The organism is Actinocorallia aurea (genome assembly GCF_054783995.1).
Map to the genome: position 1 here is coordinate 57473 of NZ_BAAGPQ010000022.1, position 88448 is coordinate 145920.

Sequence of the window (88448 nt, forward strand, 5' to 3'; positions counted from 1 at the left end):
GACGCCGAGGGCCCGCTCCAGCGGATTGTCGCGCAGCTCCACCCCCCGGATGCGGCGCCGTTCCAGGGTGACGCTGCGCCGGGTGACGAGCCCGCGCTCGGCGAGCAGCGCGCCCCGCCCGCCCGCGCCCAGCCCGTCCTCCTGCCCGTCCTCCGCGCCGGGCACGGACCTGAGCTGGAAGTCCCAGTTGAACCAGGCGAACACCAGCACCGACGCCAGCGGCATCGCCAGCACGAACAGCAGCAGCACGACGACGGCCAGCACGGGGGACAACCCGAGGACCCGGTCGCCGAGATGGCTGAGGGTGCCCTTGGAGATCAGGCCGACCTCGCTGCTGAGGTTGTAGAGGGTGCCGAGGACGCTTCCGGCGAGGGCGAAGGGCGTCAGCAGGTAGGCGCCGCTCAGCGGGGCGTACCAGTACCACGACGGCTCGGAGCGGGCGATCACCTCCGGCGTCGGCCCGCCCCGGGTGGCGGGGCTCCGGCGCAGCAGCTGCGCCCTCAGCCGCTCGGCCTCCTTGCGCCCGACGCCGTCCAGGACGCCCTCGTCGCCGCCGGCCGCCGCGTCGATCCGGACGACGGCGAGGCCGAGGAGCCGGTGCGTGGGGCTCGCGTTGATGTCGACGCCGCGGATCCGCTCCAGCGGGATCGTCTTCACCGACCGGCCGATGAGCTGGTGGCGCAGCTCCAGGCGGTCGGGGTACAGGGTGTAGGTGAACGACCACCAGCGCACGGCCTGGTGCAGCAGGCCCATGCCGAGGGCGGCGAGGGTGAAGTAGACGGCGACGTTGAAGCCGCTGATCAGCAGCCCGCTGACCGCCACGACGAGCAGCGCGGCGAGTTCGCGCAGCGCCGAGGCGACGCAGCTCACCGGGCTGAGCCGGCGGACGTCGGGCGCGGTGGATCCCGTGGGCTCCGGCGCGGTCGCGGGGAGGCCGTCGCCCTCGGCGGAGGGGGGCCGCCCCTCGATGATCATGTGGCGTCGTCCCGCAGGTCGTGGGCGCGCCGGGCGAGCTGCTCGGCCAGCGCGGTGGCGGTGCCGACGGGCAGCCCGGTGAGCTCGGAGGAGCCTTCGTGCGACGCCGTGGTGACCTTGAGCGTGGCGAGGTCGAGCAGCCGCTCCAGCCAGCTCTGCACGGCGTCGACGGTCTGGATCCGGCTGACCGGCACCAGCAGCCACTCGCGGCTGAGCCACCCTGCCGTGGTGTACACCACGTCGGAGCTGACCTCCCAGCGGTGCACCCGGTAGCGCCAGGGCGGGATGACCAGGACGGCCAGTGCGCTGAGCACGCCGACCGTCCACGGCAGCCAGTGGGGCTGGAAGTTCCAGCGCGCGCCGGTCGTCCACGCGGTGAAGCCGTAGGCAACGCCGGTCAGCACCGCGCCGCCGATCAGCAGATCGGCGGCCCACTTGATCACTGCCCGGCCGGAGACCCGGTGCGCGGGCGGCCTCAGCCGCGTTGTCACGATCTCACCCTATGCGCCGGTGCGCGGTAAGAGCGTGGCACGTGCCGCGGGCCGCGCCGCCTAATCGGGGCGGCGGGCGCCGAACATGATCTCGTCCCAGGAGGGGACGCTCGCCCGGCGGTTGCGGGCGGGGCGCTTGCGCGGCCGGGGCTCCGGCTTGGGCGCGGCGGCGGCCGCCGCGGGCACCGGCGCGGGCTTCGGCATCTTCACCGGCACCGGCACGGGCTCCGGCTCCGGCGCGGGCTCTGCCGCGACGGGCTGGGGCTCGGGCGCGGGCGGCGCCACGGGCGCGGCCGGCTCGGGCACGGAAGCGGTGATCGGCTCTTGCGGCACGGTGGCCTCCTCGACGGCGACGGTCTCCGGCTCAGCCTGCTGAGCGGAAGTCGTGATCGGGGAGTCCTCCGGGGCGGGCCGCTCCGCGGCCAGGGGGGACGGCCGGGGGTCGGCCGGGGGCGCGGGGTTGTCGGACGCGGGGTTCTCGGACCTGGGGCTCGCGGACGCGGGGTCCTCTTCGGGGGAGGGGGCGACGGGCTGCGCGGGGGCGGCGTCGGCGGTGGCGGTCTCCTCGTGCGGGGCGGACGGGGCGGGAGTCTCCGGCGTGGTGGGCGCGGTGGGCGCGGTCGCGTCCAGGAGGGCGCCGAGCGCGTCGAGGTCGGGCAGGTCGGCGGTGCGCACCTCGCGCTGGAACCGCTCGGGGGTGAAGGGCTCGGGCGACAGGGGAGGGGTGGGAATCGAGGGCAGCGCGTCGGCGAGATCGGGTCGCTGGCTGAACGGCGCGGGCACCGGGCGCCCCGCCGGGAACTCGCGCCGGTGGTCGGAGACGATCTTCATCGCGGGACGGCGCAGCGGCGTGACGATGTCGGCGGGCTGGTCCGGCTCCTCCTCGCCGAGGTGGATGAGCCGCGCGGCCTCGTCGTCGAGGGAGCGCACGACGCGGCGGCGCGGGTCGAACTTCCACTCGGCGGCGTGCGGACGGCCGGCGTCGTAGAAGGACAGCCGGATCTGCCAGGTGTTGTCCTCGCACTTCCAGGCGTCCCACGTGACCTCTTCGAGGTCGGCGCCGCGACGGCCGAGGCGCTCTTCGACGAGTTCGCCGAGCGGGGGTCCGGGGGTGGGCTCACCCGGGGTGCGCACGACGCAGCGCTGGGCCTGCTGCGCCATGTACTCGCGCTCCTGAAGGACCGGGCCCTCGAACCACCGGACGCGTTCCACGGGAATGCCGGCGGACTCGGCGATCTCCTCCGCCGTCTCCCCCGCGCGAATGCGGGTCTGGATCTCCTTGGGGCGCAAAGGGCTCTCCACTTCGATCTCGAACTGACCGAGTCGGGAGAAGTGCCCACGGACGGCGGCGCGGAGCCGATCGTCCACGGGCAGGGTGAACCGGGTGCCCCGGCCGGCGGTGGCCAGCACGAGGTACGAACCGTCCTCGCTCACCGCCACGAGGCGCAGCTCCTGCATGCGTGTCCTTCCCAGCCTTGTCCCGGGCCCTGACGCCGTCGGTTGCGACAGCGGGCGCATGCGTCCCTTCCCCCGGATGCCCCGCGCGCGTCACCGCCCGGAGCGTTCCCAGTGTCTCGTCAGGGACACATCCGCTGCCAGCACCGTACCCGGCATGTCCGAACATCGTCGCTCCGATTCGTCCGGTGTGCTAGTGCTCGCGGGTCCTCCGGTTGCGCGGTGTCACCCGGAGTGCAGGACAAAGCCGTTCTTCTCCCGCGGCTAGCTTGCCTTGCGCGGGGCCGTCGCGGGGCACGGCTGCGGGTTTCTTGTGCATCCTTTTCCCTGGCGGGAGGCCCGTGGGCCACCCGGCCAGGCGGATGCGGGTGGTCTGCGGCGAATGTTCCGGGTGGCCTCCGCGACCGGAGCGCCGTTACGCTCCGAACACGCGCTGCGTGTAGGCGTTGCGGAACAGGCGGTCGGGGTCGAGCTCGTCACGCAGCTTCGTGAAGTCGCCGAAGCGCGGGTAGACGGTCTCCAGGTAGGCGGCGTCGCGGGTGTGCATCTTGCCCCAGTGCGGGCGGCCGCCGAGGGCGGTCAGGATCTCCTCGACGCCCTCGAAGTACGCCTCGTGGTCGTTGCGGTGGTAGACGTGCACCGCGATGAAGGCGGTGCGCCGCCCGTGCGCCATGGACAGCCACGCGTCCTCGGCGGGCAGCACCCGGACCTCGATGGGGAAGCTGATCCGCCAGCCGTGCCGGTCGAACGCGGCGCGGATCTCGCGCAGCGCCGGGACGAGGTGCTCGCGCGGGATCGCGTACTCCTGCTCCTTGAACCTGACGGCGCGGGAGCTGGTGAAGACCTCGTGCGAGGTGTCGGTGAAGGTGCGCGCACCGAGCAGCTTGGCGGAGATGCCGTTGATCGGGCCGATCGTGGCGGGCACCCGGCGGGTGAGGCCCTGGGCGACGCCGAACACCTTGTTGGAGATGAACTCGTCGTCGAGCCACGCCTTGAACTTCGGCAGCGGCTCGCGCGGGCCGTCGACCCGGTTGTTGCGCTTGGTCAGGCAGCCCTCGCTGTGCGGGAACCAGTAGAACTCGAAGTGCTCGTTGTCGGCTTCGAGTTCGTCGACGCGGGCCAGGACCTCGTCCCACGCCATCGGCTCCTCCTGAGCGCGCAGGAGGAACGCCGGGACGGTCTGCCAGGTGATGGCGGTGACGATGCCGAGCGCGCCGAGGCCGACGCGGGCGGCGTCGAACAGGTCGGGCCGCTCGGCGCGCGAGCAGGTGACGACGGACCCGTCGGCGAGGACGAGTTCGAGCCCGGCGATCTGGGAGGCGAGGCCCGCGTGGTCGCGGCCGGTGCCGTGGGTGCCGGTCTGGCTGGCCCCGGCGATGGTCTGCTCCTGGATGTCGCCCATGTTGGCCAGCGCGAGGCCGTGCTCGGTGAGGATCTGGTTGAGCCGCCACAGGGGCAGTCCTGCCTCGGCGGTGACGAGGCCGGTGGCGGTGTCGATGGACCGCACGCCGGTGAGGCCGGACGGGCGCAGCATCACGCCGTCCGCGAGGGCCGCTCCGGTGAAGGAGTGGCCGGTGCCGGGCATGCGGACCGCCAGGCCGTCGGAGGCCGCCGCGCGGACGGCCGCCGCGACCTCCTCGGTCGAGCGGGGAGTGACGACGCGGGTGGGGACGACCGCATGGTTGCCCGCCCAGTTGCGCCAGGTTTCCACAGACATGGAAGGGAGGGTAGCGGTCACCGATTATGAAGAAACTTCGCGTTTGCTGTCTTTATCAAAACGTGACGTGTATTTCAGCCGCCTCACGGCGGCCAGGCCGAGCAGCGCGCCCATGATCCCCACCCCGAGGGAGAAGCCGAACGCGGGGCCGGAGCCGTGCGCGTCTATGATCGCGCCGGCCGCCGACGCGCCGCCCGCGACGCCCAGGCCCACGGCGGTCGAGCCCCAGGTCATCCCCTCGTTGAGCTGCCGCTCCGGCACCAGGCGCTCCAGCACCCCGTAGGCCGGGATGATCGTCGGAGAGATCGCCAGCCCGGCGAAGAAGATCACCACCATCATCAGAGGCAGGCTCTTCACCAGGGTGATCGGCACCAGGCCCAGCGCGAACAGCAGGAGGCCCAGCCGGAAGCGCCGCGCGAGCGGCCAGTCCCAGGTCCGCGCGCCGTACCAGAGGCCGGCGAGGCAGCTGCCCGCCGCGAAGCACGCGAGCACGAGCCCGGCCATGCCCCTGCTGCCCTGCTCCTCGGCGAAGGCGATCACGGCGACCTCGACCGCCCCGAACACCACGCCGAGCGCGAGGAAGACCAGGGCCATGCCCGGCATCCCCGGGTAGGTGATGGCGGCGCGCCCGCCCCGCCGCGCGGGCGAGGCCGGAGGCTGGGTGCGGTGCTGGGCGGCGAAGGCCAGGCCCCCGGCGAAGGTGAAGATCCCCGCCGCGATCAGGCCGCCGGCCGGGATCACCGCGGTGGCCAGCAGGGTCGCCAGGGTCGGGCCGGTGATGAAGACCACCTCGTCCAGGACGGACTCCATCGCGAAAGCCGTCCCGAGCGGCGGCTTCGCCCGCGCCGCCAGCAGATGCGACCAGCGGGCCCGGACCAGCGCCCCCATCGACGGCGAGGTGACGCCGACCAGGACGCCGGTCGCGAACAGGCTCCACGAGGGCGCGCCGAGCTGGGCGCAGAGGATCAGGGCGGTCATCGCCACCGCGTTCGCCGCGACCAGCGGCGCGAGGACGCGGCGCTGGCCGTGCCGGTCGATCAGCCGCGCGACCATCGGTGAGGCGACCGCGTACGCGATCTGCGTCGTCGCCGAGACCGCGCCGGCCAGCGTGTAGCCGCCGCCGGTGCCCCGGACCATGAGCACGATGCCGATCCCCAGCATCGCCATGGCCATGCGTCCCACGAGCGCCGCGGGCACGAACGACCGCGCGCCGGGCACGTCGAACAGCGCCCGGTACGGATTCGCCATGACTTTCACCCCCGAGTCGGCAACCGTACCGGGCGTCCGAAAATGCCCGCGGTCGCCTCCGGCGCTAGCCTTCTCAGGTGCGCAAAGACCACCTGGTGACCGCCGTGGCCTCCGTCGCCGTACTCGCCGTGACGGCCGTCGCCGTATGGGCGGCGATCCGGCTGGGCGCGGTGGACCAGCCCGCTCCCGCCTCAGTCCCGGCAGCGGGGCCCGCGCAGGTGAGCGCCGCGCCCGTCGTCGCGCCGCTGGAGCGGGTCGTGGTGCCTGACGTGCTGGCGGTCGTGCCCGCGGGGGCGAGCGCGGACCAGATCGGGCGGATCGGGAAGATCGCCAAGGTGGCCGACGTGATCACCGCGTCGGGCGGGGCGATCACGCTGGAGGGCAAGACCGTCGACGTCCTCGCGGTGGACCCGTCGGCGTTCCGGTCCTGGACGCCGCCCGTCACCGCGCAGAGCCAGGAGCTGTGGACGGCGCTGGCGGGCGGCAGGTTCGTCGCGGCCTCCGAGGCGGCCGAGGACCTCGGGCTGAGTCTCGGCGCGACCTACCGGCTCGCCGGGGGCGAGGCGCCCTCCGCCGTGCTGGGCGGCACCGCGCCGCTCGGCCTGCCCGGCGTGGACGTCCTGGTCCCGCCGGAGACCGGGACGCGGATGGGGCTCGTGCCTTCCGTCGCCGTCCTGGTGAACGCGCCGGGCGTCAAGCCCGCGACGCTGGTGAAGAAGGTCCGCGCGGTGCTCGGCAAGAAGGCCGAAGTGGCGAACCTGCACACTTCGGGCGGCGGCACGGCCGGCAGCTACCTCGACCTGTACAAGGACGCGGCGACGAGGTGCCCGGGCCTGTCCTGGACGGTCCTCGCCGCGATCGGCCAGGTCGAGAGCGACCACGGCAAGAACGTCGGCCCGTCCAGCGCGGGCGCGCTCGGCCCGATGCAGTTCATGCCCGCGACCTGGAAGACCTACGGCGTCGACGGCAACGGCGACGGCGCGGCCGACATCATGAACCCCTACGACGCCATCCCCGCCGCGGCGAAGTACCTGTGCGCGGCCGGCGCCCAGCGCGACCTCTACAAGGCCGTCTACGCCTACAACCACGCCGACTGGTACGTGCAGGAGGTGCTCGCCCTGGCGAACGCCTACGCCAAGCAGTTCGCCTAGCCCGGCGGGCCGGGCGCGGCCGGTCCCCCCGATCCGGGGAGGTCTCATAGGCTGATCCCATGGACGCGTTGCTGCTGGTCTCCTTCGGCGGCCCGGAGGGCCCCGAGGACGTCATGCCCTTCCTGGAGAACGTCACGCGGGGGCGGAACATCCCACGCGAACGGCTGGAGTCGGTCGCCGAGCACTACCACCTCTTCGGCGGCGTCAGCCCGATCAACGGCCACTGCCGCGCGCTGAAGGCCGAGATCGAGAAGCTGGTCGACGTCCCCGTCTACTGGGGCAACCGGAACTGGGCGCCCTACCTCGCCGACACCGTCGCGCGGATGAAGGCCGACGGGATCGCCTCGGCCGCGGCGTTCGTCACCTCCGCCTACAGCGGCTACTCCTCCTCCGGCCAGTACCAGGAGGACATCGACCGCGCCCGGGAGGCGGTGCCCGGAGCGCCCGAGATCACCAAGCTGCCGGCCTACTGCCTGGAGCCCGGCTTCGTCGGCGCGTTCACCGAGGCGACCGGGAAGGCGCTCGCCCAGCTTCCCGGGGCGCGGCTGGTCTTCACCGCGCACAGCGTGCCGCTGGCCCAGCCGGGCCGCGCGGACTACGAGGCGGAACTGCACGAGGTCGCCCGCCGCGTCCACGCGGCCTCCGGCGCGTCGGGCGGCTTCGACCTCGTCTACCAGAGCCGTAGCGGTCCGCCGAGCCAGCCGTGGCTGGAGCCCGACGTCCTGGACCACCTGCGGGTCCTGCAGGAGCGCGGCGTCACCGACGTGGTGCTCGTCCCGATCGGCTTCGTGTCCGACCACATGGAGGTCCTCTACGACCTCGACGTGGAGGCCCGCGACCTCGCCGCCGAGCTGGGCCTGAGTCTGGTCCGCGCGGCCACCCCGGGCACCGCGCTCGCGCCCCTCGCCCGCGACCTGTTCGAAAGGCTCTGACCGTGACCGCGCACCCCGATCACACGGCCCTGCTCGACCTCGCCGCCGCCACCGCCCGCGAGACCGGCCGGATGCTCGTCGACAAGCGCCCGCCGGGCGGCCCCGACGTGGTCGCCACCAAGTCCAGCGCCACCGACGTCGTCACCCAGATGGACCAGGCCGCCGAGCGCCTCATCCGCGAGCGGATCGGCGCGGCCCGGCCGGGCGACGCGTTCCTCGGCGAGGAGGAGGGCGACACCGTCGGCTCCACCGGCGTGCGCTGGGTCGTCGACCCGATCGACGGGACCGTCAACTACCTCTACGACCTGCCGGACTGGGCGGTGAGCATCGCCGCCGAGGTCGACGGGACCGCCGTCGCGGGCGTCGTGGAGGTGCCGCGGCGCGGCTGGACCTTCACCGCGGTCCTCGGGGGAGGCGCCTTCCTCAACGGCGAGCCGATCCGCTGCACCGCGGAGACGGAGCTCCAGCGGGCGCTGATCGCGACGGGATTCGGCTACGCGGCCGAGCGGCGCGCCGCCCAGGCGCGGGTGCTGTCCGGGGTGCTGCCGAATGTCCGGGACATCCGCCGCAACGGGGCCGCGGCGATCGACCTGTGCCAGGTCGCGGCGGGAAGGCTGGACGGGTACTACGAGCGCGGCGTGCACGCCTGGGACATCGCCGCGGGAAGTCTGATCGTCACCGAGGCCGGCGGGAAGGTCGGCGGCCTCCGGGGTGCCCCCGCGGGGAACGAGCTGACGATCGCGGCCGGTGCCGAGCTGTTCGGCCCGCTGCACGATCTTCTCGCGCCGCTCGACCCCGCGAGGGACTGACTCCTCCTGGGAGCAGAGCGCTCTCCGGGAGCCCGCGGCTAACGGGTGGGGAGGTCGTGGGCGTCGGCGATGCGCCGCAACTCGTCGATCTCCGACTGGCGCAGGTCTGCGAGGTAGGCGTCGCCGTCCCTCGTGGCGGCCTGAAGGGAGGCGTAGGCCTCTTTGAGCCGCTGCTGGATCGTCTCGTTCAACTCGCGCATGGGCATGGTCCTTCCGGGTCAGATCCCCCCTACCCCCGGGCAAGACTGGTCTAAACCTTTACCTATAGAGAATTTCAATGTTGGCCACCGTGCCGTCACCTGCGCGGTGATCGTCCGGCCCTTACCGGTCGCTTACCGGTTCTGTGGCATAACGGAAGGGTCGCGGACCCGCGAACGCGGTGCTCAACAGCCGCGGTGGGGGAAAAGAGGAGCCGAGGGTGCGAGTTCTGGTCGTCGAGGACGAACGGGTCATGGCCGACGCGATCGCCACGGGACTGCGCCGTGAGGCGATGGCCGTCGACATCGCCTATGACGGCGCGGGCGCGCTGGAGCGCGCCGGGATCAACGAGTACGACGTGATCGTGCTCGACCGCGACCTGCCGAAGGTGCACGGCGACGACGTGTGCCGCACCCTCACCGCGCAGCGCTACCCGGCGCGGATCCTGATGCTGACCGCGGCGGGCGAGCTGGAGGACAAGGTGGCCGGGCTCAACCTCGGCGCCGACGACTACCTGCCCAAGCCGTTCGCGTTCAAGGAGCTGATCGCCCGGGTGCGCGCGCTCGGCCGCCGGGTCGCCACCCCGGTGCCGCCGGTCCTGTCCCGGGCCGGGATCGAGCTCGACGCCGGTCGCTTCACGGTGACCCGCGACGGCCACCCGATCGAGCTGACCCGCAAGGAGTTCGCCGTCCTGGAGGTGCTGATGGCGGCCGACGGCGTCGTGGTCAGCTCCGAGCAGCTCCTGGAGAAGGCCTGGGACGAGCACATCGACCCGTTCACCAACGTGGTGCGCGTCACCATGATGACCCTGCGCAAGAAACTGGGCGACCCGCCCGTCATCGAGACCGTCCCGGGCGTGGGGTACCGGCTGTGACCTCCCCGAAGACCCTCCTGAAGGACCTGCGGGAACTCCCCAGGCGCGTCAGCGTCAGGCTGCGGCTCACCCTTCTGTACGGTGTGCTGTTCTTCTTCGCGGGCTGCCTGCTCATGGCCGTCACCTACGTGTTCGTCGGCCAGTCGTTCAGCGACGTCCTCCGGCCGGGGAGCGACCTGACCTACCGGGCCAAGGACGGGTTCTCCTACACCGTCCCGGTCGACGACCTGCGCAACGGCATGCTGGGCCAGCTCGTCAAGCGGATGATGTTCGCGCTGTTCGGGGTCAGCCTGATGGCCCTCGTCCTCGGCTACATCGTCGCCGACCGGGCGCTCGCCCCGCTGCACGAGATCACCGCGGCGGCGCGGCGGCTGTCGGAGAGCACCCTGCACGAGCGGATCGCGCTGGAGGGCCCCGAGGACGAGATCAAGGAGCTCGCCGACACGTTCGACGCGATGCTCGCGAGGCTCAGCGAGGCCTTCGACTCGCAGCGGAGGTTCGTCGCCAACGCCTCGCACGAGCTGCGCACCCCGCTGGCGATCAACCGGACCCTCCTGGAGGTCGCGCTGACCGACCCCGAGGTGTCCCCGGACATGATGACCGTCGGCAAGACGCTGCTGGCCACCAACGCCAGGCACGAGCGGCTCATCGAGGGCCTGCTGCTGCTGGCGCGCAGCGAACGGGAGCTGACCACCCGCAAGACCGTGGACCTGAAGGACGTCGCCGAGACGGTCCTGGACTCCGTCCGCAAACGGCCCGAGGCCGAACGCCCGGACGTCGCCCTGCACACCGAGCTGACCTCGGCCGACACCGTCGGCGACCCCGTGCTGCTGGAGCACCTGATCGCCAACCTCGTCGACAACGCGCTCAAGCACAACGTCGAGGGCGGCGAGATGTTCCTGCGCACCGGGGTGCTGGACGGCGCCGCGGCCTGCCAGGTGGAGAACTCGGGGCCGGCGATCCCCGCCTACGAGATCGACCGGCTCTTCGAGCCATTCCGGCGGCTCAACAGCGACCGGATCGAGTCGGCCAAGGGCGCGGGGCTCGGCCTGTCCATCGTGCGCTCGGTGGTCACCGCGCACAAGGGCACCGTGGTGGCGAGCCCGCGGACGGGCGGCGGCCTCATCGTCACCGTGCGGCTGCCGCTCCAGCCGCAGCCTCCGGCGCGCTGACCGGTCGGTGCGGCAGGTCGGTCCGGCCGCGCCGCGGTCGTCCGGCGGGTCAGGCCGCCGCGCCGGCCTGGCGCTTGAGCTCGCCGATGGCGTTGTGGTCGTCGTCGACGTCGGCGGCCGACTGGTTGAAGTAGTTCTTGTAGTAGAGGCCGTCGTTCGAGCCGCCGCTGTTGTCGGGCTTGGGGAACAGCGTCGTGTACGACAGGGCGTCGCAGACCGATGAGCCCTGGGTGTCGGTGATGTTCTCCTGCACGACCGACTTGAACTCGGCCTCGGGCGTGTGGTGCAGGAACGTCAGGGTGCCCGTGCAGGAGAACGCGCTGGACGCGCCCGGCTCGTTGGTGATCTTGATCTCGGCCGTGGGGGAGCCCTCGGCGATCACCACGGACACGGTGTACTTCATCGAGGTCGGCTTGATCCGGATGACCTCGCCGGTCCAGACGCCCGCGTAGGCCTCCTCGAAGCCCCCGGCGGACGGCGTCGGCGTCCCGCCTCCGTCCTGCTCGTCCCGGGACACCAGGACGAGCAGGACGGCGGCGAGCACGACGATGACGGCGACGGCGGAGCCCAGCACCACGACGGCAGGGGACACCCCCCGCCTGGGCGGCGGCCCCGGGAACGGGGGAGGGGTGCCGTACGGAGCCTGTCCAGGGGGCGGAGGGTACACGCGGAGTCCTTTTGGCGGGGGCCTACTGACGGGTCAGCGTACCGATGAAGACGTAGTCGCCACCGCCGTCGTCGGCGGCGGCCTGGGTGGCGAACTTGGTGAGGAACATCTCCGTGCCGTTGTCCTTGGGGAACAGCTCGTTGTACGTCTCGCCGAAGCACTCGGCGCCGCTCTTCGAGGTGATGGTCTCGCGCGCGACGGTCTTCCACACCGAGTCGTTCGGGTGGTGCACGAACGTGATGGTGCCGCCGCACGACCAGGCGCTGTTGTCCTCGTTCGTGCCGCTGTAGGTGATCTCCCCGGTGGTGGAGCCCTCGGCGATGACCAGCCGGACGTTGTAGCTCGCGCTGGGCTTGATCTGGGTGACCTTGCCCGTCCAGGTGCCGGCGTAGTCCTCGCAGAAGGAGGTGTCGCCGTCTTCGCCGCAGTCGACGTCACCGGTGGAGGTGCCGGTGCTGTCGTCGGTGTCCTCCGGCGTGGGGTCGTCGGTGCCCGGGTCGAGCGGGGCGCTGGAGGGCGGCTGGACCGTCGTGGTCGGCTCGTCGTCGGACTGCTGGGCCACGATGCCGATCGCGATGGCCAGCAGCAGGATGATGATGACCGAGCCGGCGATCGCGGCGATCACCGCGGTGCTCGACCTGCGCGGCGGCGGGCCGGTGAACGGCGGCGCGGGCGGGAAGCCCTGCTGCGGGTAGCCCCCCTGCTGAGGGGCGTAGGGCTGCTGGACCTGCGGGTACTGCGGAGGCGGCGTGTACGGGCCGCCCTGCTGGGGGTAGCCCATCGGCGGCTGCGGCGGCTGCGGCGGCTGCTGAGGGGGAGCCTGCTGGAGGCCGGGCTGGAAGGCCGACTGCTGGAAGCCGGGCTGCTGGAGCGGTGGCGGCGTCGCCGGGCCCGGCTGGGCGCTGATCGCGCCGTGCGGCGGCGCGAAGGGCGGCGAGCTGGGCTGGCCGGGTGCGGCCGCGTAGGGCTGCGCCGGGGAGGAGAACGGCGCCGGGGTCGGCGTGCGCGGGGGCGGCGGGGCCGGGAGCTGCGCGGCGATCCGGGTGCCCTGGTTCAGCAGCTCCTCGCGCTGGGTGGCCGAGGCGGGCGCGGCGCCGGACTGGGGCACCAGTTCGAGCAGGGCGTCCAGGGCCGACGGGCGCTGGAGCGCGTCCTTGGCGAGGCACCGGGCGATCAACGGGCGCAGCTCCTCCGGTAGACCGGAGAGGTTCGGCTCCTCGTTGAGGATCCGGTTGATGATCACCGGCAGCGTCTCGGCCTCGAAGGGCGACTGGCCGGTGGCGGCGAACACCATGGTGGCGCCGAAGGCGAAGATGTCGACCGCGGGCTGCAGCGGCGCCCCGGTGAGCTGCTCGGGCGCCAGGTAGCCGGGGGTGCCGACGACCATGCCGGTCGCGGTGACCGCGCTCTCCTGGGAGTTGACGGTCCGGGCGATGCCGAAGTCGACGACCCGCGGGCCGTCGGAGGCGATCAGCACGTTGTTGGGCTTGAAGTCGCGGTGCACGATGCCGACCTCGTGGATCGCCGCGAGGGCGGTCAGCATGCCGATGGCCAGGAGCTTCAACTCCTGTTCGGGCCGCGGGCCGCCCTGGGCGACCAACTCGTGCAGCGACGGACCCTCGATGTACTCGCTCACCACGTAGGGGGAGTCGCCGTCGACCTGCGCCTCGATGATCCGCGCGGTGCAGAACGGCTCGACCTTCTGCGCGGCGGCCACCTCGCGGACGAACCTGGCTCGCGCCTGAGGGTCGGCGTTCATCTGGGCGTGCAGCAGCTTGATCGCGACGAACTGGCCCTCGCCGGCGCGGCCCAGGAAGACGGCGCCCTGCCCTCCGGCTCCGAGGCGTCCGAGCACCTCATAGGATCCGAGCGCGGTCGGGTCACCCTGCTCCAATGGAGCGTACTTCGGCATGCGACCCCTCCCAGGTCAGCTCTTCCCCACGCGCGGCGGCGGCGGCGATTGCGGCGACGATATCGCGTGAGTCAGAACTATGAGATCTCTCTGTACTTCTGGTCCTTTGCCGGGGGTAGGACAGGGGGGTCGGGGCCGAGGCTCCGATCCGCCGCACCGGTCCCCGGGCGCCGTTCCACTGGTCTCCGATGGCCGGAACGTGGGTGTTGTTCGCCACAAAGAGTGATTCGCAGGGAGTTTTTCCCCGTGGATGGTCACGTCGTGACTCATGGACCCGTTCTTCCCAGGTATGATCCCGCCCGCGGTGGGCGCAGCAGGTGGGGACCATCCGCAGCCGCCGACCGTTCTTCCGGACGGGAGCCGGGCGGAAGCGCCCGTGCCGTCAGCGCCCATCGGAGTGGCGGTAGCGGCATGTGTGTCGGAGGTCGCAAACCGTGACAGAATTTCCCGCCCGGATCGGGCACAAGAACGGCGTCCCGTGCGTTACTTCCGCGCGACGGGGTGCATATAGAGGACTACGGAGCCTCCGGGCGGGAGCCCGGTAAGGCCAAGAGGGGGATGGAGAGAGATGGCCACCGACTACGACAGCCCGCGCAAGACCGACGACGACCTCGGCGAGGACAGCCTCCAGGAGCTCCAGGCCCGGCGGACCGACAAGTCCGCGGGGATCATCGACGAGGACCTGGACGCCGGCGAGGTCGCGGAGCTTCCGGGCGCGGACCTGTCGAACGAGGAACTGTCGTTCAAGGTCGTGCCCAAGCAGGCCGACGAGTTCACGTGCAGCAGCTGCTTCCTGGTGCACCACCGCAGCCAGCTCGCCAAGGAGAAGAACGGCGAGCCGGTCTGCACGGAGTGCGCGGCCTGACGGCTGCTCCGAGCAGGGAGGAGAAGACCGGGATGACCAGCGAGGGCGACCATCCCGAACCCCGGCAGGGGGACGAAGAACACGAGATCGGCGAGCTCGTCGGTCGCCTGTCCGGCACGGAGGAGCTGGACAAGGCGACCCGAGGGCGTCTGCTCGGACGGCTCGCCCAGCTCTTGGGCACCAGCGCCAGGCGCGCGGGCGTCAGAGGGCTGGCGGGCGGGCGCTGGCTCGCCGACGTGTTCACAGGCATCGCCCCCCGTATTCCGATACGCGACCTGGAGACCCTGCGGGCGCACCACCCGGGGCTGAGCGCCGAGGCGCTGGCCGACGAGCTGGTGCGCGGCGCGGTCAACCGGACGACGGCGGTGGGCGCGGCGGGCGGCGCGCTCGCCGCGGTGCAGTTCACCGCGCCGCCCCTGCTGCTGACCGTCCCGGCCCAGATCGTCGCCGAGACCCTCGTCGTGGCGGCGATCGAGACCAAGATGATCGCCGAGCTCCACGAGGCGCACGGGATCCAGATCCAGGGCGGGACCACCGAGCGCACCATGACGTACGCGCTGGCCTGGGCCAAGCAGCGCGGCGTCAACCCGATGGACTCCGGCTCGCTCAGCGTCGGGCTGGGCGGCGCGGCCAAGGCCGCGCTGCGCAAACGCATGATGGGCGTGCTGGGGCGGCACATGACGACCCTGGGGCCGTTCCTCACCGGGGCGGTCGCCGGGGGGACGCTCAACCGGGCGGCCACGAAGAAGCTCGCCGAGAAGGTCAGGGACGACCTGGCCCGCTACGGCACCCTCCCGAAGGGCGCGCCGGGACACGACCCGCACAAACACCTGGGCGGAGGACATCCCCAACTGCCGCCGCCCGGGCCCCCTCCGCAGGACTAGGAGCGCGCGGGTACGGGCGGCACACCCCGTCCCCGCGCGTACCTCGCGTCAGCGCAGTTCGTCCTTGAGCTCTTCCTTCAGCTTCACCAGGTGGGCGGGCAGCGACCCCGTGGTGTGCTCCCACTGCTTGACCGCCAGCCGGGTGACCAGCACCCGGGTGACCTCCATGCCCACGCCGATGAGCACGGCCCAGCCGAGCGCCTCGGCGAGGCTGACGTCCGGCGACTCGGGGCTGACGGGCGGCTTGCGCCCGGTCCCCTTGCGCCAGACCAGTTCCAGTGACTTGCGCGCGGCAAGTCCGCCGACCATCCCCGTGATGCCGGCGAAGACCTTCCAGCCGACATCGGGCTTCTGCGCCATCGTCGCCCCTTCCTCGCTCGTACGGCGCGCCCGCTCTGTGCGGCGCACCGGTGGACCCGACGCTATCGCGATCGCGCCTCCGGCCCCAGAGCGGCGATAACTGCGCGCCTTCTTCGCCGGGCATCCCTATCCTTGGCGGATGACCGAGACGCCACGCACCCGCGCCATCCCCGAAAGGGCCACCCTCGACGGCCTGGAGGACAAGTGGGTAGCCGTCTGGGACCGCGAGGGCACCTACGCCTTCGACCGGACCAAGGACCGCGCGCAGGTCTACTCGATCGACACGCCGCCCCCGACCGTCAGCGGCTCCCTGCACGTCGGGCACGTCTTCTCCTACACGCACACCGACACCGTCGCGCGGTTCCAGCGGATGCGCGGCAAGGAGGTGTTCTACCCGATCGGCTGGGACGACAACGGCCTGCCGACCGAGCGGCGCGTGCAGAACCACTTCGGGGTGCGCTGCGACCCGTCGCTGCCCTACGACCCTTCGTTCGAGCCGCCGGACAAGCCCGGCAAGAACCAGATCCCGGTCAGCCGCCGGAACTTCATCGAGCTGTGCGAGCGGCTGACGGAGGTGGACGAGAAGGCGTTCGAGGAGATGTGGCGCCGGGTGGGCCTGTCCGTCGACTGGAGCCACCTGTACACCACGATCGGTGCCCGGGCTCGGGCCGCGTCCCAGCGGGCCTTCCTGCGCAATCTGGCGCGCGGGGAGGCCTATCTGTCGGAGGCGCCGACCCTCTGGGACGTCACCTTCCGGACCGCGGTCGCCCAGGCCGAGCTGGAGAACCGGGATCAGCCCGGCGCCTTCCACCGGCTGGCCTTCCGCGGGCCCGACGGGCCCCTGCACGTCGAGACGACCCGGCCCGAGCTGCTGCCCGCCTGCGTCGCGCTGGTCGCGCACCCCGACGACGCCCGGTACCGCGCGCTGTTCGGCAGGCCGGCGCGCACGCCGCTGTTCGACGTCGAGGTGCCGATCCTGGCGCATCGGCTCGCGGATCCCGAGAAGGGCTCCGGCCTGGTCATGGTCTGCACGTTCGGCGACACCACCGACGTGGTGTGGTGGCGCGAGCTCGACCTGCCGATCCGGGCCGTCGTCGGGCGGGACGGGCGGATCGCGCCCGAGGCCCCCGCGGGCGTCCCCGCCGAGCCGTACGCGGAACTGGCCGGCCGGACCCTGCACGGCGCGCGCGAGCGGATCGTGGAGATGCTGCGCGCCTCCGGCGACCTCGACGGCGACCCCAAGCCCGTGACGCGGCCCGTGAGCTTCTACGAGAAGGGCAGCAGGCCGCTGGAGATCGTCACGACCCGCCAGTGGTACGTCCGCAACGGAGGCCGCGACGAGCACCTGCGCGGCAGGTTCGTCGAGGCGGGCCGGAAGATCTCCTGGCACCCCGCCTACATGCGCGCCCGCTACGAGAACTGGGTCGAGGGCCTGAACGGCGACTGGCTGGTGTCGCGCCAGCGCTTCTTCGGGGTCCCGATCCCCGTCTGGTACCCGCTGGACGCCGCCGGGGAGCCCCGCTACGACGCGCCGCTCGTGCCCGCCGAGGAACTGCTCCCGGTGGACCCGTCGACCGACGTCCCCGAGGGCTACGCCGCCGAGCAGCGGGACGTGCCGGGAGGCTTCACCGCGGACCCCGACATCTTCGACACCTGGGCGACCTCCTCGCTCACCCCCGAGATCGCGGGCCGCTGGATCGACGACCCCGACCTCTTCGCCCGCGTCTTCCCGTTCGACCTGCGCCCGCAGGCGCACGACATCATCCGCACCTGGCTGTTCTCCACGGTCGTGCGCAGCGAGCTGGAGTTCGGCGAGCTGCCGTGGACGAACGCCGCGCTGTCCGGCTGGATCCTCGACCCGGACCGCAAGAAGATGTCCAAGTCCGTCGGCAACGTCGTCACGCCGCTCGGGCTGCTCCAGCAGTTCGGCTCCGACGCCGTCCGGTACTGGGCGGCCAACGGCAGGCCCGGCACGGACACCGCGTTCGACACCGCCCAGATCAAGGTCGGCCGCCGGCTCGCGACCAAGGTGCTGAACGCCTCGAAGTTCGTGCTCGGGCTGCCCGGCGAGGCCGACCCGCAGGGGGAGGGCGCGGCGCTCACGGAGCTGGACCGCGCGATGCTCACCGGGCTCGCCGAGGTCGTCGCCGAGGCGACCGCGGCGTTCGAGGACTACGACTACACGCGGGCCCTGAACGTCACCGAGCGGTTCTTCTGGCAGTTCTGCGACGACTACCTGGAGCTGGTCAAGCAGCGCGCCTACGGCGAGGGTCCCGCGTCGGCCGCCGCGCGCTCGGCCCTGCGGACCGCGCTCGACACCCTGCTGCGCCTGTTCGCCCCGTTCCTGCCCTTCGCCACCGAAGAGGTCTGGTCGTGGTGGAAGGACGGCTCGGTGCACCGCGCCCCGTGGCCCGAGCCGGACGCGCCGGGCGGCGACGTGCGGGTGCTCACCGCGACGGCCGAGGCGCTGTCCCAGGTCCGCAAGGCCAAGTCGACGGCCGGCGCCTCGATGCGCGCCGAGGTCGCGGGCGCGGTCCTGCGCGGCGCGGACGCGGCCCTGGTCGCCCGCGCCGACCTCGCCGCCGCGGGCGTCATCGCCCACCTCACCGTCGCTGAGGACACCGCCGAGGGCGTGACGGCCGAGGTCGTGCTCGCCCAGGGCCCCGACGTTTCCTAGAGGACCGTCAAAGGCCCTTGATGAGCTCCTTGGTGAGCTTGGTCAGCCGCTGGCCCGAGACCCGGTAGGAGGCGCCCGCCGGGTTGAGGGTCAGCACGACGACGATGTAGCGGGACTGCGCGCCGAGGGTGCCGGTGGTGTGCAGGACCGGCCTGCCGAGTCCGAGGTCGGGCCCGGCGGCGGGGACGTAGCGGGAGCCGTTCGCGCACGGGTAGGGCGGGGTCAGCCCGAACCCGGACCAGCCCTGCTTGACGGCATGGGCCCGCTTCGTCGCCGAGGGGATGCCCCAGCTCTGGTCGAACCCGTCGGTGCCGCACTTGGTGGACTCGCGCAGGTGGCCCATGACGGTGTCGCGCACCTTCGGGGCCGCCTTGTCCAGCAGGAACCGGTAGCTCGCGGCGATGTCGGCGGCGCTGATCGCGGTGTAGCCCCAGTAGCCGGGCTGCGCCGCGGGAGGCGGCGCGGAATCCGCGAGGCCGATCTTCTTCCGCATCCGGGTGACGATCGCGCCCTTGCCGCCGAGGTTCCAGAAGAACGTCGCGCTGTCGTCGTCGCTGGAGCGCAGCATCTTGGCGAACCGGGCCGCGTGCGCGGCCTCCACCTTCCCCTTGCGCCTGCCGAGGTAGTCGAGCGCGATGAACAGCTTGACCACCGAGGCGGACCGCAGCGTCTTGTGCGCGCCGCTCTTGCTGAGCGTCTTGCCGGTCCGCCTGTCGTAGAGCACCCAGTACGCCGAGACACCGGGTGCGGGCTTCGGCCGCGCGACGGCGGCGGGGGGCTCGGGCGTCGCGGCCGGGGAGCCGTCCCCCGCGGCGGCGCCGGTCGGGGTCACCGCGGGCGGGGAGGCCGCGTTCGGCGCCGCGGGTCCCGCACCGCCGCCGCAGGCGGTCGCGGCCGTCGTCAGGAGCGCCAGGGAGGCCGCGACGAGCACGCGGCGGGCGGGCAGGTGACTCATCCGGGACACCCTAATGCCGCCGTCTAGGGTGGGTTCATGGAGCCTGTCGAGGAGGACTGGGCGTCGGCGCTCGCGATCGTGGCGCACCCCGACGACCTGGAGTACGGCGCCGCCATGGCGATCGCAAGGTGGACCGCGCAAGGCAAGAAGGTCGTAGAGGTGCTCGCCACCCGCGGCGAGGCGGGGATCCAGAAGATGCCGCCCGAGGAGACCGGGCCGATCCGGTCGGCCGAGCAGGTCGAGGCGGCGCGGATCGTCGGGGTGGACACCGTGGAGTTCCTGGACTTCCCCGACGGGACGCTGGAGTACGGCGTCCCGCTGCGCCGCGCGCTCGCGGCGGCCATCCGCAGGCACCGCCCCGAGGTGGTCGTCTCCCTGAACTTCAGGGAAACGTTCGGGCCCGGCGCGTACAACATGGCCGACCACCGGGTCCTCGGGCGGGCGGTCGCCGACGCGGTCCGGGACGCGTCGAACCCGTGGGTGTTCCGCGATCTGCCCGAGTCCGCCTGGCACGGCGTCCGGTTCTGCCTGTTCGCGAACTCGCCGTCGGCGACGCACTTCGTGGACGTCGGCGAGCACCTGGAGACGGGCCTGCGGGCGCTCGCCGCGCACCGGGTCTACTTCGCCGGCCTGGAGGACGCGCCGGAGCCGCAGGCGATGGTCAGGTCGATCCTCGCCGAGGGGGGACGGGCCGCGGGGGTGGCCTACGCGGTGCCGTTCGAGCGGCTGTGACGTCCCGTCGGCGGTAGGGTTTCCAGCCTGGACCTGCCTAAGGAGGACGACGGGTGGAACGCGGGGCTCATGCCGCAGGGGAGGCGCGCTGTGCGCGGTGACGTCGAGGTGCTGATCAAGCGGCTCGATCCGGAGCTTCCGGCGCCGTCCTACGCCCATCCCGGCGACGCGGGCGCGGACCTGTACGCGGCCGAGGACGTCGTCCTGGAGCCGGGGGAGCGGCGGCTGGTGCCCACCGGGCTGGCGATCGCCCTCCCGAATGGCTTTGCCGCTTTTGTCCATCCGCGTTCCGGTCTGGCGGCTACCCTGGGTGTCACGATCGTCAACGCTCCGGGCACGGTCGACGCCGGCTATCGGGGCGAGATCAAGGTGACGCTGCTGAACACCGACGGGCAGGGCACCGTCCGCCTCGCGCGCGGCGACCGGATCGCCCAGCTCGTCATCCAGAAGGTGGAACGGGCCGATTTCGTGGAAGTCGCCGATCTGCCCGGATCGGCCCGTGGTGCAGGTGGTTTCGGCTCCACAGGCGGATACGCTCAGCGAGCGCACTCCTAGCGCGCATCTAATCGAAGGAGTAGGGAAAGTGGCTTTCGGACGTCGCCGTCAGGACAAGGCGTCTTCGGCGCAGCCCGCCGAGGCCGCACCGGCCGAGGAGACCGCGCCGGACCGCTCGACGGGCCCCTGGGACGCGGTCGAGGACACGCCGACGGAGCTGGAGCGGCTCGACTTCGGCTCCCTCCAGGTCCCGATCGGCCCCGGCCTGGAGATCCAGGTCAACCTGGAGCCGAACGAGTTCGACGCGCAGGGCAACCCGGTCAACGGCCGGATCGTCGCGATCACGGTGATCGCGGGCCAGAGCAGCATGCAGCTCCAGGTCTTCGCGGCCCCCAAGCGCTCCGGCCTCTGGGACGACCTGCGCAAGGAGCTCACCCAGGAGCTGACCGAGAACGCGAACGCCCAGGTGCAGGAGGGCGACGGCCCGTTCGGCACCGAGATCCGGGCGCTCGTCCCGGCGCAGCTCACTGCCGAGATGCTGGAGCAGATGCCCGACGAGGTCCGCGCCCAGATCCCGCAGGAGGTCATCGACCAGGGCTTCGCCTGGCAGCCCCTGCGTTTCCTCGGCGTCGACGGCCCGCGCTGGTTCCTGCGCGCGCTCGTCGCCGGCGAGGCGGTGGAGAGCGACGAGGCCTTCCAGCCGCTCGGCGCGGTGCTCAGCGAGATCGTCGTGGTCCGCGGCGACGAGCCGATGCCCCCGCGCGACGCGCTCGCCCTGAACCTGCCCGCCGAGGCCCAGAACGCCATGGGCCAGCAGGCGGCCGAGGACGACGAGGACGAGGACGAGGACGACGACTTCGACCCGTTCACCCCGGGCGTCCACATCACCGAGACCCGCTGAGACGCACATGACGAGGGCGCGTCCGGAACTCCGGACGCGCCCTCGTCGTATGGGTCAGGCCGTGCGCGGGTTTCCGGTGGAGCGGCGGATCACCAGGTGCGCGGGAAGGGTCGCCGGTTCGGAGGGGCGGCCTTCGAGGACGTCCATGAGGTGGGTCATGGCGAGTTCGCCCATGCGCTCGGCGGGCAGCCGGACGGTCGTCAGCTCCAGGGCCTCGGCGAGGTAGAGGTCGTCGAAGCCGGTGATCGAGACGTCGCCCGGGACGTCGAGGCCCAGGTGGCGGGCCGCCTTGTGGGCGCCGGCCGCGAGGGTGTCGTCGTCGCAGACGAGGGCGGTGGGCCGGTCGGGGGCCGAGAGCATCCGCAGGGCGGTCTCGAATCCCGCGGCGATGCTGATCGCGGCCCGTCCGGTGACGAGTTCCGGCACCCGCCCGGCCAGCTCCAGCGCGCGGCTGCGGAACGTCCACACGTTGATGTCGGCGGCCAGGTGGCCGATCCGGGTGTGGCCGAGGCCGCGCAGATGGCCGACGATGTCGCCGATCGCCCCGGCGACGTCGAAGTTGACGGTCGGCGCGGGCCCTTCGGGGTCGCTGTCGACCATGACGAGGGGGACCGGGCGGCGCATGCCCGCCAGGGAGTTCTCGCCCATGGACGACGCCATCATGCCGTCGATGGCCTCCTGCGGGCCGCTGAACGGCCCGTCGGCCTCCAGGGGCCAGGGGAACACGACGAGGCTGAACCCGTTCTCCACGGCGACCTTGGCGGCGCCGGTGTAGACGGCGGCGAAGAACGGCGCGGTGATCGCCGGGACGACCAGCATGATCGTCCGGGTGCGGCCGAGCCGCAGGTTGCGGGCCGCGGGGTTGGGCCGGTAACCGAGCCGCTGGGCGGCCTCGCGGACGTTCTGGGCGGTGGCCTCGGAGACGCGGCCGGGCCATTTGCCGCTGAGCACCATCGAGACCGTGGACTGCGAGACGCCGGCCGCGGCCGCGACGTCCTTGCTCGTGGGCCGACTGTGTGCTGGCATCACGCCCCTTAGAGTAGATCCGTCGGTGCCGCCCCCATAGGTATCACTGATTCTAGTGATACGTATAACTGACGGGAATAAGGAATTATGCGCGTCTATCTTGAGTTGCTGCGGGCCCCGTACGCGGCCCGGCTTCTCGGCGGCACCCTTCTGGGCCGGCTGCCGAACGGGATGGGCGTGCTGGCCATCGTCCTGTTCACCCGGGCGGAAGGCGGCAGCCTCGCACTCGGCGGCATGCTCGCCGCGGTCCACGGCATCGCCGCGGGAATCGGGCAGCCGCTCCTCGGCCGCCTGATGGACCGGCTCGGCCAGCCGCGCGTGCTGCTGGCCGGGGCGGTGCTGGCCGGCGTCGGCTTCGGCGCGTTCGCGTTGGCCGGGATCGGCTCGGTGCCCGTCGCGCTGCTGGCCGTCTCCGTCGCGGGGGTGTTCACCCCGCCGCTGGAGCCGGGGCTGCGCGCCCTGTGGCCCGACGTGCTCAAGGAACCGGGCCAGGTCCACGCCGCCTACGCGATGGACGCCGCCGCGCAGGAACTGCTGTTCACCTTCGGGCCGGTGCTGGTCGTGGCCTCCAAGCTCGTCTCCGACTCCGCGCCCCTCTACGCGTGCGCGCTGCTCGGGCTGGCGGGCTCGCTCGTCGTGGCGTTGTCCGGCCCTTCGCGGGCCTGGCGGGGGCGGCCGTCCTCGGGAAGCTGGGCGGGGGCGCTGCGCTCGCCGGGGCTCGTCGTGATCGGCCTGTCCCTCGGCTTCATCGGCCTCAGCCTGGGCGTCTTCAACATCGGCGTGGTCGCCTACGCCGAGGGCATCGGGCGCGAGGCGGCGTCGGGCTGGCTGATGGCGGTCAACGCCCTCGGCGCCCTGACCGGCGGGCTCGTCTACGGGGCGCGGACCTGGCCGGGCCGCCCCGAGCAGCGCGTCGCACCCCTGCTCGCGGGCCTGACCGTCGGGTACGCGCTGCTGCTCCTCACCCCTGGCCTTCCCCTGATGATGGTGCTGGCCTACCTTTCCGGGGTCTTCCTCGCCCCGACCCTGGCCTGTGTCTTCGGTCTCGTCGAGGGCCTGGCGCCGGAGGGCACCGTCACCGAGGCGTTCGCCTGGATCGTCGCGTTCATGACGGTAGGGGTCTCGGTCGGATCCGCGCTCGCGGGCCGGATCCAGGACGAGGCGGGCACCGTCGCCGCGCTGTCGGGGGCGGCCCTCGGGGGTCTCGCCGCGGTGCTCGTGTGCGTCGTCGGCGGATGGCTCCTCGCAACGCGTTCCCCGGCCAGGGCCGGTTTGCCGTAGCCTCTGGAATATGGACGAAGCGCCCTCCAGCGGGCTGCGCGGCTTCCTCCGCCGACTCGCGTCGAGCAAGGCCGAGATGGAGGCGGAAGAGCTGCGGAAGGATACGGGCGCAGAAGGGGCGACACCCATCGCCGCCTGCGCCGAGCGCCGCCGAGCGCATGTCGCCGGTACGCTACGGACGGTGACATTGCGACCGCGAGGCGGCGCCCCCGCCTTGGAGGCCGAGCTCTACGACGGATCCGACGTGGTGAACCTCGTCTGGCTGGGCCGCCGCAGGATCGCCGGGATCGAGCCGGGCCGAAGGCTGAGCGCCGAAGGTCTGGTGAGCCTCCAGGACGGACGCAAGGTCATCTTCAATCCCCGCTACGAACTCCGAGGATCTACGTGACCGACGTGCAGGCGGCCAAGGACGCGGACGAGAACGCCAGGCAGACCGTCGAGGCGGCGGTCCGCACCCAGCTCGCCAAGGCGCTCGGCGGAGGCCGGGGCATCGCCGAGGGCGCGGTGCCGACGGTGCTGTTCACCGTCGCGTGGCTGATCAGCCATGACGTGAAGCTGTCGGTCGGGCTCGGCGTCGGCTCCGCCGTGCTGCTCCTGGTGATCCGGCTGCTCCAGCGCACCACCGTGCAGTTCGTGTTCAACAGCCTGGTCGGCATCGGCATCGCGGCGGTCTTCGCGCTGCGCACCGGCAAGGCCGAGGACGCGTTCCTGCCCGGCATCCTCTACAACGCCGTCTACTCGGTCGTGCTCATCGGCTCGATCGTCGCGCGCTGGCCCGTCGTCGGATTCATCATCGGCTCGGTGACCGGAGACCCGACGGCCTGGCGGCGCGACCCCGCGATCGTGCGGCTGTGCGCGAAGCTGACCTGGCTCCTGGTGCTCCCGTGCGTCCTGCGGGTCGTCGTGCAGTACCCGCTCTACCTCGCGGGCATGGTCGGCTGGCTGGCCACCGCCAAGATCGCGCTGGGCTGGCCGCTCCAGGTCGCCTCGTTCGCGGCGATGGTCTGGGTGCTCGCCCGCGGGCGCACGCCGCTCCCGGACGACGAGAGCGCCGAGGACGTCGCGGCGCATCTGGAGGGCACCGGGGAAGGGAAGGCCGGGGAGAAGCCCGGAGAATGACGCTGAGCGCCGGGGCGGCCGCCCGTAAGCCGCCTTGGGGACTCGCCGAAATGACGAACGGCCGCCCTCAGGACCGGTGGCCGGGCGCCCCGGCGAGGCCGGGCTCTCTAGCGGCCCGGCCACCGGTCCCGGAACAGCACGGCGGCCGTTCTGGCGTTACCGGGACCTCTAGCGCCGGGCCATCGCCGTCATGACGTGCCCCATCAGGCTGATGAGCGTCTGGCGGGTCGACTCGCGCGAGCGCGCGTCGCAGTTGACGACCGGGATCTCCGGGTCGAGGTCGAGCGCGATCCGGATGTCGTCGGCGGTGTAGGGCTTGGCCCCGTCGAAGGTGTTGACCGCGATGATGAACGGCAGGCCGCGCCGCTCGAAGTAGTCGATCGAGGCGAAGCAGTCGGCCAGGCGGCGGGTGTCGACCAGGACGACCGCGCCGAGGGCGCCTTCGGCCAGCTCGTCCCACATGAACCAGAACCGGTCCTGGCCCGGCGTGCCGAACAGGTAGAGCACCAGTCCGGTCCGCAGGGTGATCCGGCCGAAGTCCATCGCCACCGTGGTGGTGGTCTTGCGCTCCACGCCGTCCAGGTCGTCGACTCCGATACTGCGCTCGGTGAGCTGCTCCTCCGTCCGCAGGGGGCGCATCTCGCTCACCGACGCGACCATGGTGGTCTTACCGGCGCCGAACCCGCCCGCCACCAGGATCTTGACGGCGAGCTCGGCCTCAGAGGGCCTGGAGTCCATGAATTACCTCTTCGATGATTCTGGTGGTGGGGATCCGGGAGACGGCCGAGGGGGCGCGCACCGTGATCCTGCGATCGTTCAGCAGATCGCCGAGCAGCACCCGCACCACGCCGACGGCGAGGTCGAGCGCGGAGGCCAGTTCCGCGACCGTGAGCGGTTGGTGGGCGAGCTGGAGGATCGCCTCGTGTTCAGGGGACAGAAGGAGCGAACCGTACACCGGTTCGGTGGAGCGCACCACGAGTGTCATGAGATCGAGATCGGTCCGGTTGCCGGACTCGGTCCGGCCACCCGTCAGCCAGAAGGCCCGGACGATGGGTCCGGCCTCCTCGTCCAGCCACTCGTGCCCCGTCACGGAAGACTCACCGTCCGGGGCTTGGCCGACAGGTGCACGCCGACGCGTGTCACCAGCATCGCCATCTCGTAGGCGATGACACCCACGTCGGCGGCGGAGTCGGCGAGCACCGCCAGGCAGGCGCCCTGCCCGGCGGAGGTGACGAAGAGGAACGCGTCGTCCATCTCCACGATGGTCTGCCGGACCGCGCCGCCCTGGAACTGCTCGCCGGTGCTGCGGGCGAGGCTCTGGAAGCCGGAGGCCAGCGCCGCCATGTGCTCGGCGTCGTCGCGCTTCAGGCCCCGCGAGGCGCCCACGACGAGTCCGTCACTCGACAGGACGACCGCCTGTTTCACCTGCGCGACGCTGTCGACCAGGTTGTTCAGCAACCAGTTGAGATCACCGGGTTCGGTCATGAGTGCTCCTCGGAATGCGATAGGTGGTCGTCACCGGACGCGGCGGATTCGACGCGTCCGCGTTCCCAGCCGCGCTGCATGGCGGACATCCGCAACCGGAGGTTATCGGGCGAACGTTCCGGCGGCTCCGGCGCCGCCGGTTCGTCGTCCGTTCCGGCGGACGCCGAGACGAGACCTGTGGGGGCCGCGGGGGCCGCGGATTTCGGGGTCGAGACAGCCTTCGGGGACGCGGCGGGTTCGGCCGAGGGTTCGGCGCCCCGGTTCTTGCGCCGCCGCCGCGGCAGGTCGAGGTGCAGTCCGAGGTTCGGGTCGCCTTCCCCGGCGCCTTCGGCAGCGTTTTCCGAGGATGCCTCCGAGGAGGAATCCTCGGGCGGGCCGGAAAGCGGCAGGGCGTCGTCCGGCGGGCCCGCCGGGAGCTCGTCCCGTACGACCGCGACCGGGGCGGGACGCTGTCGGCCGCTCCGGCCCGCGGCGGTCAGCACCCGCTCCGCGCGCAGCGCGGGCGACGGCTCCGCGCCGCTCTCGGGGATCTCGGCGGCGAGCAGTTCGCGCGGCAGGAACACCACGGCGGTAGTCCCCCCGTAAGGCGAGACGCGCAGGGACACCCGGATCCCGTGCCGCTTCGCGAGCCGTCCGACGACGAACAGGCCGAGCCGCGCCGTGTCGGAGAGGGTGAACTCCGGAGGCGCCGACAGCCGCTCGTTGAGCTGCTCGATGACCTCCGAAGGCAGCCCCAGGCCGCGGTCCTCGATCTCCAGGACGTACCCGGCCGCGACGCCCTGGCCGGACACCTCGATGGCGGTGTCGGGCGGCGAGTACTGGACGGCGTTCTCGATGAGGTCGGCCAGCAGGTGGATCGTGTCGGCGACGGCGGGGCCGACCAGCGCCGCGCGCGGCATGGGCAGCACCCGGACGCGCGTGTAGTCCTCGACCTCCGACGCGGCGCCGCGCACCACGTCGACGAGGGGGACGGGCGAGCGCCAGCCCCGCCCGGGCGCCTTCCCGGCGAGGATGACCAGGCCCTCGGCGTGCCGCCGCATGCGGGTGGCCAGGTGGTCGAGCTGGAACAGCCTGCCGAGCTGCGCGGAGTCGTCGGCCTCGCGCTCCATCTCGTCCAGCAGCGAGAGCTGGCGGTGCAGCAGCGCCTGGTTGCGGGACGCGAGGTTGACGAACACCTCGCGGACGTTGGCCATGGTGGCCGCCTCGTGCTGCGCGGCCTCCAGGACCGCGGTGCGCGCGGAGGTGAAGGACCGGAAGATGCGCTCGATCTCGGTGACGCTGAACGTCACGCCGGGCTCGATCGGCTGGCTGTCGACCCGCTGGCCGTTGCGCACCAGCTCGGCCATGACCGGGAGCTGGTCGCGCGTGAAGTCCCCGACGGTGTCGGCGAGGGCGCTGCTCTCGCGGATGAGCCGGCGCGAGACCCGCCAGGCGATGATGATCGAGGCGACGATCGCGCCGAGGCCGAGACCGCCCGCGACGCCGATCTCCAGCAGCACGCCGATGGCGACCTTCTCGGCGCGCGAGGTGATGCCGCCGAGCATCTCCTGTTCGAGGTCGAGGAGGCCGCTCTGGACCTCCTCGGCGTTGGAGTCCCACGAGACCTGCGCGACGTTCCCGCCGCCGCTGCGGGTGATGCGGTCCTCGAACTGCAGGAGCCGCTTGTACTCGATGGTGTTGAGGAACGCGGTGTAGCGGTCGCGGTCGGCCTGGCGCAGTCGCGGCAGCGTGTCGGTGTAGAGCAGGTCGCGCGCGCCCGCGGCCCGCGCGGCCTCCTTGCGGTCCCAGGCCGACAGCGTGCCGCTCAGCCGGCCCGCCACCACCGCGTCGAACCGCGAGAGCTGCTCGCGGGCCATGCCGAGCGACGTCAGCGCCGACACGTCCTCGGCGATGTCGTGGTCGGGCGGCGACACCGCGCGGTAAATGGAGTACCCGTGGTCGATGTAGGTGCCGAACGAGGAGAGCACCTGCGGCCGGTTGCGCTGGGCGCCGCCGTCGACGACGCTGCGCAGCAGGTCGAGGCCGCCGAGGTCGCGCCCGAACGTGTCGATCGCGGTGCGGATGTCGCTCTCGATGCCGTCGCGGGTCCCCGGGTCGGAGGTGCGGTTCTCGAAGACCGCGCGGGCGTCGTCGACGGTCTGGCGCTGGAGGGCGAGGTCCTCGCGCGCGCCCGCCTGCGCGCCCGACAGGAACGCCATGGACGCCATGCGCTCGTTCTGGAGCGCGGCGATGAGCGTCTGCGTGGGGCGCACGACCTGTCCGTCGAGGGACTGCGCGCGGGCGAGCAGCATGCCGTCGCCGAGCGAGCCGAAAGCGGTGAAGGCCCACAACAGCACGAGGGTGGTGAGGGGGACGGCGATGAGCGAGACGATCGCGGATCTGATCGGCTGGCTGCGGGAACGTCGCATGCCCGGCAGTCCTCCGTGGGTTCCGGCGGGGTGGTTCAAGGTACGGCGCTGAGGGGTAAGCGGAGCCTACTACGGGGTGATCTAATGCGCTTCCCCGTGCATATGGCACAAAGTCAGCACGTTACGGGACTACCCTTGCCCCGTGACCGAACTCCCCGATGTGACTCCCGACTCGTTGCCCACCCGGCGCCGTGCGGGTCGTCGCGGCGGACGACACCGCGGCGGCTCCTTCACTCTGCCCTCCGACTCACCCGCCGTGGTGCTGACGGGTGCGTCCAACGAGGTCATGTCCGAGCTGGCCGACCTGATCGAGGCCGCCCACCACGGCATCCCGGTGCACGCCGGAGCCGACGAGAGCCTCGGTGAGCTGATCGGCGACCCCGCCGCCGTGGTGGTGCCGCTCCTGCTCGGCCCCGACCCGTCCTTCGAGGCGGCGCTGCGCGACGGACTGTCCGCGCTGCCCGTGCTCGTCTCCGAGACGCTCGGCCCGCACCCGCTCCTCGCCGAGGCCCTGCACCTGCGTCTCGCCGAGGCGGGCCTCGCCCGCGCCGACCGCATCCGCATGATGAGCATGGTGACCGCCGCCGACGGTGTCGTCCTCGGCTGCCGCGCCGCCGACGAGAGCGCCGAGATCACCTCGGTGCTGCTCGCGTCCCGGCTCGCCGTGCCCGTCGTCGCCGCGCCCCTCGGCGACCCCGCCGCGCTGGCCGCCGCCTCCGCGGCGCTGCGCGCCAACGGCGCCCAGCGGATCGCGTTCTCCCCCTTCGTCCTGGAAGCCGACCCCGAGGAACTGGCGAAGGCCGCCGCCGACGCGGGCGCCGAACCCGCCCCCGCCCTCGGCGCCCACTCCTCCGTCGCCCAGGTGGCCGTCCTGCGCTACGTCGAAGCCCTGGAAGCCATCTACACCGGCGAATAGGCCGAGCCCGCAGACAGAAGCCCCGGTACGCGACGCGCACCGGGGCTCTCCCGTCTTCGGCTAGCGGCGGCTGAGGAGATCCCCCAGCTCGTCCTCGACGTCCTGGCTGGCCACGAACATCAGCTCGTCGCCCGCCTCCAGGGTGTCGTCGGGGGTCGGGACGAGGACCCGGCCCTCGCGCAGGATCGCCACCAGCGCGGTGTCGCGCGGCCACTGCACCGCGCCGACCCGCTGCCCGTTCAGCGGCGCGTCCTCCGGCAGGGTCAGCTCGACGAGGTTCGCGTCGCCCTGGCGGAACGTCATCAGGCGCACGAGGTCGCCGACGCTCACCGCCTCCTCCACCAGCGCGCTCAGCAGACGCGGCGTCGACACCGCGACGTCCACGCCCCACGAGTCGTTGAACAACCACTCGTTCTTCGGGTGGTTGATGCGCGCGACGACCCGCGGCACCCCGTACTCGGTCTTGGCCAGCAGCGACACCACGAGGTTCACCTTGTCGTCGCCGCTGGAGGCGACCACGACCTGGCAGCGCTCCAGCGCCGCGTCGTCCAGCGAGGAGATCTCGCACGCGTCGGCCAGCAGCCACTCCGCGCGCGGCACCATCTCGACCTTGATGGCCTTGGGGTCCTTGTCGATGAGGAGGACCTCGTGCCCGTTCTCCAGCAGTTCCTGGGCGATGGACCGGCCCACCGCGCCCGCCCCGGCGATAGCCACCCGCATGTCAGTCTTCCTCCCGCACCCGTTTGGCCAGCGCCGCGGTGATCTGGTCCATGTCCGCGGCGCGCGCCATCACGTGGACGACGTCGCCGTCCTGCACCACGGTGTCGCCGGTCGGCACGACCGCCTCGCCCAGCCGGTTCAGGAACGCCACCCGGCACCCGGGGGCGGCCCGCTCCATGTCCTTGACCCGCGCGCCGATCCACGCCACGTCGGTCTGCACCTCGGAGAGCTTGACGTCGCCCGTCGGGTCGCGCCACAGCGGGAGCGCCCCGTCGGGCAGGAGCCGCCGCAGCATCTGCTCGGCCGTCCACCGGACGGTCGCGACCGTCGGGATGCCGAGCCGCTGGTACACCTCGGCGCGGCGGGAGTCGTAGATGCGGGCGACGACGTTCTCGACGCCGAACGTCTCGCGGGCGACCCGGGCGGAGATGATGTTGGAGTTGTCGCCGCTGCTGACGGCCACGAACGCCGACGCCTTCTCGATCTGCGCCTCGACCAGCACATCGCGATCGAAGCCCATGCCGATCACCCGACGGCCCTTGAAGCCGCCCCGCAGCCGGCGGAAGGCTTCGGGGTTCTGGTCGATGATCGCGACCGAGTGCCCCTTGTCCTCCAGGATATGGGCCAGGGTCGAGCCGACCCTGCCGCATCCCATGATGACGATATGCACGACCTGTCCCGTTCTTTGGTCCGGCGCTGTTGTTGGTCCAGACGCTGGATACGCGAGCTGTACGGGACAGTATCCCCCTGATCGCGCAAAGCGCGGTTCTGGCGGGCGCGTGGAAACCGGTCGTCGGTCCCGGCCGGGGGAGGCGCACGGAACCCCTGGACAGCGGCCGTTAGAGTGGCCTGCTGTGTCGAAGGCCTCTGACGTACTGAAGCGCGTCTTGCTCGGGCGCGCCCTGCGCAGCACGCAGGCGCACCACCAACTCCTCCCCAAGCGCATCGCCCTCCCGGTCTTCGCGAGCGACGCCCTGTCCTCCGTGGCCTACGCGCCGCAGGAGATCCTCATCACCCTGGGGATCGCGGGCCTCGCCGGGTACGCGTTCACCCCGTGGATCGGGCTCGCCGTCGTCCTCCTGCTGGTCGTCGTCGTCGCGTCCTACCGCCAGAACGTCCGGGCCTACACCAGCGGCGGCGGCGACTTCGAGGTCGCCACCACCAACCTCGGCGGGAACTGGGGCCTGGTCGTCGCCAGCGCCCTGCTCGTCGACTACGTCCTGACGGTCGCGGTGTCGATCTCCTCGGCGGTCGACAACCTCGGCGCGTTCACCCCGCTGATCGGCGAGCACAGGGTGTTCGTCGCGGTGGCGTTCGTGGTGCTGCTCACCGTGCTGAACCTGCGCGGCCTCAAAGAGTCCGGCATCGCCTTCGCGATCCCGACCTACCTGTTCATGTTCGGCGTCTTCAGCATGATGGCCTGGGGCTTCATCCGGCTCGCGGCCGGCACGCATCTGGAGGCCGAGACCGCCCACCTGGAGGTCAGGGGAGCGGGCGAGGACCTCGCCGGCATCGCGATGATCTTCCTGCTGCTGCGCGCGTTCGCCTCCGGCTGCGCCGCGCTCACCGGCGTCGAGGCGATCAGCAACGGCGTCCCGGCCTTCCGCAAGCCCAAGGGCCAGAACGCGGCGACGACCCTGCTCATGCTCGGCGTGGTCGCCGCCACCATGTTCGCCGGGGTGACCGCCCTGGCCTACGTGACCGACGCCAAGTACGCCGACCCCCTGCACGGCAGTCACCTGGTCGACCCGGCGACCGGCCAGGACGTCTCGGCCGGGCAGCACACCGTGATCACCCAGGTCGCCGAGACGGTCTTCAGCAACTTCCCGCCGATGTACGTCTTCGTGACGGTCATGACGGCCCTGATCCTCGTCCTGGCCGCCAACACCGCCTACAACGGCTTCCCCGTGCTGGCCTCGGTCCTCGCCCAGAACCGGTACCTGCCCCGCCAGCTCCACACCCGGGGCGACAGGCTCGCCTTCAGCAACGGCATCATCATGCTCGCGGGCGCGGCGATCCTCCTCATCTACGCCTTCAAGGCCGACGTCACCAAGCTGATCCAGCTCTACATCGTCGGCGTGTTCGTGTCGTTCACCGTCAGCCAGACCGGCATGGTCCGGCACTGGAACCGGCTGCTGCGCACCGAGACCGACAGCACCGTCCGGCGGCAGATGCGGACCTCGCGGATGATCAACGCGGTCGGCCTGCTCATCACCGGAGCCGTCCTGGTGATCGTGCTGATCACCAAGTTCACCCACGGGGCCTGGATCGTCTGCATCGCGATGCCCGCGCTGTTCCTGCTCATGCGCGGCATCCGGGCGCACTACGACCGGGTCTCGCGCGAGCTGGAACTCGACGACGCCGAGTACGCGCTGCCGTCCCGGACCCACGCGATCGTGCTCGTCTCCAAGATCCACAAGCCGACGCTGCGCGCCCTGTCCTACGCGCGGGCCACCCGGCCGTCCGTCCTTGAGGCGGTCAGCGTCGCGGTGGACGCCGACGAGGCCGAGCGGCTGCGCGACGAATGGGACGCCCTCGACCTCCCGGTTCCGCTCAAGGTCCTGGACTCGCCTTACCGGGAGATCACGCGGCCCGTCCTGGAGTACGTCAAGAACGTCCGCCGGAAATCGCCGCGCGACGTCGTCTGCGTCTACATCCCCGAGTACGTCGTCGGCCACTGGTGGGAGCACATCCTCCACAACCAGAGCGCCCTGCGCCTCAAGGGCCGCCTCCTCTTCCAGCCCGGCGTCATGGTCACGAGCGTCCCCTGGCAACTCCACTCCTCCGACCGCCTCAAGACCCGCGTCGAACGCCCCGCCCCCGGATCGGTCCGGCGCGGCGACCTCGAGTAGCCGAGGCGCGCGACCGGCCTCTGATCGGGATCAAGAGCCGGGCTCAAGGGGCCTGGCTCTGGTGTCGGGTTTCGGGGGTCGGCACGGGAACGGGCCGGGTCGATTCGGGCAGATCTAGGCCGATCTGGTCGGCGGGCGGACGCGGAGCGGCGGGGGGACCTGTCGCGGCCGACTAGAATCGCGGAACGTGACTGCTACGGATCTCCTCGAACTCGAAGTCGGCAACGTCGGGCATGGCGGCTTCTGCGTCGCCCGGCACGACGGGAAGGTCGTCTTCGTCCGGCACGCCCTCCCGGGCGAGCTGGTGCGCGCCCGGGTGACCGAGGAGACCAAGACCTTCCTGCGGGCCGACGCGGTGGAGATCCTCAAGCCCTCGCCCGACCGCGTGCAGGCCCCCTGCGAGTTCGCCGGGCCCGGCCGCTGCGGCGGCTGCGACTGGCAGCACGCCTCCCTTCCCGCCCAGCGCGCGCTGAAGGGCGAGGTCGTCGCCGAGCAGCTGCTGCGCCTGGCGGGCATCGACCGGCCCGTCCACGTCGAGGAAGTCCTCGTCCCCGCCCTGTACACCGAGGACGGCGAGCCGCTCGCGGCCCCGCCCGGACTCGGCTGGCGCACCCGCGTCCAGTTCGCGGTCGGCCCCGACGGCGGTGTCGGCCTGCGCAAGCACCGCTCGCACGAGCTCGAGTACATCGACCGCTGCCTGATCGCCCACCCCGGCGTGGAGATGATCGGCATCGAGCGGCACATGTGGCCCGGCGCGTCCGGGGTCGAGGGCGTGGTGTCGGCCGGGACGGGCGACCGCCTCGTGGTGATCTCCGAGCCCAAGGGCCGGCGCGGGCGCCCCGCGCGGGTGCCGCAGCTCGACGTGCCCGTCCGGGTCGTCAAGCCGGAGCGGCCGCAGCGGCACCAGGACCGCCAGCAGCCGGGCGTGCGCCGCCCCGTCGTGCCGTTCGTGCGCGAGGAGGCCGCCGGACGCCTCTGGCAGGTCACCGGAAGCGGTTTCTGGCAGGTCCACCCGGCCGCCGCCGACACCCTCGTCAAGGCCGTCATGGAGGCGCTGGACCCCCGGCCGGGCGAGATCGCCCTCGACCTGTACTGCGGCGTCGGCCTGTTCGCCGGGGTCCTCGGTGAGCGCGTCGGCCGCGACGGCCTCGTCGTCGCGGTCGAGACCGGCGGCCAGGCCGTGCGGGACGCCAAGTTCAACCTCAAGGATCTCGCGAACGTCAGCGTCGAGCAGGGCAAGGTCGAAGAGGTCCTGCCGCTGCTGGAGTTCGGCGCGTCCGCGCCCCAGGCCAAGCAGGGCAGGCCGCAGCCGGGCAAGGCGCAGCCGAAGCGCGGCGCGGTGCAGGGCCACCGCGGCGGCTCCCGCGTGCGCGGCGCCGACATCACCGTGCTGGACCCGCCCCGCGCGGGCGCCGGCGAGAAGGTCGTCGACGAGATCGCGCGCCGCACCAACCGCAAGATCGCCTACGTCTCCTGCGACCCCGCCACCCTGGCCCGGGACCTCAAGTACTTCTCGGCCCGCGGCTGGACCCTGGAGACTCTGCGTGCCTTCGACCTGTTCCCGCAGACCAGCCACGTCGAGTGCGTGGCGTCCCTGGTTCGCGGCTGACCCCTCCCGCACCCCCGGCCCCTGACGGATAAGCACCCGACAAGCACCCCCTCTTCCCCAGCAGATCCCGCACCTGGGTGCCCGACCGGGGAGGCAGGCCCGTCCCGGCCGGGGCGTGCCGACAGAGGCGGGGTCGGCGCGGTGGCAGGTCGGCGGCCGTGAATAATGCGATCTCCGACTTCGGACGGCCGGGGCCGGGCCGCGCACGGCGGCGGCCGGACGCCGGCTCCGGCCGAGACCCCAGGAGGGCTTCGATGAGACGTTTTCCCGATGGTTTCGTCTGGGGGGCCGCGACGGCCGCCTACCAGATCGAGGGCGCCGTCGCCGAGGACGGCAGGGCGCCGTCGATCTGGGACGGGTTCGGTCCGATCCTGGGTAGCGACACCGGTGAGCGCGCGTGCGACCACTACCACCGGTACGCCGAGGACGTCGGTCACCTGGCCGACCTCGGCGTCGGGTCGTACCGGTTCTCGGTGTCCTGGCCACGGGTGCTGCCCGACGGCAGGCCCGAGCAACGCGGCCTCGACTTCTACTCCCGCCTGGTGGACCTCCTTCTGGAGCGGGGGATCTCCCCGGCCGTCACGCTCTACCACTGGGACCTGCCTCGCGCGCTGGAGGAGCGCGGGGGCTGGCTGAACAGGGACACCGCGCACAGGTTCGCCGAGTACAGCGCGCTCGTGGCCGACGCCCTGGGCGACAGGGTCGAGACCTGGATCACGCTGAACGAGCCGTGGTGCGCCGCCTTCCTCGGCTACGGGTCCGGTGAGCACGCCCCGGGCCTGCGCGACGCCGCGTTCGAGGCGGCCCACCATCTGAACCTCGCGCACGGCCTCGCCGCCCCGCTGCTGCCGGGCCGCAAGGGCATCACGCTCAATCCGCACGTCGTCTGGGGCCCCGACGAGGCCGCCGTGCGCCGCGCCGACGGGATCTCCAACCGCGTGTTCGAGGGCCCTCTGCTTTCCGAGGGTTATCCCGCGAGCCTGATCGCCGACACCGCCCACCTCACCGACTGGTCGTTCGTGAAGGACGGCGACGAGGCGGCCATCAGGGCGCCGATCGACTTCCTCGGCGTGAACTACTACTCGGTGACGGTCGTGGAGCCGGGCGGCAAGGGCAAGCCGTCGTGGCCGGGCTGCGAGGACCTCAAATTCTCCTCCGCCCCGGGCGAGCGCACCGACATGGGCTGGTCGATCGTTCCGAACGGCCTGACCGAGCTGCTGCTGCGCCTGTCCCGCGAGAACCCGGGCCTGCCGCTGGTCGTCACCGAGAACGGCGCCGCCTACCCCGAGCCCGTCCACGACGACCGCAGGATCGCCTACCTGCACTCCCACCTGGGCGCGGTCCTCGACGCGATCGACGCGGGCGCCGACGTCCGCGGGTACCACCTCTGGTCCCTGCTCGACAACTTCGAGTGGGCCTTCGGCTACGCCAAGCGCTTCGGCATCATCCACGTCGACTACGAGACCCAGCAGCGCACCTGGAAGGACAGCGCCCACTGGTACCGCGCCGTGGTGGCCGCGAACGCCCTCCCGGCCTCCTGAGCCCCGGCCCGCACCGCTTCAAACGGGCACGGGAGCCGCCTCGACGCCTTGTGGCTCCTGCGGCCGGGCATGCCGGGGAAGCAGGAAGACCGCGGCGAAGACCACGGCGAGCATCACCAGCAGCGCCGCGATCGTGGCGTCCTCGGCCCCGGCGTACCCGGAGATGGGCAGGCTGTCGAAGAACACGGTGCCGAGGATCGCGGTGCCGAGCGCGGCGCCGAGCTGCTGGACCGAGGTGACGGTGCCCGACGCCGAGCCCGTCTCGTGCGGCTCGACCGAGGCCAGGACGGTGTCGAAGAACGGAGCCATCACCAGTCCCAGGCCGAATCCGCAGACCGCGAGGGCAGGGGCGAAGTCCCAGGGGCCGAGCGGCACGGCGTGGTGAATGGTGAACAGCAGGCCTCCGATGCCGAGGGCGCTGATGACGATGCCGGCGTGCATGATCCGGCGCCCGAACCGCAGCAGGGCCTGCGCCGTGCCGAATGCGGCGACCATGCCGAGCGACAGCGGGATCCCGGTGAGGCCGGACTTCAGCGGCGAGTAGTGCAGGCCGAGCTGGGTGTAGAGGCTGAAGGTCAGGGAGAAGCCTGTCATCGCGGAGAAGAACGCGAGGCCCATCACCAGGCCGCCGGAGAATCCTCGCTTGCGGAACAGGCTCGGCTCCACCAGGGGATCGCCGCCGCGCCGACCGCGCCGCACCTCGTGCCATCCGAAGACCCCGAACACGGCGACCGACAGCGCGATCAGGGTGAACGCCCAGGCGGGCCAGCCTTGCTCCCGCCCTTGCACGAGCGGGTAGATGACGAGTCCGGAGCCCGCCGCGGCGAGCGCCGCGCCGGGCAGGTCGAGGCGCACCGCGCGCTCGCCCGCGTGGGCGGGCAGGAACATCAGAGCGCCGACGACCGCGAACAGGCCGACCGGCAGGTTGATCAGGAAGATCATGCGCCAGCCCGTGCCCCACAGATCGGCGTCCAGCAGCCAGCCGGCGAGGATCGGTCCGCCCACCGTGGACAGTCCCATGACCGGGCCGAACAGGCTGAACGCGGTGGCCTGCTCGCGCTCGTCGAAGACCTCCTTCAGGAAGGCCAGGCCCTGCGGCAGCATGATCGCGCCGAGGAGCCCCTGGAAGCCGCGCGCCGCGATGAGCTGGGCGGGCTCGGCGGCCAGTCCGCAGGCCAGCGAGCCGAGGGTGAACCCCGCCGCGCCGAGCAGGAACATGCGGCGGCGGCCGAAGATGTCGCCGAGCCGCCCTCCGGTGATGAGCCCGACGGCCATGGCGAGGGTGTAGACGGCACCGAGCCACTGGACGGTGGATTCGCCGCCGCCGAGATCGGCGCGGATGGAGGGGGCGGCGATGGCGGTCACAAGGGCGTCGAGGAGGTCCATCACCTCGGCGGCGAGGATCACGAAGAGCGCGATCCACCGCCATCGGTAGGGCCGGATGTGCTGCATAGGGGCAACCCTTCGAACGTCGTTCCTCGGAACGAACACCGTGCTGGCGAACACCGTTCGTGCTGACGAACACCGTTCTACGCCTGTCGCGCAGCATCTGTCAAACGGTGTTCGTCAAAGCGAACGGTGTTCGCCGGAAGTACGATGGCGGCATGCCGGAGTCCCCGATCGAGTCCCAGATGCCTGATGCGCCTTGGCGCAGACCGCGCAAGAAGCCTCGCCAGAGCCTCGATCTGAACCTCATCGTCGACGTGGGGATCCGCATTCTGGGCGGGGAGGGCCTCGACGCGGTGAGCATGCGCAAGGTGGCGCAGGAGCTGGGCACCGGTCCGGCGTCGCTCTACGCGCACGTCTCGGGCAAGGAGGAGCTCCTGGAGCTCATGCTCGATCGCGTCGTCGGCCTGGTCCGCCTTCCGGCGGAGCCCGAACCGGAGCGTTGGAAGGAGCAGGTCGCCGAGGTGGTCCGCGACTGCATGCGGGTCTACGCCGAGCACCGCGACATCGCGCTGGTGTCCCTGGGCAACATTCCGGGCGGCCCCAACCAGCTCAGGGTCGCCGAGTTCCTGCTCGACCTCCTAGTGCGGGCCGGCGTGCCGCCGCAGATCGCGGCCTGGTCGGTCGACAGGCTCGCGCTGATGCTCGACGCGGACGCGGTGGAATCCGCGGTCTTCGCGCGCAGGCAGGAGAGCGGCGTTGGCACCGAGGAGTACCTCACCGGTGTGAAGGACTACCTGTCGAGGTTGCCCGCCGCGGCCTTCCCGCGGCTGACGTCGCTGCGTGAGGAGATCGCCGCGGGCACCGGCGCGGAGCGCCTGGAGTTCGGGCTGGACCTCCTGCTGCGCGGCATCGAGTCCCACATCGAGCGGCCGCGGGGCGCGAAGGCCCCGCGCCCCGCTAGCACGTCTTGAAGTCGGACTTCGCGTTGTTCCAGGTGCAGCCGTCGACCCGGGCGTTGGAGGGGTCGAAGAGGTAGGCGGCGCCCTTGGTGTTGGGCCAGGTGTGCCGGCGCAGGCCCTGGTAGACGTACTTCACCGTCTTCTTGCCCTCGCCCATGCGCATGGTGACGCTCTTGCCGGGCTGGACCCACACGCTGCGGGCGGGGAAGTAGAAGATGTACCTGGAGTCGGCGAGCCGGGGCGTCTGGCCGAGCGTCCAGCCCGCCAGGTTGACCTTCTTGCCGCTCTTGTTGGTCACGACGACGTACTCGCCGTTGACGTTCTTCTTCGTGTCCTTGCCCTGGGCGTCGTACCGAACGTAGGTGATCCGCACGTTCGGGGCGGCCTCCGCGGGGGCGGCGAGCAGCGCCGACAGCGGAAGGGCGACGGCCAGGGCACCGATCAGGGGCTTGCGCATCAGCGGGTCGGCTCCGATCTTGTCCGGGGGGAGTCAGCAGACTAGCGGCAACGCAAGTGAAATGTCGTCCGCCGGGTGAGATGTTCGCCTCGACGCCGAAGGGGCGGCGCGCCGTGCACGCCGCCCCTTCCGGGAGCCTTGGCCGACCGGGGGCGGGGGCGCCCCGGACGTCGGCCGCGGGTCAGGTCGAGAAGAGCATTCCGAAGAGGCTCGGGCCGTGGTGGTGCCCCCGGTGGGGGGCGTGGTGGCCCCAGCCGGGCTGCGCGACGGGCGGGGGCGGCGACTGGCGCCACTGGCTCTCGATCCGCGCGAGGGTCTCCAGCTCGCCGTAGTCGAGGAAGATGCCACGGCACATGTCGCACTGTTCGATGTGGACCCCGTTACGGTCGAAGGTCCGCATCGTGCCCCGGCACTTCGGGCACTGAAGCATGTTCTGCCACCTTTCCCTCGCGGTTCTCACCGCTCAAGGAGTCTTTGCGCAGCCTGATTGTGAGGGCACCCTACGCCATCAACCGGTACGTGAGCTGCTAATTCGGTCACAAGCGTCGATAAGGGTCGTCTCGTACTCATTGAGCGGCCGCCCCTCATCCACAGCCTTTGAGACGCAGCGGGCGGCCGTTTGGATCGCCAGAGCCTGTGCGGGAATGTCCAGCCTGGCCCAGGGGTCGGGCCCGAGGTCGACGCCGCCCGCACCGAGGTAGGCGTGCAGGAACCGCGACCACACCTCGGCGGGCAGCACCCCGGCGGCGAACAGGGCGGCCGGCCGGGCCAGGTCCCAGACGGGATCGCCCCGCCCCAGGTCGTCGATGTCGATCAGCCGCCAGGCGCCGCGGTACCGCACGAGCTGGCCGAGGTGGAAGTCGCCGTGGACGACGTGCACGGGCCCGGAGGACTCCAGGACGTCCGGCAGGGTCGCGTAGGCCCGCAGGATCGCCCGGGAGGCGGGGGACTCCGGCAGTGCTCGCGTCATCACCTCCCGCACCCTCAGCGGTGCGCCTTGCGGGGGCAGTCCGGCCGGGACGGGCAGCGCGTGGAGGCGGGCCAGGAGCCTTCCGGCCTCCTCCCACGGCGCGCCGATCGGATCGGCGGGGTCGACGGGTTCTCCGGCGGGCCAGACCGACACCGTCCGCCCGGCGACGGGCTCGGGCACCTCGATCGGGGGGAGCAGAAGCTCGGGACGGGCGGTCGCCACCGCGGCGCGGGCGGGTAGATTCGTCGTCTGGGCCCTGTGGGCCTTGGCCACGACCTCCCCGACGCGGACGACCAGGACGTCGCCGCGGGCGTAGAGCACCGCCGACTCGCCCGTTCCGCCCGCTTCCCGGGCGAGTGCGGAGAGCTGTTCGATCACCGGGTGAGTCAATCACCTCATCCCGCTTGGCGGGAGAAGTAAGGAGAATGCGGGTGATCGCGGGAATTTCGCGCTACGTTGAACAGATCACGCCGTTTACCCGTGGGTTCCCAGTCCGCCGGTTGGTGTGACGAGCCTCGCATTGAGTAAGCTCGCTCGAACGCTGCACCCTGCCCTAGGAGTTGAGAGAGACAGTGCCCGGTCCCCACGAGCCGGAGGCGGAGACCCTCACCCTCGCGCGCGGCGCCGGACCCTGGCTGGTTCCCGGACTGGTGGGTGCGGCGGGCGCCGTCCTGCTGACCCGGCGGTCACGGTACCGCGGCCTCGTCGCCGCCGCCGCCACGGCGACGGCCGCAGGCCTCACCTGGTTCTTCCGCGACCCGCCGCGCAGCGGCGAGGGCCTGCTCCTCTCGGGCGCCGACGGCGTGGTGCAGAGCATCACCCCGTGGCCCGACGGCCGCACCCGGGTCGCGATCTTCATGAGCCCGCTGGACGTGCACGTCAACCGGGCGCCGATCGCGGGCAAGATCCTCTCGGTCGACCACATCGAGGGCGGGCACGTCCCGGCCTTCAACAAGGACAGCGACCGCAACGAGCGCGTCGTCTGGCGGTTCGACACCGCGGTCGGCGAGATCGAGTGCGTGCAGATCGCCGGCACCGTCGCCCGGCGCATCGTGCCCTACCTGGAGGAAGGCGTGTCCGTGGAGCAGGGCGAGCGTCTCGGCCTGATCCGCTTCGGATCGCGCTTCGACACCTACCTCCCGGCCGGCATGGTCCCCGCGGTGACCGTCGGCCAGAAGACCCGGGCCGGTGAGACGCACCTTGTCTGCGGCTGAGAGCTGCGAGCCGGCCGGGAGCGAGCGCCTGTCGCCCGCGGACTTCCTGACGCTCGGCAACGCCCTGTGCGGCATCGCCGCTCTGCGCAGCATCATGGTGCAGGGCAGCTCCTCGGGCACCGAGAGCCGGCTGTTCGCCGGCGCGGTCCTGCTCATGCTGATCGGCGCGGTCTGCGACCTCTTCGACGGGCGCATGGCCCGGCGCTGGCGCAGCACCCCCTACGGTCCGCACCTCGACAACCTCGCCGACGTGATCACGTTCGGCCTCGTCCCCGCGGCGATGACGCTGGCGTGGGTCGGGTTCGACGGCGACTGGGCGATGCCCGCGATGGTGGCGGCGGCCGGGTTCTTCCTGGCGATCGTCGTCCGGCTGGCCCGGTACGTCACCGCGGCTCCCGAGCCGGGCATCTTCCGCGGCATGCCCGCGCCGCTGTGCGCCTTCACGGTGGTCTCGATCATCGTGCTGGAGCCCCCGGTGCCGATGGCGCTCGCCGCGATCGCCTGCGTGGCCCTGCTCGCGGTCAGCCGCCTGCCGTTCCCCAAGCCCTCCAGCCGCGGCCTGGCCGGGGTCATGGTCCTCTGGGCGGCCTTCGGCGCGCTCTCGATCGTCGCCTGGGCGGCGGACCTGCCCGGCGGGACCACCGGAATGCGCTTCACCGCGGCCTCGGAGCTGTTCGCCGCGTGCCTGATCCCGGTGATCATGCTGAAGCTGCGCCACACGATGCGCGCCGCGGTCGCCACGCACGTGACGCGCCGCCGCACCCTGCCCCGTCCGCGCCGCGTCGCCGTGCGGCGGCCCGGCGCCCAGCGCAGGGTCCGGATCAGGCGCTGATCCGCTTCTCCCGGCCCCGGTCGCACCGACCGGGGCCTTTTTTGTGCCTTCAGGTCGCCTCGGCGGGTCGGAATATTGACGACCCGGCATTGGTTCATGGTTGAATAATTGAACGTTCAATCTTGAGTTCCGGGGTAGGAGAGCCATGAACGCCGCGCAGACGCCGTCGAGGATGCCGACGCTGTACCTGAGCCACGGTGCGCCGCCGCTGGCCGACGACCCGCTGTGGCCGGGGCAGCTCGCGGCCTGGTCGGCGGAGCTGCCGCGGCCGAAGGCCGTGCTCATGGTGTCGGCGCACTGGGAGGACGCGCCCCTGGCGATCGGCGCGACCACCACCATCCCGCTCGTGTACGACTTCGGCGGCTTCGACCGGAAGTACTACCAGGTGCAGTACCGCGCGCCCGGCGCCCCGGAACTCGCCGCCCGGATCCGGGCCCTCGTCAAGGGCGCCCAGGACGTCCCCGACCGGGGCCTGGACCACGGCGCGTACGTGCCGCTCGTCGAGATGTACCCGGACGCCGACGTGCCCGTGCTGCAGATCTCGATGCCGACCCTGGATCCTGCGGGCCTCTTCGAGATCGGCCGCAAGCTCGCGCCGCTGCGCGACGAGGGCGTCCTGATCATCGGCAGCGGCTTCTTCACGCACAACCTGCGCGGCCTGAACCCCGGCCTGGCCGTCGACCAGGCCCCCGGCTGGTCGAAGGAGTTCGACGCCTGGGGCGCCGAGGCCCTGGCCGACCACGACCTGGACGCCCTCCTGGACTTCCTCCACAAGTCCCCGGCGGGCCGCATCGCCCACCCCCGCACCGAGCACTTCGCCCCGCTGTTCGTCACCCTCGGCGCCGCCGCCGACGAACTCGACACCCAACGCTCCACCATCGACGGCTTCTGGATGGGCCTGTCCAAGCGCTCGGTACAGTTCGGCGCCGCCTCCGGCGTCGCGTGATCGTGCGCTTGAGATCCCTGGGCTGGCCCTCCGGCCCTGGGGGTCTACGGGCAGCCCAGGGGCGCCCGATCACTGGTCCTCGGCCTGGCGGCCTGCGGCGTGCAGGGTGCTCGATGCGGGGCCTGTCGTTCAGATGCGCGGAGCGGGGCTCGTGGAGCGGCGGACCACGAGTTCGGGGCGGTAGAGGAGTTCGGTGCGCGGGACGCGGTTGCCGCCGATCTCCTCCAGGAGCTGGCCCGCGGCGGCGATCGCCATCTCGCGGACGGGCTGGCGGATCGTGGTGAGGGCCGGGTCCAGGTAGGGGATGAGCGGTGAGTCGTCGAAGCCGACGACGGACAGGTCGCCGGGGACGCGCAGGCCCCGCTGGCGGGCCGCCCGGATCGCGCCGATCGCCATGATGTCGCTGCCGCAGCAGATCGCGGTGCAGCCCAGGTCGAGGAGCTGCGCCGCGGCGGCCTGCCCGCCCTCCAGGGTGAACAGCGACGTGGCGATCAGCCGTTCGGGTTCGGTCTCGCCCAGGAGCGCCTTGACGGACCGCGCGAACCCCTCCGACTTGCGGATCGACGGCACGAACCGGGACTGCCCGACGGCGAGCCCGATCCGGGTATGGCCGAGGGAGACGAGGTGCTCCACCGCCATCTCGATCGACACGACGTCGTCGTTGGAGACGAAGGGGGCGTCGACCCCTTCGCGGTAGCCGTTGACCAGGACCAGGGGCAGGCCCTGGTCGGTGAGCCTCTTGTAGCGGCCGAGGTCGGAGGTGGAGTCGGCGTGCATGCCGCTGACCACGATGATCCCGGCGACGTCACGTTCCAACAGCAGCTCGGTGTAGTCGTCCTCGCGGACCCCGCCGGGCGTCTGGGTGCACAGCACCGCGGTGTACCCGGACATGACCAGCGCCGACTCCAGGGTCTGGGCGAAGACCGGGAAGACGGGGTTGGTCAGCTCGGGAAGGATCAGCCCGATCAGCCCGGCCCGCTGCTGGCGGAGCCGGGGCGGGCGGTCGTGCCCGAGGACGTCGAGCGCCTCCAGCACCACCTGCCGCGTGCTGGAGGACACTCCGGGTCTGCCGTTGAGCACACGACTCACGGTCGCCTCGCTGACCCCTGCTTGAGCCGCGATGTCGGCCAGCCGTGTCGCCATGATCCTTAATTTACCGTTCGCCGAGGTCGCGGCGGTGATCCGTCCACCAGACCGCCGCGTCGGACGGCAGCGTCACGTGTCCGCCGTCGACCGTCAGGGGGACGCTGGAGACCGCGATCTCGCCGGGCACGGGGATCCGGACGGCCTGTCCGCCGAGGTTCACCGCGCAGCCGAAGCCGGGCTCGCGCCGAAGCCGCAGGACGCCTTCGGGAGCGTCCTCCCAGACGAGCGCGCCGTCGCCCAGCGCGGCGGAGTCCCGGCGGAAGGCAAGAGCGGCCCGGTAGAGGGCGAGGGTCGAGCCGGGGTCGGCCTCCTGCGCGGCCACGGACAGTTCCGACCAGGAGGCGGGCATGGGCAGCCAGGTGTCCTGCCCGGTTCCGAACCCGAAGGGAGCGGCGTCGCCCGACCACGGCAGCGGCACCCGGCAGCCGTCGCGGCCGGCGTCGGCGCCCCGGCCGAGCTGCGGGTCGAGCAGGAACTCGGCGGGGAGGTCGAGGACTTCGGGCAGGCCGAGCTCCTCGCCCTGGTACACGTAGGCCGATCCGGGCAGCGCCAGCATGAGCAGCGCGGCGGCCCTGGCCCGGCGCAGGCCCGTCTCGCCGTCGCCGAAGCGGGTGACGTGCCTGCGCACGTCGTGGTTGGACAGCACCCACGTGGTCGGCGCGCCGACGGCTCCGGAGGTGGCGAGGGAGACGTCGATGACCTCCCGCAGTTCCGCCGCGTCCCAGCCGGTGCCGAGGTAGTGGAAGTTGAACGCCTGGTGCGCCTCGTCCGGCCTGACGTACCGGGCCAGCCGCTCCGGTGTGGACGCCCACGCCTCGGCGACCGCGACGCGCTCGCCGGGGTAGGAGTCGAGCAGGGCGCGCCAGCCGCGGTGGATCTCGTGGACGCCGTCCTGGTCGAAGTAGGGCAGCGGCTCGGTGCCGAGCATCCGGGACTGGTCGCGGTGGCCGACGTCGGGCAGCCCCGCGGCCTTGACCATGCCGTGCGCGACGTCGATCCGGAAGCCGTCGGCGCCCAGGTCGAGCCAGAACCGGAGGATGTCGTCGAACTCGGCGCGGACCTCGGGGTTCTCCCAGTCCAGGTCGGGCTGCTCGGGGGCGAACAGATGCAGGTACCACTGGCCGTCGGGGACGCGGGTCCAGGCCCGGCCGCCGAACACCGACTCCCAGTCGTTGGGCGGCTCCGCGCCGTCCGGGCCGCGGCCGTCGCGGAAGATGTAGCGCGCGCGCTCGGGCGAGCCGGGTGCGGCGGCGAGGGCGGCGGCGAACCACGCGTGCCGGTCGGAGGTGTGGTTCGGCACGATGTCGACGATGATCCGCAGGCCGAGGGCGTGCGCGTCGGCGATGAGCGCCTCGGCGTCGGCGATGTCGCCGAACAGCGGGTCGACCCGGCGGTAGTCGGCCACGTCGTACCCGAAGTCCGCCATCGGCGAGAGGTAGAACGGCGTCAGCCACACCGCGTCGACGCCGAGGGCCGCGAGGTACGGCAGCCTCGCCCGGATCCCGGGCAGGTCGCCGATGCCGTCGCCGTTGCCGTCGGCGAAGCTGCGGACGTAGATCTGGTAGATCACCGCGTCGCGCCACCAGCGCGTGGCGACCGTGGAGCCCTGCATGCTTCCCCCCAAGGAAGGTGTGCCGATACTGGTTACTTGACGCCGCCGGCCGTGAGGCCCACGACGATCCGGCGCTGGAAGACCAGCACGAGGACGACCAGGGGCACGGTCACCACGACGGCCGCGGCCATCTGGGTGCCGAACGGCTGGTCGAAGCCGCGCATACCGGTGAACTTGGCGATGGCCACCGTCGCGGTCTGCATGCTCTTCTCGTTGACCATGCTGAACGCGATGATGAACTCGTTCCACGCCATGAAGAAGACGAGGATGGCGGTGGTGAACACGCCCGGCGCGGCCAGCGGGATGATGATCTTGCGGAAGGCCTCGCCGCGGGTGCAGCCGTCGGTCATCGCCGCCTGCTCCAGCTCGAACGGGAGCTGTCGGAAGAACACCGTCAGGTTCCAGACGGCGAGCGGCAGCGCGAACCCGAGGCTCGGCACGATCATCGCCTGGTAGGTGTTGATCCAGTCGATGGTGATGAACAGCTTGAGCAGCGGCACCACCTGGGAGATGCCGGGGAACATCGACGTCGCGACGATCACGCCGAGCACCGCGTTCTTGAAGCGGAAGTCGAGCCTGGCCAGGGTGTAGGCGGTGAAGACCGCGATGAGCAGGGTGATCACCGTGGTCAGGCCCGCGACGAGCAGGCTGTTGAACAGGGCCCTGCCGAACATGTTGTCCGGGTCGAAGACCGCCCGCAGGTTCTCGGTCGACCAGGGCGCCGGCCACGGGCTGGAGTCGAACTGGTCCTGCGGCCTGCGGAAGGCCGAGACGACCATCCAGTAGAACGGCGCGAGGCAGAAGAGGGCGACGAACGCCAGGCCCGCGTAGTTCAGGACGCGCTTCATGCCGCGGCTCCCTTCGTCACGGCGGGCTTCTTCTCGGTCGCCTTGCGGGTGCGCGCCTCGCCGATGACGTCGGCGCCCGCGAGCTTGATGAACAGGTAGGCGAGCAGCGCGATGTAGAGGAAGAGGATCGTCGCGTAGGCGGTCGCCACCCCGTAGCTGAGCCGGTTGGCCTCGGACCAGGCGAGCATCGACAGCGTCTCCACCGACTCCTTGTTGCCGCCGATGAGCACGAACGGCAGGTCGAACATGCGCAGGGTGTCGAGCATCCGGAACAGGACGGCGACGGCCAGCGCGGGCTTGATGAGCGGCAGCGTGATCCGGCGGAACTGCTGCCAGGCGCTCGCCCCGTCGACGCGGGCCGCCTCGTAGACGTCCTGCGGGATCATCTGGAGCCCGGCGAGGGCGAGCAGGCCGATGAACGGGGAGGTCTTCCACACCTCGGCGATGATCACCGCGAGCTTGGACTGCCAGCCGTCGGCCGTCCAGAGGATCTCCTGGTGGAGGATCGCGTTGGCGACGCCGTCGGGCTGGAAGATCCAGCGCCACAGCAGGCCGGACATCGCCGTGGGGACCGCCCAGGGCACGAGCACGCTCGCCCGGACCAGGCCGCGGCCACGGAGCGCCTGGTGCATGATCAGCGCGAGGCAGAGGCCGATGGCCGTCTCCAGCACGACGGAGGTCGCGGTGAAGAACGTGGTGTTGAAGAACGCGTTCCAGAACGCGTCGCCGCGATCGCCGGTGAACAGCGCCGTGTAGTTGTCGAGGCCGACGAACTGCTCTCCCTCGACGACGAAGCCGTCCACGAGGCCGTCGGGCTTGTTGTACAGGGACTGGCGGATGCCGGCCAGCACGGGGTAGCCGACGATGAGCGCCAGCACGAGAAAGGTGGGGGACAGCAGCAGCAGCGCGAACCGCCGCGTCGAGCGGGCGCCCTGACCGGACGCGGCCTTTGCGGGCGGACGCGGGGAGGGGTCCGCGAGGGCTTTCGGTGGGGAGGCAGGGGTGGCCATTTCTTCTCCAGGGGTCCTCTCGCCAGAGAACCGGGGAGGGGCCGCGGCGAGGCGGCCCCTCCCCGGCCGGGGATCTACTGGGTGAGGGTCTCCAGCTTGGCCTGGAGCTCGCTCAGCGCCTCATCGGTGGTCTTGTCGCCCTTCAGCGCGGCGTACGCGGCCTCCTGGATGGCGGTGGTGACGTCGCCGTACTTGACGACCTTCGGACGCCCCTGGGCGTTCTCGATCGCGGTCTTCAGCGACGGCATGTACGGGAACTTCGCGACGATCTCCGGGTCGTTGTAGAGCGCGGCGACCGACGGCGCCTTGCCGATGACCAGGGCGTTGGCCTTCTGGACGTCGGGGGACGCCATGTACTTGATGAAGTCCAGCGCGGTCGCCTGGTTCTTGGCGAAGGCGGAGATGGCGAAGTCGTGCCCGCCGAGGGTGGAGACGCCGGGGCCGTTGGAGCCGGGCAGCGGGGCCACCTCGAACTTGCCGGCGACCTTCGACTCGTCCTTGTTGCTGGCCGAGGCGTACTGGTAGGGCCACTGGCGGTGGAACAGGAGCTTGCCGGCGTTGAAGTCGGCGCGGCCGAGCTCCTCGGTGTAGGTGATGGCCTTCTGGGAGATGTGGCCGTCCTTGAAGGCGTTCACCAGGACGTCCAGGCCGGCCTTGGCCTCGGGGGTGTTGACGGTCGGCTTGCCCTGGGCGTCGACGATGGATCCGCCCGCGGCGTTGATCGCCTCGGAGGCGTTGACGGTGAGGCCCTCGTACTTGTCGAACTGGCCCGCGTAGCAGTCGATGTCCTTGGCCGAGGACACCTTCTCCTTGACGGTGTCGCACGCGGCGAACAGCTCGGTCCAGGTCGTCGGGGCCTTGTCGATGCCTGCCTCGGTGAGCAGGTCCTTGCGGTAGTAGAGCAGGCCCGCGTCGGAGTCGATCGGGACGCCGTAGAGCTTGTCCAGGTAGCGGCCGGTGTCGACGGTCGGGCCGAGCAGGTCGGCGATCGGCAGCTGGTCCTCGGGCAGTTCGACGATCCAGCGGTTGGCCGCGAACTCCGCGGTCCACACGACGTCGAGGTTGAGCACGGTGTAGGCGTCGGACTTCACCTGGGCGTTCTGGATCATCTGCTGGCGCTGCTCGTCGGCCTTGTCCGACAGTTCGATGATCCGGACGGGCTCGTCGGGGTGGCTGCCGTTCCAGGTGTCGATCTGCTTCTGGAGGTTGCCCGAGGTGTCCTTGCCGGTCACGAAGGTGATCTCGCCTCGGCCTTCCAGGGCCGTGGACGCCTTCGTATCGGTGTCGCCGTCACTTCCGCCGCCGCAGGCAGCGAGCACGAGGGCGAGGCCGGCCATGGCGCCGACGATGGGGATGCGCCGCATGTGCTTCCTCCTTGGGGGGTTTTCTCACCGTGAGGGGGTAGGTGAGGGGAACTGGCCCGGACGGTAGTCCAGATGTTGCAAGCATGTAAAGAGTCTTGCTGAAAGATTTCTGCAAGACGTTGCAAGACTTGCGGGCGGGGGTTGCGCGGGACGCCGAAAAGGCCTCTCATGGAGAGGCCTGTGTCAGGAGACGGGGTGGGGGCGCCGCCTACAGCGCGGCGTCGACGGCTTCGGGCGAGAGGACCAGGTCGAGGATCATGGTCGCGCAGCCCAGCAGGCCCGCGTCGTCGCCGAGGACGCTCGGCTCGATCCGCAGTCGGCGCGTGGCCTGGGCCGCGGCCCGCTGGTAGACGCTCTCGCGGACGCCCGCGATGAGGTTCTTGCCCGAGAGGTCGCCGCCCAGCACGACGATCGCCGGGTTCAGGATGTTGACGGCCGCGGCGACCACCTCGCCGATCCTGCGGCCCGCCTCGCGCAGCACCGCGACGGCTTCGAGATCGCCCGCGCGGGCCAGCGCGGCGAGTTCGGGAAGGTCCTTGGCACGCCCGCCGAGCTGGGCCAGCAGCGCCGCGCCGCCCGCGACGGTCTCCACGCAGCCGACCGTGCCGCAGCCGCACAGCAGGCCGTCGGACACGGGGATGTGCCCGATCTCCCCGGCCCCGCCGTAGGCGCCGCGCTGGAGCCTGCCGCCGGAGATGACCCCGGCTCCTATCCCGGTGGACGCCTTGACGAACAGGAGGTCCGACACGTCGTTGCGGACCCGGTACTCGCCCTGGGCCATGACGTTCACGTCGTTGTCGATGTGCACCGGAACAGGGAAGACGTCCTGGACGGCCTTGGTGATCCGCTCGTCGGCCAGGGCCGGGCCGGGGACCGCGATGCCCACGCCGCGCACGGGCCCGGGGTCCATGCGCTGCCACGCCTCGATGGCCGACTCGATGCCCGCGCCGATCACCACGGGCTCCTGGCGAAGGACGGTCCCGGACAGGTCGCACACGGCGAGGTGCCCGTGGGTGTGGCCGAGAGAGGCCACCAGGACGCGCCCGCCCGCGCCGTTGAACTCCAGCCGCGCCGCGGGGCGGCCGCCGCTGGACACGCCGGGCAGTTCCTGGACGAAGCCGGCGTCGATCAGCTCGGTGACCCGCTGCCCGATGACGGGACGGGACAGGCCGGTGAGTCGGGCCAGCTCGGCCCTGGTCGGCACCTCGTCCTCGCGGATCAGCCGGAGGATCTCCCCGCTCGTTGCCGCTGCTCTCGACATGTGTCCAGTCTTCCACGATCTCTCGTCCGTCTTGTTTCTGATGATCCGTGACTTTTGTCATCTTGCCTACAGAAGTTTTCAAGATTCCTTGCTAAGGTGTCTCTCAGATTCGCCGATCTCTTCCCGGAGTTGTCTTATGACGGCCGTCCACCCCGTCCTCGACCGTGTCACCGCCCGCATCACCGAGCGCAGCGCCGCGTCCCGCGCCGCCTACCTCGCGCGCGTGGCCTCGGCTCAGGCAGAGGGTCCGGTGCGCGGCGCGCTCGCCTGCGGCAACCTCGCGCACGGCTTCGCCGCCTCCACGCCCGAGGAGAAGACCGCGCTGCGCGGCAACACCCGGCGCAACGTCGCGATCGTGACCTCCTACAACGACATGCTCTCGGCGCACCAGCCGTTCCGGACCTACCCCGAGCACCTGAAGAAGGCGATCCTGCTGGCCGGGGGCGTCGCCCAGGTCGCCGGCGGGGTCCCGGCCATGTGCGACGGCGTCACCCAGGGCCGTCCCGGCATGGAGCTGTCCCTGTTCAGCCGCGACGTCGTCGCGATGTCCACCGCGGTCGCCCTCGCGCACGACATGTTCGACGCCGCCCTGATGCTCGGCGTCTGCGACAAGATCGTTCCCGGGCTCGTCATCGGCGCGCTGTCCTTCGGCCACCTGCCGACCCTGCTCGTGCCCGCCGGGCCCATGGGCTCCGGCCTGCCGAACGCCGAGAAGGGCCGCATCCGCAAGCTCTACGCCGTCGGCGAGGTCGGCCGCGAGGAGCTCCTGGAGGCCGAGGCGGCCTCCTACCACTCGCCCGGCACCTGCACCTTCTACGGCACCGCCAACAGCAACCAGATGCTGATGGAGGTCATGGGCCTGCACCTGCCGGGGGCCAGCTTCGTCTCCCCGAACACTCCGCTGCGGGCCGCGCTGACCGCCGAGGCGGGCCGCCGCGCCGTCTCCGGCGAGGTCGCCCCGGTGGCTGAGATCCTCGACGCGAAGGCCTGGGTCAACGGCGTCGTCGCGCTGCTGGCCACCGGCGGCTCCACCAACCACACGCTGCACCTGCCCGCGATGGCCGCGGCCGCGGGCTACGAGCTCACCTGGGACGACTTCGCCGAGCTGTCCACGGTGACCCCGCTGCTCACCCGGATCTACCCCAACGGCGCCGCGGACGTGAACCACTTCCATGCCGCGGGCGGCACCGGGTTCCTGATCCGCGAACTGCTCTCGGCGGGCCTCCTGCACGAGGACGTCAAGACCGTCGCCGGCGACGGCCTGTCGCGCTACACGCAGACGCCCTCACTCGGCGAAGACAACGTCCTGTCCTGGGCCGATGCCCCCGAGCTCTCCGGCGACGAGGACGTCCTGCGTCCCGCGTCCCGGCCCTTCTCGGCCGACGGCGGTCTGCGCATGGTCGAGGGCAACCTCGGCCGCGGCGTCGTCAAGGTCTCCGCGGTCAAGCCCGAGCACCGCTCGGTCGAGGCGCCCGCCCGGGTCTTCACCACCCAGGAGCAGGTCCTCGACGCGTTCAAGGCGGGCGAGCTGAACCGCGACGTCGTCATCGTGCTGCGCTACCAGGGCCCGAAGGCGACGGGGATGCCCGAGCTGCACAAGCTCACCCCGCCGATGTCGGTGCTCCAGGACAAGGGCTTCCAGATCGCTTTCGTCACCGACGGACGGATGTCGGGCGCCTCCGGGGCGGTGCCCGCCGCCATCCACCTGACGCCGGAGGCCGCCGCGGGCGGCCCCCTGGCGCGGGTCCGCGACGGCGACCCCATCCGCTTCGACGCCGACAGCGGCAAGCTGGAGATCCTCGCCGACCTCGCCGCGCGCGAGCCCGAGGGCGCCGCGCCGACGGCCGAGGAGTGGTCGGGCACGGGCCGCGACCTCTTCGGCGCGTTCCGCGCGTCGGTCGGACCCGCAGAGCGGGGTGCCTCGGTCTTCTAGAGACTTCCTCGCGGGGCCGCTCCGACGCGGAGGGGCTGAGGAGCGGCCCCGCGAGGAGAAACACTCCCGCACGGGACCGGGCACGGCGGAGGGGCCGTTCCCGGGCCCGTGGGGAACCCGCTTCGCGGGACCGCGCCGGCGGAGGGGCCGGTTCCGGTCCCGCGGAGGAACGTCCCTGGGGGCGGCGCAGGCGGAGGGGCCTGCCGCCGCCCCCGGGGAAACCCCCTCCCGGGGAGAACACAGCCCAGGGGGCGAACACAGCTATTTCCCAAGGAGAGAGACCCAGATGCGCGCCGAAGACCTCATGAACCTCGCCCCGGTGATCCCGGTGGTGGTGCTGGAGGACGCCGACGACGCGGTGCCGCTGGCGCGGGCCCTGGTCGCGGGCGGCCTGCCCGTCATCGAGGTCACCCTGCGCACCGAGGCGGGCCTGGAGTCGATCCGCCGCATCGCCGCCGAGGTCGAGGGCGCCGTCGTCGGCGCGGGCACCGTGACCGGCCCGCAGCAGGTCAAGGACACCGTGGCGGCGGGGGCGAAGTTCCTGGTCAGCCCGGGCGTCACCGACATCCTGCGCACCGCGATGAGCTACAGCGGGGTCCCGTTCCTGCCGGGCGTGGCCACCGTCGGCGAGGCGATGGGGCTGTTGGAGCAGGGCATCACCGCGATGAAGTTCTTCCCGGCGACCGCCGCGGGCGGCCCGGGGTTCCTCAAGGGCATCAACGGCCCGCTGCCGGAGATCACCTTCTGCCCGACCGGCGGGATCAGCCTCGCCAACGCGCCCGAGTTCCTCGCCCTGCCGAACGTCGCCTGCGTGGGCGGCAGCTGGATCACGCCCGCCGACGCGATCGCGCAGGGCGACTGGGCGCGCATCGAGAAGCTCGCCGCCGAGGCGGCCGGGCTGCGCGCCTGAAAGGCGTCACGTTCCGCCGCCTGCGTTGACGGGTGAGCGGCGGGACGTGCCGGGAGGCGCCGGACGCGACACCGTCCGGACGCCTCCACGCGGCGTCCCGCTCCGGGTGGGGGAGCGGGACGCCGCCTGCGTTCTCCTACCGCCGCGAGCGAGCCCGGCGGAACATCCTGGCCACGAAGAAGACCAGCCCCACGAGGAACAGGACGCGCACCGCGGCGAAGACCGCGACGGCGCCCCCTCCGAAGAAGATCAGCGGCAGGCCCACCACGAGGAAGAGCCAGAGCGCGAGCGAGAGCCGGTGCGGGCCCCGCCGGGTCCGGTAGCCGGGCGCGTGCCGCTGGGGCGTGACAGGGGCCTCCCAGGGGTGCGGGCCCGGCAGGTCGTCCATGAGGCCGCGGAGATCGGCCCCGGTCTTGGCCGCGAGGGCGCGGCTGAGCCGGTCGTCGAGTTCGGCGGAGTCCAGGCGGCCCTGCGCGTAGTGCTCTTGGAGCGCGTCGGCGACGGCGTTGCGCTCGGTGTCGCCCACGCGCAGATGGCCGGTGTCCGGCACCGCGGGCGCGCCCCAGCCCTGGAGCGCGGAGATCCCCGCCATACGGGCCGCGCGGCGCGCCTCCCGGCCGGCCAGGTGCGCGGCGCGGTGGGCCTCGTGGGCGGCCAGATGGTTGCGCCAGTGGTCATCGCGTGACTTTCCCGACATCAGAGGTCCTCCTCGTGGGTGTCGGAGGCGAGGATGCCGTACAGGCGGCGGCGGGTGTCGCCGAGCACCTGCCGGGCCTCGGCGACCTGCCCTGGCGAGCCCGCCTGCACGACCTGGACCAGCGCCTTGCCGAGCTGGGCCATCTCGCCGAAGACCGCGGCGGTCTCGCCGCCCGGCCAGCCGTGCCCGTCGGCCTTGACGCCGCCCTTCGCCCTGTCGTTCCACGGCGCCTCGGGAGGGTTCCGCTCGACGTACGCGCGGCCCTCCTCCGTCAACGTGTAGGTCTTGCGGCCCTCTGCCTCCGCGCCGCGGATGAGGCCCTCGTCGGAGAGTTGCTGGAGCGCGGGGTAGACCGCGCCGGGGGAGGGCTTCCAGGAGCCTTCGGTGCGCTCCACCACGTCCTGGATGATCTGGTACCCGTTGCGCGGGCCCTCGGTCAGCAGGACGAGGATCGCCGCGCGCACGTCCCCCCGCTTGGCCTTGGGGGGCGGCGGGCCGAACGGGAAACCGGGCTGCGCCCAGGGCGGTGTGCCCTGGTGGCCGCCGCCCCACCCGAAGAGGAAGTCGGGGCCCGGCCCCTGCCATCCGTGCCGTCGTCCTGGCATGGCGACGTCCCTTCAAGATCGTGCCGTCAAGATCGGTCGAACGGTGTTCTCGATAGTCTTGACGATATATCTAGAACACTCTCGTTGGAAGGCCTGCGGCCTCACTGCCCGAACACTTCTCCGTGAGATTGCTACCCATGAGTAACTTGATGTCAAGACAAATCTTGGATACCTTGACGTCGAGAGAAAAAGTGACGGAAGTTAGGCCGACCTGAGTTCAGGCGCGCTTCCGGACTAGGGCAGGATTCTGTGTGGAGGACCGGAAGCACCGGACCGCGAAGGCAGGCAGCGCACCGGTGTCCTCCCGCAGCGCCCAGGTAGGCAGAGGTACGGCGCGCCTCGATGAGCCGGCAATATCGGTCGGCCGGTCGTCAAGATCGGTTCATGTAGGAGGAGACGGCAAGTGTCCGCGAACAGCTTCGGCAGCAAGAGCGAGCTGCGGGTAGGCGAGAAGACCTACGAGATTTATCGGCTGGACGCGGTCGAGGGCTCGGCCCGCCTTCCGTACAGCCTCAAGGTTCTCCTGGAGAACCTGCTGCGCACCGAGGACGGCGCCAACATCACCGCCGACCACATCAACGCCCTCGGCCAGTGGGACGCCAGCGCGCAGCCCGACACCGAGATCCAGTTCACGCCCGCCCGCGTGATCATGCAGGACTTCACCGGCGTCCCCTGCGTCGTCGACCTCGCCACCATGCGCGAGGCCGTCCGCGACCTCGGCGGCGACGCCTCCAAGATCAACCCGCTGGCGCCGGCCGAGATGGTCATCGACCACTCCGTCATCGTCGACAACTACGCCTCCGCGAAGGCGTTCGGCCTCAACATGGCCGTCGAGTACGAGCGCAACAACGAGCGCTACCAGTTCCTGCGCTGGGGCCAGACCGCCTTCGACGAGTTCAAGGTCGTCCCGCCCGGCACCGGCATCGTGCACCAGGTGAACATCGAGCACCTCGCCCGCGTCGTGTTCGACCGGAACGGCGTCGCCTACCCCGACACCTGCGTCGGCACCGACTCCCACACCACGATGGAGAACGGCATCGGCGTCCTGGGCTGGGGCGTCGGCGGCATCGAGGCCGAGGCCGCGATGCTCGGCCAGCCGATCTCCATGCTCATCCCGCGCGTCGTCGGCTTCAAGCTGACCGGTGAGCTGCCCTCCGGCACCACCGCCACCGACCTCGTGCTCACCATCACCGAGATGCTGCGCAAGCACGGCGTCGTCGGCAAGTTCGTGGAGTTCTACGGCGCGGGCGTCGCCGCCCTGCCGCTGGCCAACCGCGCCACCATCGGCAACATGAGCCCCGAGTTCGGCTCCACCTGCGCGATCTTCCCGATCGACGACCAGACCCTCAACTACCTGCGCCTCACCGGCCGCTCCGACGAGCAGATCGCGCTCGTCGAGGCGTACGCCAAGGAGCAGGGCATGTGGCTCGACCCCGAGGCCCAGCCGGACTTCTCCGAGCACCTCGAGCTCGACCTGGCCACGGTCGTCCCGTCGATCGCCGGCCCCAAGCGCCCGCAGGACCGCATCGAGGTCTCCAAGGCCAAGGACACCTGGCGCCGCGACGTCCAGAACTACGTCAAGGACGCCGACGAGGCGGGCCTGGAGTCCTTCCCGGCCTCCGACGCCCCGGCCGAGTACGACGGCGGCGACCGCCCGCACAAGAAGGTCCAGGTCACCCTGGCCGACGGCACCTCCTTCGAGCTCGACCACGGTGTGGTGACGGTGGCGGCGATCACCTCCTGCACCAACACCTCGAACCCGTACGTCATGGTCGGCGCGGGCCTCCTGGCCAAGAAGGCCGTCGAGAAGGGCCTCACCCGCAAGCCCTGGGTGAAGACCTCCCTTGCGCCCGGCTCCCAGGTCGTCACCGGCTACTACGAGCGCGCGGGCCTCACCCCGTACCTCGACAAGATCGGCTTCAACCTGGTCGGCTACGGCTGCACCACCTGCATCGGCAACACCGGCCCGCTGGAGCCGGAGATCTCCAAGGCGATCAACGACAACGACCTCGCGGTCACCGCGGTCCTGTCGGGCAACCGCAACTTCGAGGGCCGCATCAGCCCCGACGTGAAGATGAACTACCTGGCCTCGCCGCCGCTGGTCATCGCCTACTCGCTCGCGGGCACGATGGACATCGACATTCTCAACGACCCGATCGGCACCGGCTCCGACGGGCAGCCGGTCTACCTGAGCGACATCTGGCCGTCTCCGGCCGAGGTGTCCGAGGTCGTCGAGGCCTCCATCTCCCAGGACCTCTTCGTCAAGGACTACGCCGACGTCTTCGCCGGCGACGCCCGCTGGCAGGGTCTCGACATCCCGACCGGCGACACCTTCGAGTGGGACCCGAACTCCACCTACGTGCGCAAGGCCCCGTACTTCGACGGCATGCCCGAGACCCCCGCGCCGGTCTCGGACATCTCCGGCGCCCGGGTCCTGGCCAAGCTCGGCGACTCGGTCACCACCGACCACATCTCGCCCGCCGGCAACATCAAGCTGGGCACCCCTGCCGCGCAGTACCTGGAGGCCAACGGCGTCGCCGCCAAGGACTTCAACTCCTACGGCTCGCGCCGCGGCAACCACGAGGTCATGATCCGCGGCACCTTCGCCAACATCCGGCTGCGCAACCAGCTGCTGGACGGCGTCGAGGGCGGCTACACCCGCGACTTCACCCAGGAGGGCGCGCCGCAGTCGTTCATCTACGACGCGTCCGCGAACTACATCTCCGCGGGCATCCCGCTGGTCGTCCTCGCGGGCAAGGAGTACGGCTCCGGCTCGTCGCGCGACTGGGCCGCCAAGGGCACCGCGCTGCTGGGCGTGAAGGCCGTCATCGCCGAGTCCTACGAGCGCATCCACCGCTCGAACCTCATCGGCATGGGCGTCATCCCGCTCCAGTTCCCCGAGGGCCAGAGCGCGGAGTCCCTCGGCCTCACGGGCACCGAGACCTATCAGATCATCGGGGTCGAGAAGCTCAACGAGGGCATCACGCCCAAGACCGTCAAGGTCAAGGCCGACGGCAAGGAGTTCGACGCGGTCGTCCGCATCGACACCCCCGGAGAGGCCGACTACTACCGCCACGGCGGCATCATGCAGTACGTCCTCCGCTCGCTCATCGCGAAGTAGGACAGTGGCGAAGCCGCCGCCGGACCCGTCCGGCGGCGGCTTCGCCGTCTGTAAGGGCGGGTGTCAACCCTGTCAAGGGCCGGAAGTCGGGCCCCGTGTGTGTGCCCCATGACACAGCGAGTTTCCCGGCTGTAGGGGCTTGATTAACCTCTGCGAATCCTCATAATCCGGCTTAAGTAGGATTCGCATGGCCCGGCGGTCGAGTAAAGATGGGTGTCAGGTGGACGCCCGTCGCCTGGGAGGGAACCGCATGCAGGCGATCAGCGTGAAGCAGCCGTACGCGTGGGCCGTCGCCCGGGGGCATCAGCGGCTGGTCAACCAGGACCACCCCGCGGGGCATCGTGGAACGGTCCTGATCCACGCCGCCATGCGCGTCGATCTCGGGTCCCGGGCGCTGGTGGAGGCGCGGGCGGCGGGGTGGTCGCCGTCGGATCCGCTGGCGACGCTCGGCGCGGTGATCGCGGTGGCCGACATCGCGGACGTGTGCGCGCCGGAGGCGGCGCCGTGCGACTGCGGCCCGTGGGCCGCGCAGGGGGAGTACCACTGGGCGCTGGAGGACGTCAGGCCGCTGCGGCGGCCGATCGTCGCCGTCGGCTACCAGGGGGGCCTGTGGACGGCTCAGCCGTCCCTGGTGGCCGAGGTGAGGTCGATGCTGTCCGGGAAGCCCGCCGCACCCTTGGCGCGGCTCCTCACGAGCTGAGGGGGGCGGGCCTCACCAGGTGATGGCCGGGGGGAGCAGCCGCTCGTCGGCCTGCTTCCACGTCAGCGGCTCGCCCAGGGGGACGAGGTGGACCATCTGGTCGAGGAACCAGGGGGAGGCCTGCGGGTCCTCGCGCAGCGCCTTCACGCCCTCCCAGTCGCGCCACTGGATGTCCTCGACCTCGTCGGGGTCGAGCGCGGGCTCGGCGTCGACGAAGGCGCGCACCACGGGGCACCATTCGTGCTCCACGACGCCGTTCATCTCGGCCCGGTAGACGAACTCCGGCAGGATGAGAGTGATGTCACTGACGGTCAGGCCGAGCTCACTTTTGACGCGGCGGGACACCGCGTCGCGCAGGGACTCTCCCGGGGCAGGGTGGCCGCACGCGCTGTTGGTCCACACCGACGGGAAACTTGCCTTGTGGTGGGCTCTCTGGCTCACCAGGACCCGTCCGGAGGCGTCCACGAGGTACGAGGAGAAGGCCAGGTGAAACGGAGTGCTTTGGTGGTGGCTCTCCGCTTTCGGGGCGGTTCCTATGGCATGTCCGGCTTCGTCCAGAAGTACTATCTTCTCTCCCATATGAAACTTCTTCTCCTTGCTCTCCGTGTTCGGCGAAGCGGCATTAAACTCTGGGCAACCATAAGCCGCAGGGGCCTGCCTACGGGAGGCGTTCGGGTCACCGAAAGTCACAGGCCTCGGTTCGCAGAGGAGATGACCCAGCTTGAGCCTGCTTGAGTCGATCAACGGTCCAGACGATGTGAAACGTCTGGACGCCGCGAGCCTCCCCGAACTCCATGCGGAGATCCGAGAGTTCCTGGTGGACGCCGTCTCCAAAACCGGCGGTCACCTCGGACCCAACCTCGGCGTCGTCGAACTCACCGTCGCCCTGCACCGGGTCTTCGACTCTCCGCGCGACCGCATCCTCTTCGACACCGGTCACCAGGCCTACGTGCACAAACTGCTCACCGGCCGGAAGGACTGGACCGGCCTCCGCATGAAGGGCGGCCTGTCCGGCTACCCCTGCCAGGGCGAATCCGAGCACGACATCATCGAGAACTCCCACGCCTCCACCGCCCTGTCCTATGCCGACGGCCTCGCCAAGGCCTTCGAGCTGCGCGGCGAGACCGACCGGCGCGCGATCGCCGTCGTCGGCGACGGCGCCCTCACCGGCGGCATGTGCTGGGAGGCCCTGAACAACATCGCGGGCGCCGACCGCCCCGTGATCATCGTGGTCAACGACAACGGCCGCTCCTACTCGCCCACCATCGGTGGTCTCGCCAGCCACCTGGCCGACCTCCGCGTCACCCAGGGTTACGAGAAGGCGCTCGACCTCGTCAAGAAGACAGTTCCCAAGGTACCCGTAGCCGGGGAGTTGGCTTACGAGGCGCTGCACGGCATCAAGAAGGGCCTGAAGGACATCCTCCAGCCCCAGGCGATGTTCGAGGACCTCGGCCTGAAGTACATCGGCCCCATCGACGGCCACGACGAGCAGGCCGTCGAGCGCGCCCTGCGCAAGGCCCGCGACTTCGGCGGCCCCGTGATCGTGCACGCCATCACCCGCAAGGGCGAGGGCTACGGTCCGGCGCTGGAGAACGTCGAGGACCACATGCACGGCGCCGGGTCCTTCGACCCGCTCACGGGCAAGTCCGCGCCCTCCTCCACCCCGGGCTGGACCAAGGTCTTCTCCCGCGAGATGGTCGAGATCGGCGCCGAGCGCCCCGACGTCGTCGCGATCACCGCCGCGATGCTGCACCCCGTCGGCCTGGCGGCCTTCGCCGACGCCCACCCCGACCGGATCTACGACGTCGGCATCGCCGAGCAGCACGCGGCCACCTCCGCCGCGGGACTCGCCCTGGGCGGGCTGCACCCGGTCGTCGCGATCTACGCGACCTTCCTGAACCGGGCGTTCGACCAGGTCCTCATGGACATCGCGCTGCACCGGCAGGGCGTCACCTTCGTCCTCGACCGCGCGGGCGTCACCGGCAACGACGGCGCCTCGCACAACGGCATGTGGGACCTGTCGATCCTCCAGCTGATCCCCGGCATGCACATCGGCGTGCCGCGCGACGGCGCCCGGCTGCGGCAGCTCCTGCGCGCCTGCCTGGACATCTCCGACGCCCCCTCGGCGATCCGCTTCCCCAAGGGCCCGGTCTTCGAGGACCTGCCCGCCATCGGCGTGCTCGGCTCGATGGACGTGCTCGCCGAAGGCCCCGACAAGGACGTCCTCATCGTCGCCGTCGGCTCCATGGCCGCCTGCGGCGTCGACGTCGCCCAGCGCCTCGCCGCCTCCGACGTCGACGCGACGGTGATCGACCCCCTGTGGGTCAAGCCGCTGGACCCGGCGCTGGCCTCGGCCGCCGCGGAGCACAAGCTCGTGGTCGTCGTCGAGGACAACGGCCGCACCGGCGCGGTCGGCGACGCCGTAGCCCGGCTCCTGCGCGACTCCGGCGTGGACACCCCCATCCGCACGTACGGCATCCCGCAGGAGTTCCTCGACCACGCGGGCCGCGGCGAGATCCTCACCGAGATCGGCCTCACCGCGCCCGACCTCGCCAAGGAGATCACCGACGCGTTCGCGAAGGTGACGGGCAAGTGAAGGTCCCGGAGAAGGCAAGGTGACCGAGAAGCGGCCGGTGCCTTAGCGCGCTCGGCCCGCCTACTTGTTACGGTTCGTGTTCTGAGCAACGCGAACCGTAATAAGGGGTGCCGGTGGCCGCGAGCCTTTTCCGCACGAAGACCGTCGAGCAGTCCGTCAGGGAGACCAAGGAGCCGGGCCACCGGCTCCGCCGGGACCTGTCGGCGCTCGACCTCATCGTCTTCGGCGTCGGCGTCATCATCGGCACGGGCATCTTCGTGCTCACCGGCCGGGTGGCACGCGAGTACGCCGGTCCGGCGGTCGCCGTCTCGTTCGCGATCGCCGGGATCGTGTGCGCGCTCGCCGCGCTCTGCTACGCCGAGTTCGCTTCCACCGTCCCGGTCGCGGGCTCCGCCTACACCTTCTCCTACGCGACCCTCGGCGAACTGCCCGCCTGGATCATCGGCTGGGACCTCATCCTGGAGATGGCGCTCGCCGCCGCCGTGGTGGCCGTCGGCTGGTCGGGGTACTTCGCCTCGCTGCTGTCGACCCTGGGGCTGGATCTGCCGTCCCAGCTCGCCGGGGAGACCGCGCGGTTCAACATCCCGGCGGTCCTGATCGTGCTGCTGGTCACCGTGGTGCTCGTCGCGGGCATCAAGATCTCCTCGCGGGTGAACGCGATCATGGTGACCATCAAGGTCGCGGTGGTCCTGCTGGTCATCATCGCCGGCGTCTTCTCCATCAAGGCCGCCAACTACAAACCCTTCATCCCGCCCGCGGTCACCACCGACACCGTGGAAGGCGTGCGCGCGCCGCTCATCCAGGTGCTGTTCGGCGTGACCCCCGTGGCGTTCGGCTGGTTCGGCGTCTTCGGGGCGGTCGCGATCGTCTTCTTCGCCTTCATCGGCTTCGACATCGTGGCGACCACCGCCGAGGAGGCGCGCCGGCCGCAGCGCGACCTGCCGATCGGCATCCTCGGCTCCCTCGGCGTCTGCACGCTGCTGTACGTGCTGGTCTCCCTGGTCGTGGTCGGGATGCAGCACTACACGGAACTGAGTGAGGCGGCGCCGCTCGCCGACGCTTTCCGGGCCGTCGGCCAGCCGTTCTTCGCCGGGCTCATCAGCGTCGGCGCCATCTTCGGCCTCACCACCGTCGTGCTCATCCTGCTGCTCGGGCAGAGCCGGGTCTTCTTCGCGATGAGCCGCGACGGCCTCCTGCCCGGGTGGCTCTCCCACGTGCACCCGCGGTTCGGCACGCCGGCGCGCTCCACGATCTTCATGGGCGTCATCGTGGCCGTCCTGGCCGGGCTCATCCCGCTCTCCGCGCTCGCCGAACTAGTGAACATCGGGACGCTCTTCGCGTTCGTCGTCGTGTCCATCGCCGTCATGGTGCTGCGGCGGACCCGGCCCGATCTGCCCCGTTCGTTCCGGACGCCGCTCGTCCCGCTGGTTCCGATCCTGTCGGTCCTCGCGTGCTTCTTCGTCATGCTGAACCTGCCGACCGAGACCTGGATCCGGTTCGTCGTCTGGATGCTGGTCGGTGCCGTCGTCTACTTCGCCTACGGCAGGAACCACAGCAGATTGGCACGATCCAGCGTGGTCGACGGCCGGGCAGTGATCTAGCTCACATGGTCGTATGCGAGGGGTCGTGTGCAGAATGCCCCGTGTGACCGACTTTACTGTCGCCGTCGTAGGCGCCGGGCCCGCGGGCCTGTACGCCGCCGAGGCGCTGACCAAAGGCGGCGTCCGCGTGGACGTCTTCGACCGGCTGCCCACCCCCTACGGGCTCGTGCGCTACGGCGTCGCGCCCGACCACAAGTCGATCAAAGCCATCGCCCGCTACCTCCAGCGCGTCCTGGAGCAGCCCACGGTGCGGTTCTTCGGCTGCGTCGAACTCGGCAGCGACATCACCCGCGAGGAACTCCTCTCGGCCTATGACGCCGTCGTCTACAGCACCGGGGCGATGGTCGACCGCCGCCTGGGCGTCCCGGGCGAGGACCTGCCGGGCTCGGTGGCCGCCACCGACTTCGTCAACTGGTACTGCGGCCATCCTGACGCCGCGGGCCACTCCTTCGACCTGTCCGTCGAGGAGGTCGCCGTCATCGGCGTCGGGAACGTCGCCGTGGACGTCGTGCGGATTCTCGCCAAGACCGCCGAGGAACTGGCCGAGACCGACATCCCCGTCGCGGTCCTCGAAGAGCTGAGCCGCAGCCGCGTCAAGAAGGTGCACCTCATCGGCCGCCGCGGGCCCGCGCACGCGAAGTTCACCACCAAGGAGGCGCGCGAACTCGGCGAACTGCCCGCCGCGTCCGTCGCGGTGCGGCCCGAGGACCTGGACCTGGACGCCGAGAGCCTCGCCCTGGAGGCCGCGGACCGGCATGTCCGGGGCAACCTCGCGGCGATGCGGGCCTGGGCGGGTGAGCCGGAGGCCGGCCGGGAGCGGCACATCGACCTGAGGTTCTGGCGCGCGCCCGTCGAGATCCTCGGCACGGACCGGGTCGAGGGGCTGTGCGTGGAGCGCACCGAACTCGTCGACGGGAAGGTCCGCGGCACCGGCGAGTACGAGACTCTGCCCGTCGGGATGGTCGTGCGCTCGGTCGGCTACCGCAGCGTCCCCCTGGACGGCGTCCCCTTCGACGAGCGGGCCTCGGTGATCCGCAACGAGAAGGGCAGGATCGCCGAGGGCGAGTACACGGCGGGCTGGATCAAGCGCGGTCCGTCCGGCGTCGTGGGCACGAACAAGTCCGACGCGGCCGAGACGGTCGGGGTCCTGCTGTCCGAGTTGGGCACCCGTCCGGGCCCCGTAACAGACATCGAGTCTGTTCTGGCATCAAAGGGAGTCAAATTCGTCACCTATCAGAGCTGGTTGGGTCTGGACGCGGCGGAGATCGCACTGGCAAAGTCTCTTTCGCGAGGAGAAAGGGTCAAGTTGGGCACTTGGGACGCCATGCGTGCCGCCTGTCCACCCCACTGACCACACGGCGATTCGCACGACCATCGGGGCACAACTGAACACGCCTTAGACACTGGTCGAATCAACCGGGAAGTGGTGAAGCATGTCCCTTCTGGACACCAGGTTTCCCGCCATGACGGGCGGACCCCGGCTCTGGGGCTTCGCCCCGGCGCGGCAGGTGCCGCAGCTCGGCTGGCTGGGCGCGGACTACTCCGCGCAACTCGTGCACGATCTGGAACAGGGGCTGCTCCGCCAGGATCCGGGCACCCACGTCATCGCCGTGAAGTGCGAGGGCGTCCCCATGCTGAAGAGCGGCGGCGTCGACGCGAGCGGAGCGGTCCGCGCGCACGACGCCGCCTTCTCGCTGGAGATCCTGCTCTCCGACGGCCTGGGCCGCTCTTGGCGGCTGCGGGGGCGCTGGACGTACGTCGGCAGGGACCTCGGTACTTTCCGAGCGAAGATCACCCATTACTGGGAGTTGTTCACGGCCGACCAGGTCTAGTCAAAGATGTCGGTTGTGTTACCTGGCTATGTTTCGGTAAATGACCGACCAACTACGCCTTTCCCTCGGTTCCGCGCTACTTAGGCTGAAACGGTCACCGGCTTCGGACTGGGGGATTTCGTGGACGCAGCGCAACTCGCCCGACTGCACGAGGTAAGGCCGTTCCCGGCCGTCTCGATCATCATGCCGACGCACCGCACCAGGCCGGAACGCCAGCAGGACCGCATCCGCCTGAAGGTGCTGCTGGACGAGGCGAGGCAGCGGCTGGACGGCTACGAACTGCACCACGGCGTCGCCGACGAGGTGATGCGGAACCTGGAGAAGGCCGCGGAGCAGGTCGACTTCGACCGCACCGCCGAGGCGCTCGTCCTGTTCGCCGCGGCCGGAGGCGAGACGCACGCGTTCGTCCTGCCCGGCGTGACCGTCAGCGAACGGGTCGTCATCGACGACACCTTCGCCACCCGCGACCTCCTCGCGATGCTGGAACGCACCTGGAGCTACTACGTCCTGGTGCTGTCGGAGCAGCCCACCCGCCTGTTCGAAGGCGAAGGGGAGCGCTGCGTCGAGGTGAGCAACGCGCTGTTCCCGCTGAACCTCGACGACACCGTGCCCGCCGAGCAGGGCGGGCCCACCGCCGCCAACCGGGTGCAGAACCGCATCCAGGAGGACCGCAGGCAGCAGTTCATCCGGCAGATCGACCGCAACCTCACCGAACTGCTCAAGCGCGACAGCCGGCCCGTCATCGCCGTCGGCGTCCAGCGCGCGCTCTCCTACCTGCGCGAGAACACCAACGGGACGCTGCGCGACGCGCTCATCGGCACCATCGAAGGCGGCTACGAGAAGCTGACCCCTCCGGAGATCGCCCGGCTCGTCGCGCCCGTCCTGCACGAGGAGAACCAGCGCGCCCGGGAGGAGGCCCTCGCCGCCATCGACGACGCGAGGTCCGGCCGCCGCTTCGCCGCGGGCCTGGAAGAGTGCTGGGAACTCGCCCACCAGGGCCGCATCGGGCACCTGCTCGTCGAGGACACCTTCTTCGCGCCGTCCCGCACCCACGAGGGCCGCCTGCACGTGCTGTCCGAGGGCGGTGCCGTCGAGGGCGGCACGGCGCCCCCGGCCGAGATCGGGCTCAACGAGGAGGCCACCGACGAGGCCTTCCGCGGCAAGTTCGTCAACGACGCCGTCGACGACCTCATCGAGGTCGTGCTGCGCAGCGACGGCCGTGCCACCTTCGTCGCCGACGGCTCGCTCGCCGACCACTCCAGGGTCGCCGCCCTCCTGCGGTACTGACCGCCGCACGCCCGCCCGTCCGCGCGTTCGCCTGGCCGCTTGCGGACGGGCGGGCGCGCCCGCACCCGCCGTTGCGCCATGGTGCCCGTGAGCGGATCACGGGAGACGGGGGCCGGTGTGGCGGAGACGAGGGTGGCCGGGCGCTTCACACTGCGACGCGAGCTGGGCCGCGGGGGCATGGGCGTCGTCTGGCTCGCCGACGACGAGAGGCTCGACCGCAAGGTCGCGCTCAAGGAGATCCTCACGCCTGCGGGATTCGCCGAGGAGGAGGCCGCGGACCTGCGCGAGCGGTTCCTGCGCGAGGGGCGCGCCGCGGCGCGCGTCGCGCACGCGGGAGCCGCGGCCGTCTACGACGTGCTGCTGGAGGACTCCAGCGTCTACATCGTCATGGAGTACGTCGAGGGCAGGTCGCTCGACGCGCTCGTCACCGAGTCAGGGCCGCTGCCCCCGGAACGGGCCGCGCGGCTGTTCCTGCAGCTGGTCGAAGCCCTGGCCGCCGCGCACGCGTGCGGGGTGGTGCACCGCGACGTGAAGCCCGCCAACGTGCTCGTGACCGCGCAGGACCGCGTCAAGATCGTCGACTTCGGGATCGCGCTCGCCGAGGGGGACACCCGGCTCACCCGGACGGGCACCGTCGTCGGGTCCCCCGGCTACATGGCGCCGGAGCGGCTGCGCGGGGCGGAGGCGAGCGCGGCGTCCGACCTGTGGGCGCTCGGCGCGACCCTGTACTTCGCGGTCGAGGGCCGCGACGCCTTCACCGGGCCCACGTTCACCGCGATCGTCGCGAAGATCCTCGAAGGCAGGCCCGCCGCCCCGGCGCACGCGGGACCGCTGGAGGGCCTGCTGGCGGCGCTGCTGCGCGACGACGCCGCCGCGCGCCCCACCGCCGCCGAGGCGCAGGCCACGCTCGCCCGGGTGGCCAGAGCGGAGGTGGTGCCGCTGCCCGCGCCGGATCCGCGCACCCTGGTCCTGCCCGCCGCGCCGTCGCCCGCCGTCCCGGCGCCCGCGCCGACCCCGCGCTTCGAGCCGGGCCCCGCCCACCCGTCGTCCGCCCCGTTCGGCGCGGGAGGAGGGACCGGATACGCGGGCTCCTGGACCGCGGGCTGGGGCGGTGGTCCCGCCTCGCCGTTCACGGCCGGCGTGCGCGCGTGGGCGCTCGTGCGGGACGCCTGCTCACGGCTGGTGCGCGCGGCGCTCATCTGCTTCATCGCCCAGGCGGTGCCGGTCATCCTGCTCGGCGACGACGTGGACGGGGAGGCGTTCTCCTCCGTCGCCTTCCTGGCGTGGCTGGTGTGGGGGGCGTTCATCCTCCTCTCCCTGCTGTCGCGGCTTCTGCGCACCCGCATGTTCGAGGTCGGACCCCGAGGCCTGTCCATCTCCTGGGGCGGCAGGACCGAGGACTTCGACTGGCGATGGCTGCGCGGCGTCACCGTCCGCCGGCACGGCCTCCTGCGCGCCCGCGCCGTCGTGATCCGCCGCACCCGCTCCTGGACGCCCGTCTGCTATCTCAGCGACCTCGACGCCGACCCCCGGACCATCCAGGAGGCTCTGGCCTTCTTCGCCGGCCCCCTCTGGCACCCGCCGCGCTGACGAGGGCCGTCCGCCCCGGGCCGCCCGAGGCCCGGGGCGGACGGCCCGGGGCGTCAGGCGGTCTCGCCGGTGGGCGGGGGAGGCGCGGCCGAGAGGGCGGCGAGCTCGGCTTCGGTGAACAGGCGGGAGCGCAGCAGGAAACGGACTCCTTCGGGGGCCTCGACGGAGAAGCCGCCGCCGCGCCCCGGGACCACGTCCACCGTCAGGTGGGTGTGGCTCCAGTAGGCGTACTGGGCGGCGCTGATCCAGAAGGGGACCCCGTCGCCCACCTCCCCGAGCAGGAGGTCGGCGGCGCCCACCTGGAACTCGCCGCGCGGGTAGCACATGGGAGAGCTGCCGTCGCAGCAGCCGCCGGACTGGTGGAACATCAGCGGCCCGTGCGTCCGCGCGAGCCGCCGCAGCCAGACCGCGGCCTCCTCCGTCACCGTGACGCGTTCGGCCATGCCCGGCCCCTCAGAAGAAGCCGAGCCGCTGCGGCGCGTAGCTGACCAGCAGGTTCTTCGTCTGCTGGTAGTGGTCCAGCATCTGCCGGTGGTTCTCCCGCCCGATGCCCGACTGCTTGTATCCGCCGAACGCCGCGTGGGCCGGGTAGGCGTGGTAGCAGTTCGTCCAGACGCGGCCCGCCTTGATGGACCTGCCGAGCCGGTAGGCCGCCGCGCCGTCCCTGGTCCACACGCCCGCGCCGAGGCCGTAAAGGGTGTCGTTGGCGAGCTCCAGGGCCTCCTCGGTGGAGTCGAAGGTGGTGACCGACACGACGGGGCCGAAGATCTCCTCCTGGAAGATGCGCATGTCGTTGGTGCCCTTGAAGACCGTCGGCTCGATGTAGAAGCCGCCTTCCAGGCCAGGGACCGTGCGCGGGCCGCCGCCCGCGAGGACCTCGGCGCCCTCCGCCCGGCCGATGTCGAGGTAGGACAGGATCTTCTCGTACTGGTCGTTGCTCGCCTGCGCGCCGACCATGGTCGCCGGGTCGAGCGGGTCGCCCGCGACGATCGCGCGGGTCCGCTCCAGCGCCCGCTCCATGAACGCGTCGTAGATCGAGGAGTGGACGAGCGCGCGGGACGGGCAGGTGCAGACCTCGCCCTGGTTCAGCGCGAACATCACGAACCCCTCGATCGCCTTGTCGAGGTAGTCGTCGTCGGCGGCCATGACGTCGGGCAGGAAGATGTTCGGGCTCTTGCCGCCGAGCTCCAGGGTGACCGGGATGATGTTCTGCGCCGCGTACTGCATGATGAGGCGGCCCGTGGTGGTCTCGCCGGTGAAGGCGACCTTCGCGACGCGCGGGCTGGACGCCAGCGGCTTGCCCGCCTCCACGCCGAAGCCGTTGACCACGTTGATCACGCCGGGTGGCAGGAGGTCGGCGATCAGCTCGACCAGCAGCAGGATGGTGACGGGGGTCTGCTCGGCCGGCTTGAGCACCACGCAGTTGCCCGCGGCCAGCGCCGGCGCGAGCTTCCAGGTGGCCATGAGCAGCGGGAAGTTCCACGGGATGATCTGGCCGACGACGCCGAGCGGCTCGTGGAAGTGGTAGGCGACGGTGTCGTCGTCGAGCTGGCTGATGCCGCCCTCCTGGGCGCGGATCACGCCCGCGAAGTAGCGGAAGTGGTCGATCGCCAGGGGGAGGTCGGCGGCGAGCGACTCGCGCACCGGTTTGCCGTTCTCCCAGGTCTCGGCGACCGCCAGGTACTCCAGGTTCTCCTCGATGCGGTCGGCGATCCGGTGCAGGATCAGCGAGCGCTCGGCGACCGAGGTGCGGCCCCACGCGTCGGCGGCGGCGTGCGCCGCGTCCAGCGCCAGCTCCACGTCGGCCGCGCCGGAGCGGGCCACCCGCGTGAACACCCTGCCATCGACCGGGCTCGGATCGTCGAAGTACCGCCCGTCGACCGGCGGCACCCACTTGCCGCCGATGAAGTTGTCGTACTGCGGCGCGAAACGCACGACCGAACCGTCCCGGCCGGGATGCACGAAAGCCATGACGCCCTCCTCGACATCTGTGACGGCGCTCACTCTCCCCTCGGCGCGTTGGCGAAACGTTGGCGCCGATCAGTCGGCGGCGGCGCGGACGCGGGCGACCGCGACCGCGTGGCGCGGGTCGGTCGGGCCGAGCAGGGCGGCGGCGCGCTCGTGCACGGCGAGATCCTCGGGGTGGCGGGCGCCGTAGGCGAGTGCCGGCTCGGGACGCGGGTCGGCGAGGACGGCCTCGCGCAGCGCCACCTCGATGTGGTCCCGCCAGCGCACGATCCCCGGGGCCTCCGACCGCGGCAGCAGCGGGCCTCCGTAGCCCGCCAGCGCCTCGTCCAGACGTCCCGCGTGCAGGTGCCCGAGGACCTCGGCGGCGTCGCACGCGAGCCGCTCCGCCAGCTCGTAGGCCCGCGGGGACAGCGCCCCCGCCATGATGCGCCGCAGATGCGACACCTCGGCCCGGAGGGTGACCGCGCTGACGCGGCGCTCGCCGTACAGGCAGTCGTGCAGCCGCTCGGGCGGCACCGCGCGGCCCTCCAAGGCGAGCAGGGCGAGGATCTCGGCCTGCCGCGGCCGGATCCGCACCGCGGCCCCGCCGCGGCGCAGCGACGCCGTGCCCAGGCAGCGCAGCCGCCAGCCCGAGCCGGGGGCCCTGCCCAGCCTGTCCTCGATCGCGGCGGCGAGACCCCGGACCGTCGGCAGGCAGAGCGGATGCGACCTGTCCCAGGTGCTGGAGATGTCCAGCACGCCGAGGACCGCGCCGTCCGGGCCCTTGATCGGGGCGCAGTAGCAGACCCACCCGTGCAGCGCCTCCACGAGGTGCTCGGCGGAGAACACCGAACTCGGCATGCCCGTCTCCAGGGCCAGCGCGAGCGCGTTCGTGCCCATCGAGGCCTCGTCCCACCGGCCGCCCTGCGCGAAGTTCACCGCGCCCGCCCGGCGGCTCATCACCCGGCCCCCGCACGTCCACAGGATCGTGCCGCGCTCGTCGGTGACGGCCGCGACGAACCCCGCGTCCTCGGCCACCGCCCGCAGCTCGCCCGCCACCGCCTCCACCGGCGCGCGCAGCGGCGAGCGCGCCCAATCCGCCTCCGCCGCCAGCGGGGCGCTCCCCAGCGCCGGGTCGACCGCGTGGATCGACCGCAGCCACGACGCCCCTATCTCCGCCCGCACACCGGGCGACCCCCGCCCCGCCAACCACCGCGACCACTCCTCGCGCAACGCCTCGCGCCGGACACCCAGCTTCTCGTCCATAGGCTCGTCCTCGAACCCTTCGGGCCGGGAGCTCGGCACGCCCCGGCTCGCCCCATGTAAACACGAAGAGCCCGGTCGCGGACACGCCTCGTGCGCGGCCTGTGGAAAACTCCGCGGAGCCGTCCGCCGCTCAGCGTTGGAGCGCGTTCTCCCACGGATTCGGGTCGGACCAGGGCTGGGCCATCAGGTCCAGGGACACCACGGGGCCGGGCGGAGCCGCCACCGTCCCCTCGATCTTGAACGGCACGGAGCCGTGGGCGGGCAGCCCCTGCACGAAGCTCATGTCGCCGCCGATCAAGGCCCCCCGGGCGTCCCGGAACAGGGCGACGAGCGCGACCTCCTCGACGGCCTCGGCATAGGGGTTGCGGATCTCACCGGTCACCTCGCAGGCGCCCTCCGGCACCTCCATGGCGACGTTCTCGTAGTCGAACGGCGGGAAGTCCTCGGGCCGCGCCTGCGTCGGATACCAGTCGGCCGGACGCGGCGTGATCTCCAGGGTGTGCGGACGGTTCCCGTTGACCTCCAGCAGGCCCGCCCAGGCGATCTTGGTGCGCGGGGGCAGCACCGTCAGCACCTGCTCCTCGGAGCCGATGACCTTGCCGTACGCGTCGCGGACGGTGACCTGCACCGTCGGCAGCTCGCACCAGTACAGCGTGTTCGGGTTGTGCAGGACGGTCGCCCAGCGGATCCAGTACTCGCCGGGCACCCATTCGCTCGCCTCGGTCGTCCAACCCGTCTCGGCGACGGTGAACTGCACGAGCCGTCCCGGGTCGGGCGCGGGCTCCGCGGCCTGCGGCCGGGCCTGAGGCGGCGCGGACGGGCGCGGCGCCCCGGTGTCCAGCACCGTCACCGTGGGGGAGGGGGCGGAGGCGCTCTCGTCCTCCTGGGCGACTTCGGCGGGCTCGGCGGGCTCGGCGGCGGGCGTCGCGGGCTGCGGCGGCCAAGGAGGCGGCGCCGCAGCCGCGTCGGACGGAGGCGGGGCCGCGGGGCCCGGACTCCCGGTTCCGCCACTCCCGGCCTGCGCGGCGCGGGAGGTGAGGATCAGCGGCTCCGTGGGATTGGCCGGCCGCGCGGGCGCGAGCGCCGGACCGCCCTGGATCGCCTGCGCGCGCCCCGGGTCGAGACCGAGCTGGCCGATCGCCCACCGGACCGCCGACTGGTCCTGCGCCTGGTCCTGGGGCCCGTGGATCTCCAGCGACGGGGACAGACCGGGACCTTCGGCGAAGCGGAACTCGACCGCGTGCAGCTCCCAGGCCTCGCGATGGATCTCCTGCCGGCCGGTGACCCGAAGACCGAGGCCCTCAAGGATCTCCAGCGCGGAGTCGAAGTCGCTCACCAGGACCTCGCGCACGGTCCGCTGGTCGCGCATCAAGGTGAGCACGTGCCTGTCGCCCTCGGAGTGCAGCCCCGCCCAGCCGCCCTGCCCGGCGAGCGCGACCCGCTGGATCAGCCTCCGTGGCCGGTGGCACCGCGCGCCCAGCCCGCGCAGCCGCTCCCGAACGATCTCGAGGTCGAGATCGAAGTAGCGGACACCGAATCCCACGTCCTCCCCCAGAAGTCTCGCTGCGGGCTCCTATGGTGTCCTAACGGACAACACTCATCAATATGCCGCGCCGCCGCCCCCTGTCCAACGGCGGGGGTCAGACCGCGGTTCCCGCGAGCATCCCGAGCACGTACGTGACGGCGGAGGCCACCGCGACGATGGCGAGCTGGCGCAAGGACCCCGCCCACACCGGCCGGTCCGACTGCGCGGCGAGGTACCCGCCGACCAGGAGGCTGGCGGTGCCCGTGAGGACCGCCGACAGGACGACGGCGGTGACGCCCCCGGTGAAGAACCAGGGCACGAGCGGGATGAAGGCGCCCACCGCGAACAGCACGAACGAGCTGACGGCCGCGACCATCGGCGATCCCGTCGTGTCGGGAGTCACACCGAAGATGACCCGGCCCGCCACCGTCACAGGCTCATCGCCCAAGGCGACCTGCTCTTCCGCCTCACGTGCCGTCCGCCGGTCCAGGCCGAACCCTCGCAGCGCGCGGGCGAAGCGTGCGAACACCACGGGAGGGCTGGCCCGCCAGGCCCGGCGCAAGGCCCCGTCCATGCTTTCGGCTACCTCCAACTGGCTCCGCACCGACACCCACTCGCCGGCCGCCATGGACAGCGCGCCCGCGAGGAGGCTCATGAGCCCGGTCAGCCGGACGGTCGAGGCGGGGGTGGCCGCGCCGACGATGCCGAGGATGAGGCAGAGGTTGGTCACGAGGCCGTCGTTGGCGCCCAGGACCGCGGCGCGGATGCCGCCGCCCGCGACGCGTTCGGCGGTCTTCTCGGCGGCGTCGAGTTCGGCTTCGGCTTCCTGGGCGTCCTGCGGCTTGGCGTTGGAGGGATCCCAGTGGGGGGCGAGTCTGGACCAATCGGGAGGAGAAGTACTGCTCATCGGGCAGTAGTGCCCCGTGGGGCAGGGGAGAAAACGAAAAGCGCCCCGTGTCTTGCGACACGAGGCGCCTCCCGTTAGCCGGCTCGGTAACCCCCCAGTCCCGGGGCCGGCTGGTCTTGCGGAATACCCCTATCCCACCTGTGCAACGCCCGGGGCGAGGAATCGGTTCCCGGTCTGGGAAGAAATTCCTGTCCGGTCCAGGTAGGGCGTGATGCCCCCCAGGTGGAACGGGTAACCAGCACCGAGGATAAGGCACAGGTCGATGTCCTCGGGCGCGGCCACGACCCCTTCGTCCAGCATGAGACGAATCTCCTCCGCGAGGCCGCGCATGGCCCTCTGCAGGACCTCTTCCTCGGTGGAGGGGCGGTCGCCGCCCGCGAAGATCTCCACGGCCTCGGGGTCGAGCGTGAAGTCCGGAAGGTAGACGCTCTTCTTGCCGGAGGCGACGAACTTCTGGAACTTCTCCGACACCGGGAACCGCTCGGGGAAGGCCCCGTGCAGCGTCTCGTTGACGTGCAGGGCGATCGCCGGGCCGACCAGGCCGAGCAGCATGAACGGGCTCATCGGCAGCCCCAGCGGCTGCGCGGCGCGCTCGGCGGTCTCGATCGAGGTGCCCTCCTGGACGGCCCCGATGATCTCCGCGAGCAGGCGCAGCAGGATGCGGTTGACCACGAACGCCGGAGCGTCCTTGACCAGCACGCACGACTTCTTCAGCGACTTGCCCACGGCGAAGGCCGTGGCCAACGTCACGTCGTCGGTCTTCTCCGCGCGGACGATCTCCAGCAGCGGCAGGACGGCGACGGGATTGAAGAAGTGGAAGCCCACGACCCGCTCGGGGTGCTGGAGCTTCTCGGCCATCTCCGACACCGACAGAGACGAGGTGTTGGTCGCGAGGACGCACTCGGGCGAGACCACTGCCTCGACCTCGGCGAACACCTGCTGCTTGACCGACATCTCCTCGAAGACCGCCTCGATGACGAAGTCGGCGTCCGCGAAGGCGTCCTTGGTGAGCGAGCCGGAGATGAGGGACTTGAGGCGGCTCGCCTTGTCGGCGTGGACGCGGCCCTTGGCGAGCAGCTTGTCGACCTCCCCGTGCGCGTAGGCGACGCCCTTGTCCAGCCGCTCCTGGTCGAGGTCGGTCATGACGACCGGGACCTCCAGGCGCTGGGCGAACAGGAGGGCGAGCTGCCCGGCCATCAGGCCCGCGCCCACGACGCCGACCTTGGCGACCTTGCGGGCGAGCTTCTTGTCCGGAGCCCCCGCGGGCCGCTTCGCGCGCTTCTGGACGAGGTCGAAGGCGTACAGGCCGGCCCGCAGCTCGTCGGACATGATGAGGTCCGCGAGGGCCTCGTCCTCGGCCGCGAAGCCCTCGTCGCGGGTGCGGTCCTTGGCGTTCCGGACGAGGTCCAGCGCACGCACGTAGGACGGGGCCGCGCCGTGCAGCTTGCCTTCGAGGACGAAACCGGCCATGTTGACCGCGTCGTCCCAGCCCTTGCCCTTGTCGACCTCGGGCCGCTCGACCCGCACGTCGCCCTTGAGGACGCGCGCGCTCCAGGCCAGGGACTCCTCGAGGAAGTCGGCCGTGTCGAAGATCGCGTCGGCGATGCCCAGGTCGAAGACCTGCTGCCCCTTCATGACCCGGTTGTTGCTCATCGGGTTGTCGATGACGACCTTGAGGGCCTTCTCGGCGCCGATGAGGTTCGGCAGCAGGTAGGTGCCGCCCCAGCCCGGGACGAGGCCGAGGAAGGCCTCCGGGAGGGAGAACGCCGGGACGCCCTTGGACACCGTGCGGTAGGTGCAGTGCAGGCCCACCTCGACGCCGCCGCCCATGGCCGCGCCGTTGTAGTAGGCGAAGGTCGGCACGTCGAGCTCGCCGAGGCGGCGGAACACGTCGTGGCCGAGTCTGCCGATCTGCAGGGCGTCGTCCCGGTTCTGGATGAGCGGGATGCCCTTGAGGTCGGCGCCGACGGCGAAGATGAACGGCTTGCCGGTGATGCCGACGGCCACGATGTCGTCGCGGGAGGCGACGGAGTCGATCGCGGCGTTCAGCTCGGCGAGGCCGCCCGGTCCGAAGGTGGTCGGCTTGGTGTGGTCGAAGCCGTTGTCGAGCGTGATCAGGGCGAGCTTCCCGGCCCCGTAGGGCAGCTCGACGTCACGGACGATCGCCTTGGTGACCACTTCGTCCTTGAAGATCTCCGCGATGCTCACTTCGCGCCCTCCCAGTTCACGTTCTCCCAGAGGACGGTGCCGCCCATGCCCATGCCGACGCACATCGTGGTGAGGCCGTAGCGGACCTCGGGGTGCTCGGCGAACTCGCGGGAGAGCTGCGTCATCAGCCGGACGCCGGAGGAGGCCAGCGGGTGGCCGACGGCGATCGCGCCGCCCCACGGGTTGACGCGCGGGTCGTCCTCGGCGATGCCGAAGTGGTCGAGGAACGCCAGCACCTGGACGGCGAACGCCTCGTTGATCTCGAACAGGCCGATGTCGTCGATGGACAGGCCGTTGCGGGCGAGGAGCTTCTCCGTCGCCGGGACGGGGCCGATGCCCATGACCTCGGGCTCGACGCCCGCGAAGGAGTAGTCGACCAGGCGCATGCGCGCGGTGAGGCCGAGTTCTTCCGCGACGTCCTCGGCGACCAGCAGGCACGCGGTGGCGCCGTCGTTGAGACCCGCGGCGTTGCCCGCGGTGACGTTGCCCGCGACGCGGAACGGCGTCTTCAGACCCGCGAGGTCCTCCAGCTTGGTGCCGGGTCGCGGCGGCTCGTCCTGCGTGGCCAGGCCCCAGCCCTTCTCGGCGGAGCGGATCGCGGTCGGCACGAGGTCCGGCTCGATCTTGCCCGCCGCCCGGGCGTCGGCGTACTTGGCCTGGGAGCGGACGGCGTAGGCGTCGCAGCGCTCCTTGGTGATGGCCGGGTAGCGGTCGTGCAGGTTCTCGGCGGTGAGGCCCATGACCAGCGCGGACGGGTCGACCAGCTTGTCGGTCATGAAACGCGGGTTCGGGTCGACGCCCTCGCCCATCGGGTGGCGGCCCATGTGCTCGACGCCGCCGGCGATGACCACGTCGTAGGCGCCGAAGGCGATGCCGGACGCGGTCGTGGTGACCGCCGTCATCGCGCCCGCGCACATGCGGTCGATGGCGAAGCCCGGGACGGACTTGGGCAGCCCGGCGAGGACGGCGGCGGACCGGCCGATGGTCAGGCCCTGGTCGCCGGTCTGGGTCGTCGCGGCGATGGACACCTCGTCGACGCGCTCCGGCGGGAGGCCGGGGTTGCGGCGGATGAGCTCGCGGATGGCGCGCACGACGAGATCGTCGGCGCGGGTCTCGGCGTAAAGGCCCTTGGGGCCTGCCTTGCCGAACGGCGTGCGTACGCCGTCGACGAACACGACATCACGTGCGGTGCGAGGCACGATCAGGTCTCCCTCTGCGCTCAATGTGCGGACGCCGACGGGCCGCCCGCAGGGGCCTACTCGCCGGTAACAAGGAATTCTACTCGTCAGTAACCACTGACATCCGCGCCCGTCGCGGCGTGTCGCCCTCTGCCACTTGTCGTATGCGCCCCGTCTCGTTAGCGTTTGCCGGAAATCGCTGGTGGAGGTAGGCCCGTGGTACACGCCAGACCCGCGTACCGGCCCGGCCTGCGACGCCGGTTCGGGCACGCCCTCGACTACCTTCATGTCCTGGCCTCGGGCGCCCTACGCCTGTCCCGCCCCCTCGCCATGATCCGCGGCGTCGGCGAACTCCAGACCTGGGGGACCACCCTCGGCGGGCTGGTCAAGGCCGCGGCGGTCATGCAGCCCCGCAAGACCGCGGTCCTCGACGACACCGGATCGCTCACCTACGCCGAACTCGACGAGCGCACCGACCTCCTCGGCGCCGCCCTCCCGCTCGACGGCCCGCGGCCCCGCGTCGCCGTCCTGTGCCGCAACCACCGGGGGCTCGTGGAGACCCTCGTCGCGTGCGCCAAACGCGGCGCCGAGACCGTCCTGCTCAACACCGGGTTCGGAATCGGCCAGCTCCGCTCGGTCCTCGACGAACTGCGCCCCGCCGTCGTCGTCGCCGACGCCGAGTTCGCCGAACTCCTGCGCGGCTGCCCCACCGCGCTCGCGCCCGTCGTCGTCTGGGCAGGGCCGGAGGCGCAGGGGCGGACCCTGGACGCGCTCATCGAGGGCGCGCCGCGCGGCGCGCCCGTCCCCCCGCAGACCGACGGCCGGACGATCATGCTCAGTTCCGGCACGAGCGGCCGCCCCAAGGGCGCCCGGCGCAGGCCCCGCCCCGGCATCGGGCCGCTCGCGTCGATGCTGTCACGGCTCCCGCTGCGCTCGCGGCACACCTTCCTCATCGACGCGCCCGTCTTCCACACGTGGGGCCTCGCCGCGCTCCAGATCGGACTGGCGCTGCGCGCGACCATCGTCCTGCACCGCAGGTTCGACCCCTCGCTCACCCTCGGCGAACTGGAGCGGCACAGCAAGGTCGCGCACTTCGCCGTCCCCGTCATGGTGCAGCGGATCATGGAGCTGCCCGAGACCGTCCTGTCGGGCTACGACACCCGCAACCTTCGCCTGACCGCCCTCAGCGGCTCGGCTCTGCCCGGGGACCTCGCCCACCGCTTCATGGACGCCTTCGGCGAGTGCCTCTACAACGTGTACGGGTCCACCGAGGCGAGCTGGGTGAGCGTCGCAGGACCCAAGGAGCTGAGGATCAACCCCGGTACCGCGGGCCGCCCTCCGAGCGGAACCTCCGTGCGGATTCTCGACGCCGAAGGCAAGCCGGTGCCCCGGGCGACCATAGGCAGGATCTTCGCCGCCAACGAGAACGTCTTCGAGGGCTACACCGGGGGAGACCCGACCGAGATCCGGGACGGGCTCCTCGCGACGGGCGACCTCGGCCACCTCGACTCCCACGGGCTCCTCTACGTCGACGGGCGGGAGGACGGCATGGTCGTCTCCGGCGGCGAGAACGTCGTCCCGCGCGACGTCGAGGATGTGCTGGCCCGCCTCCCCGAGGTCCGCGAGGCCGCCGTCAGGGGCGTCGCCGACCCCGAATACGGCCAGCGCCTGGCCGCCTACCTCGTGCTGCGCCCCGGCGCCGAGCTCACCGAGCAGGAGGTCCGCGAGCACGTCCGCACCCGGGTCGCCCGCTTCGCCGTCCCCCGCGACGTGGTCTTCCTGGGCGAGCTCCCCCGCAACGCCACGGGAAAGATCGTCTACCGCTGGCTCGACGGCCACGCCTCCGGCCACCACCGCACCACCGAAGGCCGCGTCCGCTTCTGGCCCGACACCTTCGCCGCCGCCCCCGTCCCCGAAAACCCTCCCCCCGACCGAAACACCGCCTGAGCCCCTCCCAAGAGGTTCTCACCCTCCCGGCAGCCCTCCCGCTCCCGGAGAGCCGCCGCACCTCCGGCCGGAATGTCGGGAGAGAGAGGCCGATGATCGCGGTCAGGGTCGCTCGGGTGTTCCGGCGAGGGTGCGGGGGCCTTGGGAGAGGCGGAGCGGGCGGGACCAGGGGAGAGGGGCTTGACCATCTCTGGTCATATTTTAGTAAAGGTGGGGTAACTCTCCGGGATTACGGTGGTTCCGCCGGGTGGTCGCCCGGATGCGGGACGACGGCGGAGGGCGCTCATGGTGTTCGGCAGAATCGGGGGCATGATCTCGGCGGCGGCGCAGGCCCCGCTCGTCCTGGCCCGGAGCGGGCTGCTCACGCCGGGCGGGCCGGGCGCGACCGTCAGGCAGGTCGCGGCCTTCGCCCGCTGGGGCGACACCCTCGCGGGCCACACGATCGCCGGAGCGGTCCGCGACCCCGACCGGCCCGCCCTCGTCGACGAGAGCGGCGCGCTCACCTACGCCGAACTGAACGCGCGCACCGACGGGCTCGCCCGCGCGCTCGCGCCCACTCCGCGCGTGGCGCTGCTGGCCCGCGACCACCGGGCCGCCGTCGAAGTGCTCGTCGCGTGCAGCAAGCTCGGCGTGACGCCCCTCGTCCTCGACACCGGACAGGCCACCCCCGAGCGGCTCGCCGCGCTGCGCGGGATCGACCTGATCGTCGCCGACGGGGAGTTCGCCCCGCTGCTGGCCGCCGCGCCGCGCCGGGTGCGCCGCCTCGTGACCGAGCGGCTCCGCCCGGTCCCGGGCGGGCACCCGCTCACGCCCACCCGCCGGGGCCGCACCGACGGGCGCGAGCGGCTCACCGCGGTGCTCTCCCGGATCCCGCTGCGCGTGCACGAGACCGCCCTGCTCGGCGTGCCCCTCGCGCACCGGTGGGGCAGGGCCTCCCTGCACCTGGCGCTGTCGCTGCGCTCGACGGTCGTGCTGACCCGCCGCTACGACGCCGCGGGGGTGCTCGCCGCCGTCGACCGGCACGCCTGCACGGCCCTGCTCACCGCGCCGGCCCTGCTCGACGCGATGCTCGCGGTGGACCCCGCCGAACGCGCCGGCCACGACCTGGCGTCCCTGCGGGTCGCCGCCGCGCACGGCGGGACCCTCGGCCCCGGCACCGCCACGGCCTTCATGGACGCCTACGGCGAGATCCTCTACACCGTCTACGGCGACGCGCTCACGATCGCGACGCCGCGCGAGCTCCTGGAGCGGCCGGGCACCGCGGGCCGTCCGACGCCGGGCACCCACCTGGAGGTCCTGCGCGAGGACGGCACCCGCGCGCTGCCCGGCATGCCGGGCCACGTGCACGCGGACTCCAGCCCGACCCACACCGTCGGCCACCTGGACCCCGAAGGCCGCCTGTTCGTCCCGCCGGGCCGCGAGGAGCTCGTCTTCACCGACGGCGAGCCCGTGGACCCGCCGGCCGTCGAACGCCACCTGGCCGCGCACCCGTCCGTCTCGGCGGCCTCCGTGACGAGCCGCCCCGACCCGCCCCGTGGCCGCCGCCTCACGGCCCACATAGTCGCCCGTACGCCCCTCGACCCCGAGACCCTCCGCTCCTGGCTCCGCCGCCGCTTCACCTCCCGAGCGATCCCCGACCTCCACTTCGTCCCCGCCCTCCCCACTCCCTGACCCGCGCCCGCACGACCCCGGCGACTCGCGGCTCGGAGACGCCGAGGGCGTCGCGTAGGCCGGCGGAGCCGGGGCGTGCCGGTGGGAGTCGGGGCAGGGAGCGGAGTTCCGGTGCCGTGGGTGCCGGGCCTCGGCCCGGAGCCGGTCAGGGCCGGGTCGTGTCGCCTTCCGGCTCTTCTGGTCGGTCCTTCTTGTGGCCCATGACGGTGGCGGAGTGCGCCTTGGCCGAGGGGTCGCGGTTGGACTTGACGAGGCTGGCGACCGTGGTGATCGCGAGCACGACCACGATGACGGCCAGGGACAGCGGTGTGCTGATCTCCGGGACCCAGCTCCAGTTGAGGTGCCCCCAGTGCAGCACGAGCTTCACGCCGATGAAGGCCAGGATGATCGCCAGCCCCGTGGCGAGGTAGACGAGCCGGTCGAGCAGGCCCGTCACCAGGAAGTACAGGGCGCGCAGGCCCAGCAGGGCGAAGGCGTTGGCGACGAAGACGATGTAGGCCTCTTCGGTGATCCCGAAGATCGCCGGGATCGAGTCGAGCGCGAAGAGGAGGTCGGTGCCGCCGATCGCCAGCAGGACGAGGAACAGCGGGGTGATCGCGCGCTTGCCCGCGACCCGCGTGGTGAACTTCCCGCCGACATAGGAGTCGGTGACGGTGAACAGCCGGCGCGAGGTCCGCACGAGGACGTTGTCGCCGATGTCCGGGTCCTCGTTGCGGTGCCGGTAGACCTGCAGGGCCGTCCACAGGAGGAGCGCGCCGAAGATCAGGAACATGAAGGAGAACATCGACAGCAGCGTCGCGCCGAGCACGATGAAGATCGCACGCATGATCAGCGCGAGCAGGATGCCGATCGTGAGGACCTTCTGCTGGTACTCCTTGGGCACCGCGAACGTCGACATGATGATCACGAAGACGAAGAGGTTGTCGATCGACAGGCTCTTCTCGACGATGTAGCCGGTGAAGTACTCGCCGCCGAAGTTCCAGCCGTACTGCATGCCGAGGACGAGGCCGAACACCACGGCGACCCCGATGTAGAACACCGACCAGATGGTCGCCTCCCGGAAGCCCACCGCGTGGGGGCGCAGCGCCCCGACCGAGAGGTCGAGCACGAAGAGCGCGGCGATGACGGCAAGCGTCACCGCCCATCCGATTGCCGTGACCTCCATCAGTGTCTCCTCCATGAACCGTTGTGCCGGACCTGCCGGGATTGCCGTTCCCCGCTCAACGGGGTTCCCTCGCCCGCGGTTCCGTCACGCACGGTTCTCCCCTCCAGCCCGGTCACATCGTTATCCGCCTACCCGCGGCTCCTGTCCGTCACCCGTGTCCGTCTCCTGTGCCTCGTGCCCCCTGCCTTCCGGCGGGTCAGAGGCGGCGCAGCGGGGCGAAGAAGGAGCCCCAGGTGGGTGGGAGGCGGTCGAGGGAGGCGGCCAGGTGGTGCTGGACGACCAGCCAGGCCTCCGGGTGAGCCGCACGGCCTTCGGTCTCCAGCAGGCGCAGGCACTCGTCGACGCATTCGGCGACCTCATCCGGATCCAGCCCGAGCCGCTTCACCAGGGGGAGGGCCTCGGCGGGCAGGGCGGTGTCGCGGTCGTCGTGATCGAGGGCCGAGTGCAGCAGGAAGAGCAGGTGCCCGCGTGGCGCGGGAAGCGAGGCCATCTGCTCGGTGGTGAAGGCGCAGTCCTCCGGGTACGCGAGACCCGATTCGGTCGCCGCGTGCGCGACGAGTTCGGCCCAGTAGGCCGCGTCGTGCGCGCCCGTCGTCTGGCGCAGGTGCTCGGCGGCGAACCGGGCCATCTCGGCAGGGTCCTCGATGAGGGGCGAGACGACGAGATCGTCGGAGTAGTCGTAGCCGAAGTACAGCCGGCGGCCGTCGAGAGTGATCGACTCGATGCCGGCGATGTGCCCGATCCGCCCGGCGAGGGGGGCCGGAATGCTCTGCTGATCCATGCCCGCGACCCTAGCCCGCGCCGGTGACATTCCGCCGAGCGGCCGGTCACGCACCGTGGACGGTCTGAGTGGAAGCGACGGGGCCACATACGGACAAAAGCCGCGCCCCCGCCCATCGTGGGCGGGGCGTCAGGTCGGGAGTTCGCCCTTGGTCTCCATGCGCGTCCAGGCCTTGGCGACGGGCACCGAGACCAGGGCGGCCTGCCAGGGGCGGGCGCCGAGGCGGCGCAGCTCGGCCCGGATCGCCTCAGGGGTCTGCTGTTGCGGAGGAGCCCAGCACAGGCGTCGGATGAAGTCCGGCTGGACCAGGTTCTCGCTCGGCAGGTTGTGCGCGTCGGCGAGCGCAGCGACGACGGTCCTGGCCGACGCGAGGCGGGCCGCGGCCTCCGGGTCGCGCTCGGCCCAGCGGTGTGCGGGCGGCGGGCCGTCACCCGGCAGGTTCTGCTCCGGCAGCCCCGCATCCGGGAGCTGCCGCCCCTTGGACACCGCGCGCAGCCACTGCGTGGTGTACCGGCGCGCGTTGCGGCCCTTGACCGCGGCGATCGTGAACAGCTCGGCCATCGTCCGCGGCTGCGTCACGGCCATGTCGATGATCGCGGTGTCCGGCAGCACCCTGCCGGGGGACAGGTCGAGTTCCTGGGCGATCCGCTCCCGCGTCTCCCAGACCTCCCGGACGACCGCCAGAGCGCGCCGGTTGCGCACCCGGTGGATGCCCGACGTGCGCCGCCATGGATCGGTCCTGGGCTGCTTGGGCGGGGCCGAGGCGATCGCGTCGAACTCCTCCAGCGCCCACTCCAGCTTGCCCGCCTCCAGCAACTCGGCGTGCAGCGCGTCGCGCAGCTCCACCAGCAGCTCGACGTCGAGGGCCGCGTAGCGCAGCCAGTCGGTCGGCAGGGGGCGGGTCGACCAGTCCGCGGCCGAATGCCCCTTCTCCAGGCTGAACCCGAGGACGGTCTCGACCATCGCCCCGAGGCCGACCCGCGGATAGCCGAGCAGCCGCCCGGCCAGCTCGGTGTCGAACAGCCGACGCGGCGCCAGACCCAGCTCGGCCAGGCACGGCAGATCCTGGTTGGCGGCGTGCAGCACCATCTCGGTGTCCGCCAGCGCCGTGTCGAGATCGACGAGATTCGGGCACGCGACCGGGTCGATCAGCGCGGTGCCCGCGCCGCGGCGGCGCAACTGCACCAGGTAGGCGCGCTGGCCGTACCGGTAGCCCGAGGCGCGTTCGGCGTCCACGGCCACCGGACCCGAACCCGCCGCGAACGCGGCGATGACCTGGTCGAGCCCCGCGTCGTCGGCGACGACGGGCGGGATGCCCTCACGCGGCTCCAGGAGCGGCGACGGCGCCGGGCCTCCTGTTTCCCCACCTGCTTCCACTCAGCTACCGTACGTCCTTCAACTCGCGGACTCCGCGCGGGGGGAGCCCGGCAGCCATGCACATCACCTCGGTCCAGGCCCGGACATGCGCACGCAAGTCGGTCCCGGCGGGTGACCATGATGCCCTGAGTTCGAGCTCCGTGGTGGCCGGTTCGTCCTCCTTGCCCCCGAAACTCTCGCTCACGGCCCGGGTGATCGTCCCGGATTCGGCGGAATATCCGGCCTCTTCCAGGGCTTCGATCAGCCAACTCCACGCGACGGTGCCGATCAGCGGGTCGTCGGCGATCTCCGGCTCCAAATCCGCCCGGATATAGGCGACAAGCCGGAATTCACCGTCCCAGCCGGGTCTGCCCGCGGGATCGTGCAGCAGGATCAGGCGTCCGACCGCGAGTTCGGCGTCCTCGCGCACGACGGCCGCCGAGAGGGCCGCCGAGAAGGGCGCGAGCCGCTGAGGCGCGGGCATCTCCTCGAACTCCAGTTCGGGGCGCTCGGGATCGCCCGCGAGCGCCTCGTTCAGGGTGTCCAGGGCCTCGCTGAAGCCGGGCGCCGGATGAGGGGGTGTCATCTCCCGAGAGTAGATCTCCGGCCGTGCGCGGCGAGGGGTTGCCACGCCGACGCGACCGCGGGCTGTGGTGCGGGGGGTTGGAGGCACCGGTGGACCTCTGCTCGTCCGTGAGCTGATCGCTCGCTTGCGATGTCGATAATCAACGAAAATGCCAGTGGCTCCGGTGATCTTGTGGGACATCGCACGGCGTGTCACGAAAATCTCCGAGGGAATCTCTGGGGCGCGCCGAAAGGCACCCGGGGACGCCTCCGCCGCGACGGCATGGGACCATCGTCTACATGCCCGCTGAAGACCCGGTGTTCCTCCGTGCCTGCCGCCGCGAGCCCGTCTCCCACACCCCCGTGTGGTTCATGCGCCAGGCCGGGCGCTCCCTCCCCGAGTACCTGCGGGTACGCGAGGGGATCCCCATGCTGGAGTCCTGCGCCGACCCCGATCTCATCATCGAGATCACGCTCCAGCCGGTCCGCAGGTACGCCATCGACGCCGCGATCTTCTTCAGCGACATCGTCGTGCCGCTGAAGGCGATCGGCATCGACCTCGACATCAAGCCGGGCGTCGGCCCCGTGATCGCCGACCCGATCCGGGACAAGGACTCCGTCTCGCGGCTGCGTCCGCTCGCGCCGGACGACGTCCCCTACGTCACCGAAGCGGTCAAGGGCCTTGTGGCCGAACTGGGCGACATCCCCCTGATCGGCTTCGCGGGCGCGCCCTTCACGCTCGCGTCCTACCTCATCGAGGGCGGGCCGTCGAAGAACCACGACCGCACCAAGGCGCTCATGTACGGCGAGCCGGACGTGTGGCACTCCCTGATGAGCGCGTTGACCGAGATCACCATCGGCTTCCTGCGCACCCAGGTGGCCGCGGGCGCCCGGGCGATCCAACTCTTCGACAGCTGGGTCGGCGCGGTCGCCCCGACCGACTACACGCGCTACGTGATGCCCTACAGCGAGCAGATCTTCGCCGCGATGGCGGACGTCCCGCGCATCCACTTCGGCGTCGGCACGGGTGAACTGCTCGGCCTGATGGGCGAGGCCGGCGCGGACGTCGTCGGCGTCGACTGGCGGGTCCCGCTGGACGAGGCCGCGCGGCGCGTCGGCCCGGGCAAGGCGCTCCAGGGCAACCTGGACCCGTCGATCCTGCTCGCCCCGTGGGAGGTCGTGGAGCCCCGCGCCCGCGAGGTGCTGGAGCAGGGCCGCGTCGCCGAAGGCCACATCTTCAACCTGGGCCACGGCGTCCTGCCGGCGACCGATCCCGACCAGCTCGCCCGTCTCGCCGACCTCGTCCACGAGGTCTCCGCCCGCTGAATCCGGGCGGCGCCGCCCGGGACCGTCCGGCGCGCCGCCGCCCGCGATGAGAGCTTTCTCATCGTTTCGGGGCCTTCGCCGCTCGCGGGTTCTCCTACGGTGGGCGCATGAGAACCCGCGGCCCGCTGCTCGCCGTGGTGGGGGCGGTGCTCCTCACCCTGGGCGCCGTCTACGCCTTCGTCGCGGCCGCGCGCGTCCCGCCGGCCCCGCTCGGGCCGGGCGTCGTCATCACGGCGACCCCGGACCCCTCGGCGACCGGCGGTCCGCCGGAGGCGCACCCCGTGACGCCCGCGCCGCCCCGCGACGCCGACGAACTCGACGACGACGGCGGTGACGACGCGGGCGACGACCACGGCGGCGACCGCCCCGAACCCGGTGACGACCACGGGGGCGGCGATGACGGCTGAGGGCCGCGGGTGAGCGCCCGTGCCCGGATCGCCACCTGGGTGCTGCTGGTCGTCGCCCTCGCCCTCACCGTCGCCGGATCGGCGGCCTGGTCGCTGCTGGTGACGCGGCTGGACGAGCGGGTGAGCGAGGAGCTGGCCAACGAGGCGGAGAAGATGCGCGCCTTCGGCGCGAAGGCCGGACCGGCCACCGACGTGCGCGGAGTGCTGCGCGACTACCTCAGCCTGACCGCGCCCGACAAGAACGAGACCTACTTCAGCGTCGTCGACGGAAAGGTCGCCGACTACAGCGGCATCCCGGCCTCCGGCGAGCTGCGGATCGACGCCTCCCTCATCGCCCGGGCCACCGGGTCCACCGAGCCGGTGGCGGGCTGGGCGTCCAGCGACGTGGGGCGGGTCCGCTACCTGGTGATGCCGGTGCGCGTCACCGGGGACCAGCGCAAGGGGGCTCTCGTGGTCGCCGTCTTCTACGACAAGGAGCGCGGCGAGGTCACCGAGGTGATGCGCTCCCTCGCCCTCACCTCCGCGCTCGCCGTCGGGGTGGCCGGGGCCGCGGCCTGGCTGGTCGCCGCGCGGGTGCTCGCTCCCATCCGGCTGGTGCGCAGGACCGCCGAGCAGATCAGCGACTCCTCCAACCTGAGCCGCCGCCTGGACGTACCGGGCAACGACGACATCTCCGCCCTCGCCGGAACGTTCAACCGCATGCTGGACCGGCTGGAGCGCGCGTTCGCCACCCAGCGGGAGTTCCTCGACGACGCGGGGCACGAGCTGCGCACGCCCCTCACCGTCGTGCGCGGCCACCTGGAGCTGATGGGCGAGGACGACCGGGAGGAGACCGTCGCGCTCGTCCTGGACGAGCTGCAGCGGATGACCCGGATCGTCGACGACCTGCTGCTGCTCGCCCGCTCCGAGCAGCCGGGCTTCCTGGCCGTCGGCGAGGTCGCGGTCGCGGAGCTGACCGTGGACGTCCTGGTGAAGGTGCGCACCCTCGCCGAGCGGACGTGGCGGCTCGACGAGGTCGCCGACACCCATGTCCTGGCCGACGGGCAGCGGCTCACGCAGGCGCTCGTCCAGTTCGTCGCCAACGCGGTGCGGCACACCCGTGACGGCGGCCGGATCTCCGTCGGATCGGCGCTGCGCGGACCGGACCTGGAGCTGTGGGTGCGCGACGACGGCCCCGGCGTCCCCGCCGACCGGCGCGACCGGATCTTCCAGCGCTTCGCCCACGGCGCGGACGGCGGCACCGGCCTGGGCCTGGCGATCGTGGCGAACATCGCCGCCGCGCACGGCGGTCGCGCCGAGGTCCGCGACGCGCCCGGCGGCGGAGCGGTCTTCCTGATAGCGATTCCGGCCCATGAGACGGGGGAGCCCCTTGAACCGCATTCTGATAGCTGAGGACGAGGCGCGCATCGCGTCGTTCGTGGACAAGGGGCTGCGCCGACACGGCTTCGTCACGACGGTCGTCGCCGACGGGACGGGCGCCTATGAGCTGGCCCGCAGCGGGCGGTTCGACCTGCTCGTCCTCGACCTCGGGCTGCCCGGCCGCGACGGGCTCACCGTGCTGCGGATGCTGCGGGACGCGCGGGTGACCCTCCCCGTGGTCATCCTCACCGCGCGCGGCGGCGTCGCCGACACCGTCACCGGTTTGGAGAGCGGAGCCGACGACTACCTCGCCAAGCCGTTCGCGTTCGAGGAACTGCTCGCCCGCATCCGGCTGAGGCTGCGGCCCGAGCGCGTCCCCGAGGCGACCGTGCTCACGGTCGGCGACCTCGTCCTCGATCTGCGCACCCGCCGTGCGCGCGCGGGCGGACGGACGGTCGAGCTGTCGAGCAGGGAGTTCGCCTTGGCGGAGTTCCTCTGCCGGCATCCCGACCAGGTGCTCACCCGCGAGCAGCTCCTCAGCCACGTGTGGGGCTTCGACTTCGACCCCGGCTCCAACGTCGTCGACGTCTACATCAGGTACCTGCGGCGCAAGCTCGGCGCGGATCGCATCGAGACGATCCGCGGCACCGGCTACCGGCTGCGCCCGCTGGAGCCGGAGGCCGTCTAGGCCGTGATGAGAGGGCTCTCATCACGGCCTCATCCTTGGTCCACCGCCCGGGCCGAACCTGGAACAAGCCCGGACCGGCCGGGCGGAGACCAAGGGAAGGCCATCGTGAACCTTCTGCTGCGGAGGGCGCTGCTCGCCCTCACCCTCGCGTTCGGGCTGCTCTCGCTGGGCGCGCTGGCGCCCGCGGGGCCGTCCGCCCGCACCCTCCTGTCCGCCGCCGCGGCCGCCGCGGACGACGGCGACGACTACCGGGGCGGCCACGGGGACGACGACCGCGACGACGACAGGGGCGACGACGACGGGAACGATGACCGCGGCGACGACAAGGGCGGCGAGCGCGACGGCCGCGACGACAGCGGCGACGACGCCGGCGACGACAAGGGCGGCGAGACCGACCGCGACGACCGGGACGAGCCCGGCGACGACCGCGACCTGCGCGACGACGACGGTGCGGCGGTCCCCGGCGCCTCGGCCTCCCCGAGCACCCCGGCCGCCGGCCCCACCGAGCGGCGCGGCGCGGACGACGACGGCTCCGATGACGACCGCGTGCCGGTCGGCGGCGTCGACACCGGAGCCGGCGGCACCGCTTTCGACTTCACCAGCGCCGACGTGCTGGCCCCGCTCGGCCTGAGCCTCGTGCTGGCCGCCGGCATCGGCTTCGTCTTCCTCCGCCGCTACACCAGAGCCTCCTGACATGCCACGGTTCCCTTCGGGACGGAGCGGCCGCGCCCAGAGCGAGGCCGCTCTCGCCTTTCCAGGGCCTCCGGCGGGCCCGGACCGGCGCGCGGCGCTGCGGGCACTGGCGGCCGCGGCCCTCTGCGCGTCGGCGCTCGCGGGATGCGCGCC

Annotated in this window: 80 protein-coding genes and 1 pseudogene (1 of these 81 cut by a window edge); 39 read left to right on the forward strand and 42 right to left on the reverse strand. The window is 71.7% G+C overall.

Annotated elements, in window-relative coordinates:
• The 5 genes from ACYVOM_RS25865 to ACYVOM_RS25885 form a co-directional block, all read right to left on the reverse strand.
• Positions 1 to 975, reverse strand: partial view of a PH domain-containing protein gene (locus ACYVOM_RS25865; RefSeq protein WP_460306095.1) — the 5' portion only. 672 nt of this gene lie to the left of the window's left edge; 975 of the gene's 1647 nt are visible here — the first part of the coding sequence; its start codon is at positions 973 to 975; the stop codon falls past the left edge of the window.
• Positions 972 to 1466: a PH domain-containing protein gene (locus tag ACYVOM_RS25870; RefSeq protein ID WP_460306096.1), complete on the reverse strand. Its 495-nt coding sequence runs from the start codon at positions 1464 to 1466 to the stop codon at positions 972 to 974. The genes ACYVOM_RS25865 and ACYVOM_RS25870 overlap by 4 nt, the downstream gene beginning before the upstream one ends.
• A gap of 60 nt (positions 1467 to 1526) precedes the next feature.
• The gene (sepH, locus tag ACYVOM_RS25875; protein WP_460306097.1) at positions 1527 to 2924 is read right to left on the reverse strand and encodes a septation protein SepH; all 1398 of its coding nucleotides are present in this window, start codon (positions 2922 to 2924) and stop codon (positions 1527 to 1529) included.
• A gap of 412 nt (positions 2925 to 3336) precedes the next feature.
• Positions 3337 to 4638 (reverse strand): D-arabinono-1,4-lactone oxidase, encoded by a 1302-nt coding sequence (locus ACYVOM_RS25880; protein ID WP_460306098.1) that lies wholly within the window; start codon positions 4636 to 4638, stop codon positions 3337 to 3339.
• 24 nt (positions 4639 to 4662) lie between these two features.
• Positions 4663 to 5886, reverse strand: a complete 1224-nt coding sequence (locus ACYVOM_RS25885; RefSeq protein WP_460306099.1) for an MFS transporter — start codon at positions 5884 to 5886, stop codon at positions 4663 to 4665.
• Between the two features lie 77 nt (positions 5887 to 5963).
• Here ACYVOM_RS25885 and ACYVOM_RS25890 point away from each other — a divergent pair, with 77 nt between their 5' ends.
• From ACYVOM_RS25890 to ACYVOM_RS25900, 3 genes are all read left to right on the forward strand, one after another.
• Positions 5964 to 7037, forward strand: a complete 1074-nt coding sequence (locus ACYVOM_RS25890; RefSeq protein WP_460306100.1) for a lytic transglycosylase domain-containing protein — start codon at positions 5964 to 5966, stop codon at positions 7035 to 7037.
• Between the two features lie 59 nt (positions 7038 to 7096).
• Positions 7097 to 7969: a ferrochelatase gene (hemH, locus tag ACYVOM_RS25895; protein ID WP_460306101.1), complete on the forward strand. Its 873-nt coding sequence runs from the start codon at positions 7097 to 7099 to the stop codon at positions 7967 to 7969.
• Between the two features lie 71 nt (positions 7970 to 8040).
• The gene (locus tag ACYVOM_RS25900; protein ID WP_460306173.1) at positions 8041 to 8778 is read left to right on the forward strand and encodes an inositol monophosphatase family protein; all 738 of its coding nucleotides are present in this window, start codon (positions 8041 to 8043) and stop codon (positions 8776 to 8778) included.
• Between the two features lie 38 nt (positions 8779 to 8816).
• On the opposite strand, the gene ACYVOM_RS25905 is transcribed toward ACYVOM_RS25900, so the two are convergent.
• A complete protein-coding gene (locus ACYVOM_RS25905; protein WP_460306102.1) occupies positions 8817 to 8978 on the reverse strand; it encodes a hypothetical protein in 162 nt (53 codons plus the stop codon).
• 218 nt (positions 8979 to 9196) lie between these two features.
• Between ACYVOM_RS25905 and ACYVOM_RS25910 the strand changes: the two genes are divergently transcribed.
• Positions 9197 to 9850 (forward strand): response regulator transcription factor, encoded by a 654-nt coding sequence (locus ACYVOM_RS25910; RefSeq protein WP_460306103.1) that lies wholly within the window; start codon positions 9197 to 9199, stop codon positions 9848 to 9850.
• Positions 9847 to 11022 carry a sensor histidine kinase gene (locus ACYVOM_RS25915; RefSeq protein ID WP_460306104.1) on the forward strand — a complete coding sequence of 392 codons (1176 nt, stop codon included), beginning with the start codon at positions 9847 to 9849 and terminating at the stop codon, positions 11020 to 11022. The genes ACYVOM_RS25910 and ACYVOM_RS25915 overlap by 4 nt, the downstream gene beginning before the upstream one ends.
• A 49-nt stretch (positions 11023 to 11071) precedes the next feature.
• Here the strand turns inward: ACYVOM_RS25915 and ACYVOM_RS25920 are convergent, their stop codons facing one another.
• The gene (locus ACYVOM_RS25920) at positions 11072 to 11599 is read right to left on the reverse strand and encodes a hypothetical protein (RefSeq protein ID WP_460306105.1); all 528 of its coding nucleotides are present in this window, start codon (positions 11597 to 11599) and stop codon (positions 11072 to 11074) included.
• 112 nt (positions 11600 to 11711) lie between these two features.
• Positions 11712 to 13601 (reverse strand): serine/threonine protein kinase, encoded by a 1890-nt coding sequence (locus ACYVOM_RS25925; RefSeq protein WP_460306106.1) that lies wholly within the window; start codon positions 13599 to 13601, stop codon positions 11712 to 11714.
• 568 nt (positions 13602 to 14169) lie between these two features.
• Between ACYVOM_RS25925 and ACYVOM_RS25930 the strand changes: the two genes are divergently transcribed.
• Together ACYVOM_RS25930 and ACYVOM_RS25935 are read left to right on the forward strand one after the other, a co-directional pair.
• On the forward strand, positions 14170 to 14466 hold the full coding sequence (locus ACYVOM_RS25930; protein ID WP_123668390.1) for a DUF4193 domain-containing protein: 297 nt from the start codon (positions 14170 to 14172) through the stop codon (positions 14464 to 14466).
• A 32-nt stretch (positions 14467 to 14498) separates the two neighbouring features.
• Positions 14499 to 15350, forward strand: a complete 852-nt coding sequence (locus ACYVOM_RS25935; RefSeq protein WP_460306107.1) for a hypothetical protein — start codon at positions 14499 to 14501, stop codon at positions 15348 to 15350.
• Between the two features lie 48 nt (positions 15351 to 15398).
• Here the strand turns inward: ACYVOM_RS25935 and ACYVOM_RS25940 are convergent, their stop codons facing one another.
• Positions 15399 to 15710, reverse strand: coding sequence for a DUF4235 domain-containing protein (locus ACYVOM_RS25940; RefSeq protein WP_460306108.1), 312 nt, complete (start codon positions 15708 to 15710; stop codon positions 15399 to 15401).
• Positions 15711 to 15849: 139 nt separating this feature from the next.
• Here ACYVOM_RS25940 and valS point away from each other — a divergent pair, with 139 nt between their 5' ends.
• Positions 15850 to 18387 carry a valine--tRNA ligase gene (gene valS, locus ACYVOM_RS25945; RefSeq protein ID WP_460306109.1) on the forward strand — a complete coding sequence of 846 codons (2538 nt, stop codon included), beginning with the start codon at positions 15850 to 15852 and terminating at the stop codon, positions 18385 to 18387.
• A gap of 7 nt (positions 18388 to 18394) precedes the next feature.
• Here the strand turns inward: valS and ACYVOM_RS25950 are convergent, their stop codons facing one another.
• Complete coding sequence (locus ACYVOM_RS25950; protein WP_460306110.1) at positions 18395 to 19342, reverse strand: hypothetical protein; 948 nt, start codon at positions 19340 to 19342, stop codon at positions 18395 to 18397.
• A 36-nt stretch (positions 19343 to 19378) separates the two neighbouring features.
• Here ACYVOM_RS25950 and ACYVOM_RS25955 point away from each other — a divergent pair, with 36 nt between their 5' ends.
• The 3 genes from ACYVOM_RS25955 to ACYVOM_RS25965 all read left to right on the forward strand — a co-directional run bounded on the left by ACYVOM_RS25955 (position 19379) and on the right by ACYVOM_RS25965 (position 21470).
• A complete protein-coding gene (locus ACYVOM_RS25955; protein WP_460306111.1) occupies positions 19379 to 20074 on the forward strand; it encodes a PIG-L deacetylase family protein in 696 nt (231 codons plus the stop codon).
• Between the two features lie 69 nt (positions 20075 to 20143).
• Entirely contained in the window at positions 20144 to 20629 is a 486-nt protein-coding gene (gene dut / locus ACYVOM_RS25960; protein WP_460306112.1) for a dUTP diphosphatase, read from the forward strand.
• Positions 20630 to 20657: 28 nt separating this feature from the next.
• Positions 20658 to 21470 (forward strand): DUF3710 domain-containing protein, encoded by an 813-nt coding sequence (locus ACYVOM_RS25965; RefSeq protein WP_460306113.1) that lies wholly within the window; start codon positions 20658 to 20660, stop codon positions 21468 to 21470.
• A gap of 54 nt (positions 21471 to 21524) precedes the next feature.
• Here the strand turns inward: ACYVOM_RS25965 and ACYVOM_RS25970 are convergent, their stop codons facing one another.
• On the reverse strand, positions 21525 to 22496 hold the full coding sequence (locus tag ACYVOM_RS25970; RefSeq protein WP_460306114.1) for a LacI family DNA-binding transcriptional regulator: 972 nt from the start codon (positions 22494 to 22496) through the stop codon (positions 21525 to 21527).
• A gap of 87 nt (positions 22497 to 22583) precedes the next feature.
• Between ACYVOM_RS25970 and ACYVOM_RS25975 the strand changes: the two genes are divergently transcribed.
• From ACYVOM_RS25975 to ACYVOM_RS25985, 3 genes are all read left to right on the forward strand, one after another.
• Positions 22584 to 23777 (forward strand): MFS transporter, encoded by a 1194-nt coding sequence (locus ACYVOM_RS25975; RefSeq protein WP_460306115.1) that lies wholly within the window; start codon positions 22584 to 22586, stop codon positions 23775 to 23777.
• A gap of 181 nt (positions 23778 to 23958) precedes the next feature.
• Positions 23959 to 24165 (forward strand): OB-fold nucleic acid binding domain-containing protein, encoded by a 207-nt coding sequence (locus ACYVOM_RS25980; RefSeq protein WP_460306116.1) that lies wholly within the window; start codon positions 23959 to 23961, stop codon positions 24163 to 24165.
• Positions 24162 to 24896 carry a DUF3159 domain-containing protein gene (locus ACYVOM_RS25985; RefSeq protein ID WP_460306117.1) on the forward strand — a complete coding sequence of 245 codons (735 nt, stop codon included), beginning with the start codon at positions 24162 to 24164 and terminating at the stop codon, positions 24894 to 24896. Before ACYVOM_RS25980 ends, ACYVOM_RS25985 begins: the two co-directional genes overlap by 4 nt.
• A 168-nt stretch (positions 24897 to 25064) precedes the next feature.
• Here the strand turns inward: ACYVOM_RS25985 and ACYVOM_RS25990 are convergent, their stop codons facing one another.
• The 4 genes from ACYVOM_RS25990 to ACYVOM_RS26005 are packed head-to-tail and all read right to left on the reverse strand — an operon-like array spanning position 25065 to position 28789.
• Positions 25065 to 25634 carry a GTP-binding protein gene (locus ACYVOM_RS25990; RefSeq protein WP_460306118.1) on the reverse strand — a complete coding sequence of 190 codons (570 nt, stop codon included), beginning with the start codon at positions 25632 to 25634 and terminating at the stop codon, positions 25065 to 25067.
• Entirely contained in the window at positions 25615 to 25986 is a 372-nt protein-coding gene (locus tag ACYVOM_RS25995; protein WP_460306119.1) for a DUF742 domain-containing protein, read from the reverse strand. The genes ACYVOM_RS25990 and ACYVOM_RS25995 overlap by 20 nt, the downstream gene beginning before the upstream one ends.
• Positions 25983 to 26381: a roadblock/LC7 domain-containing protein gene (locus ACYVOM_RS26000; RefSeq protein WP_460306120.1), complete on the reverse strand. Its 399-nt coding sequence runs from the start codon at positions 26379 to 26381 to the stop codon at positions 25983 to 25985. Before ACYVOM_RS26000 ends, ACYVOM_RS25995 begins: the two co-directional genes overlap by 4 nt.
• The gene (locus tag ACYVOM_RS26005; RefSeq protein ID WP_460306121.1) at positions 26378 to 28789 is read right to left on the reverse strand and encodes a sensor histidine kinase; all 2412 of its coding nucleotides are present in this window, start codon (positions 28787 to 28789) and stop codon (positions 26378 to 26380) included. The genes ACYVOM_RS26000 and ACYVOM_RS26005 overlap by 4 nt, the downstream gene beginning before the upstream one ends.
• 142 nt (positions 28790 to 28931) lie before the next feature.
• Between ACYVOM_RS26005 and ACYVOM_RS26010 the strand changes: the two genes are divergently transcribed.
• A complete protein-coding gene (locus tag ACYVOM_RS26010; protein ID WP_460306122.1) occupies positions 28932 to 29705 on the forward strand; it encodes a sirohydrochlorin chelatase in 774 nt (257 codons plus the stop codon).
• 60 nt (positions 29706 to 29765) lie between these two features.
• Here ACYVOM_RS26010 and ACYVOM_RS26015 read toward each other — a convergent pair whose 3' ends face one another.
• Both ACYVOM_RS26015 and ACYVOM_RS26020 read right to left on the reverse strand, forming a co-directional pair.
• Positions 29766 to 30425, reverse strand: a complete 660-nt coding sequence (locus ACYVOM_RS26015; RefSeq protein ID WP_460306123.1) for a potassium channel family protein — start codon at positions 30423 to 30425, stop codon at positions 29766 to 29768.
• 1 nt (position 30426) lies between these two features.
• The gene (locus ACYVOM_RS26020) at positions 30427 to 31095 is read right to left on the reverse strand and encodes a potassium channel family protein (RefSeq protein ID WP_460306124.1); all 669 of its coding nucleotides are present in this window, start codon (positions 31093 to 31095) and stop codon (positions 30427 to 30429) included.
• A gap of 184 nt (positions 31096 to 31279) precedes the next feature.
• Between ACYVOM_RS26020 and ACYVOM_RS26025 the strand changes: the two genes are divergently transcribed.
• The 3 genes from ACYVOM_RS26025 (at position 31280) to ACYVOM_RS26035 (ending at position 36427) form a co-directional block, all read left to right on the forward strand.
• The gene (locus ACYVOM_RS26025) at positions 31280 to 33277 is read left to right on the forward strand and encodes an APC family permease (protein ID WP_460306125.1); all 1998 of its coding nucleotides are present in this window, start codon (positions 31280 to 31282) and stop codon (positions 33275 to 33277) included.
• A gap of 187 nt (positions 33278 to 33464) precedes the next feature.
• On the forward strand, positions 33465 to 34886 hold the full coding sequence (locus ACYVOM_RS26030; RefSeq protein ID WP_460306126.1) for a class I SAM-dependent RNA methyltransferase: 1422 nt from the start codon (positions 33465 to 33467) through the stop codon (positions 34884 to 34886).
• 254 nt (positions 34887 to 35140) lie between these two features.
• Complete coding sequence (locus ACYVOM_RS26035) at positions 35141 to 36427, forward strand: GH1 family beta-glucosidase (RefSeq protein WP_460306127.1); 1287 nt, start codon at positions 35141 to 35143, stop codon at positions 36425 to 36427.
• An 18-nt stretch (positions 36428 to 36445) separates the two neighbouring features.
• Here the strand turns inward: ACYVOM_RS26035 and ACYVOM_RS26040 are convergent, their stop codons facing one another.
• Positions 36446 to 37879 carry an MFS transporter gene (locus ACYVOM_RS26040; protein WP_460306128.1) on the reverse strand — a complete coding sequence of 478 codons (1434 nt, stop codon included), beginning with the start codon at positions 37877 to 37879 and terminating at the stop codon, positions 36446 to 36448.
• A 152-nt stretch (positions 37880 to 38031) separates the two neighbouring features.
• Between ACYVOM_RS26040 and ACYVOM_RS26045 the strand changes: the two genes are divergently transcribed.
• Positions 38032 to 38787: a TetR/AcrR family transcriptional regulator gene (locus ACYVOM_RS26045; RefSeq protein WP_460306129.1), complete on the forward strand. Its 756-nt coding sequence runs from the start codon at positions 38032 to 38034 to the stop codon at positions 38785 to 38787.
• Here the strand turns inward: ACYVOM_RS26045 and ACYVOM_RS26050 are convergent.
• The 4 genes and pseudogenes from ACYVOM_RS26050 to ACYVOM_RS26065 all read right to left on the reverse strand — a co-directional run bounded on the left by ACYVOM_RS26050 (position 38774) and on the right by ACYVOM_RS26065 (position 40580).
• Positions 38774 to 39232, reverse strand: coding sequence for a lamin tail domain-containing protein (locus ACYVOM_RS26050; RefSeq protein WP_460306130.1), 459 nt, complete (start codon positions 39230 to 39232; stop codon positions 38774 to 38776). The two genes, ACYVOM_RS26045 and ACYVOM_RS26050, sit on opposite strands and share 14 nt — an antisense overlap.
• A gap of 181 nt (positions 39233 to 39413) precedes the next feature.
• Positions 39414 to 39587, reverse strand: coding sequence for a TFIIB-type zinc ribbon-containing protein (locus ACYVOM_RS26055; RefSeq protein WP_460306174.1), 174 nt, complete (start codon positions 39585 to 39587; stop codon positions 39414 to 39416).
• Between the two features lie 6 nt (positions 39588 to 39593).
• A pseudogene (locus tag ACYVOM_RS26060) lies at positions 39594 to 39662 on the reverse strand (zf-TFIIB domain-containing protein); the annotation flags it as partial.
• Between the two features lie 78 nt (positions 39663 to 39740).
• Positions 39741 to 40580, reverse strand: coding sequence for a phosphotransferase family protein (locus ACYVOM_RS26065; RefSeq protein WP_460306131.1), 840 nt, complete (start codon positions 40578 to 40580; stop codon positions 39741 to 39743).
• A gap of 182 nt (positions 40581 to 40762) precedes the next feature.
• On the opposite strand from ACYVOM_RS26065, the gene ACYVOM_RS26070 reads away from it, so the two are divergent.
• The 3 genes from ACYVOM_RS26070 (at position 40763) to ACYVOM_RS26080 (ending at position 43194) form a co-directional block, all read left to right on the forward strand.
• A complete protein-coding gene (locus ACYVOM_RS26070) occupies positions 40763 to 41416 on the forward strand; it encodes a phosphatidylserine decarboxylase (protein WP_460306132.1) in 654 nt (217 codons plus the stop codon).
• Entirely contained in the window at positions 41403 to 42248 is an 846-nt protein-coding gene (locus ACYVOM_RS26075) for a CDP-alcohol phosphatidyltransferase family protein (RefSeq protein WP_460306133.1), read from the forward strand. Before ACYVOM_RS26070 ends, ACYVOM_RS26075 begins: the two co-directional genes overlap by 14 nt.
• Before the next feature lie 145 nt (positions 42249 to 42393).
• Positions 42394 to 43194 (forward strand): dioxygenase family protein, encoded by an 801-nt coding sequence (locus ACYVOM_RS26080; protein ID WP_460306134.1) that lies wholly within the window; start codon positions 42394 to 42396, stop codon positions 43192 to 43194.
• 129 nt (positions 43195 to 43323) lie between these two features.
• Here the strand turns inward: ACYVOM_RS26080 and ACYVOM_RS26085 are convergent, their stop codons facing one another.
• From ACYVOM_RS26085 to ACYVOM_RS26110, 6 genes are all read right to left on the reverse strand, one after another.
• Positions 43324 to 44337, reverse strand: a complete 1014-nt coding sequence (locus tag ACYVOM_RS26085; RefSeq protein WP_460306135.1) for a LacI family DNA-binding transcriptional regulator — start codon at positions 44335 to 44337, stop codon at positions 43324 to 43326.
• 10 nt (positions 44338 to 44347) lie between these two features.
• Entirely contained in the window at positions 44348 to 45952 is a 1605-nt protein-coding gene (locus ACYVOM_RS26090; protein ID WP_460306136.1) for a glycoside hydrolase family 13 protein, read from the reverse strand.
• 32 nt (positions 45953 to 45984) lie between these two features.
• Positions 45985 to 46800: a carbohydrate ABC transporter permease gene (locus ACYVOM_RS26095; protein WP_460306137.1), complete on the reverse strand. Its 816-nt coding sequence runs from the start codon at positions 46798 to 46800 to the stop codon at positions 45985 to 45987.
• Positions 46797 to 47810 (reverse strand): carbohydrate ABC transporter permease, encoded by a 1014-nt coding sequence (locus ACYVOM_RS26100; RefSeq protein ID WP_460306138.1) that lies wholly within the window; start codon positions 47808 to 47810, stop codon positions 46797 to 46799. Before ACYVOM_RS26100 ends, ACYVOM_RS26095 begins: the two co-directional genes overlap by 4 nt.
• A gap of 74 nt (positions 47811 to 47884) precedes the next feature.
• Entirely contained in the window at positions 47885 to 49174 is a 1290-nt protein-coding gene (locus ACYVOM_RS26105) for an ABC transporter substrate-binding protein (protein WP_460306139.1), read from the reverse strand.
• Between the two features lie 208 nt (positions 49175 to 49382).
• The gene (locus ACYVOM_RS26110) at positions 49383 to 50435 is read right to left on the reverse strand and encodes an ROK family transcriptional regulator (protein WP_460306140.1); all 1053 of its coding nucleotides are present in this window, start codon (positions 50433 to 50435) and stop codon (positions 49383 to 49385) included.
• Positions 50436 to 50571: 136 nt separating this feature from the next.
• On the opposite strand from ACYVOM_RS26110, the gene edd reads away from it, so the two are divergent.
• Together edd and eda are read left to right on the forward strand one after the other, a co-directional pair.
• Entirely contained in the window at positions 50572 to 52368 is a 1797-nt protein-coding gene (gene edd, locus ACYVOM_RS26115; protein ID WP_460306141.1) for a phosphogluconate dehydratase, read from the forward strand.
• Between the two features lie 286 nt (positions 52369 to 52654).
• On the forward strand, positions 52655 to 53278 hold the full coding sequence (gene eda, locus ACYVOM_RS26120; protein ID WP_460306142.1) for a bifunctional 4-hydroxy-2-oxoglutarate aldolase/2-dehydro-3-deoxy-phosphogluconate aldolase: 624 nt from the start codon (positions 52655 to 52657) through the stop codon (positions 53276 to 53278).
• Positions 53279 to 53414: 136 nt separating this feature from the next.
• Here the strand turns inward: eda and ACYVOM_RS26125 are convergent, their stop codons facing one another.
• Positions 53415 to 53975: a DUF1707 SHOCT-like domain-containing protein gene (locus tag ACYVOM_RS26125; RefSeq protein ID WP_460306143.1), complete on the reverse strand. Its 561-nt coding sequence runs from the start codon at positions 53973 to 53975 to the stop codon at positions 53415 to 53417.
• Positions 53975 to 54580 carry a PadR family transcriptional regulator gene (locus ACYVOM_RS26130; RefSeq protein ID WP_460306144.1) on the reverse strand — a complete coding sequence of 202 codons (606 nt, stop codon included), beginning with the start codon at positions 54578 to 54580 and terminating at the stop codon, positions 53975 to 53977. Before ACYVOM_RS26130 ends, ACYVOM_RS26125 begins: the two co-directional genes overlap by 1 nt.
• 403 nt (positions 54581 to 54983) lie before the next feature.
• Between ACYVOM_RS26130 and acnA the strand changes: the two genes are divergently transcribed.
• The gene (gene acnA, locus ACYVOM_RS26135; protein WP_460306145.1) at positions 54984 to 57701 is read left to right on the forward strand and encodes an aconitate hydratase AcnA; all 2718 of its coding nucleotides are present in this window, start codon (positions 54984 to 54986) and stop codon (positions 57699 to 57701) included.
• Positions 57702 to 57951: 250 nt separating this feature from the next.
• A complete protein-coding gene (locus ACYVOM_RS26140) occupies positions 57952 to 58401 on the forward strand; it encodes an ASCH domain-containing protein (RefSeq protein ID WP_460306146.1) in 450 nt (149 codons plus the stop codon).
• 12 nt (positions 58402 to 58413) lie between these two features.
• Here ACYVOM_RS26140 and idi read toward each other — a convergent pair whose 3' ends face one another.
• Entirely contained in the window at positions 58414 to 58980 is a 567-nt protein-coding gene (idi, locus tag ACYVOM_RS26145; RefSeq protein ID WP_460306147.1) for an isopentenyl-diphosphate Delta-isomerase, read from the reverse strand.
• A 142-nt stretch (positions 58981 to 59122) separates the two neighbouring features.
• Here idi and dxs point away from each other — a divergent pair, with 142 nt between their 5' ends.
• The 6 genes from dxs to ACYVOM_RS26175 all read left to right on the forward strand — a co-directional run bounded on the left by dxs (position 59123) and on the right by ACYVOM_RS26175 (position 67307).
• Positions 59123 to 60997 carry a 1-deoxy-D-xylulose-5-phosphate synthase gene (dxs, locus tag ACYVOM_RS26150; RefSeq protein WP_460306148.1) on the forward strand — a complete coding sequence of 625 codons (1875 nt, stop codon included), beginning with the start codon at positions 59123 to 59125 and terminating at the stop codon, positions 60995 to 60997.
• 107 nt (positions 60998 to 61104) lie between these two features.
• Positions 61105 to 62598, forward strand: a complete 1494-nt coding sequence (locus tag ACYVOM_RS26155; protein WP_460306149.1) for an amino acid permease — start codon at positions 61105 to 61107, stop codon at positions 62596 to 62598.
• A gap of 34 nt (positions 62599 to 62632) precedes the next feature.
• Positions 62633 to 63949 carry an FAD-dependent oxidoreductase gene (locus tag ACYVOM_RS26160; protein WP_460306150.1) on the forward strand — a complete coding sequence of 439 codons (1317 nt, stop codon included), beginning with the start codon at positions 62633 to 62635 and terminating at the stop codon, positions 63947 to 63949.
• A 112-nt stretch (positions 63950 to 64061) separates the two neighbouring features.
• Positions 64062 to 64430 (forward strand): hypothetical protein, encoded by a 369-nt coding sequence (locus ACYVOM_RS26165; protein ID WP_460306151.1) that lies wholly within the window; start codon positions 64062 to 64064, stop codon positions 64428 to 64430.
• A 120-nt stretch (positions 64431 to 64550) separates the two neighbouring features.
• On the forward strand, positions 64551 to 65717 hold the full coding sequence (locus ACYVOM_RS26170; RefSeq protein WP_460306152.1) for a baeRF3 domain-containing protein: 1167 nt from the start codon (positions 64551 to 64553) through the stop codon (positions 65715 to 65717).
• A 117-nt stretch (positions 65718 to 65834) separates the two neighbouring features.
• Complete coding sequence (locus ACYVOM_RS26175) at positions 65835 to 67307, forward strand: protein kinase domain-containing protein (RefSeq protein ID WP_460306153.1); 1473 nt, start codon at positions 65835 to 65837, stop codon at positions 67305 to 67307.
• Between the two features lie 53 nt (positions 67308 to 67360).
• Here the strand turns inward: ACYVOM_RS26175 and ACYVOM_RS26180 are convergent, their stop codons facing one another.
• From ACYVOM_RS26180 to ACYVOM_RS26210, 7 genes are all read right to left on the reverse strand, one after another.
• Entirely contained in the window at positions 67361 to 67750 is a 390-nt protein-coding gene (locus ACYVOM_RS26180; RefSeq protein ID WP_460306154.1) for a DUF779 domain-containing protein, read from the reverse strand.
• 10 nt (positions 67751 to 67760) lie between these two features.
• Positions 67761 to 69278: an acetaldehyde dehydrogenase ExaC gene (gene exaC / locus ACYVOM_RS26185; RefSeq protein ID WP_460306155.1), complete on the reverse strand. Its 1518-nt coding sequence runs from the start codon at positions 69276 to 69278 to the stop codon at positions 67761 to 67763.
• Positions 69279 to 69347: 69 nt separating this feature from the next.
• A complete protein-coding gene (locus ACYVOM_RS26190) occupies positions 69348 to 70520 on the reverse strand; it encodes an AfsR/SARP family transcriptional regulator (protein WP_460306156.1) in 1173 nt (390 codons plus the stop codon).
• 130 nt (positions 70521 to 70650) lie between these two features.
• Entirely contained in the window at positions 70651 to 72063 is a 1413-nt protein-coding gene (locus ACYVOM_RS26195) for an FxLYD domain-containing protein (protein ID WP_460306157.1), read from the reverse strand.
• Between the two features lie 97 nt (positions 72064 to 72160).
• Positions 72161 to 72952 (reverse strand): VIT1/CCC1 transporter family protein, encoded by a 792-nt coding sequence (locus ACYVOM_RS26200; RefSeq protein ID WP_460306158.1) that lies wholly within the window; start codon positions 72950 to 72952, stop codon positions 72161 to 72163.
• Positions 72953 to 73081: 129 nt separating this feature from the next.
• The gene (locus tag ACYVOM_RS26205) at positions 73082 to 75160 is read right to left on the reverse strand and encodes a 3-hydroxyacyl-CoA dehydrogenase NAD-binding domain-containing protein (protein WP_460306159.1); all 2079 of its coding nucleotides are present in this window, start codon (positions 75158 to 75160) and stop codon (positions 73082 to 73084) included.
• On the reverse strand, positions 75157 to 76359 hold the full coding sequence (locus tag ACYVOM_RS26210) for a thiolase family protein (RefSeq protein ID WP_460306160.1): 1203 nt from the start codon (positions 76357 to 76359) through the stop codon (positions 75157 to 75159). Before ACYVOM_RS26210 ends, ACYVOM_RS26205 begins: the two co-directional genes overlap by 4 nt.
• 195 nt (positions 76360 to 76554) lie before the next feature.
• On the opposite strand from ACYVOM_RS26210, the gene ACYVOM_RS26215 reads away from it, so the two are divergent.
• Together ACYVOM_RS26215 and ACYVOM_RS26220 are read left to right on the forward strand one after the other, a co-directional pair.
• Positions 76555 to 78285 carry an AMP-binding protein gene (locus ACYVOM_RS26215; protein ID WP_460306161.1) on the forward strand — a complete coding sequence of 577 codons (1731 nt, stop codon included), beginning with the start codon at positions 76555 to 76557 and terminating at the stop codon, positions 78283 to 78285.
• Positions 78286 to 78570: 285 nt separating this feature from the next.
• Complete coding sequence (locus ACYVOM_RS26220) at positions 78571 to 79956, forward strand: AMP-binding protein (RefSeq protein ID WP_460306162.1); 1386 nt, start codon at positions 78571 to 78573, stop codon at positions 79954 to 79956.
• Between the two features lie 145 nt (positions 79957 to 80101).
• Here the strand turns inward: ACYVOM_RS26220 and ACYVOM_RS26225 are convergent, their stop codons facing one another.
• The 4 genes from ACYVOM_RS26225 to ACYVOM_RS26240 all read right to left on the reverse strand — a co-directional run bounded on the left by ACYVOM_RS26225 (position 80102) and on the right by ACYVOM_RS26240 (position 83844).
• A complete protein-coding gene (locus ACYVOM_RS26225; protein ID WP_460306163.1) occupies positions 80102 to 81121 on the reverse strand; it encodes a TerC family protein in 1020 nt (339 codons plus the stop codon).
• A gap of 196 nt (positions 81122 to 81317) precedes the next feature.
• Entirely contained in the window at positions 81318 to 81902 is a 585-nt protein-coding gene (locus tag ACYVOM_RS26230; protein ID WP_460306164.1) for a hypothetical protein, read from the reverse strand.
• A gap of 129 nt (positions 81903 to 82031) precedes the next feature.
• Positions 82032 to 83279: a ribonuclease D gene (locus ACYVOM_RS26235; protein WP_460306165.1), complete on the reverse strand. Its 1248-nt coding sequence runs from the start codon at positions 83277 to 83279 to the stop codon at positions 82032 to 82034.
• 4 nt (positions 83280 to 83283) lie between these two features.
• Positions 83284 to 83844, reverse strand: coding sequence for a DUF3000 domain-containing protein (locus ACYVOM_RS26240; RefSeq protein ID WP_460306166.1), 561 nt, complete (start codon positions 83842 to 83844; stop codon positions 83284 to 83286).
• 278 nt (positions 83845 to 84122) lie between these two features.
• Here ACYVOM_RS26240 and hemE point away from each other — a divergent pair, with 278 nt between their 5' ends.
• The 5 genes from hemE (at position 84123) to ACYVOM_RS26265 (ending at position 88295) form a co-directional block, all read left to right on the forward strand.
• The gene (gene hemE / locus ACYVOM_RS26245) at positions 84123 to 85148 is read left to right on the forward strand and encodes a uroporphyrinogen decarboxylase (RefSeq protein WP_460306167.1); all 1026 of its coding nucleotides are present in this window, start codon (positions 84123 to 84125) and stop codon (positions 85146 to 85148) included.
• Positions 85149 to 85255: 107 nt separating this feature from the next.
• Positions 85256 to 85555, forward strand: coding sequence for a hypothetical protein (locus tag ACYVOM_RS26250; RefSeq protein WP_460306168.1), 300 nt, complete (start codon positions 85256 to 85258; stop codon positions 85553 to 85555).
• 9 nt (positions 85556 to 85564) lie between these two features.
• On the forward strand, positions 85565 to 86947 hold the full coding sequence (locus tag ACYVOM_RS26255; protein WP_460306169.1) for a sensor histidine kinase: 1383 nt from the start codon (positions 85565 to 85567) through the stop codon (positions 86945 to 86947).
• Positions 86925 to 87602 carry a response regulator transcription factor gene (locus ACYVOM_RS26260; RefSeq protein WP_460306170.1) on the forward strand — a complete coding sequence of 226 codons (678 nt, stop codon included), beginning with the start codon at positions 86925 to 86927 and terminating at the stop codon, positions 87600 to 87602. Before ACYVOM_RS26255 ends, ACYVOM_RS26260 begins: the two co-directional genes overlap by 23 nt.
• Before the next feature lie 105 nt (positions 87603 to 87707).
• A complete protein-coding gene (locus ACYVOM_RS26265; RefSeq protein ID WP_460306171.1) occupies positions 87708 to 88295 on the forward strand; it encodes a hypothetical protein in 588 nt (195 codons plus the stop codon).
• The last annotated feature ends 153 nt before the right edge of the window (positions 88296 to 88448 follow it).

Coding starts and splice junctions, on each gene's coding strand:
- sepH (WP_460306097.1), bottom strand. CDS start 2,924: ATGCAGGAGCTGCGCCTCGTGGCGGTGAGCGAGGACGGTTCGTACCTC.
- ACYVOM_RS25880 (WP_460306098.1), bottom strand. CDS start 4,638: ATGTCTGTGGAAACCTGGCGCAACTGGGCGGGCAACCATGCGGTCGTC.
- ACYVOM_RS25885 (WP_460306099.1), bottom strand. CDS start 5,886: ATGGCGAATCCGTACCGGGCGCTGTTCGACGTGCCCGGCGCGCGGTCG.
- hemH (WP_460306101.1), top strand. CDS start 7,097: ATGGACGCGTTGCTGCTGGTCTCCTTCGGCGGCCCGGAGGGCCCCGAG.
- ACYVOM_RS25900 (WP_460306173.1), top strand. CDS start 8,041: ATGCTCGTCGACAAGCGCCCGCCGGGCGGCCCCGACGTGGTCGCCACC.
- ACYVOM_RS25905 (WP_460306102.1), bottom strand. CDS start 8,978: ATGCGCGAGTTGAACGAGACGATCCAGCAGCGGCTCAAAGAGGCCTAC.
- ACYVOM_RS25925 (WP_460306106.1), bottom strand. CDS start 13,601: ATGCCGAAGTACGCTCCATTGGAGCAGGGTGACCCGACCGCGCTCGGA.
- ACYVOM_RS25930 (WP_123668390.1), top strand. CDS start 14,170: ATGGCCACCGACTACGACAGCCCGCGCAAGACCGACGACGACCTCGGC.
- ACYVOM_RS25935 (WP_460306107.1), top strand. CDS start 14,499: ATGACCAGCGAGGGCGACCATCCCGAACCCCGGCAGGGGGACGAAGAA.
- ACYVOM_RS25940 (WP_460306108.1), bottom strand. CDS start 15,710: ATGGCGCAGAAGCCCGATGTCGGCTGGAAGGTCTTCGCCGGCATCACG.
- valS (WP_460306109.1), top strand. CDS start 15,850: ATGACCGAGACGCCACGCACCCGCGCCATCCCCGAAAGGGCCACCCTC.
- ACYVOM_RS25950 (WP_460306110.1), bottom strand. CDS start 19,342: ATGAGTCACCTGCCCGCCCGCCGCGTGCTCGTCGCGGCCTCCCTGGCG.
- ACYVOM_RS25955 (WP_460306111.1), top strand. CDS start 19,379: ATGGAGCCTGTCGAGGAGGACTGGGCGTCGGCGCTCGCGATCGTGGCG.
- dut (WP_460306112.1), top strand. CDS start 20,144: ATGCCGCAGGGGAGGCGCGCTGTGCGCGGTGACGTCGAGGTGCTGATC.
- ACYVOM_RS25970 (WP_460306114.1), bottom strand. CDS start 22,496: ATGCCAGCACACAGTCGGCCCACGAGCAAGGACGTCGCGGCCGCGGCC.
- ACYVOM_RS25975 (WP_460306115.1), top strand. CDS start 22,584: ATGCGCGTCTATCTTGAGTTGCTGCGGGCCCCGTACGCGGCCCGGCTT.
- ACYVOM_RS25990 (WP_460306118.1), bottom strand. CDS start 25,634: ATGGACTCCAGGCCCTCTGAGGCCGAGCTCGCCGTCAAGATCCTGGTG.
- ACYVOM_RS26000 (WP_460306120.1), bottom strand. CDS start 26,381: ATGACCGAACCCGGTGATCTCAACTGGTTGCTGAACAACCTGGTCGAC.
- ACYVOM_RS26005 (WP_460306121.1), bottom strand. CDS start 28,789: ATGCGACGTTCCCGCAGCCAGCCGATCAGATCCGCGATCGTCTCGCTC.
- ACYVOM_RS26015 (WP_460306123.1), bottom strand. CDS start 30,425: ATGCGGGTGGCTATCGCCGGGGCGGGCGCGGTGGGCCGGTCCATCGCC.
- ACYVOM_RS26035 (WP_460306127.1), top strand. CDS start 35,141: ATGAGACGTTTTCCCGATGGTTTCGTCTGGGGGGCCGCGACGGCCGCC.
- ACYVOM_RS26040 (WP_460306128.1), bottom strand. CDS start 37,879: ATGCAGCACATCCGGCCCTACCGATGGCGGTGGATCGCGCTCTTCGTG.
- ACYVOM_RS26045 (WP_460306129.1), top strand. CDS start 38,032: ATGCCGGAGTCCCCGATCGAGTCCCAGATGCCTGATGCGCCTTGGCGC.
- ACYVOM_RS26050 (WP_460306130.1), bottom strand. CDS start 39,232: ATGCGCAAGCCCCTGATCGGTGCCCTGGCCGTCGCCCTTCCGCTGTCG.
- ACYVOM_RS26055 (WP_460306174.1), bottom strand. CDS start 39,587: ATGTGCCGTGGCATCTTCCTCGACTACGGCGAGCTGGAGACCCTCGCG.
- ACYVOM_RS26080 (WP_460306134.1), top strand. CDS start 42,394: ATGAACGCCGCGCAGACGCCGTCGAGGATGCCGACGCTGTACCTGAGC.
- ACYVOM_RS26085 (WP_460306135.1), bottom strand. CDS start 44,337: ATGGCGACACGGCTGGCCGACATCGCGGCTCAAGCAGGGGTCAGCGAG.
- ACYVOM_RS26090 (WP_460306136.1), bottom strand. CDS start 45,952: ATGCAGGGCTCCACGGTCGCCACGCGCTGGTGGCGCGACGCGGTGATC.
- ACYVOM_RS26095 (WP_460306137.1), bottom strand. CDS start 46,800: ATGAAGCGCGTCCTGAACTACGCGGGCCTGGCGTTCGTCGCCCTCTTC.
- ACYVOM_RS26100 (WP_460306138.1), bottom strand. CDS start 47,810: ATGGCCACCCCTGCCTCCCCACCGAAAGCCCTCGCGGACCCCTCCCCG.
- ACYVOM_RS26105 (WP_460306139.1), bottom strand. CDS start 49,174: ATGCGGCGCATCCCCATCGTCGGCGCCATGGCCGGCCTCGCCCTCGTG.
- ACYVOM_RS26110 (WP_460306140.1), bottom strand. CDS start 50,435: ATGTCGAGAGCAGCGGCAACGAGCGGGGAGATCCTCCGGCTGATCCGC.
- edd (WP_460306141.1), top strand. CDS start 50,572: ATGACGGCCGTCCACCCCGTCCTCGACCGTGTCACCGCCCGCATCACC.
- eda (WP_460306142.1), top strand. CDS start 52,655: ATGCGCGCCGAAGACCTCATGAACCTCGCCCCGGTGATCCCGGTGGTG.
- ACYVOM_RS26125 (WP_460306143.1), bottom strand. CDS start 53,975: ATGTCGGGAAAGTCACGCGATGACCACTGGCGCAACCATCTGGCCGCC.
- ACYVOM_RS26130 (WP_460306144.1), bottom strand. CDS start 54,580: ATGCCAGGACGACGGCACGGATGGCAGGGGCCGGGCCCCGACTTCCTC.
- ACYVOM_RS26140 (WP_460306146.1), top strand. CDS start 57,952: ATGCAGGCGATCAGCGTGAAGCAGCCGTACGCGTGGGCCGTCGCCCGG.
- idi (WP_460306147.1), bottom strand. CDS start 58,980: ATGGGAGAGAAGATAGTACTTCTGGACGAAGCCGGACATGCCATAGGA.
- ACYVOM_RS26160 (WP_460306150.1), top strand. CDS start 62,633: ATGCCCCGTGTGACCGACTTTACTGTCGCCGTCGTAGGCGCCGGGCCC.
- ACYVOM_RS26165 (WP_460306151.1), top strand. CDS start 64,062: ATGACGGGCGGACCCCGGCTCTGGGGCTTCGCCCCGGCGCGGCAGGTG.
- ACYVOM_RS26180 (WP_460306154.1), bottom strand. CDS start 67,750: ATGGCCGAACGCGTCACGGTGACGGAGGAGGCCGCGGTCTGGCTGCGG.
- exaC (WP_460306155.1), bottom strand. CDS start 69,278: ATGGCTTTCGTGCATCCCGGCCGGGACGGTTCGGTCGTGCGTTTCGCG.
- ACYVOM_RS26190 (WP_460306156.1), bottom strand. CDS start 70,520: ATGGACGAGAAGCTGGGTGTCCGGCGCGAGGCGTTGCGCGAGGAGTGG.
- ACYVOM_RS26200 (WP_460306158.1), bottom strand. CDS start 72,952: ATGAGCAGTACTTCTCCTCCCGATTGGTCCAGACTCGCCCCCCACTGG.
- ACYVOM_RS26220 (WP_460306162.1), top strand. CDS start 78,571: ATGGTGTTCGGCAGAATCGGGGGCATGATCTCGGCGGCGGCGCAGGCC.
- ACYVOM_RS26225 (WP_460306163.1), bottom strand. CDS start 81,121: ATGGAGGTCACGGCAATCGGATGGGCGGTGACGCTTGCCGTCATCGCC.
- ACYVOM_RS26230 (WP_460306164.1), bottom strand. CDS start 81,902: ATGGATCAGCAGAGCATTCCGGCCCCCCTCGCCGGGCGGATCGGGCAC.
- ACYVOM_RS26240 (WP_460306166.1), bottom strand. CDS start 83,844: ATGACACCCCCTCATCCGGCGCCCGGCTTCAGCGAGGCCCTGGACACC.
- hemE (WP_460306167.1), top strand. CDS start 84,123: ATGCCCGCTGAAGACCCGGTGTTCCTCCGTGCCTGCCGCCGCGAGCCC.
- ACYVOM_RS26250 (WP_460306168.1), top strand. CDS start 85,256: ATGAGAACCCGCGGCCCGCTGCTCGCCGTGGTGGGGGCGGTGCTCCTC.